The following is a 115,343-nucleotide window of genomic DNA, read 5'->3' as shown; positions in this document are numbered from 1 at the left end:
AATTGATATTACTTGTTTCAGCTTATGTCAAAGATACTGAAAATCTTATGAAATTTAATATTTTATCAATAGGAATTGTAACTTTAGTTTATATAGCTTTTTTTGTAGTGGCATTAAGCAGATTTGGAGAAAATGAAACAAAACATTTACTATGGCCAACATTATCTCTTATGAAAACAATAGATTTGCCAGGAGCTTTTATTGAAAACATAGAGGGTATTGTGATGGGGCTTTGGGTTTTATCTGTATTTGCATCTTTATCACCATTTTATTATTCTGCTGCTTTAATTTTGTGCAAATTATTTAGATTAAGAGAGCATAAATACTTTGTATTACCAATACTTCCTTTTATTTATATATTTTCTTTGGTTCCTGATAATATAGCATCAGTTTATGATTCTATGGAAAAGTTTACTAATTACTTAGGAACTTTTGTAGTTGTATTTATACCTACTGGTTACTTGATTGTAGCACTTATCAGGAAAAGGAAGAAGGGAGCTGCCAATAATGGTTAAACTAAAAAAAATAATTATTATTTTTATGTGTATTATATTATTGACAGGATGTTGGGACAAAGTTGAAATAAATGACAGAGCTTTTATTTCAGCAATAGGAGTAGATGTGCATGGAGATGGAGGAGAGCTTGAGAAAAAAGAAAGTGGATATAATAAATTCACCATAACTTTTGTTTTTCCCAATGTTAAGGCAATTAGAAAAGGTGGTGGCGGTGAAAAACCAAGATTTATTTTAAGTAGTATGGGACAAAATATATTTCATGTTTCTAATGCACTGACAACAAGATCTAATAAAACAATGTTTTTTGGACATACTAAGGCAATAATTATTGGAGAAAAAGTTGCTAGGGATAGTGATACATTTAAACAGATATTTGATGAGCTTGAGAGAACTCATGAAATCGGCAGAAAAGTAGGTGTTTTTATATCTCAAGGAGAAGCAAAAGAGGTTATAGAAATAGAGCCAAGTTTAGAGCCAGTTACAGGAACATATCTGACAGGTTTATCTAAAGCAAAAGAAAAGAGCTCTAGATTTACTCCAAAAACTATTGGAGATATCTTACCTAGTTTACATGATTGTAAGTGTGCTTTAATACCAAGAATAGTACCTACTAAAAATGAGATAAAAGTTGCAGGAGCTGCTGTTATTAGAGATTATAGGCTTGTAGGGTGGCTTGGTGAAATAGAAAACAGAAGTGTAATGTTTATAACTGATGAAGTTACTTCTGAAGATATAGATTTAATAAATGATAATGCTATAATATCATACTCTGTTACGGATTCAGTAGCTAAAAAGACTGGCAAGATAGAGAATGGACAAATAGTAGTGAATATAAATGTGAGTATGGAAGGTGTACTACAACAATACAAGCTTAAAACTTCTAAAGATGTTTTAGATGATAAATTATTAAGAAAATTGGAAGGAATGATTGAAAATAAGGTAAAAAATGAAATCGAGGGTACTATAAAAAAAATACAGAAAGAATTTAAGGCAGATGTAATTGGAATTGGAGATTATTTAAGCAAATTTAAGCCAGATATTTGGGATAAAGTTAAAGATGATTGGGATGATGTATTCCCAGAAGTAAATATAAAAGTTAATGTAAAGGCTAAGATAAGAAGAATTGGAATGAATAAGTAATAATGCTTCAAGGTATGTTTAAAAAAGAAAAAAACAGTTAATACTTATAGTAGCTGGATAATTTGCCTAGTACAGGAGGTATTATAAATGGTGCGTTATAAAAAAATATTATCTTTTGCATTAATATTTATATTGCTTATTGTTAGTGGTATATTTTTTTTAAGTGATGTATATAAAAATAGAGAAAGCTATAGAAATAAATTAATACGTTTCCATGTAATAGCTAATAGTGATTCTCCAGAAGACCAGCAATTAAAACTTAAAGTTAGAGATGCAATAATTAATGAAATGAATTCAAAATTTGGAAAAGTATCTTCATTAGATGAAAGCAAAAAAATTATTTTAGACAATTTAGATAAAATTGAGTACATAGCAGAAAAGCAGATTAAAAAATTAGGTAAGAATTATGATGTAAGTGTGCAATTTGGAGAGTATGATTTTCCTACAAAATCATATGGCAACTTCACTTTACCAGCAGGCAAATATCAAGCTGTTAGAGTTGTAATAGGAGAAGGTAAAGGTAAAAATTGGTGGTGCGTTATGTTTCCGCCATTATGCTTTATCGATATTACTCATGGAATCACAAATAACAAAATAAAACAAGAGTTAAAAGGAGTATTAACAGAAGAAGAATATAACATGATAATAAATGCTAATAATGAACGAGAAGTACCTTTGAAACTTAAATTTAAAGTAGTTGAGCTTCTTGAAAAGAGTAAATTAAGACTTGCAAAGATGCTTGTAGGGCTGGGTACTGGGTACTAGGTGCTGGGTACTGGATAGAAAAATTTAAAAATGTAAAGTGTAACAGGGATCACACGGCAGGGAACAGGGCAAAGGGAACAGGGATACTGCGGTCTGGCAACTGGTAACTGATCTCTGGCAACTGATTTCTGTTCTCTGTTCTCTGGCAACTGTTCACTATTGTAATATCAAAGCGACCTTAGGTCGTATTTTTTTTGAATAATTGCCTATATTACTACAGAAAATATTAACACTTAGATAAAAAAGATCTAGAGAGGAGGAAATTAATTGAAAAAATTAGTTTTGCTATTGAGTATATTTACGTTGATATTTTTTTCTGTATATACATCCTATATCGATACAAGTGTTATGTCAGATTATAAAGCTTATGCGATAACTAGAGTTTTATATTGGGGTTCTAGGGGAAGTGACGTAAAACAAGTTCAATCTAGATTACTTAAATGGGGTTATTATACGGGAAGAGTAGATGGTATATATGGTGCTGGAACGTATAGAGCAGTTCGTAGATTTCAAAGAAAAAATGGTCTAAAGGTAGATGGTGTTGTAGGACCTCGAACAGCTGCTGCACTTGGTATTAGTTTTAAGCGTGCTACTAGAGGTGCAGCTAGAAAAGTAACAAGAGATGATAATGTATATCTATTAGCAAGAGCCGTACATGGCGAAGCAAGAGGAGAGCCTTATATAGGCAAAGTGGCAGTTGCTGCAGTAATATTAAATAGGGTTGAACATCCATCTTTTCCAAATACTATAGCGAGTGTTATCTATCAACCTGGAGCTTTTACAGCTGTTAGTGATGGGCAGATAAATTTAACACCAGATAAGGATTCAATACGAGCTGCAAGAGATGCTATGAATGGTTGGGACCCATCATATGGTAGCCTTTATTATTGGAATCCTGCTACAGCTACAAGTAGATGGATATGGTCTAGAAAAGTTATAGTAAAAATTGGTAAACATTGGTTTGGCAAATAGAAATGGAGGTGAAATTATTGAAAAATAGAAGATGGTTTTTACCAGGGATATTAGCTTTGGCTTTTATAGTTGTTCTAGTATGGGGATTCGTTCAATATGAAACAAAGAATGACTATAAGCAGATGTTGAATAACGAATATCAGAGGCTTTTTTATGATATGAAAGACAATGTCGAGAATGTACAAGTAAACTTGTCTAAAGTTCTTTTAGCAGAATCAAAAGATTTAAATATTTTACTTTTATCACAAATTTGGCAGAATGCTTTAACAGCACAAGAAAAACTTTCACAAATGCCTGTAAGTCATAAAGATTTAAGTAAAACAGAAAAATTTCTTAATCAAGCAGCTGATTATTGTTATTCTTTAATACAGGCTTATTTAGACGGAAAGCCAATTACAAGTAAACAAAGACATGCACTATTTGCACTTCAAGATAATGCTAGTTATTTAGCAGATGAATTATCGAACCTACATAATAAGATTATGAAGGGGCGTTTAAATTTTAATTTAGTGAGAAGACGTGAAGATAGACAATTAGATAAGGCAAATGAAAATATTATGGATGCAAGATTAACCAAATTTGAAGAGAAGATTACAAACAATTACCCAGAATTGATATACGATGGACCTTTTTCTGACCAAGTTCTTAATGTAAAACCAAGAGGTTTAGGAGGAAAGGTTGTAAGTGTCAGCGAAGCAAAAGATATAGCAAAAAAATTTATAGGTGTTAAAAAAGTAAGGAAAATAACTAAGTTTGAAGAAGGAAAGAAGAGCAATGCAGCAAATATAAGTGCATATACATTTAGTATATCTCCAGAAAATGCGAGTAAGGAAAGAGCTATTTATATAAGTGTAAGTAAAAAGGGTGGTAAAGTAATATGGATGATGAATCCTAGGCCTGTAGATAGAAAAAAACTTTCTGTTAATGATGCATTAAAATATGCTAAAAAGTTTTTAGAAGAAAAAGGTTATAAGGGCATGGAACCTAACTACTCATTAAAATTTGATGGAGTCGTATTATTTAATTTTGCATATAAAGACAATAATGTTACGGTATATGCAGATAACATAAAAGTAAAGGTAGCATTAGACAATGGAGAGATAGTAGGATTTGATGCAGCTGCATATCTAAAAAGCCATTACGATAGAGATTTACCAAAGCCTAAACTTACAGAAGAGCAAGCGAGAGACAAGGTAAAACTAGATTTTGATATTGAAAATGTAAGACTAGCGTTAATACCAAAGAATGGAATAAAAGAAGTTTTATGCTATGAGTTTAAAGGTAAGTATAAGGGTTCTAACTTCATAGTATATATAAATGCTGAAACAGGTAAAGAAGAAAAAATACTTAAAGTAATAAGAGATGAAAATGGAATTTTGATGATTTAAAATTGAATATTGGAAAAAATAAAAATAATAAAATTTATTATATTACAAAAAATATTAGTAGATGGTATATGCCATCGACTCCAGCCTAGGGAGGAACATCATGGCTAAAAAAGGTTTGATGTCAAGTAAATTAAAAGAGGAAATTTCAAAACAGTTAGGATTATATGATATAGTAAAAAAAGAAGGATGGGGAGCAGTATCTTCAAGGGATTGTGGTAATATAGTGAGGAAGGCTATAGAGATAGCAGAGAAAAATATGGTGCAGGGAGTTTAATCTCCCTGTATTTTCTTTTGATATTTATAGTTTTTAACATATAATATTTATATAGGTACTGGATACTAGGTACTGGGTACTAGGTACTGGGTGCTGGGTACTGGGTACTGGAATTAGTGAATAGAGAATAGAGAATAGAGGACAGAGGACAGGGGACTGGAATACTGGTAACTGTACCCTGGCAGCTGGCAACTTTAAAAAACAGGAGGTAAAATATGGATAACAGGCCTATAGGGGTTTTTGATTCAGGTATAGGAGGACTTACAGTTTTAAAGGAAATTATGGAACAGCTTCCAAATGAAGATATAATATATTTTGGAGACACTGCAAGAATACCTTATGGAACTAGATCTAAAGAAACAGTAATAAAATATTCATTTCAGTGTATAAAATTTCTTTTGAGTAAGAATATAAAGGCTATAGTAATAGCGTGTAATACAGCTAGTGCGATAGCATTAGAATCTGCAAGGGAAAAATTTGATGTACCAATTATTGGAGTGATTGAGCCTGGAGCTAAAGCGGCAATATCTGCAACAAGAAACAATAAAATAGGAGTAATAGGTACTTCCGGTACTATAAATAGTGAAGCTTATCAGACTTTAATTAGAAATATGGATAAATCGAGTGAGGTAATAGGGGTTGCTTGTCCATTATTTGTGCAAATAGTAGAAGAAGGCTGGGAAGATACAGATGTTGCTATGTTAGCAGCTGAGAAATATCTAATGGAATTGAAGGAACATAATATAGATACCTTAGTATTAGGATGTACGCATTATCCAATATTGAGATATACATTAAGCAAGGTTATGGGTAAAGAAGTTTCTTTAGTTAATCCAGCGTTTGAAACAGCCAAGACTGTTAAAGAAATGCTGATTTCAAATGATATGTTAAAGGATTCTACAGATAAACCAAAGTATAAGTTTTATGTTAGTGATGATCCAGAAAAGTTTAGAAGAATAGGTGGCAATTTCTTGAGAAGAGAAATTCAGTCTATAGAGAAGGTCAACATAGAAAATCTTTAGAAAGGTTGGAAAATATGAAGGACGTAGTATTAAAAATAAAAGGGATACAAAAGAATTTAGATGGTGAAGATAACACGATAGAATTGATAACAGAAGGCAAATTCTATAAGAAGAAGGGATCATATTACTTAGTGTATGAGGAAACAGAAATTTCTGGTATGGAAGGGGCTACAACAACTTTAAAAATACAGGATGATAAGGTGCTTATGAAGAGATTTGGAACTAGCAATTCAAAATTAATATTTGAAAAGGGTAAAAAACATAAAACAGCTTATCATACACAATATGGAGATTTTGATATGGAAGTTACGACAAATAAAATTGAAATTGATATTTCAGATTTAGGTAAAGGAAGTATTAAATTATCATATAAACTAGTTATTTCAAATACAGTAGAGAGTAATAATCAATTAACTATAGATATTAGTTAGAGGGGTTGTTATGAAAAAAATAAACGATATAATAGATTCGTTTAAAATTAATATAATTAAAACTTTAAAAGAAGAAAATTTGGATTTTAATATAGATTTTGATGTTACAATTCCTGAAGATCCAAACTTTGGGGACTTATCAACCAATGTATCATTAAAATTAAGTTCATATTTAAAAAAATCTCCTAGAGAAATAGCCGAAATTATTGCAAAAAGACTTGATAAAAGCTTATTGTGTGTAAATAAAATTGAAGTTGCAGGACCAGGTTTTATAAATTTTTATTTAGATGATACTTGGATAATTAAAATTGGCGATATGATACTAAGAAATGGTGTAGATATATTAAAAAAAGATAAGAGCCAAAGTTATTTATTACATCTAATATTAGATGATCTATCAAATCAAAATGACATTAATAGAGCTAGGATTTATGCATATGCACTTTTGAATATTCTAAGATTAAAAGGCAATACAGTTCACCTAATCAATACAATCAAAAATGATAGATTAATAGATTTGGGAACTTTTAACCATATAATTAATATATTTCCTTATGGACATTTGAAAAATTTATGTTATAATACTAAAGGTGAAATTATTGAGGTTGGTAATATCTCACTACAAAATGGGAAAAAGAGGTTTAATGAAAACATTAAAGGTTTAATAGGTGAAAAGAGATTTAGTTTTTGGGCGCTGTCTAAAACTACCAAGAGAAATATAAGTATTCCTCTAGATTTAGCTGTTATTAACACTATAGATAACCCTTATTTTTTTGTTAGCTATGTTTATGAAAGAGCTAATAATATAAATTCTATATTAGAAAGAGAAGGTTATAGGATAGATAATAATTTAAAAGATATGTCTTTTAACTTGGTTGAAGGAAAAAAATTAATATTTCAGATCTTAGATTTAGAAAAGGTAATGGAAGAAGCTATAAGGTTTAAAGAACCATATAAGCTTTTTAGTTACCTTTATAATTTTTGTAGTGATTTCTATGAATACAACAATAAACTCTTTATTAGACAGTTTGAGAGAAATGAGATTTTAGGTAATATGTATATACTCAATGTTATAAAAGTTTTTGTTTCTGAAATATTAAATGTTTTAACAGTTAAGGTATTTGATATGTAAGGAGGTAGAAAGAAAATGTCAAAATTTAAAATAAAGGAAATAGCCTTATCATTAGCTACAGGAATGCTAGTAGGTGTTGTATTTAAGGTTTTAAAATTCCCTTTACCTGCTCCACCTAATATACCTGCATTTATGGGTATATTTGGAGTTTGGTTAGGTGCAACTTTAGTAAAAAATTAGAGAAAGGTAAGTGGTAGTATGGATATAATGTTAATTATAAAAGCTACATTAGCAGGAACAGTTTTAGGTGCTATCTTTAAGAAGTTTAAATTACCTCTTCCTGCACCACCAGTTTTAGCTGGAGTTATAGGTGTGTTAGGGGTAGTATTTGGTGGAATGATAGCAGACAAAATATTCTAATTGTAGTATAATGATTAATGTAAAATAATAATACTTATTAGGCACTCATAGAGTGCCTAATATTTGGCACTTAAAGCCGAAAATTCGGCGGTGGGGGGGAGATTAGGTGAGAAAGCTTTTTTTTAGAGAAAACATTTTTGAAATACTAGATTATCTAGATGAGGGCATTCATATTATAGATAGTAGAGGCAATATTGTTTATTATAATAAAGCAGCACAAAGACTAGATGAAATAGAAAGAGATAAAGCTATTGGAAGGCATATATTAGAAATATATCCTTCACTGACTTATGAGACTAGTACACTTTTAAAGGTAATTAAGACTGGACAGCCTATATTTAATGTTGAGCAAACTTTTGTAAATTATAAAGGTGATAAGATTACTACAATTAATACATCCTTGCCAATAAAGGCAAATGGTAAAATAATTGGAGCATTGGAAATATCTAAAGATATTACTCAAGTTAAAAGATTATCTGAGAAAATTGTAGATCTTCAGAAGGAACTTTTTAAGGGTGAAGGAAGAAAGTCTAATAAAAATAAACAAACAGCTAAATATACTTTTGTAGATATAATTGGTACAAGTGAGAAAATGCTAAGACTTAAAACTTTAGCTTTAAAGGCTTCTTTGGTATCATCTCCAGTTTTGATATATGGTAAAACAGGAACAGGAAAGGAACTTTTTGTTCAGTCGATTCATAATGCAAGTTCTAGAAAAAATAAGCCTTTTATTGCTCAAAATTGTGCAGCATTACCATCTGGTCTGCTAGAAAGTATATTGTTTGGAACTGTCAAAGGTAGCTTTACTGGCGCAGAGGATAGACCAGGACTATTTGAACTTGCAAATGGTGGAACACTTTTTTTGGATGAAATTAATTCGATGCCTTTAGATTTACAGGCAAAGCTTCTTAGAGTGATACAAGATGGGAGCATAAGAAGAGTGGGGGCAGTAAAGACAATTGATGTAGATGTTAGAATTATTGCTGCTATTAATGTCTCTCCTGAAGAAGCTATTGAAAAGAAACAAATAAGAAGAGATTTATATTATAGACTTAATGTAATTACATTAAGTCTTCCTGAACTTAAAGAGAGGGTAGAGGATATTCCTTTATTAGTAGAGCATTTTATAAATAAATTTAATAGAACTTTAGGAAGAAATGTTAAAGGTGTTTCAAAGGACGTTATGAATTCATTTTTGAAATATTATTGGCCGGGAAATGTTAGAGAACTTGAACATGTTATAGAAGGTATAATGACTCTTCATGATATAGAAGAAATACAGCTTGAATATTTGCCAAAGCCTCTTAAGGAAACTATAAAAAAACCAACCAATATAAAACCTTTAAGAGAAACACTTGAGGAAACAGAGAAAAATATAATATATGAGGCTCTTAAGATGACAGATTGGAATATAACTAAGACATCTGAGCTAATTGGAATACCTAGGCAGACATTGCAGTATAAGATGAAGAAATATGGATTAAAAAAATAAATACAAGTGCCCAAATTTAGGCACTATAAACAAAAAAAACGGCTTTTAGCCGTTTTTTTGTTTATGCATATAACTATTAATTCGCGAAAAGTGAACGTCGAACGACGAAAAGCGAATGACGAATCTTGGCATATTCCTTGCATAGATATTTATTCGGTAAAAAAATAAAATAGGAGGGGAAAGTAAAATGAAAAAAGGATGTCCATACGGAACTCACAGAGTAATTGAACCTAAGGGGGTATTACCTCAACCTGCATTGAAAATTGACAACAATATGGAAATTTACGATAACGAAATATTAATTGATGTACAAACATTAAACATAGACTCTGCAAGCTTTACACAAATTAAGGAAGAAGCGGGTGGTAGTTTAGAAAAAATTAAAGAAATAATGATGAATATAGTTAATACAAGAGGTAAACATCAAAACCCTGTAACAGGTTCTGGCGGTATGTTAATCGGTACAGTTGAAAAAATAGGACCAGCTCTAGAAGGAAAGACAAATCTTAAAGTTGGAGATAAGATAGCTACATTAGTATCATTATCATTAACTCCATTAAGAATAGATGAAATACTAGAAGTAAGAAAAGATATCGACCAAGTAGATATAAAAGGAAAAGCAATACTATTTGAAAGTGGTATTTATGCTGTAATACCAAATGATATACCAGAAAATCTTGCATTATCTGTATTAGATGTTGCTGGTGCACCAGCTCAAACTGCAAAATTAGTTAAGCCTGGGGATACAGTATTAGTTATAGGTGGAGCAGGTAAATCTGGCATGTTGTGTTTATATGAAGCAAAGAAAAGAGTTGGAGTAACAGGAAAAGTAATTTGTCTAGGACATAGTCAAAAGAGCATAGAAAGAGTAAAACAGGCAGGGTTAGCAGACTACTATATTCAAGCAGATGCAACTAACGCTACCCAAGTTATGGAAAAGATTAAAGAAGTTACAAATGGAGAAATGGTTGATATAACTATAAATTGTGTAAACGTTCCTAACACTGAAATGGCAAGTATATTAGCGACAAAAGATGATGGTTTAATCTATTTCTTTAGTATGGCTACTAGTTTTACTAAAGCAGCATTAGGAGCAGAAGGGGTAGGAAAAGATGTAACTATGATTATAGGAAATGGATATACAAAAGGTCATGCAGAAATTGCTTTACAAATAATGAGAGAAAGCGAAGCTTTAAGAAAAATATACGAAGAGTTATATGCGTAATTATTAGTCGTTCGCTTTTCGCTGTTCGTCATTCGTTTTTCGAATGGCGAATATCAAAAGACGAATATCGAATTTAAATTAAAAGGGGGAGATTTGATGGTAAATTTCAGAGATATAGAACTTTGGAAAAATGTAACAGATGAAGAATGGAACGATTGGAGATGGCAGGTAAAAAATAGAATTACAGATGTAGAAGACCTTAAGAAAATTATAAACTTAACAGAAGAGGAAGAAAAAGATATAAGAGAAACATTAGAAAAGTTTAGAATGGGTATAACGCCTTACTACGCTTCACTTATGGATAAAGATGATCCTAATTGTCCTGTTAGAATGCAAGCAGTACCTACAATAATGGAAACTCATACGAGCTCAGCAGATATGTTAGATCCATTACATGAAGATACAGATTCACCAGTTCCAGGGTTAACTCACAGATATCCTGATAGAGTACTTTTACTTATAACAGATCAGTGTTCTATGTATTGCAGACATTGTACAAGAAGGAGATTTGCAGGACATCAAGATGCAGCAATGCCAATGGATAGAATTGAAGCAGCTATTGAATATATTAAAAAAACACCACAAGTAAGAGATGTTCTTTTATCAGGTGGAGATGCTTTGTTAGTGTCAGATGAAAGATTAGAGGCTATTATCAAAAAGTTAAGAGAAATACCTCATGTTGAAGTAATACGTATTGGTTCACGTACTCCTGTTGTATTACCACAGAGAATTACAGATGACCTAGTTAATATGCTTAAAAAATATCATCCAATTTGGTTAAATACACATTTCAACCATCCAAAGGAAATTACAGAGGAGTCAAGGAAAGCTATAGAAAGATTAGCTAATGCTGGAATACCATTAGGTAACCAATCAGTATTACTAAGAGGTGTAAATGACTGCGTACATGTAATGAGAAAGTTAGTTCATGAATTGGTTAAAATTAGAGTAAGACCTTATTATATATATCAGTGTGACCTTTCTATGGGTATAGAGCACTTTAGAACTTCAGTATCAAAAGGTATAGAAATTATCGAAGGTTTAAGAGGACATACTTCAGGTTATGCTGTACCTACATTTGTTGTAGATGCTCCTGGTGGCGGTGGGAAAATACCTGTAATGCCTAACTATGTAGTATCTATGTCTCCTAATAAGGTGATTTTAAGAAACTTTGAAGGAGTTATAACAACTTATACTGAGCCTGAGGATTATAAATCTGGATGTAATTGCCCTGTATGTAGAGGAGAAAAAGAGCATAAACTTACAGGTGTAGCTGGACTTTTACAAGGCAATGATATAGCACTTGAACCAACTAAGTTAGAGAGAAGAGAAAGAGCGGAAAATAGGGAATAGATGATAGAGAACAGGGAACAGGGGACAGAGAACAGGGATAAAGAATTAGAAATTGAAAATGTAAAATGTAGAATTAATTATGGTTAGTGGTCGAAAGTCAACAGTCGATGGATTAAAAATTATTGGCTTATAGATAACAGCTTTCAATTATCAGTTATTCTTTAAATTTTAATTTTAAATTTTCAATTTTACATTTTACATTTCGCTTTCTGTCCCCTGGCAACTGAGTTTTGTCCCCTGGTAACTGCCAATTGACATGCGAGGTGCTAAAGATGAAGCTTATAGATATCATAGATAAAAAATATAAAACAGTTTCAATTGTAGGTATGGCAAAAAATGCGGGTAAAACTGTTACATTAAACAAATTGATAGAGGATGCTTACGATAGAGACATAATATTAGGCATAACTTCTATTGGAAGAGATGGCGAAAATGAAGATATAGTTACAAATACCGAAAAACCTATGATATATGTTCCAGAAGGAAGTTTTGTAGCTACTTTAGCTGAAAATTTAAATAAAGGGGACGCGAAATTAGAGATTATAAAGGTTACAGAATATAAGACACCAATGGGGGAAGTGGTTGTAAGTAGAGTAAGAGACGGTGGCTATTTGCAGATAGCAGGGCCTCAAACTAATAAAGGTATTAAAGAAATAAGTGACTTTATGTTATCTTTAGGAGCAGAAATTGTTTTAATAGATGGGGCTATAGATAGAATTTCTTCAGCATCACCATCTGTCTCAGAGGGTACTATATTAGCTACAGGAGCGGTTATAAGCAGAGATATAAACAGAGTAATTGAAGATACGGTTCATACAGTGAGGCTTTTTAATCTTGAAAGCATTACTGATATTAATGAGAAAGCTGTTATTGAAGAAATAATGAAAAATGAAAGGATAGGTATTGTAGATGAACACTTAAACATACAGTATCTTGATTTAAAGACTGCTATAAATAGTGGGAAAGTAATCGGTTCGGAAATTAAAGAAGATACAAAATATGTAGTATTTACAGGGGCTTTGGTCGGAAAAACTTTAATTGATATTATAAGTACTACAAGATTGTTTAAGCAGGTTGAGTTTGTTGTTAGAGATGGGACTAAGATATTTACTTCACCAAAAGAATGGTTAAAGCTTATGAAAATGGGGGTTAAGGTTAGAGTTTTAGAATCTATTAATACATTAGCTGTAACGATAAATCCATATTCTCCACAGGGTTATTATTTTGACAGTAGTGAATTTCTAAAAAAAATGCGTATGTTCATTAAAGATATACCTGTTTTTGATGTAATGTTGGGGGATGAATAAAATGAGTTTTTTACTGGATGATGAAACGAAAAAGATAATAGGTTTTAATTATATGATAAACCAAATAAAAGTAATAACTCCATTTGGTTATCAATTAAAAGAAAAATTAAAACCCTATATGCCCGGAGAAGAGGATATATTAAGGGATGAGTTAGATAAAGTAGAAACTTTAATAAATTTAATTAGAAATAATAACAAAGAGTTTATTCGTATTAAAGGACTTCTTCAGCATTTTAAAGATTTGAGTAATTCGGTTAAAAATACAGTTAAAGGAAATACTTTAACATTAGTAGAATTGTTTGAGATAAAAAATTTTGTTTTTCTTTTAAAAAAGCTTAATGAAGAAGTTTTAAAGCTGAATTTCTGTTTACCTTCAGATATGGCGATTAGAAGAATTGAAAAGCTAGAACGTTTATTAGACCCGCGAAATGAAGGGGTAATGACATTTTATATATATGAGGAATATTCAGACAGACTTAAAGAGATAAGAGAGAATAAGAAGAAGCTTAAAGAAAGTATAAAGAGTGAAAAGAGAAAAATAAGAGAAAAAATAAAAAAAGACTTAAAGCTTAATGTGAACTTAAAAGGGGAAGTTACTGCAAAAAAAGATGATGCTGAATTAATAGCAAAAATAGAAAGATATCCTTTTCTAGCTTATTCTTCTGAGACTTATATGAATATTAAATATGTAATAAAATCGACTCCAGTAATTGATACTTTAGAAAAGGAATTAGATAAAGTTAAACGTATGGAAGAAGATGAAGAATATAAGGTTAGAAATAAGTTATCAAAAGAAATTGGTGGATTTAGTGATGCTTTATTAAGTAATATGAATGCTATTGGGAAATTAGATTTAACAATTGCAAAAGCATGTATGGCAATTGATATTGGTGGAGTTAAACCTAAAATTAAAAATGAACATTCAATAAATATAAAAGATGGAAGGCATATTGAAGTCGAGGATTTTCTTAAAGAAAACGGAAAATCATTTACTCCAATAAGCATTAATTTGTCAGAAGGTGTTACATGTATTACTGGAGCCAATATGGGTGGTAAGACTGTTACTCTAAAACTTATTGCATTATTGTCTACAATGGCACAGTATGGCTTGTTTGTTCCTTGTAAAGAAATGCAGATAGGACTTAACGGATTTATACATGTATCTATAGGTGATTTACAGTCTGCCAGTAAGGGGCTAAGTACATTTGGTGGAGAGATAAGTAAGCTTAAAGTTGCATTAAATAAAAAAAATAATAGAGGACTTATTTTATTAGATGAACTTGCGAGAGGGACAAATCCAGAAGAAGGTTATGCAATATCTAAAGCTATAGTTGATTTTTTAAAAGATAGTAAAAGTATAGCAGTAATAACAACACATTATGATAATATAGCGAATTCAGATGATGTAGTTCATCTTCAAGTAATAGGTCTTGCTAATGTTAATTATGATGAATTAAAAGAGAAGCTTTTAAAAGATAAAATAGATGGCATTGAAGTTATAAGTCAGTATATGGATTACAGATTAAAAAGAGTAACTGATAAAAGCCAAGTTCCTAGAGATGCAATAAATATAGCAAGATTAATGGGACTTGACGAAGAGATACTGAAAAAAGCCGAGGAGATACTGGGTACTAGGTACTAGATACTGGGTACTTGGTGCTGGAAATAGAGAATGGAGATTAGGGGACAGATGACAGAGAACAGGGAACAGGGATAAAAAATTAAAAATTGAAAACGGAAAATGTAAAATTAATTGAGTAGTGCAGAATTAATTCTGCACTACTAGGTACTATATAAAAATTTAAAATTAAAAATGTAAAATTGCACAATAGTCGACATTTGATAGCTGAAAGATAACAGAGAACAGAGAACAGAGGACAGTGGACAGGGATGCTGTCCCCTGGTAACTGGAAACTGTCCCCTGACAAATGCAAAGGAGGTATTGTTGTATGAAGAGTAAATTAAATCTTGATCCGAATGTAATAAATAGTGCAAGAGAGGCTGCAAGAGGTATAGCTGAAGATGTTCAGGAATTTATTGATAGGCATACTACAGTTTCAATTGAAAGAACTGTTGTCAGATTATTGGGCATAGATGGAGTTGATGAAATAGACAAACCACTTCCAAATGTTGTGGTAGATAACATTGTTGAAGGAGGAGGGCTTCCTTTAGGAGCTGCTTATTGGATAGGGAATGCTATGGTTCAAACTGGAGATGACCCTCAAACTATAGCTGAAAAGGTAAGTAGGGGAGAATTAGACTTAACTAGACTTCCTATTGCAAGTATAGATAAGGTTAAAGAAGCTATATATCCAATAGCGGTTAAAACAGTAGAGAGAATAAAGAAAAATAGAGAAAAGAGAGAAGAATATATAAAAAGACTGGGAGAAGGTAGAAAACCATATCTTTATGTAATAGTTGCTACAGGAAACATATATGAAGATGTTATTCAAGCACAGGCAGCTGCTAGACAAGGAGCAGACATAATAGCTGTAATTCGTTCAACAGCTCAGAGTTTACTTGATTATGTGCCATATGGACCAACAACTGAAGGTTTTGGTGGAACTTATGCTACTCAAGAAAACTTTAGAATTATGAGAAAAGCTCTTGATGAAGTAGGAGAAGAAGTAGGAAGATACATCAGACTATGTAACTATTGTTCAGGTCTTTGTATGCCAGAAATTGCAGCGATGGGAGCACTTGAAAGACTAGATGTTATGCTAAATGATGCATTGTATGGTATTCTTTTTAGAGATATTAATATGCAGAGAACTTTAGTTGACCAGTATTTCTCAAGAATTATCAATGGATACGCTGGTATTATCATAAATACAGGAGAAGATAACTACTTAACTACAGCTGATGCTGTAGAAGAAGCCCATACTGTTTTAGCATCTCAGTTTATAAATGAACAGTTTGCACTAAAAGCTGGTATACCAGAAGAGCAGATGGGACTTGGACACGCATTTGAAATGAATCCAAGTTTAGAAAACGGATTTTTATGGGAATTAGCGCAAGCTCAAATGGCTAGAGAAATATTCCCTAAGGCACCACTTAAATATATGCCGCCTACAAAATTCATGACAGGTAATATTTTCAAAGGTCATATACAAGATGCAATGTTTAACTTAGTATCAATAATGACTCATCAGGGTATACAATTACTTGGGATGTTAACTGAGGCGATTCATACACCACATTTACATGATAGAATGCTTTCTATTGAGAATGCTAGATATATTTTCAACAATGCTAGAAACTTAGGTGATGAAATAGAATTTAAAGAAGGCGGAATAATCCAGACTAGAGCACAGGAAGTATTGAAAAAGGCCGAAGAACTACTTAAAGAAATTAGAAGAGAAGGGTTATTTTCAACTATAGAAAAGGGTAAGTTTGGAGGAGTAAAAAGGTCAAGAACAGGCGGAAAAGGATTAGAAGGAGTTGCTGCTAAAGCAGAAAATTATTATAATCCGTTCATCCAGTTGATGCTTGGAGGTGACAGATAATGGCTATTGAGAAAGTAGATTTGACAAGAGTAAAACCGTATGGAGATACTCTAAATGACGGAATGATGCAACTAAGTTTCACTTTACCTGTACCTTATGGTGATGAAGCAGACGAAGCTGCAAGAAGACTAGTAAAGAAAATGGGGTTAGAGGATCCAAGTGTAGTTTATTCTTGTGATTTAGGTGTAGGATACACTTACTTTGTTGTTTATGGTAAGTGTCAGCATACTGTAGATTACACAAAAATAGAAGTACCTAAAGTTGATGTAGATGTAATGGATAAATATGAAGTAGAATCCTATATAAAAGAAAATATTAAAAGGAATGTAGTAATTGTAGGAGCTTGTACTGGAACAGATGCTCATACTGTAGGAATTGATGCAATAATGAATATGAAGGGGTATAACGGCAATTATGGTCTCGAAAGATATAAGGGAATAGAAGCTCATAACCTAGGAAGTCAAGTTCCTAATGAAGAATTAGTTGCTAAAGCTATAGAATTAAATGCAGATGCAATATTAGTATCTCAAGTAGTAACTCAAAAGGATGTTCACATTCCTAACCTTACGCAATTAGTTGAGTTATTAGAAGCTGAAGGGATAAGAGATAAAGTTGTATTAGTTTGCGGTGGACCAAGAATTTCTCATGAGTTGGCAAAAGAGCTTGGATATGATGCAGGATTTGGTTCAGGTACATATGCTTATCATGTAGCTTCATTTATCGTGACTGAAATGGTAAGAAGAGGCTTGGTTTAATAGAAATAGAATGAGAGTAGGCTTAGAAAAGCTTACTCTCATTTTTAAAATTATTGCATGTTATTTATAGACTCATTATTTTTAATTATCGATATTTTCACCTATGTATTTAATATTTTTTATTTCTTCTAAGAAAATAGGTAATACTCTTTCTTTATTTTTCAAAAAATAAGATAACTCTACAATAGCGCTGTTTTTGTTATCAACGTAAAATAAGAAATAATCTTCTCTTTTACCATATTTATTAGTTTTACTTCCTAAATATTCATTATAGTGTTGTAACTCTTCTTCTTTTTTTACTTGCAAAGGTGGGCCGTGGTCTTTAACAAATTTTTCAGCTAATAACTTAACTTCCTTAAAACTATTACCTGTTTCTATTTCAAATGGTAATACATTAATAGTTTCTGTATTATCATTTAATTGAAATTCAGTACCATCTTCAAATTCAACTACTTTAATTAAATCTGATATATACATTCCAAAGTTAGTAAATCTAATCTTTACAAACTTCACTGTTTTTTCTTCACCATGAATAACAATATTTTTTTGCTTATTACCATCATATTCTTTATCATCAGAAAATAGATTTATGAGATTTACTTTAGCTACTTTATGCATATTTTCTTGTTTTTGTTTAGGGGTATTGTTTTTTATATGTTCTTGTTTATTTTGATTTTGAGTTATATCTTTTGTTTTATCTTCAATCGTATTATTAATCTTATCCATCTCACAACTTGTTAAGATTAAAATAGAAAAGCATATTAGTAAAACTACAAAAATCCTGTTCTTCATTTTCTCACCTTATTTCTACCAGTTAAATTATTTTTAGAACCTTTAACATCTGATATATTACCTTACATACTTCAGCTCTAGTAACATAATTATTTGGTTTGAAAGTGTTATCCTCATAACCTTCCAATATTCCTAATGCTTTCATTTTGTAGATACTATCTCTACCCCAATCTGGTATATCAATGTCATCTGCAAATATTTCATAATCCTTGTTAGAAGTGTATTCTGCTAATATTCTATCAAGCATAACTGCTAATTCAGTTCTTGTTAAATTTATATTTGGTCTGAATGTATTGTCATCATATCCTTTGATTATTCCTTTCTCAGTTAAGCTCATAACGTGAGTATAGGCCCAATTTGGAATAGAATCTAAATCTTTGAAATTAGCAGTTTGCTTATAATTTTTTAAACCTAATGCTAGATTCAATAGTTTAGATATTTCGCTTCTAGTAATGTATCTATTAGGTTGAAAATAAGCATCCTCTATCCCGTTTACAATTCCCATTGAAGTTAAATATTTTACATAATCCTTAGCCCAATTGTCATTTATATCTTTGTATTCTTTGTAATTATTGTTCTTTAAAACAGTGAATTTTGTGAAATGGTTAACCCATGTAGTTATAAAATTATTTTCAATTTTATCACCTAAATAAATCCATTTTTCTCTATCTTCGTTATAATAATAGATGCCTATTGGCTGTTGATTAAAATTGGTAATATCAAAGGATAACTTTACATTTCCATTTATTTTTTTATCGCTGGTTATATCATAAATGTTATAATTATTTTTACTATTTGATGTAATTACTTTAATAGATAATTTAGTGTTATCAGGAAATGCTTTAGAAGGTACAAATAATATAAGGTTATTTCCTATATTAATAGTTTTTTCGGTTTTTCCAATAATGTGTACTTCTTGATAATTATTTTTTTGTAAATTATATTTTGTTTTTTCATTTATTTTCATTGTGATATTATTAGTATCATGTTTTATAGATAGTCCATTTTTATCAAGTAAATAGCTATATTCAATTGAAATATCTGTATTACCTTTTTTAATACATTTAAAATTCAAGCTTCCAATAGTTAAATCACTACTTAAACTTTTTTCGTTGCCAAGTAGTGTAAACATTAATTCAGCTACTCCATTATTGTTGTCAACATAATTTCTAGCTGCAAAATATTGTCTATTTTTAAGTTCTTTAGGCAGTATTATTTCAGTATTATTGGAGCTTATATAAGTGGGATTAAAGTTAATCTTAATATGTAAAGCATATACATTAGATATATCAGATAATTTAACATTTACTTTAAATGTGTTATTAACGCTTAAGTTCGTACTACTTGTTTCAAGCAATAATCCTTCATTTATACTGCTGTATGCAAAGCTAGGGATGAAAATGATTAGTAGCAATATCATTAGTTTTTTCATCTTAATTCCTCAATTTTATTTTATTCTTCGGTTTATATATATTAAGTCTAATACATCAATTTTATTATCCTTATTAATATCTGCCTTAATGCAATTTTCATCCCAATTTAAATCATAAGAAGACAAACCATAGTAATTAGCTGCAAAAACTAAATCTTCAAGAGTGACTAATTCATCTCCAGTTATATCTCCATCTACTATTTTAGTTAAAGAAATATCTAAATTAATATTACTTCCATCAGTTATATTAATAACTTGAGAAAATTCTTTGTAGCCTTCATAGTTTACTTTAAGTGTGTAAGTGCCTTCGATTATATTTTCAATATTAAAGGCTCCGTCAGTAGAAGTAGAAGCTGAGTAGTAAGTTATATCATTTTGGACTAATTCTATATAAGCACCATTTATTGGATTAGATGATAAAGTTTTGATAGTGCCTGAAAGATTGCCTACACCTGAAACAGTATAGTTTAAAGTATTAAGGTTAAATGTTAATTCTTGAAGATTTCCGTTTATATCTTCTGATATTAGTTTGCTTTCACTTTCAATTGATATTGTACCTTGACCCTTACTAATTACATCGAAAGTTATGCTACCAATTGATATATCTCCAGATATAGGAGTAGCATTACTGTTTAAACCAAATATAAAGATGACTGTGTCGTTCCCATCTATTAAGCTATTATTGCTTACACCTTCAATATTTGAAAAATCGGTTATATTAGTTAATGTTAGAGACTTATTCTTTATGGAAATTAAATTAGGATTGTATTTAACAATAATTTTTGCACCTATAAAGTCTGAAACATTTTTTATATCTATATTTACAGTAAAAGTATCTCCAACTTTTAAGTTAGCCAAGTCTTGAGAGCTTAACTCTATATAAGGCTGCTGCTGTGCAAAAGAAGTATTTGATGATATTATTAATACTAAAGTAAGCATTATAATAAAATATTTTTTCATTATATATCCCCCTTGTACCTTAATATCATTAATAAATCTAAAATATCTATTTTATCATTTCTATTTAAGTCATATCTCGGATTAAAATTTGCATCGCTACTAGTTAGTCCAAATGAATTGCATAAAAAGTTTAAGTCTTCAGTTGTAACCTGACTATCATTATTTAAATCAAATAAGGAAGTTATATAAGGCAGTTCGATATCAACAATCAAATCCTTATTGTTTACATAAACTTGTTGTGTTACTGTTTGATAGTTTTGATATTCAAACCTTAAGTTGTATAGGTTAGGCTCTACATCTGTAATAGTAAAATAACCTTGACTATCAGTGTAAGTAGTTTTATATATGTTGTTATCATAAAGCAAATCAACCTTTATATTATTATGAGAAAATGAGTTTTTTAGAGTGCTTTTTCCTGATATTTTATAATATATTTTTGGAACTTCATCTGAAAAGCTGATAAAATTTTCATCCAAAGCCCAATTACTATAGTCTACATTACCTTCAACAACTAAGCTTGTACAATCTGAAGGACCATTTGAACTTCCCCACCAGTTTTGATTAATATAGAGTGTATTATTCAAGTCGTAGTTGTAGATGTAAATATTGCTTGATAACATCTTGTTTAGCTTAAACTCAATATCTTTTGATGAAAAACTTTTAATAGTTAAGCGACTTCCTCCTAAAGTATTACCATTAACTTCAACCAATCCATTGCTGTCTGGGTTTACAATTATTCCACTGTTTGAAAAAGTATTATTGGTTATATTAATATCGCATTCGTAGTTTTTAATTTTCAATGAATCTCCAGAAAACGAGTTGTTTTCAAAAGTTATAGTTCCATTTACTTGGGTACTTAAATCTATCTGTGGCATATTAATTTCAAAGTGCGAATTTTTTATAGTTATGTTTAATGGAGAATCTATTGTTGGAGATTTTATTATTATAGGATAGGAATATTTAAATGATACGTTGTCTATTAATAAAGAGGAAGTTTTACTTTCAATAATGGTTTTGTCATATGAAGATTGGAATTTTAAGTTTTTTAATTGGAGAGTATAAGGGGAATCAACTATAATAAATGGTAGAGATGTTTCACTGCATGAAATAATTGGTAGGTTACCGTTCCAACCTTCTGTACCTATTATAGTTACGTTTTTATCTATTTCTATATTTTCAAATAAATATGGGGTAGATTTATAAAGAATATATATTGTACCGCCATCTGCTACGGCATTTAATGCATCATTTAAAGTTTTGTAGTTATTGATATAAGGACCTACAGTTACGGTGTTTGGTAAAGAATGTACGATACTTGGATAAAATATAAATAATATTAGTAATAGAAGTAAAAGGATAAAAACTATAAATTTAATAAAATTTGTGAAATATTTACCTATAACTACACCACCTTCCAATATTCAATAAAAATATTATACTATATACTATAAGCAAGCGAAATGCATTCGACAAAAAAGGATAAATAATTTAAGAATAAAATGAGGAGGTTTTAAAATGAAAATTAAATATTTAGGTCATGCTTGTTTTAAAATTACTACAAATAAAGGTATTAGAATAATGACAGACCCATTTGATGAAACCGTAGGCTATGAAGTACCAAGAGATGAAGTTGATATAGTTACTACAAGTCATACACATTTTGACCACAATTATATAGAGGGTCCTACTGGAGATTTTGAGGTAGTAAATAAGGTAGGAAATTTTTATGTAAAAGATATACCAATTACAGGGATTGCTACTTATCATGATACGCAGCAGGGAAGCAAAAGAGGAAGTAATGTTGTATACATATTTACAATTGGAGATTTAAGAGTTTGTCATTTAGGTGATTTAGGGCATATACCAGATAGTAAGCAGATAGAAGCTATTGGTGAAATAGACGTATTGATGATTCCAGTTGGAGGAGTATATACAATAGATGCTAAAGAAGCAAAGGAAGTTGTAGATCTTATAAATCCTAAAATAATTATTCCTATGCATTATAAAACAGACGATTTAAAATTTGAATTAGGAAGCATAGACGATTTTACAAAGTATTTTGATAATGTAGAAAAAATAAATTCCCAAGAGATTGAAATTAATAAAGACACTATTTTAGGTGCAGGAAAGAAGGTTATTGTGTTGAATTATAAATAATGAGGCAACGAACCATATTCGTTGCCTTAGTTACCAGTTGCTAGAAGTTAGTTGCTAGTATGTCTATTTTTAAATCTAATACCAAATGCTAAATGCTTAGTATTTGTAAATACGTTTTGTTTACCAATGGCAAACAAAACGTCCCTATGCCATGTTATTTTTTTATCTTTTCTTCTAATTCTTTTACTTTCATTTTGTCATTAAACATTGGAAAGTCATTCTTATCAATAATTATTTCATAATCATCACTAAAATCAGAAAATTTTTCACTTTTAACTTTTATCTCCCCTTGAATATTACTTACAAGATAGTAAAATGAATCCCCAGCATTTTCATTTAAGAAAAAAATAATTCTTTCCCCTTCTCTAACGTTTGTCATATAATCTTTTATGAAAGTTTCTCCCTTAACTATATGACCTATAACTTTATCTATTCTAATTTTGCTTCCTTTAGATAAAGCACCTTTAAGTGATTTGTCTACTTTTACATCCATTCTTACAACTATTTTTTTAAAAGATATATTAGGATTAGAAGTTTTTAATGGAATTTCCTTAGGTTTATGAATTTTTTCCACTACACCGACAACTATAGCATCACTTTTTTGTACTAACTCATCTATTGTATTAAATACACGCTCTAAACTATGTGCTTTTGGTTTATCGTTATCTATACTAAAATGTGTTATTAAAAAAACTGTACCTATTAAAACAATAGCTATTATTAAAAAAGTATTGATATTTTTTCTAAAAATATTCATAATATCCTCCTAGTTAAATTTATTTGTTTAAATTCTTTTACTTGCTCAATCTTCAAATATTATAAGTTTATTTATGTGTGTTTCTTATTGCAATTATTTTGGTTCATTTACTAAATATACCATATTACATTATAACAATATTTGTCAATAATGTTTTTTGTTGCAATTTGTCATATTTTAGAATGATATTACTAATTATCTAAATTCTAATGGTTATGTATAGTGGATTGTCCTCTTAATTTTTGACAAAAGCTTACTAATACTCATATAGAAGCAAGGGGACGTCAGAGTATATGAAAACCCATTAACAAAGAAGATATAATTAATCAAAATTAAATGGTATAATAGAGTAAAAAAGTGATGTTTTATTATAAAGAATTATACGTTTGTTTTCACACACTCTGTATAGTCTATTGCCTTAGTTACCAGTTACCAGTTGCCAGATACCAGTTACCAGTATATCTGTTCCCTGTCACCTGTTATCTGTTGACTAAAAGTAGCGAAGCTACTTTTATTGTAATATAATTCCATTTAAGAAATCGCAGTATTTTGTCGATATAAATAAATGATGATACTAATGATTCGGAGGTATGGAAATGGATAGATTAAAGAGGTTTTTTTCTATAATTTTAGCTGTAATACTTACAATTACATATATTCCATATTTAGATATAGTAAGTTATTCAGCGGATACTTTAAGTATAGATTCTATAACACCAGATAAAGTTTCTGCTGGAAATGGTAAGATTGTAACCATTGTGGGGACAGGGTTCGGTAATGATAAGTCACAAATTACAGAAATAAAGATAATATATGATGGAGAGGCTACTATTGTTAATTTAGACACGAATAATGATATATTATCGATTAATGATACATCAATAAGTATAAGGATACCTGGATCAAATGGATACATAGGACTAGCCTATTTATCAATAAGTAGAACTGGCTTTGGTTCAGATTCCATACCTTTCGAATATATAAATGACCCTACTATAAATAAGATTGTTACAAATACAGAGATAAGCATTCAAAGAGATGCTGATGGAAATATAGTAAAGAATCTAGATGGTTCAGCAAAAAGAATTAAAGATACATATTTAGAAATTTATGGTTTTAACTTCAACTTGCCTGGTAATAATGACAACATTGAAGCTTATATTGAATTAAAGAATACTGAAAGCACAATGGCAGCTGAGGTTATTTATCAAAATGAAGGTTATATAAAGGCAAAGCTGCCAGAGAACTTTATATATGGAGATAGTTATGAAATAACTGTTAAAAATAAATTTGGTGGTTCATATACATTTACTCAAACTATTACGTTAGCGGAACATGATATTACACAGCTTTCAAATTTAAAGGTTAATATAGGAGACACATTAACTATATATGGTACAAACTTTCCTTTTGAAACTGATTTGAAGGTATATATAGGGGATGAAAATGGAGAAAAAGAAGCAGTTATAGATACAAGTACTTTAACTTCTACTCAGATTAACATTACAGTTCCTCAAGTAGCAACAACTAACTATCAAAATGTAAAGGTTTTAGATAACAGTAAACAAACAGCAGTAACTTTAGTAGATGAATTAGAAGTTTTACCATCTCCAACTCCTTTTACAGTATCTGCGATTACACCAAATGCTGGTACAAAACAGGGTGGAACAGAAGTAAGGATAGTTGGTACGAATTTAACTCCTGATATGAAGATAATGTTTGGTGAAAACTATGCAACTAATGTTGAATTTGATACAGAAATGAGTATAGATGGGACAACAGTTTTAAAGGCTATAACTCCACCATCTAATACAATTGGAGCTGTTGATGTTAAGGTAATAAATCCTGTTGATAATGGAGAATTCATTTTAGAAAAGGGATATAGATATACTGAAGTAGAAAACTCATTAGTAGTTATAGATATAAATCCAACTGAAGGGTATGAAACAGGTGGGGACTTAGTATCTATAACAGGACTTAACTTTCAAAGAACTAAGGAAGATAGTAATGGCAATATAGTTTCTGATGAAAAGGAATTTTCATTATCTGGAGATAATAAGGTATTAACATTAACAAGTGATGTAATTAAAGATTATCCTAAGCCTGGAACTAGCGAACTAGTAGATGTAGTTAGAGTTAGAACTGTTAAAGTATACTTTGGTGGTGAATTAGCTGAAATACAAACAATTCTAGAAAATGGGCAATCTGTTCCAACTATAATAAACCAAGATACAGGTCAGCAGGTTTTGAGAGTTAAATCTCCACAAGTTGCATTAAAGCCGAGGGTAGATACTCCAGTTGATATATCTGTTGAAATAACAACTAAATTTATAGATGCATCTACATATAATGATGGCGATGATAGTAACGATATAGTTATAGACCAATTTACAGAAAAGGAAGTAGCTTTAAGACAGTTTATATATAAACCTGTTCCAAGTGCACCAGAGCTTAATTATGTGTATTTATATAAAGTAAATGGATTACCTTTAATAGATGAGAATTCACAAATGGCTAAAGGTCCTTCTGAAAGTACGGTATATATATATGGTCTAGATTTTAGACCTGATGCAAAGGTATACTTCTTTAAAGAAGACGGAAGACCTTTAAACGAACTCCTTGTATCAAATAATGAAGCGCAAGTGGTTTCAGTCGATACTTTACAAGGAGCTTTAAACGGTAAGACGATCAATAGAATAGAAGTAATTGTACCAGATATAAAAGAATTAGGACCTGTTACAGTTTTAGTGCAAAACGCAGATGGTGGAAGGACAAAGACGATAGCTGAGTTTGTAGAAGAAGGAAACTACACTGAAAAAGAATTAGAAGTTAGACAGTTTGAATATATTTCTACACCAATAATAAACGAAGTATCACCAAAATTTGGTTCTACTAACTATACAGAGGATGGACAAACAGTTATAAGGAATCCTTTAGTCGTTATAAATGGGGATATGTTTTTAGCCATAGCAGAAACTGACCAAAACGGGCAAACAACTGTAAAGAAACCTTATGTATATGTTGTTCCTAGAAGCATAACAACACAAGAAATAGAAAATGATCATTATAATAACCCAGATGCAATATCTGATTACAGAGGAGAAGTGTTAGAGGTAACAACAGAAAGAGATAATAAACTTATTAAATTAGACGGTGTCAAAGATAAACTAGGAAATAGAATGGTAGTTAAAATGCCTTCTGTAAACGAAGATAATGGGGGCTATAGAGATATTATAGTTATAAATCCTGATGGTGGAATCAGTAGGCTAGAGGATGCTTTTGAATATAGAAAACCTGAAAGTAGACCACAAATCATATCTATTAAACCTGATAAAGGGAATGTATCAGGTGGTGAGAGAGTAGTAATTACAGGAAAGGATTTTGACTACGACCCACAAGAGGTGCTTATCATAGTAACTATAGATGGTGAGCAAGCACAGATTGAAAAGATAGAAAGAAGTATATCAGGAGCCGACAATACTGTAGATGTAACTATAATTACTCCGAGAGGAACAGAGGGCAAAAAGACTCTACAAGTTATAAACCAAGATGGCGGTACTGCTGAAGGGTATTATACGTATACAAGAGTTTATACTAATCCTGTTATAAAAACGATAGCACCATCTCACGGTGGACCGTTAACTGAAGTAATTATTAAGGGTGACGATTTTGTTTTACCTAACCCAGATTCACAAGATGAAGATGAACAGCATGGTACTAGAGTGTTCTTTAATGATTATGAAATTAAAACTAACGTGACAGATGAAAATCAGACAGTAATAGAGGATGTTTATGTTATAGATAAAGAGACGATAAGAGTAGTAGTTCCTGATGGGTTACCTTTAGGTCTTAAAGATGTAACTATTGTAAATCCAGATACAGCCAAATTTACTGTAGAAGATGGTTTTAACTATTTAAAACCTCAAAGTAATCCTACTATTACTTCGATATCTCCAAGTGAAGGTTCAAGAGATGGAGGTACCATAGTTACTATAGAAGGTACAGATTTCATGGAAGGTATTGAAGTATATTTTGGAGAAAAGAAAGGCATTAATCCAATAGTAAATGGTGACGGAACTAAGATATTTGTTACTACACCGAATTATGAGGTAGATGAAAAGATTACAGATAGAGTTTCTGTACCAGTTACTATTGTGAATTTTGATGGTGGTTCTGATACTGTGCGTGATGGATTTACATTTAGGGTACCAGGAAGTTTTCCAACTATAGAAAAGATAGACCCATCGGTAGGTTCAACTGCTGGTTACGACACTATAACTATTGTAGGTACTGATTTCAGATACTCCGATCTAAATAGTAATGGCAAATGGGATGAGGGAGAACCTCTACCAAAAGTATATTTCAATGGTATAGAGGCTCTAGATGTTCAATATTCTAGCTATAAAGTATTGATAGTCAAAACTCCACCATATTTAGAGCCCGGTAAAGTAGATGTTATAGTAGTTAATCCAGATGCAGGTACATTTGTATTTAAAGATGGATTTACTTATGAAAGATCTAAGCCTGAAATAACTAGCGTAACACCTGACACTGTTACAAAATTAGGTGGTACAGAATTAACTATTCTAGGTAAAAACTTTATCGACAGAAACAAAATAAATCCTGAGAATTATTTTGGTGGAGAAAATATAGATTTAGAAGTGGTTTTTGGAGATGAATATGATTATGCACCTATTGTAGGAGGACATGGTATTGTTGAAGTTGGAAATTTACAGGTTGAATATGATAACAGAGATGCACAAGCTGAAAATAATGTATTTGTTAGATTAAACGGTGAAGAAAAGATATCTTTTAATATTAAGGAAGGACAGACTAGGATAGAAACTTTACCAACGGGTTTAGACGAAACAAAATTAGAAGGTATAAAGATAGAGCTTAAAGATAACAAGCTTATGGTTACAAGAAGATTATCGCCAAGAGTAGAGTATATAGATGAGAATACGTTAGTCGTAATAACTCCTCCGCAAGATACAATAGGAGAAAAGAAAGTAAAAGTTGTAAATATAGATGGAGGTACAGGAGAAGGGGTAATAGAAATAAAAAATCCTAATAGCCAGCCAACAATTACTGATATAGAACCTAAAAGACCTATTTATAAGACTGATTCTGAAGAAATAGATTATTATGTTGTAGAATCTACAATAGATGGAGGATTAACGTTTACTATTAACGGAAGTGATTTTAGAAAAGGCGTAAGAGTAATGATTGGTAGTGAAGAGGCAGAAATAATATCAAGAAGCAATGAAGACGATAAAATAGTAGTAAGATCTCCAGAAGGACGAGAAATAGATATAAATAAACCTCTACGCATCGTAGTTATTAATGAAGATGGTGGAACTGCTGATTCATCTCTTAAAGAAGGACTGCCAATATACTATGTATATAGAACAAAAGAAAGTAACCCAGTAATAGATGAAGTAACTCCAGATAGAGGAAGTGCAGCTGGTGGAGATAGAATTACTATTACGGGTAATGACTTTAGAATAGAGAATATTACAGTAAGGATTGGAGCAAAAGAAGCAACCGTGGTTCTAGAAGAATCATCATATAAAAAATTAGTTGTAATTACACCTTCAAGTGATATTTTGGGTCCTGTAGATGTATTTATTAGAAACGAGTCAGCTCTAGGTGAAGTTGTCTTGAAGAATGGGTTTACTTATTATTCAAATCCAACCATAACAGATATAACACCTGATGAGGTACACTATACAGGAGGACAGAAGGTTACAATTAAGGGTACTATGTTCATGGAGGGTATAAAAGTATATATTGATGGAGAAGAAGTTAAGGATGTAACGTATATAGATGAAAATACAATAGAAATAATAACCCCAGAAGGAGAATTAGGAGATAAAGATGTTAAGATAGAAAATACTGATGGTGGTTCTTTTGTATTAGTTAAAGGTCTAAAGTATATTTTACCTATACCTTCAAATCCTACAGGATTTTTTGCATATCCTGGATATGAACGTTCTATAGTTTTAAAATGGAGCCAAACTGATGGAGCAGAAAGGTATAAAATATTCGGTAAGAAAAAGGGAGAAAAAGAATATAAGTTTATAGCAGAAACTTTAGAAACAGAATACTATATTAAAGATTTAGATGCAGATACTAAGTATTATTTCAAATTATGGGCTGTAAACAAATATGGAGAGTCAAAAGGGTATGCATACGCATATACTACTACATTAGACTCAAAAGAGGATAAAGGTGATAGCAAATACAAAGACGAATCTGTAACTGTTGAAAGTATAATAAAGAATTCAGCTGGTAGCATTTTTGTACTATTGCCAGAAATCTATACAAGCAGTCAGTATACAGTAAAACTAAATGATAAGAGATATAAAGATTTTAATCAAATAGAAATAACTATACCATTGAATGTAGTAATGAATAGTCATGGAAAACTTAGTGTGAAGTCTAATGAAGTGTATTTAGATTTACCATTCTACAGTTTAAAAACAGGTTTAACAAATATAAATCAAAATAATATAGAAGAAGATTCAAGTGTTAAGGTTATAATAACTCGAATGTCTAAAGCAGAGAAACATAGGATATCTAAGAAACTTAGAAGAAGAGAAAAGCTTTTAACAGATGTATTTAAAATACAATTCATGCTTCAGAGAGGAAAGAGTATTATACCATTTGAAATGCATAATTATGTAACTGTTTCACTTATTGTTAATAAAGAAAATTTAAATAAAGAAAGAATGTACTTAGGTATATTAAACGTTGAAAAAAATAAGCTTGACAAATACGAATCTTTAATTAATCAGGTATTCGACTACGACCTTATGAAATCTGTCTTTTATGTTGAAGGTAGAATAAATAAAGAAGGTAAGTTTGTAGTAGGGTATAGATAATAGGTACTAGGTGCTAGTTACCAGAGGGCAGGGTACAGGGGACAGGAGACAAAATCAGTTGCCAGTAGCCAGAGACCAGAGTACAGCTCTCTGATCTCTGTTCCCTATTTCCAGTCCCCAGTATCCAGTACCTAGTACCCAGTATCAAGTACCCAGTACCCAGCACCAAGTACCTAAAACAAGCGAGGTGTCTTAATGAAGAAAATAATAGCTTTACTAATAACAGTAATAATGATTGTTTCAATAGCTTCAGTATCTTATGGAGCTTTAGGACAAGAAGCGGCAACAACCTATGAAGGATTACCTGCTTATAAGGAATTATATAATAATATTAACTTTACAGATATAAAAAGTCATTGGGCGAAAGATTCAATATACAGAATGAGTGGCCTTTCAATAATAAAAGGTGCTGGGTATAATAAGTTTTATCCTGATGATACTCTAACAAGAGAACAAGCTGTAGCTTTATTGGTAAGACTATTAGGACTTGAGTCTCAAGCTCAAATTTCAGGTGAAAACTCTATTAAAAATAGTGATACAGGAGGATATACAATTCTTACTCCAAATGACTATTGGTCAAGAGGATATATAGATGTAGCGATTCAGAACAATATAATTACTCAAGAAGAAGTTAACAACATCCTGACTTTGACAGAGGAAGAACAGAATAATTTGGAATTAGAAATTGAAAAGAGCATAGTTTCATATGAAACAGACCCTAATTTAACAGATAATCAAATAAAAAATATAGAAAGTCAATTAAGAGAAAAGATAGAGAAAAAATATACATGGAAAAAGCCTGTAGATAGAGAACAAGTAGCTATATGGGTATCTAGAATACTAAATTTAAAACCCATTTATGGACAAGCACAACAAAAGATATACAATTTAAAGGATTGGCAGAAAATAAAAACTACAAACATACCTATTATAGAAGCTTTGATGCAAAAAGGAATAATGCAAGGTGACGACAGAGGATATTTTAACCCTAAAGGCTATCTTAAAAGATCAGAGATGGCTAAGCTATTAGACAATGTATTTGAGAATTTCTTACTTAAGCAAGGATATAAAATAGGTACTGGTCTAGTAGAAAGAATAGACAAAAACTATCAAATAAATGAAAAAACTACTATTGAAAAGAAAGTTTTTAGGATAAAAGATGACGACAATAATATTTTAAACTTTATTGCTCAGGAATCAGAAGATGACGTTTATGACAGAGGATTTTTAGTTTATAAAAACGGTAAATTAACTAAATATAATGAATTAAATGAGTATGATTATATAAAGTATTATATTAATCCACAAAATAATGTCGTATTTGTTGAAATTTTAAATAACATACCTGTTTTACTTGAAGGAACAGTAGAAAAAATTGGGGATAATCAAATTACGATTAAGGACTATTTAGACGATATTCATAGTTTTAATATAATTCCTGGAATTGATATTAGAGTAAATAATAATAAAGCTAAGTTAAATGATTTACTTTATGGACAGGATGTGACATTAACAATCAGTGGCGGAAAGGTAATAAAGATAGATGGATATATTGATATTGAAAAGGAAGGATATATTCATCCAGGAGACAGAATATTTATCGGAAAGGTCCTTTATATTGATAGTCAAAACAATAAACTGACTTTATTAAAGGATAATAATGAATATGAATTTATCATTAAGCCATATGTTCCAGTAATAAAGGGCGATACAAATATTAACTTAAGCAGTATAAAGGAAGGCGATATAGTAAAACTTGAGTTTGACCAGTATGAAGGGAATATCCCTATAAAAGTAAATGTTTATGTAGATGACAAGCAGTTTGAAAATATTATAAAAGGGAAGCTAAGTTTAGTGAACTTAGGTAGAAATGAAATTATTCTAAGTAATGTTTCATATTATGAGCATACAAAATGGAAAGATAAAGCTGATAGCATGAAACTACCGTTAAATCCTAATGTAGAAATTTATATAGATGGATTAAAGATTTCAAAAGAAAATCTAAATCAATATTTAGGAAAAGAAGTATATATAGCCACTGAAGATAGATACGGTAAAGAGGAAGCATTTAAGATTATATTGAAAAATGGATACGAAAGAAATTATTATAATTCAATTCAAGAGATTTCTTATGGACAAAATAAAATAAAAGTAGACTATAATGAAGTTTATTATGATAATAAAAGTACAATAATCATAAAAGATGGAAGAATAATTAATCCATATAATTTAAATAAAGGAGACGATGTTTTTATAATATCGTATGGGAAAGATAAATATACAGCTTCCTTAATTTCGGTTGAAAACATACCATCGACAGGACTTGTTATATATAGAGGAAGAATTGATGAAATAGGCGAATATAGATTTGAACTTGACGATTATGATGTTCTAAAGGATAATAACTGGGATTTTTCAACAACACAAAAAAGCTTTGATATCAGTGAAGATACAAGAATTTTAGATACAAGAAATGATAACCCTATAGAAGTATCTGTAAAAGATTTTACTAATAGTAGGTTCCTAGAAGGCAAATATTCAGTAAACAGTTATTATAGGAAATATGCATATGTTGTAAAATATGACGATATGACAATAGCAATGAATGTTATAGATGAAAACACTAATCCAAAGATAATCACAGTAGCAGATGTGGAAAATGTGGATAAGATTAATAAGAATGTTACTTTAAAAAATATTAAAGACTGGAACGAATTTAAGGGTGTTTGGAATATTAATAATGCAACATTTACTCTAGATGTAAGTAAAGCATTAATCATAAAAGAAGGGCAAAATATAACCATTAACGATATATCACCAGATGATAGCTTATACATTTTAAGAAACAATAACGTTGGGTATATAGTGGTGGTTAGGTAATTATGGCAGAGGACAGGAGACAGTTGTCAGTATTCCTGTTCCCTGTTCTCTGTCCCCTGATCTCTATTCTCTAATTCCAGTACCAAGTATCCAGTACCTAGCACCCAGTACCCAGTATCTAGTACCCAGTACCAAGTACCCAGTACCCAAAAGAGCGAGGTGTCATAATGAAAAAAATAACAATTGTACTAGTATTAGTGCTAATACTTCATTCACTTACAGTTTATGCTCAAATAAACAATGCAGGGTTTGAAGGCGGTATTCATAAAAACGAAATGGACTATAAAAAAACTAAACAGTATAAAGAAGTAATTTTCTTAACTGGTAAACCTATTCTCTTAGAAGGAAAAGTTGCAATAAAAATCAAAGAAAAGAAATTAGAATACAAATACGAGCTATCGAGCAAAGATGGACAAGCTACTTTAAAAAGAGACATAAAACTAGAAAGGATAATAGACGATAACTCTCATCCGAGCCAAAAAATTGAAGTCAATAACATATTAGATTATAAAGAAGAAATTATAGTAAAAGATAATGGCAATCAGACAACTTACACGCTAGTAGATTATCAGTTTCATAACTCAACTATAGATGATACTCAACCTATCGTTGATTTTTACTCAGGCAACTGGTTGGGAACTAAGACATATTCAATCAACCAGAATGAAGGACAAGTTGTAGTAGAAATTACAGGAAATATATACGGTTATGATCATTACTGGGGAGCAACAGAAACTCAAAAAATACATAAAGACATAAATTATAGTTTAAATTCAGGAGATACTACTTTAAATTGGTATGGCTATGCGGATATAGATGTTTCATTTAATAAGACTAAAAGTATTGAGTATTTTGAGAATGCTGCGTATTTATCCAGTTTTGATGGTGGATATACTCTTACAGAGCAAGAAGAGACGATAATGGAGTATAAATACGATCTTCCATATTTAAATCAAAATAATATTGTAGATGGATTAAGAAATGTAGGTAACGGTGTAGAGAGATTTGAAACTCTTCCTACACAAAAGAAAATGTATATTCCTAAGTTTGAAGATATAAAAGGATACTGGGCAGAGTGGGATATTAAGAAATTAGCAGGTCTTCAGATAATTGATACGGATGGTAAATATTTTGGAGGAAATCTGCCAATAGAAAGGCAGGAATTTGCTAAGTGGATAGTTAAAGCAATGAAGCTAGTTAAAGATGAAAATAAACCTAAGAGGTCATATGTAAAACCAGAGGTTAATCCTCCAGTATTTAGTGATGTAACTAGAGAACATCCTGATTATGAATATATTAAAGTAATAAAAGAAAAAGGAATAATGAATGGAGTAGGAGATAATAAATTTATGCCAGAAGGCAATTTAACTAGAGCTCAGGCTGTAACCATAATAATTAGGGCTTTAGGGGTAGAAAGACTAGCACCTAACTCGCCATTTACAACAAGATTTAAAGATGATAATGAAATACCTGAATGGGCTAAAAAGTCAGTATATGTTGCTGATCAAATAGGACTTGTTAAAGGTACTCCTGAAGGATATTTTTATCCAAATGATTACATGACGCGAGCAGAAGCAGCTGTCTTCTTAAGTAGATTTATTAATTATTTACAAGAAGATTTTAAGACATATTATAGAGATATGATATTAGGATATTAAACACACTTTTAGGTGTGTTTTTTCTTTTGTAACAATAATGAAATATTTTCCTTAACTACCAATGATATAATAATATTATAGAATTATAACAGGGGGTGTATTAAATGTATAGAAAAAGTAGGTTTTTAGTTATTTTCATTTTTGTTTTATTACTTTTAAATTCTACTATTTCATCAGCTAGCTTAGATGATAGATTAAAAGGTCATTGGGCTCAAAAACTTATAGATAAAGAATTTTTTACTGAACATTTTAATTATTTATATAAAGAAGATTACAAAAATTTTTTTCCTAATGAACCTATATCTAAAAAAGATTTTTATTGTTCACTATTTAGTTTAATGAAAAAGTATGGAAATCAAAGCGTAGATATATTAGGTTACGATAACAAGAGTATAAAAGATGAAGACTTAAAAGACAAATTTATAACTCGTAAGGAAATTATAAGCTTACTTGTTAAATGTTTAGAAACTTATGAAGGAGATATACAAATATATGATTTAACAAATCCTTTTATAGATTTGGATAGTATCAATGAAAAATATAAGAGAGACATTTTAAAAGGATATAAATTAGGATTAATTAAAGGTTATTTAGATGGCACTTTTAGGCCTAATAATAGAGTATCACAGATTGAATCCATTTTATTGTTGCAAAGATTAGAAAGGGAGTTATCGATGTATAAGAGCGCTATACCTTTTAGGGTAGTAGATAATAAAAAAGTATACACTCAAATAAACAAACAAATTAGTATAAAAGAGAATGATGAAAAGATAAATATTACCATTTACAAGGAATTACCTAATCCTGGTTATAATATGGTTATTAGAAAAATAACAAAAAATGGAAATGGCAGATATGACATTTATATAAAAACGATGCCTTCAGATAAGTATAAGACAAATTTACAAGTGATAACTTTTAATATTTTAACGATAGAAATCGACAAAAAATATCTTACAGATAATTCATATTTATTCAATATTATTGATGATACAATTGAGCATAATAAAAATGATAAATCCATTGATATGTAATAGATTTTAAGTGGCTGTATAGCCACTTTTTTTAATCCATAATACAATTATGTTTTTTAATTAATTAAATTAATAAATATTAAATAGAAATTATTACTCTAATCAACTAATTACAAAATATGTCGAACGAAAAAAATAAAGTAAATAAAGGAAAATATAAATAAACATAGAATATAAAACCTAATCTAAAATAAAATAGTATATGAGGTAAAACATGAAAGGAGGTGAGTAAGAAAAATATAATTAATTCACTATCTTATTTTTTATTTATTTTAAGAAGAGGGGGATGGAGTTGAAAAACAAAAGGATCTTTTCAATCTTATTAGTACTAGCTGTACTAATAGGAACTTTTGGTACAGCATTAGCTGCACCAAACAGTAAAATTCCAAAATTACATTCAACTACTTTTACAAAATCTCTTAATACACAAAGCATAACTTCAGATCCAAGAGCCAAGGGACTAAAAGATGACGACAATATTAGAATTATTGTTGAATTAGAAGGAAAGCCATTAATCGAATATGCAACAGAAAAAGGAGTTAAAGTAAACGAATTAAATGCACAAATGGCTAAAGTAATTACAAATGATTTGATAGGAATGCAGGAAAGTATAAAAGAAACTATTAAGGAAAACAACATTAGTATTGAGTATCATAATAATTTTGTTAATGTAGTTAATGGTTTTAGTGCAACAACAACTTTTAAAGAAGCACAGGAAATTGAAAAAATACCAGGAGTGAAAAGGGTTACAATAGCGAATGAATATAGCAGACCTGAACCTGATATGAATACAAGTAAAGATATAGTAAAAGCGGTAGAGACATGGAACTTAGGATATAATGGCGAAGGTACAGTGGTAGCTATTATCGACACCGGCATTGATCCAAGCCATAAAGATATGAAATTAACTAATCCAGATAAATCTAAGCTAAGCAGAGAAAATGTAGAAGATATTATTTCACAAGAAGGTCTTCCTGGTAAATGGTTTACAGACAAAGTTCCATATGGGTACAACTATATGGATAATAACTTAGAAATATTAGATCTTGGTCCAGATGCATCAATGCATGGTATGCATGTAGCTGGTATTGTAGGGGCAAATGGTGATGAAGATGGAATTAAAGGTATAGCACCTGAAGCTCAGCTTCTAGCCATGAAAGTGTTTGGGAACAATCCTTCTATGCCTTCAACTTTTGGAGATATTATTATTAGAGCAATAGATGATTCTGTAAAATTAGGTGCAGATGTTATAAATATGAGTTTAGGTTCAACTTCAGCTTTTGTTTTACCAGATGACCCAGAGCAACAGGCTGTAGCTAGGGCTGTTGAAAATGGGGTATTAGTATCGATTTCAGCTGGCAATTCAAATCATATAGGAGATGGATATAGCAATCCTTTGATTAAGAATCCTGATATAGGTGTTGTAGGTTCTCCAGGACTTACACCAGAATCTATACAGGTTGCTTCTATTGAAAATACACATATTAGAGCAGAAGCATTTGAATATATTGATGAAAATGATGAACCGCAATTAGCAGGATATATAATGGCAGGTTCTTATGATCCAGTGGAAGTATTTAATGGTCCTATAGAATATGTATATTGTGGACTAGGTGGAACACAGGAAGATTTTGAAGGAGTAGATCTTCAAGGCAAAATAGCATTAATACAACGTGGTTCATACTATTTCACAGACAAGATAATGAATGCTCAAAACAATGGAGCCATTGGTGTTATAGTTTTTAATCATGAGTCAGGTGGAGATGGCTTAGTTCACATGATGTATCCTGAAGAAGGAAAAATCCCAGCGGTTTTCATTGGACATTCTGACGGTTTAAAATTATTAGATTTAATAGAAAAAGGCAAAAATTTTGTTGAATTCAAAGGCGACAAAACAACAGTACTAAATCCTAACATTGGTAAGATGTCAGACTTCACTTCTTGGGGTGTAACTCCAGATCTTGGATTTAAACCTGAAATAACAGCTCCAGGTGGACAGATTTATTCAACTTTACAAGGTGATAAATATGGTATTATGAGTGGTACTTCAATGGCAGCACCACATGTATCAGGTGGAGCAGCTTTAGTGTTACAAAGAGTAGATGAAGAATTTGGATTGACAGGTATTGACAGAGTAAATATGGCTAAAAATATATTGATGAGTACTGCCAAGCCTAGTGTAGATAAGGGCTTATATAACGATTATTTTGGAGTAGGAAACTACACTTCACCTAGAAGGCAAGGTGCAGGTGTAATGGACCTTTATGCTGCAACTACTACACCAGCAGTTGTAACTTATAAGGAAACAGGATTAAGTAAAGTTAATCTAAAAGAAATAGGAGATGTAACAAGATTTACTTTAACTGTACAGAATTTCAGTGATCAAACTGTTAGTTATGCAGTATATGGTACTGTAGGTACAGATTTGACATTTGGTGTTGAGAACTTATTAGAAACACAAGGTGTATATAAAAATGGTACAATCAGTCCTGATGCACCTTGGACTGGCGAGTTCCCAATATCATTTGAACTTAGCGATGGAACAGTTGTTGACAATGTATATAATGTTTTAGAAGTACCAGCAGGTGCTTCGTTAGACTTTGATGTAACAATTGATTTGACAGATGCTGTAGATTGGGTATATAATGCGCCACTTAATGCAATATTCCCTAATGGTACATTTATCGAAGGCTTTGTTAGATTAGTTCCAACTGATGATAATGTGCCTGAATTAAGTATTCCATATGTAGGTTTCTATGGAGAATGGGATAAAGCGCCTATAATAGATGTTACAAATTATGATGCTAACGAAGATAATCAAGCATTCTATGGTTTAACAGTAATGTCTTGGTTAGATGAAAAAGAAGATGTCTATAGATTCTTAGGTTATACCCCAGATGGACCAGATAAGACAAAAATAGCTTTTTCACCTAATGGTGATGGAGTAGCAGATAGTATTATTCCTTTATTGTCATTCTTAAGGAATGCAAGGGAATTAGATATTAATATATTAGACAAAGATGGTAATAAGATTAGAGATTTAGCATATGAGGAATACATTAGAAAGAATTATTATGACAGTGGTAGAGGTACTGAGTTCTATGCTAAGGATAGTTGGATATGGGATGGTACAGCAAATAATAAATTAGTAGAAGATGGAGAATATATATATGAAGTTAAGACAAGAATTGATTACCCTGGTTCAGAATGGCAAAGTGTAGAATTCCCTGTAAGAATCGATACTGTACCACCAGTTATTGAAGAAGTAACATATGATAAAGATAATGATGTTATTGTTGTAAAAGCTAATGACGGAGATTATCCAATTTTGAGATATGAATTAATTGAGGACGGAGTAGTTCTAGAAGAATCAACAAAAGGAGAATTTGATGTTTCAAAATATGATGGTACACATGAAATGGTAGTTAGAGTTTATGATTGTGGTTGGAATTATGTAGATACACAACCTATAGTTGTAGGAGATAAAACAATACCATATATATTTATCGAAACTCCTGAGTACTTTGGTATATATAATACTCCTGAAATATTAGTTAAAGGTTCAGTAGTAGATAGTTCTGGGCTTGTAGAACTAAAAGTTAATGGTGAAGATGTTGAGTATGTATATAATGAAGAAACAGGAAATTATGATTTTGAAACTGTATTAGTATTACAAGATGGTATGCATGAAATAGATATAGAAGCACAAGATGCTGCAGGCAACTATATTAATTTTGAACATAAGATATTTGTTGATACTACAGCTCCAGTTATTAATGTAACAGAAGAACCAACCGATAGAATAGTAGACTACACAGTAGAAAGTGTAAATATATCTGCTGATATTACAGAAAACTTACCAGACTTACTTGTTAAAGTAAACGGTAATGTTGTAGAAAATATTTCACAAGACTGGTCATATTTCAAAGATTTAGAACCAGCTCATTATACAATAGAAAATTATGAAATAAACCTTGAATATGGTGACAATATAATAAGCATAGAAGCACAAGATGCTGCAGGTAACACAACATATAAAGAGTATAAGGTATATAGAAAGCAAGAAGGTGAAGAAGATCCTGTATTAGACCAAGAGATAGCTATCACTGAAGTATCAGTGACTCCAGATTCTGATATAAGCAGTGAAAGACCTGTAAATATTAAGGCAGAAGCAAATCAAGAAGTTGATTGGGAAGTAAGTATTGTAGATCCAAATAACGAAACTGTTGATGTATTTAGTGAAACTGGAACAACATTTGATATGAGTTGGAGTCCAGATGAATTCAAGAAACTAAATGGTGAATATAAAGTTATATTTAAGGCTACAAAAGGAGAAGAAGTTGCAACAGAAGAAGCAACATTCACAGTATATAATTATCCAATTAAGATAACAGATGTTGAAGTAATCAAACAAGGAGGATATGTAGCAATAGAGGCATCTATGGAAAACTTAGGACCTAACTCACAAAATCCAATGCTAGTTATTCAAGTAACTGATAACATGGGATATGTTGTAAATATTTCAACTGTACAAATGGATGGTTTACAATCAGGCCAAACAATTAAACTAAGTTCAGGATTTGGTGTAAAGAAAAATGGAACTTACAATGTAGATGTTTATGTATGGTCTGGTTGGGATGATACAACTTCACTTTCAAGTCCACAATCTACAACTTTTGTAATAAAGTAAGATTGAAAAACTAGGGGGGACTAGTCCCCCCTAATACAATAAGAGAAAAGGGGGCAGAAGGTTTGAAGAAATTTTTCTCTGTAATATTGATATTTACTATTTTACTTGCAAGTGCATTTTCGTCGACTGCAGCCAGTTCCCAATATGAGATTGATGTTAACTTATCTCAAGATAAACTTTTACCAGGAAGTGAAGTTGAGATTTTTGGTAAAGTAAAAGAAAATGGTAATGGATATTCAAATACACCAGTAAATATTGTTATAGAAAGAGAAGAAGATAAATTTAAGGTTTTTGTTAAAGAGATTATAACTGATTCAAATGGAGACTTTAACACTGTTTTTAAATTAAATGAAGATATAGATGGTGGTAAATATAATGTATATATAAATTCGGTTGGCTTAGTTAAAACTATGCAATTTACAGTAGAAAAAAGTGAATCAATATTAGAACTAGATAAAACAAAATATTATACAGGTGATAAGGTTAAAATAAGCGGAATAGCTTATCAAAATGGTGTGGTAAAACCGTATACGCCTGTTATAGTCAAGATTCTTTATGATGGTCAAGCCAAATTTGTAAAAGAGTTATTAACTGATAATGAAGGTAAGTTTAATACAGAATATAAGATGACTTCGTATCAACAAACAGGAATTTATACTGTTCAAGTTGAAATATTAGGTATTACAATTGAAAAAACTTTTGAAGTGGTTAAAAGATCTTCTTCTGGTGGAATAATTATTATACCATCACCACCACCTGTTACAGATAAAGATGAGGATAGTGGAAAGACAATAGAAGAAACAGAACAGGGCAAAGCAATCATTGAAGAGGATGAAAATGGTAATGTATCGGCTACATTTGAAATAGATAGCAAAAAATTAAAGGAGCAATTAGAAAAAGACAATCAGGACAAATTAATAATAAATGCTACAAGTGAAAAAAATGCTGATGAAATTACAGTAAACATAGATTCTGAGCTTATTACTGAAATTAGTACGAAAGGTAAAACTATAGAATTGGATACAGGTGAAGTTAAAATAGAGCTAAGCCCAGACACTTTACAATTAGAAAAAGATTCAAAAATAAGTTTTAATGTTAGAAAGCTTAAAAACGAAGAAGTTGATGGACACTTAAAGCAATTGGATACCAATAAATATTCAACAGTTTCAAGTATATTTGATTTTAAATTGACCCAAATCAAGGATGAAAATGAGACTAAATTAGACTTTAATAAACCACTTACTATAACAATTAATTATGATAAAGAGAAAGTAAAAGATAACAGAAAACTAGGAGTTTACTATTTCAATGAATCTACAAATACTTGGGAGTATGTTGGTGGATTACCAAGTGAAGATGGAACTATTACTTTTAAAACAGGGCATTTTAGTAAATATGTAACTATGGAATATAATAAAGTTTTTGCTGATGTAGATATTCCATGGGCTAAGGATGCGATAGAAGTTTTAGCAGCAAGACATATAATAAATGGTATAGATGAAGAGCATTATGCACCTAATTCTAATGTTACTAGAGCTCAATTTGCTAAATTATTAGTTTATGCATTAGATTTAGAGAAAGGTGAAAATGAAGTAACATTCGCAGATGTAGAAGGAGATATTTGGTATAAAGCTCCAGTAGAAATTGCTGCAAGTTTAGGTATAGTGAAAGGATATAATGGCTATTTTAATCCAGATGGAGAAATAACTAGAGAACAAATGGCTACAATGATAGTTAGAGCTATGAAGTATTTAAGTCCAGATGATGATTATAGTTCAGAATTATATTTTACTGATAAGGATGTAATTTCTGACTGGGCTAAAGATTCAGTTGGCATAGCTTATAATAAGGGAATTGTTAATGGTGTAGGGGGAAATAAATTTGCACCAAAAGAAACTGCAAATAGAGCACAAGCTGCAGTGATGATATATAGATTACTAGAGAAACTTAATAGAATATAAGAAAAATTCCTGGTGGGATATTCCATCAGGAGTTTTTCTTTTTTTAAAAGGATTTAAATAAATTTTATAGAATATTTCTAAATAGTTTATGACAGAAGGAGATGATAACATGCGATTAAAAAGAGTTTTGGCATTATTATGTGCTATTCTTATAGTTTTTTCTAGTGGTGTTATGTATGCAAATGCAGAAAAAACTCAAATCAAAGACTTAAATTACCTAAAACAAATAATTGAATATATCAAGGCAAATTATGCAGGAGACATTACAGAAGAAGAGCTAATAGAAGGAGCAATAGAAGGGGTTTTTAAAAAACTAGATAAATATAGTGATTATTATTCACCAGAAGAATTTAAAGAATTTAATACATCTGTATCAGGCAATTTTGGAGGAGTAGGAATTCAGATTACTGAAAAAGATGGATATATAACAGTAATAACGCCTATTGAAGGAACTCCTGGAGCAAGGTCTGGAATAAAGCCAGGAGATAAAATTGTTTCAGTAGATGATGTTGATATTAAAGGGGTATCAGTAAATAGAGCAGCATCATTGATCAGAGGGGAACCCGGAACACAAGTAAAATTGGGAATAATAAGAGAAGGCATAGATGATATTATTTATTTTAATATAACTAGAGAAATGATAAGAATAAACCCTATAACATATAAAATTATGGACAATGGACTAGGATATATAAAAATATCGCAATTTAATGGTAATACGTATGAGAATTTAAAGGATATATTAAAAATATTTGATGAGAAGAATATAGAAAAACTAATCATTGACTTAAGAAATAACCCTGGAGGATATCTTGACGAGGTTATAGATGTACTTAAATTCTTTGTTCCTAAGGGACCTATTGTTCATATTAAAAAGGCAGATGGAACTATCGAAACATATAATTCAAATTTAGACCTTCCTAAATATAAACTAGCAGTATTAGTTAATGGTGGTAGTGCTAGTGCATCAGAAATATTTGCAGGAGCAATTCAAGATTCAAAAGTAGGTACAATAATAGGAACTATGACTTATGGTAAAGGTACAGTACAATCAGTTGTACCTCTTGTAGATGGTGGAGGTATGAAGATTACAATTGCAGAATATCTAACTCCAAATATGAGAAAAGTTAACGAGGTAGGTATTAAACCAGATATAGTAGTAGAGAATACAGCAGAGCCTAAAGTTGATTTATCAAAAATCCCTACTTTAGATAAAACAAGAAAACCAACAGTTGGAGTTGTAGGATTAGATGTATTAGGAGCTGAAATGATACTACAAATATTAGGCTACAAAGTGAACAAACCAGATGGAATATTTGATGAAACAACATTTGAAGCAATAAAGAAGTTTCAAAAAGACCAAGGATTATATAGCTATGGAGTACTAGATTTTACTACTCAAGATGCTTTAACAAAAGCAATTAATGAATATGCAAAACCAGATAATGTAGATAAACAATTACAAAAAGCAGTAGAAGTGCTTTTGGAAAAATAAAATATATATAATAGAGTATAGTAAAAAAGGTATATAATTTCCTATGGATTATAGAGAAAAGCATGTAAGACTAACTTGCATGCTTTTTAATTGTTATTTTAAGTATAATCTGTATTATCAAAACATTGACATATTTCTTAACGTAAGATAAAATACTATAGTTATGTAAGTATAAGACAAGAAAAAACTTTACATATAGAGGACATATAAACTATGTTATTCTATGCATTTTCAAAAAGGAGGTCGTCAAATGCCAACCAAATATATCTTCATTACAGGCGGTGTGGTATCTTCTTTAGGAAAAGGGATAACTGCTGCATCTCTTGGACAATTATTAAAAAGCAGAGGACTGAAAGTTACTATCCAAAAATTTGACCCTTACATCAATATTGATCCAGGAACTATGAGTCCATATCAGCACGGTGAAGTATTTGTAACAGATGACGGAGCAGAAACTGACTTAGACTTAGGACACTATGAAAGGTTTATAGATATAAACCTAAGCAAAAACAGCAATGTTACAACAGGCAAAATCTATTGGTCTGTAATTAAAAAGGAAAGAAAAGGTGATTACTTAGGAGGGACAGTTCAAGTAATCCCTCATATTACAAATGAAATCAAAGAAAGAGTATTTAGAGTTGCAAAAGAAAAAGAAGTAGATGTAGTTATAACAGAAATAGGTGGTACAGTAGGCGACATAGAGAGTTTACCATTTTTGGAAGCTATAAGACAAATAAAGTATGATGTAGGTAGAGAAAATGTAATGTATATTCATGTTACATTAGTGCCATACTTAGCTAAAGCAGGAGAACTTAAGACTAAACCAACTCAACATAGCGTTAAGGAGCTTAGAAGTATAGGTATACAGCCAGATATAATAGTATGCAGAACTGAAAAACCACTTACGCAGGAGATAAAACAGAAAATAGGTTTATTCTGTAATTTAGACCATAACAATGTTGTACAGAACCTAGATGCAGAGACACTATATGAAGTACCGCTAATGTTAGAAAAAGAAGGGCTTCCTCAGATGGTTATAAAACATCTAGGGCTTGAATGCACAGAACCAGATCTTACTGAATGGAAAGAGATAGTAGATAGACTTAAAAATCCAAAAGGAAAAGTGAAAATTGCATTAGTAGGAAAATATGTTGAGTTAAAGGATGCATATATTTCTGTAGCAGAAGCATTAAGACATGCAGGTATAGCAAATGAAGTAGAAATAGATATAGACTGGATTCACTCAGAGCAAATTGATGAAAATAATTGTGATGAACTTTTAAAAGATGCTGATGGTATTTTAGTACCTGGTGGTTTTGGAGATAGAGGAATAGAAGGTAAGATATGTGCAATAAAATATGCAAGAGAAAACAAGATACCTTTTCTAGGAATATGTCTAGGTATGCAAATGGCAGTAGTAGAGTTTGCAAGAAATGTAGTTGGGCTTAAAGGTGCACATAGTTCGGAGCTTGATCCAGATACAAAATTCCCAGTTATAGATATTATGCCAGAACAGCAGGATATAGAAGAAATGGGCGGAACAATGAGACTAGGTCTATATCCATGTAAATTAGCTGACGGAACTAAGGCTAAAGAGGCTTATAAGGAAGAATTGGTATATGAAAGACATAGGCATAGATATGAGTTTAGCAACGAATTTAGAAACAAACTAGCAGAAAAAGGATTAGTTATAAGTGGAATTTCGCCAGATGAGAGATTAGTAGAAATAATAGAGTTAAAAGACCATCCATGGTTTGTAGCTTCACAATTCCATCCAGAATTCAAATCAAGACCAACTCGCAGCCATCCACTGTTTAGAGAGTTCATCAGAGCGGCTATTAATAATAGCCGCTAGGTACTGGATACTTGGTACTGGAGATTAGAAAAAGATTATGCTGAAAAGAAGGTATTTCTTCTACTGATGAAGAAATACCTTTTATTATTCTTAATTTTAAAATATAGATTTTATTAAGAGGTGAGGCAATTGGGAATTATAAAAAGTTAGATGTGTATAATCTAGCACATGAACTCACAATAAATATATACAAAATAACAAGATGCTTTCCAGATGATGAAAAGTTTTCACTAGTATCGCAACTTAGAAGAGCTTCTTTATCAATACCTACAAATATAGCTGAAGGCAGTGGACAGCTTAGTAAAGTTAATTATATAAGATTTTTAGGAATAGCACGTGGGTCTTCATTTGAAGTAGAGTATCTGTTAAAGCTTTCAAAAGATTTTGGATACCTTAATGAAGAATACTACAAACAACTTAACCAACAAAACGAAAGTATTCTTAGAATGTTAAATGGATTAATCAAATCACTAAAAGGTTAACTGACTAAAGTACCCAGCACTTAGCACCCAGTACCCAGTATCTAACACAAGTACCTAGTACCCAGTACCAAGTACCAGATTGCAATTTTATTGCAATCAAAATGTAACACAACTGTAATGGTAAACAACTTTGCTTTAATATATAATAGGTAATGTAAGTAGGACAAATAAAATTACACAATATTACAGTTTTATTACAATAAAATATGTCTCATTGACTGATTATCTAGTCAGTGCTATAATTAGGTATATGATGCAGGTATTGTCTAAAAAACCTGCTTCAAAATTATGTTAGGCTGGTTTAGAAGAAGTTACAGTCTAACTACATATTTACTTTATTTTAACTTCTTCATATCAAAATCAAAAATACAAAAAGGAGGAGGACTTTGACAATGAAGAAGGTTTTATCTTTAGTTCTAGTACTTGCATTAGTACTTGGAACATTCAGCTTCGCTTTAGCTGCTCCTAGCACACCTGATTATACTGAAGCTGGAAGCTTATTAAAAGATTTAGGTGTGTTAACAGGAGACGCAAGTGGCGACTTAATGTTAGACAAAGAGTTAAAGAGACAAGACATGATAGTTTTATTAAGTCGTCTAATGGGAAAAGAAGATGTTGCTAAAAACTTCCCATTTGCACCAACATTTACAGATGTTGAGGATCCTTTCTACGCTCCATACATAGCATGGGCGCAAGCAGAAGGGATCACAAATGGTATAGGTGATAATTTATTTGGATTTAATCAAAAATTAACTGTTGCTCAACTTCAAACATTCTTATTAAGAGCTTTAGGATATGAGAATGCTTGGGAGAATAGAGCACAATTAGTAGAACAAGCAGGTTTAATGGCTGGTTTAACAGCAGAAGATAATGCTGTTGCTTCAAGAGGATTAATGGCAGCTGTAACAGTTAATACTCTTAAAGCTACTGTAAATGGAAAAGACAAAACTTTAGCTGCTGAATTAAACTTACAATTACCAAAAGAAATAGTTTCATTAGCAGCTGTTGAAGCTACTGCAAAAGTAGGAGAAGCTGTTGAATTACCAGCAACAGTAACTGCTACTTATGATGATGGAACAACTGCTGACGTTGCTGTAACTTGGGCTGCTGTTGATACAAGCGCTGCAGGTACAGTAACTGTAGAAGGTACTGTAGAAGGTACTGAAATTAAGGCTGTTGCTACTGTAACAGTAGAAGAGCCAGAATTAGCAGTTGAATCAGTAACTGCTACAAACTTAAAAGAAGTTGTAGTTAAATTCAACAAAGCTGTAGATGCTACAGAAGCAGCTAAAACTGATAATTATAGTGTAAAAGACAACACTGTTGCATTAGCAACTGTTGCTGATGATAATATGTCAGTAACATTAACATTAGGAACAGCTGTTGCTCAACAATCTGATATAGAAGTGACTGTTAAGAAGGCTTTAGGATTATCAGATGATGTTACTATGACTGTATCTAATGTAATTGATGTTACAATTCCTGTAGCTGAATCAATCAAGTTAACAGGACCTAAGACTTTCGAAATTACATTTAGTGAGCCAGTACAAGAAGATGGTACAAATGCGAAAGTTTTAGTAGAAAATGGAGTATATGGAGTTGCTTCAAAAACATTATCTACTGATGGAAGAACTTTAACTGTTACTTTAAGTGCTAGTTCATTAGCAGAAGGAAACTATGAAGTAAAAGTTAGTGGATACAAAGATTTTGCTAACTTTGCGGCAATGACAAAAACTTTCACTTTAGCATATGCTAAAGATACAACAATTCCAACTGTTACATTAAAATCAGCAACTCAAACTGAAGTAAAAGTTGAGTTTGATAGACCAGTTTATATTGAAGGAACTACAAATCCATTAACTGTTGATTATTTCTATCACACTTATAGCGCTTGGAAACCATACAGTGTAACAACTACTGATAATAAAGTTTATACTTTACAGTTTAAAGATACTGATGACAATACAGTAGACCCAATCTTACCAGAAGGTAATGTAGTGATTACTGTTCTTTACTCAGCTAACGATAAAGCTGTTGAAGATGCTTGGGGCAACAAGATGACAGAAGATGTTAAACTTGTTGCAACAATTGAAGCTGACAATACAGCTCCAACAGTTGAAAAAGTAGAAGCTACAGCTGAAGATACTATAGAAGTAACATTCTCAGAGGATGTTAACACTCCAACTTCAGCAAACTTTGTAATCAAAGATTCAGAAGCTAAAGAAATTAGCCAAACTATCAGTAATATAGCTTATGATAGTGAAAAATATGTTGCTACTTTAACATTATCATCTAAGTTATCAGGTGGTAACTATACAATAGAAGTTAAAGATATAACAGATAAAGCATTAGCAGCAAACAAAATTACTGCTGTAACATTGTCATTCACAGTGACTGATAAGACACCACCTACAGTTTCTTCAGCAGTATATGTTGACAATGCAAGTGGAGACGACTATGTATATGTAACTTTCAGTGAGTCAATGGCTACTTCTGGAGAAGGTTCAATATTAGATAAGAACAACTATAGATTATATGATGCTTCAGCAAGCAAAGACATTGAACTTCCAACAGACGCTAAAGTAGAACTATTCGGAAGCGATAAGAAAGTTAAGATAACATTACCAGATGGTACTGACTTTAGCAATGATGTACTAAGAGTTGGTAGAGTTGCAGATGCTCAAGGTAACTTTATAGTTGCTTTCCAAACAGATGTAACTTGGTCACCTGATGCAGCTCCACAAGTAACAGCTGTTAACTTCATAGACAAGAATAAGATAGAAATTACAGTAGATAGAATATTAACTACTGTAGTAGCTGACGGATTCACAGTAACTGATGGAACATATACTGCAGAATTAGCAGCTATATCATTTACAACTGATGATGATGCTGGTACTACTACAATTACTGGTACTTTAAAAGCTGAAGTAGCATTAAGTGGTCCAGCAGACGATATTTCAAACTATCAATTAAATGTAGTTGCTGATAAGATTCAATCAGAAACTGGTAAGTATATGGCAGCTAGCACAATAGGATCATTCGGAGACAAATACGCACCAAGCTTCAGTGCTATAGCTGATTCAGCGACTGCAGATCAATTTACTATTACATTCGATGAAAACATCGTAGTTAATACAAATGAATTAGCAGCGATTGAATTAGTAATAGTAGATAAAGATGGTAAGACATTAACAGCTATATCAGATTACACTGTAAGCGTAAATAATGATACAATGACAGTTACTTTAGTTGGTGACTATGCTGGTTATACTGGTAAGTTAACAGTTTCAACTAAAGACACTGTAAACTACATTAAAGACGCTGCAGGTAACGTAGTTAATGCATTTGCTGATAAAGAAGTAACTATAGAATAATATTCAATATAGTTAAGAAAGAGCCAACCTTAAGGTTGGCTCTTTTTATATCTATTTAAATTGCTTCAAAATACATTTGATGGTAAAATATAGTTATAAATTTTAAATGCAAATGAAAGGAGGAGGGCAGTGAGAAGACTATTATCTATACTTATAGTGTTAACAATAATTATATCTGGTTTCTATATAAATGCAGAAAAAGAGAATGTAATCACATTTGAAAAAGCGAAGTTAGAGCTTATTAAAAATAACAGAACATTAAAGAAACTAGATTATATACAAAGAAAAGCACAATTACAGTATAACAAGGCAGTAATAGCTTCAAAAAATATAGATATTAGTGGTTTAAAAGAAGAGCTAGCTAAATTCTTTATGAAGCTAGACAAATATGACGAGATGCTTATGATAATGCAAAGAGATTTTTTTCCCAAGCAGATGAAATATTATTGGTTATCTTCATATGACAATAAAATTATAACAGAAAAAAGTTTGATAATAGGATTAAGAGATTTGTATTTAGCTTTATACAATGCAAAGTTTGATATTAATATAAAACAAGAAAAGCTAAATTTAGCTAAAGAAAAGTATAATCAAGATAAAACAAAGTATATGCAAGGTTTAATAACAGAAAATGAGCTTGAAGAAGTTAATTATAGTCTGCAAAAGGCAGAAAAAGAATTAATTATTGCAAAAAGAGATTTGGAAAATATCACGAGAAGCTTAAATTCATATATAGGAGTGCCTTTAAATACAACTTACGATGAAGTTATATTTAAAGAAAATTTGAGATATATGGATTTAAAACCTGTTGAATATTATATAGAAAAAGCATTGAATGAAAGACTCGAGATTAAGAACCTAGAAAAGCAAATTGAACTCAAAGAATTAGAAAAAAGTATACTCGAGAAAAATGATGTACATAAGATATATACTCAAGCTAGAAAGGATCACGAAAATGTAGTAAGAGACATTCAAAATTTAAATCTAAAACTAGAGAAAGCAAAATATGAGATTGAGAATGAAATAAAAACTGCTTATATAGACATAAAAAAGGAAGTAAATAATCTTAATAATTTACAGCGAATGCTACAGCTCCAAAAGAGGAAGCTCAAAGCTCTTAAATCACAATATTATCAAGGTATGATACCTAAGATTTATATTAAAGAATTAGAAATTTCAATAAAAGAAATGGAAAACAGTTTAAAAATTATAAAATATAACTATAATACTAAGATGTTAAAACTTGAATATGCATCTGGTATCGGACCGGCTTACGGAAAGGTGGGTGTTAGATGAAAAGAATAGTTAGTATTATAATTTGTATATTACTTGTTGGTATTACAATAGTGTATGCTATAGGAGATAATTTAATATTTACAGTGCAAGACGCTCAAGAAACTGCTAAGATGAACAGCAAACAGATAAAAATAGATGACCTTGAAATAAAAACTAAGCAGAGTGAACTAGAAGAAGCTAAAGACGAGGCAAAAGAAAAAGGTGGTAGACCTGGAAGAACTATTTCACAGACTTTAGATAACTTAATTATTGGAAAAGTTAATCCTTTGATTGCAGAAACTAATTTAGAAATAGCTAGAATGAATAAAGATAATAATATTAAAGAATTAAAACTTAATGTATATAAATTAACTCAAGAGATTTTACTAACTCAAAAAGAATTAGATATTGAGAAGCAGAAATTAATTATTTTACAAGAAAAATATGAGATTAATAAAGCTAAATTTACTGAAGGGAATATAACTAATAACGACTTATTTAATTTTGAATACGAAATAGATAGTAAAGAAATAAAAATAAGAGAGATAGAACAAAATATTACAACCTTAAGTCTTGAATTAAAGAAACTATTGGATTTACCACTTGATGAAAATATAATAGCTATAAATGATGAGCTTAAAGCAGAAGTTTTAAAAGACTTTGATATTGAAAGTTCTATATCTAAAGCTTTAGAAAGTAATATTTCTATATATGAAAAATCACAAAATGTTAAAGCCAAAGAATTAACTTTAGAATTAACTAGTAAATATTATAATGAAGGAGATTCAAGATATAACGAAGCGAAATATGACATGGAATCTGCAAAGGTAGACCTAGAAGACACAAAAATAAATTTAGAGGTAGATATAAGGAATAAATATAATGAATTACAAAATTTAAAAGATCAGTTAGAGCTTGCTGAAAAATATTTTGATTTAATAAGCAAAAATGTAAAAATAGCTAATACAAAATATGAAAGTGGCACTATTAGCAAATATGAGCTATTACAATTAAAAGAGAAAATGTTAGATGCGACTTATCAAAAGTATTTAGCAATATATAATTATAATATAGCTAAACAAGAATTATTAAATATGGTAGATTAGACAGAGACTATACTCTGTCTTTTTTGTACCCAAAACGCTATTATAGCAGGAATTTCACGTAAAAGAAAGAATAATATACCTAGTAACTAAAAACTAAAGGGGTTGGTTTTATGAATTTAAAAAAAGCAAGATTTATGAAGTTATTTACTCTAGTTTTTGTAGTAGTAATTTTACTAGGTAGTACATCTTCATATGCTCAAATATTTACAGATGTTCCTGATGATTTTTGGGCTTTAGAGTACATAAAAAAGGTAAAAGATTTAGGGATTATTACAGGGTATCCTGATGCTACATTTAAACCTTATACAGAAGTAACAAGAACGCAGGCTTTGGTTATGATTGCAAGATTGTTCAAGACAGATGAAGATAGCATTAATGAAATAAAAGCTAAATATAAAGATTTATTAAATGAATTAAATGTGGAAAATTGGGCACAAGATGGAATAGCAGTAGCTTTAGATAAAGGCATAATATCTGAATCAGTTTTAAGAGAATTTTATATAAGTGGAAAAGCAAAAGAGCCTGCTACAAAGGATGAAATATGTATATACTTAACTAGAGCTATGGGGTTAGAAGAAGAATTGAAAAGCAGCCAAAAAATAATAGTATTACCTTTTAAAGATGCAGAGGTAATACCTCCTCAAATTGCACCATACGTAGATATGATGATACAAAAAGGAATAATTAATGAAAAAGGAGATTCAGAAGGTAAATTTAACCCAAAAGCACCTATGAATCGTGCAATTATGGCAAAAGTACTTTCAATAGCTTATGATTATATTAAAGATAATCAAGATGCTAGTGCAAATAATAATGATAATCAAATAAATGCAGATAATAATACGGAAAAGACTGTAGAAGTATCAGGAGTTATTGCAGATATATTAAATGCTACTAATGAGACTTATATTGTAATAGAAGATGAAACAAAGAAAAAGAGTGTATATAAATTAGACCCAGAAACTTCAATATTATTAGATGATGAAAAGGTGAGCATAGAAGATTTAAGTACAGGATTAGAAGTTAAGCTCAATATAACAAAAGATAATAAAGTAAAATCAATTACTGGAAAGAGTATAGAAGAACATATCAAAGGTACTGTTAAATTTATAAGTTTTATATCACCAGCAAAATTAACTGTAGAATATAATTTGAATGATGAGATTAAGAATGCTACATATTTTGTATCTGATGAAGCTAGTATTACTTTAGATGGTAAGGAAGCATTTTTATATCATATTAGAGAAGGAGATAGAGTTGATTTAGAAATTAGAAACAAAAAAATAGTTAAGATAGTAGCTGAAAGTAAAAATAAACATATAAATGGTGTCTTAAAAGAAATAAAATATGATAAGGAACCTATCTTAGTTATTGAAAATAGTGAAAAAGGTATACTAGAATATCCTATTGCGAATAAAGCTGTAGTAACTAGAAATAGTAATAAAATAGATTTTGTAGATTTAAAAATTGGCGATAAAATAGAAGTTGACCTTACATACGATATAATCACAGAGATAAAAGCAGTTTCAGTAAGGAGTGAAGATAAGGGTACTATAAGGTCTATCTTCATATCATCAACACCAGAAATAACTTTAGTAAATGAAGATGGTGAAGAAAAGACATATTTAGTTTCAAAGGATGCTTCTATAGAAATATCAGGAGACAAGAAAAGCATTTATGATTTAAGATTAGGACACTATGTAACTGTAGAAGTTGAAAGTAATGAGATTGTTTCTTTAAGGGCAGAAGTTAAAGAATTAAATGATAAATATGTAGGTAATATAGCGTATATAAATGGTGACATTGGACTTATTGTTATCGAGCAAAATAGTGGAGATTATAAAGAATTATACATTACTGAACAAACAAAGTTTATAAAATCAGATACTACAAAAATTAATATAAGTTCACTTGCTGTAGGAGATGAGGTTATAGCTTTTGGTAAAGAAAATAGCGGTGTATTTGGAAAATTCATTTGTGATACGATTCTTTTAGTAAAATAATTGAGTTTTATACAACTTTATATTCTATTTAATTATTATTTTATATTTTTAGCCCTTTCATACCAAGCTTTAAAGGGTCGGTATGAAAGGGCTATTTTGTAAAAATTTGTAGAAAAATGTTTAAATGTATTAAAAAAAGTACAAAAATATCCGATTATATATATGAACGCACTCTAAAAAATTAGAGTAATTAGGAAAGGAGGCTTATGATATGAGAAATTTAAAAAGTTTAATATCTATTTTACTAGTAATGCTGTTGGTTATAATAAGTCCTGTTTTAAGCCTAGCAGACAATGAGAAAAAGGATAATGTAAAAGATGAAGGAAAGTTATTTGAACAGTTTAAGGAAGATAATGATGGAGAATATGACAAAGAAGAGGTAAAAGACAAAGAAGAGGTAAAAGACAAAGAAGAGATAAAAGACAAAGAAGAGATAAAAGACGAAGAAGAGATAAAAGATGAAGAAGAGATAAAAGATGAAGAAGAGGTAAAAGATGAAGAAGAGGTAAAAGATGAAGAAGAGATAAAAGATGAAGAAGAGATAAAAGATGAAGAAGAGATAAAAGATGAAGAAGAGATAAAAGATGAAGAAGAGATAAAAGATGAAGAAGAGATAAAAGATGAAGAAGAGATAAAAGATGAAGAAGAGATAAAAGATGAAGAAGAGATAAAAGATGAAGAAGAGATAAAAGATGAAGAAGAGATAAAAGATGAAGAAGAGATAAAAGATGAAGAAGAGATAAAAGATGAAGAAGAGATAAAAGATGAAGAAGAGATAAAAGATGAAGAAGAGATAAAAGATGAAGAAGAGATAAAAGATGAAGAAGAGATAAAAGATGAAGAAGAGATAAAAGATGAAGAAGAGATAAAAGATGAAGAAGAGATAAAAGATGAAGAAGAGATAAAAGATGAAGAAGAGATAAAAGGTGAAGAAGAGATAAAAGATGAAGAAGAGGTAAAAGATAAAGAAGAGATGAAAGACGAAGAAGAAGTGAAAGATAAATTAGAAAAAGAGAAAGATACTATAGAAGAGAAGAAAGACCAGCTTGAACAGAAAAAAGAAACCTTAGAGGAAGAGTATGAAAAGGCAGTAGAAAGTGGAAACTTTGAGTTAGCAGAACAAATAAAACAACAAATGCAACAAATCAAAACAGAAATGGATTCTGTCAAAAAAGAAATAAAGCAGATCAAAGAAAAAATGAAAGAAATTATAAGAAATAAATATACACAGGAAGAATTAGAAAAACTTAAGAAAGTAGCTGAAGAGCTTGAGAACCAATATGAAGGGTATACAGTATTACCAGTCGAAAATATCATTACAAAAGGCGTTGAACTAAAATTTGATGTGCCTCCAGTAATAAAAGATGGTAGAACTTTAATTCCTGTAAGGGCGATATCAGAAGGATTTGGAGCAGAAGTCTTATGGAATAAAGATGAACAGAAAGTAACAATAATTAAAGATGGAAAAGAAATTATTCTAAAAATAGGTAGTAAAGTAGCATATGTAGATGGAGATGAAGTAGAAATAGACACGTATCCTGAAATTTTGAACGATAGAACCATTGTTCCATTAAGATTTATTGCTGAAACTCTTGGGTTAAAGGTTGAGTGGGATAGTGAAACTGAAACAATAGAGATTGACAAAGAGCCAGTACAAACTGAATTAGAACAGGATACTCAACAGTTACAAGATACAGAACAGAATACAGATTATGTTCAAGATATGAATAATTTATAGGATAATAATATATAGGATATAGAAACCACTTTAAAATTGATTTAAAAATAAAGATTTTATTCTACTTACCCCAAAAAATAAAAACACCCTCCGAATATATATAACAAAAGAAAGATAAGGAGGGTGTTTGTTGTGTTTAAAAAGATAGTATCTTTAGTAGTAGTTTTTACTATGTTGTTCTCAATGACTATTTCAGTTTCATTCGCAAAGGGTTGGGACAAAGAGAAAAAATGGAAAGAAGAAAAGTTTTTCAAAAAAATTAATGCAGTAATGTTAAGAAATAAGGTATTTGATGACTTAGAAGACTATCCATGGGCTAGAAAAGCTATTGAAAAAATGGCAAAAAAAGGCCTTATTAAAGGATATGGTGGAGGTATATATGCTCCTAGAAAACCTGTTACAAACTTAGAAACAATAATAATGTGTTTAAGAATAATGGGATGGCAAGATCAAGCAAAATTAGTAAAAGCACTTCCTAAAAAGTATAGAGGTAAAAAAGTAGGCGAATGGGCAAAAGGTTATATAAAGGTAGCGTACGAAAAAGGAATACTTGATGATGTAGATATGATGTATTTCAATCCACAAGGACCAGCTAAAAGACATCAAGTTGCAAAATATGTAATAAGAGCAATAGGTTATGAAGAAGAAGCATTAAAGCACATGAAAGATGAGTTACCATTTATTGATGCTCCAGCAGTGCCATTAGGTTCAGTTGGATATATATATTTAGCTAATGAGTTAGGGTTAATGAAAGGAGACCCTCAAAAAAGATTTAATCCTATGGGTACCATGACTAGAGCTGAAATGGCAGTACTATTTTCTAGATTAGATGACAAAGTAGACAGTAATGTAGATGACAAAGAGATAATAGGGGTAGTTGATGGAATATATGAAAGAAATTTAGCACTTAGAATAGATGGAGAATTAAGATTTTTCATTGTAGATGAAAATGCTATAATCTATGATGCAGAAAAAAGAATAGATCTTTCAGATATTAAGAAAGGATATAAAGTAAAAGTAGAATTACAAAATGGTAAAGTGGTATACATAGAAGTTCTAAAAAATAGGGATTTTGTTCAAAAAATAATAACAAGATATACAGGCCAAGTAAAGGAAATATCTAAAGTAGAGCCTAGAAGAATAGCTATTAAAGTAAAACAGATGCTTGCTATATTTGATGTTTTAAAAGGTGCTAAAGTTAAATTTAAAGGTGAAGAAGGAAGATTTGAGGATATTAATATAGGAGATACAATTACAGTAATAGTTGATAAGCAAAATAGAATAAGAGAAATTTTCGTTCATAGAGAAGGCGTTGGAATTGTGGATCAAGAGAAAATAGATGATGTAGAAGAAATAGATGAGATAGATGAACATGAACAAGAAATGGATCAAAAAGAAGAATATGAAATAGAAGGTTTTTTAACAGCAATAAATGAAAATAGTATAGAAGTAACTGTATCAAAAGAAGTATATGAGTTTGATGTAGATAAGGATGTTAAAATTAAAATAGAAGATGAAGAAGCTGATTTAACAGACCTTGTAGAGGGAATGGAAGTAGAAGTTAAGATTGAAGATGGAAAAGTGAAATCAATAAAGGCTGAAGAACTAAAATCAGAGATAGAAGGAAAGATAATCGCTATAACTAATTATGATTCTGGAATAAAATTAACAATTCAAACTGATAATGAAGAATATGAGTATATGATTAGTGAAGATGTTGAAATAGAAGCAGATGAAGAAGATGATATAACAATTGATGATTTAGAAGTTGGACTAGAAGGAGAATTTAAGATTGTTAATAACTTAATAGTAAAGATTTCTATTGAAGATTAAATTTAAAGCGGCCAAATGACTTTGGTCGCTTTTTGTGTATAAATTTAAAAAAATTTTCACAGAAATCATTAGATTAGAAGGAATAATTTAACATATGTAGAATATATTATTTATTAATAGGTTACAGGGGGGAGTTTTTTGAGAAAATGCAGACTTCTCTGTGTTGATGACCAGGCAGGGATAAGAATTTTGTTAGGAGAAATTTTTAAAAACGATTATGATGTTTTATCGGTAGGAACAGGTGCTGAAGCAATAGAAATGATAAATGACTTTAGACCTGATGTTGTAATATTAGATATGAAGCTTCAAGATATGGATGGTGAAGAGGTATTAAAAAATATACGAAGAATTAATGAGAGTATTTGTGTAGTAATACTTACAGGTTATGATGACATAACACAAAATAGTGACTTTGATGTATTTAAGCCAGATATGATTGTTCAAAAACCTTTTGATGTATTCGAACTAAAAGAAGAGATCAATTTACTAATGACAGAATATTTTGTTGTAGTGGCTGGTTAAAAGAATAATGAGTCTTATCAAAATTAAAGCGGCAATTTGTCGCTTTAATTTCTTGTAACAAATTGTCTTTATCTTCAGAAATTTAGTATAATTTAATTAGATATAAAAGTTATAGATCGTTGCCGGCTTTTCGTCTTTCGAATAGTAAATGGCGATTAGTGAATGACGAACAGCCAAAAATTAATTAAGGGGTGAGGAATATGGAAAAAGCTATGATAAGAGTTAGAATGAGTATGCATGATGCACACTATGGGGGCAATTTAGTAGATGGTGCTAAAATGCTTCAATTGTTTGGGGATGTTGCTACTGAGCTTCTTATAAGACATGATGGAGATGAAGGGCTTTTTGCAGGATATGAAGAAGTAGAATTTACAGCACCTGTTTATGCAGGAGATTATATTGAAGCAGTAGGTGAAATAATTAAAGTTGGAAATACATCAAGAAAAATGAAATTTGAAGCAAGAAAAGTTATAGTTCCAAGACCAGATATAAATGAGTCAGCATGTGATGTTCTTGAAAAGCCAATAGTAGTTTGTAGAGCAGTAGGGACTTGTGTTGTGCCAAAGGACAAGCAAAGGAGGAAAGAATAATGCAAAAACTTATAATCACAGCAGCGTTAACAGGTGCAGAAGTAACAAGAGAGCAGCAACCAAATCTTCCAATTACACCAGAAGAAATAGCAGAGGCTGCATATGAATCTTACATGGCAGGAGCGTCAATAGTTCATATACATGCAAGAGATAAAGATGGAAACCCAACACAAGATTATGAGGTATATAAAGAAATAAAGGAACGAATAGAGGCTAAATGTCCTGTAATATTTCAGCCTTCTACAGGTGGTGCTGTGTGGCATACACCAGAGGAAAGGCTTCAACCTGTTGAATTAAGGCCTGAGATGGCCACACTAAGTTGTGGTACATGTAATTTTGGACCAGATGTATTTATGAATTCACAAGAATATATGGAAAAGTTTGCAAAGAGAATGAAGGAGTTAGGTGTTAAACCTGAGCTCGAAATATTTGAAAGAGGTATGATAAAAAATGCTTTAACTTTAGTTAAGAAAGGTTTAATTGATGAACCGCTTCATTTTGACTTTGTTATGGGTGTTCCAGGTGCAATACCAGGTGAAATAAGAGATTTATTATACTTAGTTGAAAGTATACCTAAAGGTTCGACTTGGACTGTTGCTGGTATAGGTAGATATGAATTACCACTGGCAACTGCTGCTATACTACTAGGTGGACACGTTAGAGTAGGTTTTGAAGATAATATATATTATAAAAAAGGTGAATTAGCTAAATCAAATGCACAATTAGTAGAGAGAATAGTTAGATTAGCACATGAATTAGGACGAGAAGTAGCTACGCCAGATGAAGCAAGAGAAATATTGAGTATTAAAAGATAGTAAACGGCTTATTTAAGCCGTTTTTTAAATTGCAAAACTATCAAAGAAGGATTTATAAAACAAATGAAGAATAAACTAAGGAGGGAGGTGTACGGCTTTGCTAATCGATTCTAATATTGCTATTGCAATTAGGTGTGATATATGTGGAGAAATTACCATACATGATGTTTCATTGTTTGATTTTAGCAGAAGTAAAAAAATAAATTTAGAATGTGAGTGCGGGCAGTCTAGCGCAATAATAAAAACGAAGGATTATAAAAGTTTTTGGATAGAATTATTTTGCTTTGCTTGTCAGGATATTCATGTCTTTAAATACAGTTTACGAAAATTACTAAAAGGTAAAATAATTGCTAGATGTATAGAAACGGGAATTGAAATATCTTTTATAGGGAAAAATGATGATATAAAACAATTAGTAAAAGAATATGAAAAGGATTCTGAAGAAATCTTAAATGAATTAGGATTTTATGACTACTTTCAGAATTTTGATATTATGATGAAAGTTATAAATAGAATTAGAGAAATGGATAATGAAGGTAGGGTATTTTGTGATTGTGGCTCAGACAATATACAGACAGATTTATATCCTGATAGAATAGAGTTAAGATGCATAGAATGTGGCAGTGTACATTTGATTTATGCTGAAACAGAGGAGGATTTAAAGAAAGTATTAGAATGTGCAGAAATACAGATGCATAAGTACTCTTTTCAATGTATAGACAGTAGGTTTGGGAATAATGATAGGAATAAGAAAGGGTAATATGGGTACTAGGTACTGGGTGCTGGGTACTGGGAACAAAAAATAGAGGACAGGGAACAGAGAACAGGGTACAGGGACAAAAAACTAAAAATTGAAAATTGGGTACTGGGTGCTGGACAAATAATTATGTGGATAAATAGAGACTAATCTATTATAATAGTATGTGTTAAATATAGAAGGAGGGATATAAATGTTAGTATCAGGAAAAGAGATTCTTTTAGATGCTCACAAGAAAGGGTATGCAGTAGGAGCATTTAACGTAAACAACATGGAAATAGTTCAAGCTATTATTGAAGCTGCTAAAGAAACAAATTCACCTGTAATACTACAGGCTAGCCAAGGTGGATTAAAGTATGCAGGAGTTGAATACATAGCAGCTATGGCTAAGGTAGCAGCTGAAAGTGCTAAAGTACCTGTAGCTATTCATTTAGACCATGGTACAGATTTTGTACAAATAATGAAATGTATAAGAAATGGATTTACTTCAGTAATGATAGACGGTTCAAAGTATCCACTAGAAGAAAATATCGCTATAACTAAAAAAGTTATAGAAATTGCACATGCTGTTGGAGTATCAGTTGAGGCAGAGCTTGGCAAAATTGGTGGTACAGAAGATGATATAACAGTAGATGAAAAAGATGCTACTTATACTGATCCAGACGAAGCTGAAAGATTCGTAAAAGAAACAGGTGTAGACTATCTTGCAATAGCAATAGGAACTGCACATGGTCCATACAAAGGAGAACCTAAACTAGATTTTGATAGATTAAAAGTTATAAAAGAGAGATTAAATATGCCAATAGTACTTCATGGTTCATCAGGTGTACCTGAGGAAAGTATCAAAAAAGCAGTTAGCCTTGGGGTTAATAAAATTAATATAGATACAGATATTAGAATGGCATTTAATAAAGGAGTAAGAGATTTTGTAAATAATAATCCTAATGTATATGATCCAAGAAAAATATTAGGTCCTGCTAGAGAAGAAATGAAAAAAGTAATAATCGAAAAGATGATAATGTTTGGTTCAGCTGGTAGAGCCTAAAAAATTGGAGGTGCAATATGAAGCTCTTTATCGATACCGCTAATATTGATGAGATTAGAGAAATAAACGACTGGGGTGTAATTTGCGGAGTTACTACAAATCCTTCTCTTATTGCAAAAGAAGGTAGAGATTTTAAAGAAGTAATAACAGAGATTACAAGTATTGTAGACGGCCCAATAAGTGCTGAGGTAATTAGTCTTGAAGCAGAGGGCATGATAAAAGAAGCAAAAGAATTAGCAGAAATTCATCCTAATATAGTTATTAAAATTCCTATGACAAAAGAAGGTCTTAAAGCAGTTAAAGTTTTAAGCCAAAAAGGTATCAAAACAAATGTTACCTTAGTTTTTTCTGCTAACCAAGCATTATTAGCAGCAAGAGCAGGAGCGACTTATGTTAGTCCATTTGCAGGAAGAATGGATGATATAGGCAATAGTGGAATGGATATAATTAGTGATATAGTAGAAATATTTGATATACATGGTATCGAAACAGAAGTAATTGCTGCAAGTATAAGACATCCTATGCATATAATAGAAGCAGCAAAATTAGGAGCACATATTGCAACTGTACCTTACAATGTATTTACAAAAATGCTTAAGCATCCAATGACAAATAAAGGGATAGAGAGATTCTTAAAAGACTGGGAAAATGCTAAAAAGTAGCAGATAAAAGGATAGGTAAAGACTAATCTTTACTTATCCTTTAATTTTAGTATTTTAGATATAATTGTAGATTAGGGGAGTGAAAAGTATGATTTTAGATAGAAACTTATCTTTATCTTTAGTACGTGTTACTGAGATAGCTGCATTAGCATCAGCTAAATTCATGGGTAGAGGAGATAAAAATGGAGCAGACCAAGCAGCTGTAGATGGAATGAGAGAAGCTTTTGAGTTAGTAAATGTTAGAGGAACAGTAGTTATAGGTGAAGGTGAGTTAGATGAGGCACCTATGCTTTATATCGGAGAGAGAATAGGATCAGGAACTATAGATGATATAGAAGTAGATATTGCTGTTGATCCATTAGATGGAACTAGTTTAGTATCAAAAGGACTTCCGAATGCAATATCAGTAATAGCTATGGCTCCTAGAGGATGTTTACTTTATGCACCAGATACTTATATGAAAAAAATAGCTGTAGGACCAAAAGCAGCAGGGAAAATTGATATTACAGCTCCCATAAAAGATAATCTGGAAGCAGTTGCTAAGGCTTTAAATAAAGATATATCAGATTTAACAGTAATAATACAAGACAGACCTAGACATTATGAAATGATACAAGAAATAAGAAGAGTAGGTGCAAGAATTAAATTGTTTGGTGAAGGTGACGTAGCAGCTGCTATTGCTACTGGCTTTGAAGATACAGGAGTTGACATATTAATGGGGATAGGAGGAGCCCCAGAAGGAGTTATAGCTGCTGCAGCATTAAAATGTATGGGTGGAGAAATGCAAGGTCAGCTTTACCCAATGTCAGATGAAGAAGTTGAAAGATGTCATCAATTAGGTTGGAGTGATGAAGATATTAAAAAGATTTTAACATTAGAGGATTTAGTTAAAGGAGAAGAAGTATTCTTCGCTGCAACGGGAATTACAGATGGGGATCTATTAAAGGGAGTAGTATATTATGGTAATAACTTTGCCAAAACACATTCAGTAGTCATGAGAGCTAAAACAGGTACCATAAGATTTATAGAAGCAAGACATAAATTAAATAAAAATGACATACTAATTAGATTGATGAAAAAATATGGACAGATATAAAGTTTAGTTATTAGTTGATAGTCAATAGTTAATAGTCAATGATAGGCCTGATTAATTCAGGTCTATTTTTATTTCAGGGGACAGGGGACAGTTACCAGGGCACAGTTCTCTAAACCCTGTTCTCTGTCCCCTATTCCCTGTCCTCTATCCCCTGTTCTCTGTTCTCTGTCCACTGTTCCCTACCTCTATGCTATACTCATTCAAAAAACATTACATACATTTTGACATATAATATTGAAATAGAATATACTATAACTGTAATACTTTCATAAAGGAGGACACATTATGGATAGAGAATTAGCATTAAATCTTGTGAGAGTAACTGAAGCTGCGGCATTGGAGTGTGCTAGACACATGGGTAGAGGTGACAAAATAGTAGCAGATCAGTCTGCAGTTAATGGTATGAGGAAGATGTTTGATACTATAAATATAGATGGAGTTGTAGTTATTGGAGAAGGTGAAATGGACGAAGCCCCAATGCTATATATTGGAGAGAGAATAGGAAAAGCACAAGAAGGATGTCCCAAAGTTGATATAGCTGTAGACCCTCTTGATGGTACTACTGCAGTAGCTAAGGGATTACCCAATGCAATTTCTGTAGTTGCAATAGCTCCACGTGGATGCTTGTTACATGCACCTGATATGTATATGAATAAAATTGCAGTAGGACCAAAAGCAGCAGGTAGAATTAATCTTGATGCTCCAGTTGAAGAAAATCTAAATGCAGTAGCTGATGCTTTAAACAAAAGTATATCGGATTTAACAGTAACTTTATTAGACAGACCTAGACATAAGGAGTTAATAGAGAGAATAAGAAAAGCAGGAGCAAGAATTAAATTATTTGGAGATGGAGATGTTGCTGCTGCAATAGCAACTTGCTTTGAACATTCAGGAGTTGATATATTAATGGGAATAGGAGGAGCTCCAGAAGGAGTTATAGCTGCTGCAGCATTAAAATGTATGGGTGGAGAATTTCAAGGAAAACTAGTACCGATGGATGAAACTGAGCTTGAAAGATGTTATAAAATGGGCATTACTGATATTAATAAAGTATTGACAATGGAAGATTTAGCCAAGGGCAATGAAATATTCTTTGCAGCAACAGGAGTATCAGATGGTGAATTATTAAAAGGAGTAGTATATTACCAAAATAATATGGCCAAAACACATTCAATGGTAACAAGAGCAGAAACAGGTACAATAAGATTTATCGAGTCAATTCATAAGCTAGACAAAAAACCAGATTATGCGAAGTAGTTTTTTAGTTGCCAGTTGCCAGGGGACAGGGTACAGTTCCCTGACCTCTGTCCCCTGTTCTCTGTCCCCTGCATCCCCTTGACTTCTCAATAATAAAGTGCTAATATTACATTAATGAAGCCTGTCTAGAGATTCTTTCCCAACATATTCCCATATATTATGTTAAGACATAAATATTAATATAAGCTCTTATACGTTTTGGAGGTGAAGATTTGAGCAGTTCTGATTTAAGTAGTAAGAAGATAGATGAGCTCAGAAAGATTGCTAAAGAATTAGGCATAAAAGGGTATTCTAAATACAAAAAAGCTGAGTTGATTGAAGAGATATTACAGCATTATAAAAATGCAAAAACAGAAGAAGAAGTAGCAGCTAAATTAGAAGAAAAAGAAAGACATAAGCAGGGATTACCAGAAAGATTAAGTGAAGAGATAGATAAAAGTGATGAAATAAGTACAGCAGATGGGATATTAGAGCTTCATAGTGATGGTTACGGTTTTTTGAGATCAGAAAATTATCTTTCAGGTGCTGAGGATATATATGTATCTCCATCTCAGATCAGGAGATTTAATTTAAGGACTGGGGATAAAATTTTCGGTATCACAAGGCCTCCAAAATCAGGAGAAAAGTACAAAGCTCTTCTATATGTAAAAAAAGTTAATGGTGAAGATCCAGAGACAGCAAATAATAGGCCTGATTTTGATACTTTAACACCTATATATCCTAATGAGAGAATAACTTTAGAAACTACTTCACGAGAATTATCCACAAGAATAATAGATTTAATTGCTCCTATAGGTAAAGGACAAAGGGGAATGATTGTTGCTCCTCCTAAAGCTGGTAAAACTATCTTACTAAAAAAAATAGCTAACAGTATTGCAGAAAATTACCCAGACATAGAGATTATAGTTTTATTAATAGATGAAAGACCAGAAGAAGTTACGGATATGCAAAGGTCTGTAAAAGGAGATGTAGTATATTCAACATTTGACGAGCCTCCAAAGCATCATATAAAGGTAGCAGAGATGGTACTTGAAAGAGCAAAAAGGCTAGTGGAGCATGGTAAAGATGTTGTTATCCTTTTAGATAGTATAACAAGATTGGCAAGAGCATACAATCTAACAATACCTCCAACTGGTAGAACACTTTCAGGAGGTTTAGATCCTGGAGCTTTGCACAAACCAAAAAGATTTTTTGGCGCAGCAAGAAATATTGAAAATGGAGGTAGCCTTACAATATTAGCTACAGCATTAATAGAAACTGGAAGCAGAATGGATGATGTAATTTTTGAAGAATTCAAGGGTACAGGTAATATGGAAATTCATTTAGACAGAAAACTATCTGAAAAGAGAATATTCCCGGCAATTGACATTAATAAATCCGGTACAAGAAGAGAAGATTTATTATTAAATCAAAAAGAATTAGAGACAATATGGAGTATTAGAAAAGCTTTGAGTAACTATCCAACAGCAGAAGTTACAGAAAAAATTATTAATTTGTTAGTATCAACTAAGACTAATGCTGAGTTTATTGAAAATATGAGAAATAAGATTTGGGATTAATTTACTTATGTTTATTGAAATAAAATTATGAATATGCTATAATGTATTAGTTGAAAACTGGATAATCATATCAAATAAAATATTACAGCAAAGAAAGATTTTGGAAGAGAGGTGATTTCGGTGAAAAAAGGAATTCATCCAGAATACAAAAAAGCTAAAGTACACTGTGCATGTGGAAATACTTTTGAAACTGGTTCAGTAAAAGAGGAGCTTAGAGTAGAAATTTGTTCTGAGTGTCATCCATTCTTTACAGGAAAGCAAAAACTTATTGATAAAGGCGGACGTGTTGAAAGATTTAAGAAGAAATACGGTCTTGACTAATCAGAATATGTTAGAGAGGTTAGATGCCATAAGGCTTCTAGCCTTTATTTTTTGAAGATACATAGTTAACAGTTATTTGTTATAATCCATAGGAAATTATAATTTCAGTTATGTATATGAGCAAAATCATCCTTATAATTTATTTAAAACGAAGATTTTGTTAATCGATTTAAAGGAGGAATTTTAATGTACGGACCTAATCACCACGGTTGGATTGAAGTAGTGGTTGGCCCCATGTATAGCGGTAAAAGTGAGGAGCTTATAAGAAGGTTAAGAAGAGCCCAGATAGCACGCCAAAAAATTCAAGTATTTAAGCCATCTATTGACGATAGATATAGTGTAAATGAAGTTGTTTCTCATAACGGAGAGAAAATTAAAGCTATACCAGTAAAAAATTCTGATGAAATATATAAATTATTATCAGATGATACAGAAGTTGTGGGTGTTGATGAAGTACAGTTTTTTGATGATGGAATTATAGATTTATGTAGGCGTTTAGCAGATAAAGGATTAAGAGTAATAGTAGCTGGATTGGATATGGATTTCAGAGGGGAGCCATTTGGACCTACTCCTAATATAATGGCAATTGCAGAATTTGTGGACAAGCTAACAGCTGTATGTGTGATTTGTGGACATCCTGCAAATAGAACTCAAAGATTAATTAACGGAGAGCCTGCCTGCTATGATGAACCTACTATTTTAGTTGGTGCTAAGGAGAGCTATGAAGCCAGATGCAGATTGCATCATGAAGTTCCAAGAAAATAATTGTTACATAGTTATTAGTTACCAGTTGACAGTTGACAGATATCAGAGAAAATTAGTAGTAGCGGAGAATTAATTCTCCGCTACTAATTTTTTTATCGATTGTTGATTGTCGAAAAGCGAACAACGAATAGCCGAATTATTTTACATTTTTAATCTAGTACCTAGTACCCAGTACCAAGTACCTATTCAAGAGCTTCTTGTTATATTATAGTAAGATGAGTTATAATGTAATTATATAGAAGATATTATATAGAAAAAAATATAAGGAGTAGACAGGAGATATGATATCAAAAATAAAAGATGCATTTAAAAAACCTAAACACAAAACCAGCATAGGTGGTCAGGCATTAATAGAAGGAGTAATGATGAAAGGCCCCAAAGAAATAGCTATAGCAGTCAGAGAGCCAAATGGTAATATTGAGTTAAAAAAAGAGCCTGTAAACTCTGCTTCATCAAAGTATAGCTTTCTTAAATTACCTTTCATAAGAGGCAGCGTTATGCTAATGGAAGCAATGGTTGTAGGAGTTAGAGCTTTGATGTACTCAGCTGAAGTATACGAAGTAGAGGAAGCTGAGCCAGGAGTCATAGATAGAGCTTTAGAAAAAATATTTAAAGATAAAACTGAAGATGTAATGATTTACTTATCAGTTTTTATATCTTTACTTTTTACAATTCTTTTATTCATATTAGCTCCTTCATACTTAACTAACTTTTTAAAAACTAAAATTAGCAGCAATTTAGGGCTTAATTTAATTGAAGGAGTAGTAAGGGTTATAATATTTTTAATATATGTTTACAGCATATCTAAAATGAAAGATATAAAAAGGGTATTTGAGTATCATGGAGCTGAACATAAAACAATACACTGTTATGAACATGGAGAAGAATTGACAGTAGAAAATGCAAGAAAATATACTACTCTTCATCCTAGATGTGGTACAAGTTTTATTTTTATGGTAATGATAGTAAGTATACTTGTATTCTCATTATTTGGATGGCCAAATCCACTATTGAGATTTATATTAAGGATAGCATTATTACCAGTGATAGCAGGAATATCATATGAAATAAATAAATATACAGGTAGAAGTGATAGCAAGCTAGCTCAAATCATTTCATATCCTGGGTTGATGCTACAGAAAATAACTACCAGTGAGCCAGACGATTCACAGCTAGAGGTAGCTATTGAAGCTTTAAAAGGAGTATTGGTTGAAGATAAGGAGGCAGATCTTTGGTAAAAGATTATACTATAAAATCCTTATTACAAGAAGGTATAGAAATATTAAATGAGGGGGATTTTAAAACCCCTCTTCTTGATGCTCAACTTATATTATGTTGCGCACTAGGTGTTGATAAATTATATATTTATACACATAGAGATGAGAAAGTTAGTCGAGAAGTTGTGGATAAATTTTTTAAATTTATAAACATACGAAAAGAAGGTTATCCAATACAGTATATTATCGGCACACAAGAATTTATGGGGCTTAATTTTAATGTTGCAGAAGGTGTTTTAGTTCCAAGACCTGATACAGAGATTCTTGTTGAAAAGGTTATTGAAATTGTTAATAGCAGTTTTTTGAAAGATAAAAAGCGGGTTAATATTGTAGATATAGGTACTGGCAGTGGAGCAATTACATTAAGCTTGGCTTATTATTTAAAAAATGCATTCGTATATTCTATTGATATAAGCAAAAAAGCTTTAGAAATAGCATCACAGAACTGTAAAAAATTTGAGCTAGAGGATAGAGTACTATTTTTAGAAGGTAATTTATTTAAGCCTCTATCAAAACTTAATGTAGAAAATGATATAGATATTATAGTGTCTAACCCCCCATATATTCCTACTGATGAAATTGAAAAACTTCAGATTGAAGTATCCAAATATGAACCTAGAATAGCATTGGATGGTGGAAAGGATGGATTAGACTATTATAGAGAAATAGTTAAAAACTTAAGCAAATATCTTACAAATAAAGGTGTTATTGCTTTTGAGATAGGTTATAATCAAGGGCAAGATGTTAAAAAGCTTTTGAAAGATAGTAGGTTATTTAAAAAAGTTGAGATTATAAAAGATTTAGCAGGACATGATAGAGTGGTAGTAGGTGAAAATTTATGTCTATAATAAAACTATTTTTAACTTTTTTTAAAATTGGTGCTTTTACTTTTGGTGGGGGATATGCAATGATTCCTCTGATACAGGTAGAAGTAGTAGATAAAAATAAATGGCTAGACGATGAAGAATTTTTAGATACTATTGCTATTGCACAATCTTCTCCAGGTGCGATAGCAGTTAATAGTGCTATATTTATAGGATATAAGCTAAGAGGGATTATTGGAGCTTTAGCATGTTTGCTAGGAGTAGTATTACCTTCGTTTATAATAATTCTTATAATATCTATGTTCTTATTTAAATATAGAAATAATAAAATAGTTTCAAAAATATTTTTGGGTGTTAGACCAGCAGTTGTAGCATTAATTATATCAGCAGTATATAAGCTTACTAAAACTTCTAAAATAAAAAAGAATGCGTTAATTATTTCTATAATTACTTTATTTTTAGTTGTATTTGCTAATATAAGTCCTGTAATAGTGATTCTAATTGGTGGACTTGGAGCGATTTTATATTATCGGGTACTGGGTACTAGGTGCTAGGTACTGGGCCCTGGTAGCGTAGAATTAATTCTACGCTACATCGGCTTTTTATTTGTCGAATAGCGATCGGCAAATGACGAATAGCAAATGATGAACAGCGAATATCGAAAAGCGAATAACCAAAACGAAAAAGGTGGACTGCAATGGTATATATAAAATTATTTATCTCTTTTTTGAAAATTGGTGCATTTAGCTTTGGTGGAGGATATGCAATGCTTCCTCTTATCCAAGAAGAAATCATAACTAAAAATGGATGGCTTAGTTTAAAAGAATTTATCGATATTTTAGCAATATCACAAATGACACCAGGACCTATAGCAATAAACAGTGCTACTTTTTTAGGATATAAAATAGGTGGAATATTTGGAGCGATAGTATCAACTTTAGCGGTTATCATACCATCTTTAGTTATTATTTTGTTAATAGCTCATTTTCTAAAGAAATTTAAAGAATCAGAATATATTGACTGGTTTTTCAAAGGCTTAAGACCTGTAATAATAGGTTTAATTGCATCTGCAGCAATTTTAGTAGCAAAAAACACAATAATAGATGTGAAAAGTTTAATAATAACATTAGCAATATTTTATCTTGTTATCTACAAAAAGCTTCATCCCATATTATGTATAGTCATTGCGGCAGGTTTAGGAGTAGCATTGTATTAATACTAGTAAAAATTAAAAAAATATGCTATAATGTCTAGCTAGATAATTTTAAATAATAGATACTAGGGATTTGGTGCTAGGTACTAGTTTTGGCTGTTTGCCATTTGCTTTTCGCATTAGTAGTAGCGTAGAATTAATTCTACGCTACAGGGGGCTAACGAATAGCAAATGATGAATAGCGAATGATGAATAGCGAATGATGAATAACGAAAATTATCAGAGGTGAAAAAAATGTTAGAAAAATTAAAGTTCTTAGAAGAAAAATATAAAGATTTAAGCATGAAAATAAGTGATCCAGAAATCATAAATAAAAGAAATGAATGGCAAAAATTAGTGAAAGAACATGCCGAAATAGAACCAATAGTTATGAAGTACAGAGAGTACACTACAGTATCTGAGCAATTAGAAGAAGCAAAGGAAATGTTAAAAGAAAAGCTAGAAGATGATTTTAAAGATATGGTAAAAGAAGAAATTAAGGAATTAACTGAGAAAAAAGAAAAACTAACAGAAGAATTAAAATTACTTTTAGTTCCTAAAGACCCTAATGATGAGAAAAACGTTATAGTTGAGATTAGAGCCGGAGCCGGTGGAGACGAAGCAGGTATATTTGCTGGAGACCTTTTAAGAATGTATACAAGATATGCTGAAAGACAAGGTTGGAAAGTAGAAATAATGTCTTCGAACGAACAAGGAGTAGGCGGCTTTAAAGAAGTAATTTTCATGATAAAAGGTAAAGGTGCATATTCACGACTTAAGTATGAAAGTGGTGTTCATAGAGTTCAAAGAATTCCAGTTACAGAATCAGGTGGTAGAATACACACATCTACAGCTACTGTAGCAGTTCTTCCAGAAGCTGATGACATAGATATTCAGATAAATCCAAACGATGTACGTGTTGACGTATTCCGTTCCTCAGGACATGGTGGACAGAGTGTTAACACAACAGATTCAGCAGTTAGATTAACACACATTCCTACGGGGATAGTGGTTTCATGCCAAGATGAAAAATCTCAGCTTAAGAATAAAGAAAAAGCATTCAAGATTCTTAAAGCTAGATTATATGACAAACTTCAGGCAGAACAAAATGCAGAAATAGCTGAAGCTAGAAGAAGTCAGGTAGGTACAGGTGATAGAAGTGAAAGAATAAGAACATATAACTTCCCTCAAGGTAGGGTATCTGATCATAGAATTAACATGACTATATATAAATTAGATTCTTTCTTAGATGGAGATATTGATGAAATAGTAGATGCTCTCATAACGAATGATCAGGCTGAAAAATTAAAATCAGTACAGTAATTAGAAGTTATGGGAGATGATTTTGTTGAATGAAGAGTTTACCTTTCTATTGGATATAGCCGTCATACTAATATTTGCAAACATTGGAGGATATATTAGCCACAAACTTAAACAACCGGCAGTTTTAGGGCAGATATTAGCAGGGCTTCTTTTAGGTCCTTCTGCTTTAAATCTTATAACTGTAAATATATCTATTACTCATATGGCTGAAATTGGGGTAATACTCTTAATGTTCATTGCAGGTTTAGAGACAGATATAGATGATTTAAAGGCATCCAGCAAATCTTCTACTTATATAGCACTTGGAGGAGTCCTAGTACCTTTTGTGCTAGGACTTCTAGCTATAAAATTAATTAAACCAAATGCTGATATTTCAGAGGGACTATTTGTAGGTGTAATTTTAACGGCTACTAGCGTTAGTATAACTGTACAAGCTTTAAGAGAGTTAGATAAGCTTAGGACAAGGCAGGGGATAGGTGTACTAGGTGCAGCTATAATAGATGATGTTATTGGAATTATTCTATTAACTTTAATTGTTGGTATTGTAAAGCCTGGTGAGGGTGGCAGTATACTAATAGTAATTTTAAAGATAGTTTCTTTCTTTATTTTATCTGCAGTAATTGGAACTATATTTTCAAAATTACTCACGAAGTATTCATATATTATAAGCAAAGAAAACAGAGTCTTAACATATGCTCTTATATTTTGTTTTTCATTAGCATTTATTGCAGAAGAATTAGGTGTAGCTGCAATAATAGGAGCATATTTTACAGGTATAGTATTTTCAGTAACTCCTCATAGAAATAGAGTATCACATGAGATACAAAAAATTGCCTATGCATTGTTTACTCCTATTTTTTTTATAAATATTGGACTTATGGTTAAACTAGGCAATATCAGTCAAGGATTAGGTTTAAGTATTGCATTAGTTTTAATGGCGATTATAGGTAAAATAATAGGTTGTGGTATAGGTGCCAAGCTATCTAACTTTACAAATAGAGAAGCATTGCAGATAAGTATAGGTATGATTCCTAGGGCAGAAGTTGCTTTGATTGTTACGAATTTGGGAATTAAAATGGGTATAATAGGAAATGATATATTTACAGCAGTTATTTTAATAGTATTAGTATCAACGATTATTACTCCTTCACTATTAAAGTTAGTTTTTGAAAATGAATTAGAACAAGAAGCAGAAGAGGGAACATGTTAGATTGGGTACTGGATTCTAGGTACTTGGTACTGGGTGCTAGGTACTGGAATTAGAGAATAGAGATCAGGGAACAGGGAACAGAAATTGAAAATGGAAAATCTAAAATTAGTAGCGTAGAATTAATTCTACGCTATTGACTAATAACTATCAACTAATAACTAATAACTAACAACTAATAACTAATGACTATTGACCACAATAACTATTCCAATTATAAATCCAATAGTTAGGCCTATTGTAGAAGCTCTACCACTGTAGAGCTTTTTTGCATTTGGAATCAATTCTCCACAAGTAATATAAAGCATAGTTCCACCTGCAAAAGCTAAACATAGCGATATAAAAAAATCAGAAATGTTACCTAGAACTGCTCCTATGAAAGCTCCAACACCAGTAGGAACACCAGAAAGCAGTGTTAATAGCAAAACCTTTATTTTCGACATACCGCTTATTCTGAGAGGAGTTGCCATAGCTATACCCTCAGGAATATTATGTAGAGCAATAACTAAAGCTATATTAAATCCCATTTGAGTAGTAAACATAAAACTAGAGCCTATTGCTAAACCTTCTGGAAGATTATGAATAGCAATTCCAACACCTAATATTATTCCAGTTTTTAAAAAATTACTTTTACTTGTCTTATGGTAAGTTTTATAAAATACAGGTATAAAATCTTCAATTAGTATGACAGTAAGAATACCTAATAATATACCTATAATTTCAGTAAAAAGCCCTCCTATCGAAAAAGCTTCGGGTAATAAGTCAAAAGTTACTACAGCTAACATTAGTCCACTTGTAAAACCAAGAAGCGAACTTAAAAATTTATTATTTGACTTTACTATGGATAGTGCAGTTAGACCTCCAAGCCCAGTACCAGTAATACCAACTAAAGAACCTATTATAGTTGTAATAAAAATACTTGACATACAAACACCTCGTTTTAGTTGATAGTTGATAGTTGATAGTCAATAGTCGATAGTCAATAGTCGACAGTCGCTAGATTAATTATTGGCTATCAGCCGACAGCTAACAGCTTTCAGTTAAATTGAAAGCTGATAACTATTATAAATATAAGTTTGCCAATAAGCTGAAATATATTTAACTATATAATAATTGTATTTTAATAAAATAAATAAATGCTAAGTTTAAAATAATATATCTAGACTCTAAGGATGTAATATTGTATAATATATGTTTGAAGTTGCAGATAATACAAAAAAAGATAAGAAGGGAAATGGCATGGAAAAGATAAAAACTCAAGTCATTAAAATAGATAAAAACAATCCTGAAACAGAAAAAATACAATTAGCCGCAGAAGTAATAAAAAGAGGAGGAGTAGTAGCTTTTCCTACTGAAACCGTTTATGGATTAGGCGCAAATGCACTTGATGAAAAAGCGACCCAAAAGATATTTATTGCTAAAGGGAGACCTCAGGATAATCCTCTTATCGTACATATTGGTGATGTGAGCGATTTAGACTCTTTAGTTAAAGAAGTTCCAGAAAGGGCCAAAGAACTTATGAAACGATTTTGGCCTGGTCCATTGACTTTAATATTTAAGAAAAGTGAAATAATTCCCGACAGAATAACAGGAGGATTATCTACTGTTGCCATTAGAATGCCAAACCATCAAATAGCTTTAAAACTAATTAAGCAATCAAGATTACCGATTGCAGCTCCTAGTGCAAACACTTCAGGAAGACCAAGTCCAACAAATTCCCATCATGTAATTGAAGATTTATACGGAAAGATTGATATGATAATAGATGGAGGAGATACAGGCGTAGGTGTCGAATCTACTGTCTTGGATATTTCTACTAAAATACCTACAATACTGCGTCCTGGCTCCGTTACATTAGAAGATCTTTTAGAAATTTTCCCGCAAGTAGATATTGATCCAGCAATAGAAAATTTATCAGAAAAATTAAAACCAAAGTCCCCGGGCCAAAAATACAGGCATTATTCACCAAAAGCTAAACTTACTATCATACAAGGTGAAGTTGATAAGATTTTGGAAAAACTAATAAGTTTAGCTTCTATGTATGAAAAACAGGGCTTAAAAGTTGGAATAATGGCTACAAAGCAGACAAAAAATAGATATATTGGGGATAATGTGCTAGAAGTTGGGGATAGGGATAATCCTGAAACAATTGCAGCTAATTTGTTTAGAGTGTTGAGAGAATTCGATAAAATAGGGGTAGATATAATACTAGCTGAAGGAATAGAAGAAAAGGGTATAGGTAGAGCTATTATGAATAGAATGAAAAAGGCGGCAGGAGGAGACATTATATTAGTTAACAGTTAACAGGTGACAGGTCACAGAAAAAATAAAGTTGGCTATCGAAAAGCGAATAGCAAAAGATGAAATACGAATAGCGAAAGGTGAAAAGCTAGCGACGGTTTTTCGAAAGGAGGGTGAAAATGAAAAATATTTTATTTGTTTGTACTGGTAATACTTGCAGAAGTAGTATGGCTGAGGCTTTGTTTAGAGACATGCTTGAAAAAGCAGGAGAGGAACTTAAGGGTATTAAGGTTGAGTCTGCAGGTATTTGTGCCGTGCCTGACCAGCCAGCATCAAAACAGGCTATACATGTATTAAGTGAAGAAGGCATAGATTTATCTAAACATAGGTCAAGACCATTAACAAAAGATATGATAGAAAGAGCGGACCTTATACTTACAATGACTGTAAATCATAAAAATGCTGTTATTAATATGGATCCTGAGTCAAAAGACAAGGTCTTTACTCTAAAGGAGTTTGCTTTAGAAAATAATAATATAGACGAAATTCTTGATAAGCTTGCGATATTGTATAGAAAGTTATATGAAAAGAGAGATAGGATACTTAGAGAAAGAATGGGTGAAATTAAAGCGTTACAAAAAAAGAAAAAAGAGCTTTTGAGAGAGATAGAGAAAATAGACAAGCAAATTAGAGAATGGGAGCAAGAAATTGAAGCAGAATTTGAAGATGATAAAAGAGAAATAGCAAATCTGGAAAAGCAAATACCTTCACTGGATATTACCGATCCTTTCGGGATGCCAGTTGAAGAATATAAAAAGAGTGCAGAAGATATTAAAGAAGCTCTCAAGAGGGTTCTTGAGAAGATTAGAAAAAAATAAAGGAGGCTAAATCATGAAAATTGCTTTAGGAAGTGACCATGGCGGATACGAACTAAAGGAACACATCAAGAAATTTCTTGAAGAAAAGAATATTGAGTATGTAGACTATGGGACTAACTCAACTGAGTCTGTAGATTACCCTGATTTTGGCCACAAAGTTGCAAAGGCTGTTAAAGAAGGGAAATGTGATAGAGGAATAGTTTGCTGTGGAACAGGTATAGGAATTTCAATATCAGTAAATAAAGTTCCAGGTGTAAGATGTGCGCTAGTAAGTGACTGCTACAGTGCTAGAATGTCAAGAGAGCATAACGATGCAAATGTATTGGCTTTGGGTGCAAGAGTTATTGGAAGGGATTTAGCGTTAGAAATTGTTGACATATGGTTAAAAACAGAATTCCAAGGCGGTAGACACGAAAGAAGAGTAAATAAGATTAAAGAAATTGAAGAAAGGTATAGTAAGTGTTAGGTACTGGGTACTAGGTACTGGGTACTAGGTGCTGGGTACTAGGTGCTGGGTACTGGGATTAGAGGACAGGGAACAGAGATTAGGAAATAGAGTACAGAGGACAGAGAACAGGAAAAGAAAAAAATAAAATATAAAAATAGTTTTTAGTTGATAAATTTAAAGCTATTGGATAAAAGCAAATGTTTAACAGTTTGTAGTGTAGAATTAATTCTACACTACTATAAAGCAGTACTAACAAATAATGACCAAAAAATAAGGAGGGGTCTTAAAATGGGGAAAGTTGTTGAAATGAATCATCCATTAATTAAACACAAACTTACTTTTATAAGAGACAAAAATACGGGTTCAAAGGAATTTAGAGAGTTAGTTAAAGAGGTTGCTATGCTAATGGCATATGAAGTTACAAGAGAACTTCCATTAGAAGAAATTGAAATAGAAACACCTGTTGCTAAAACTAAATCTCAAGTAATTTCTGGTAAGAAGTTAGGAATAATACCTATACTTAGAGCAGGGCTAGGAATGGTAGAAGGTATGTTAAACTTACTACCAGCAGCTAAAGTTGGTCACATCGGATTATATAGAGATCCAGAAACATTAGAACCTGTAGAATACTACTGTAAACTTCCAACAGACGTACAGGAAAGAGAGCTTATAGTATTGGACCCAATGCTAGCAACTGGAGGCTCTGCAATTGCTGCTATTAACTTCTTAAAAGATAGAGGTGCAAATAACATAAAACTTATGTGTCTTATAGCAGCACCAGAAGGTATAGAAGCAGTTCAAAAAGCTCATCCTGATGTAGATATATACGCTGCAGCAGTTGATGAAAAACTAAATGACCATGCATATATAGTTCCAGGACTAGGAGATGCTGGAGACAGATTATTTGGTACAAAATAGGCAAGGTATTATTCCTTGCCTTATTATGATTTTTTGGTAGAGGAGGTAATTTTATGCGTCCTTCTTGGGATGAATATTTTATGGAAATAGTTAATGTTGTAAAAAAAAGGTCTACATGTTTAAGAAGACAGGTAGGAGCTTTAATTGTAAACGATAAAAGAATTCTTTCTGCAGGTTACAACGGAGCGCCCACAGGACTAAAACACTGTGATGAAGTAGGATGTACAAGAGAAAAACTTAATGTACCATCAGGGCAAAGACATGAACTTTGTAGAGGGTTGCATGCAGAACAGAATGCAATAGTACATGCTGCAAATTCTGGGGTAAGTATAAAGGGGAGTACAATTTATGTAACCATGCAGCCTTGTGTTTTATGTGCAAAAATGATAATAAATGCAGGAATTAAAAGAGTAGTATTTGGTGGTGGATATCCAGATGAATTAGCGATGCAGCTTCTTAATGAGGCAGGAATTGAAGTTGTTGACTTTAACTTACAAATAAAGTAAAATTATAATGATGGGGTATGTCTACATTATGGGCAAATAATAAAGGAGTGTTATTATGTCAATTTATTACAAAGCTTTTTTTATGGCATTAATCACAGCATATTTTCTTACGCCTTTTGCTAAGTGGGTGGCTAAGAAAATCGGAGCAATTGATGTACCAAAGGACAATAGAAGAGTGCATAAAGAGCCTATTCCTAGGCTTGGAGGATTAGCTATATATTTAGCTGTAGTTTTATCTATGCTTATATTCCTTCCTATTGGTAGAACAGTAATCTCAATCATTATAGGTTCTACAATAATAGTTATAACAGGTATAGTAGATGATACTAAAAGTATTTCACCAAAGCTAAAATTATTTGCCCAAATAGTTGCTGCATCTGTTCTTGTGGTAGGAGGTATAAAGATAGAATTCATTACAAATCCTTTTGATAAAGGAGATGGCTTATTATACCTAAAAGTTTTTTCAATACCTATAACTATATTTTGGGTAGTTGGGATTACTAACACAATGAACTTAATAGACGGATTAGATGGTCTAGCATCAGGTGTAGGGGCTATTTCAGCATTGTCACTTTTATTCGTGGCATCAAAGTTTGGTTATATTCCTGTAATGATTTTATGTGCAATTTTAGCAGGTTCAGCTTTAGGTTTTCTACCTCATAATTTTAATCCTGCAAAGATTTTTATGGGAGATACTGGAGCATTATTTTTAGGATATATGCTTTCAACAATAGCAATACTGGGTGTTATGAAGAGTGTCGCAGCTATAACAATAGTTATACCTATATTAGCTTTAGGCTTACCAATATTTGATACAACCTTTGCTATATTTAGAAGATTTATTAATGGTAAACCTATAATGGAAGCTGATAAAGGTCATTTGCATCACAGATTGCTAGATATAGGACTAAGTCATAAACAAACAGTATTAGTGTTGTATATGATAAGCATATTATTGGGTATCTTGGCTTTCATACTTACAGGAATGGAACCAGAAAAAGGTGTAATAGTATCAGGGTTAATTTTAACAATAATACTTTTAGGAGCATCTAGTATCGGACTAATGGGTTTAAGAAGAGAGAGAATAAGTAAAAGCGATAACATAGAAAGCTAAAGTCAAGGTTTTACCTTGGCTTTTGTTGTAGGATACAGGGTACAGGGTACAGAGAACAGGGAACAGGGTACTGTCCTTTGGCAATTTTATTTATCCTGTCCCCTGTCTCCTGGTAACTGGTAGCTGATTTTTGTATCCTGGCAACTGGAAACTATCAAACGAAAGGGGTGATTTTTTGAGTAAAATAAAGGTATTGACGATATTCGGAACTAGACCAGAAGCGATAAAAATGGCACCAATTATTAAAAAACTTGATGAAAATATATGCATTGAACATAAAGTTTGTGTAACAGCTCAACACAGAGAAATGTTAGACCAAGTTCTAAGAATATTTAATATAACACCGGATTACGATTTAAATATTTTTGAACCAGGTCAGTCATTAACTCAAATAACTACAAGAGCCATGGAAGGGCTTGAAAAAGTAATTGTAGATTTTAATCCTGATTTAATTCTTGTTCAAGGAGATACAACAACTGTATTTGCAGGAGCTTTAACAGCTTTCTATCATAAAGTAAAGATTGGGCATGTAGAGGCAGGTCTAAGAAGTGGCAATCTGTATTCTCCGTATCCAGAAGAAGCCAATAGAAAGTTAACGGGTATACTTACTGATTTTCACTTTGCTCCAACAGAAAGGAATAAACAAAATCTTTTAAGAGAAGGATACGATGAAGAAAAAATCTTTGTTACAGGAAATACAGTAATAGATGCTTTATTATACGTTGTATCAGAAGACTATAAATTTAACAATGATTTACTCGATAATCTTGATTATAAAAATAAGAAGGTAATATTATTAACATCTCATAGAAGAGAGAACATAGGTAAACCTATGGAGAATATATTTAGTGCAGTAAGAGACGTTGTATTAAAGAATGAAGATGTAGAAGTTGTTTTCCCAATACATCTTAATCCAAAGGTAAGAGAAATTGCTCATAGAATACTAGATGGTTTAGATAGAGTTCATATTATCGAACCCCTTGAATATTTACCTTTTGCTAATTTAATTGCAAGATCATATTTAGTAGTAACAGATTCAGGAGGTATTCAAGAAGAAGCACCTTCTTTAGGAAAACCAGTGTTAGTTGTAAGAAAAGAAACTGAAAGGCCAGAGGGCATAGAAGCAGGAACAGCTAAATTAGCTGGAATAGATAGAGAAAATATATTTAGAGAAATAGATATATTAGTAAATGATATTGAGGAGTACAAAAAGATGGCTAATGCAGTAAATCCATATGGTGACGGCAAAGCATCAGACAGAATAGTGGATATTATAGTTAAGCAATGGGGTCAGGCTTGAAAAATTTCCTTTTTTTCAAGCCTGACCTTTTTCCTATCCCTTGTTCTTTATCCTCTGTTCTCTATTCCCTGTTCCCTGTCCCCTGATCTCTGTCCCCTGTCCACTGCAACTGTCAGATATTTCTTAAAATTTAGTAATATATTTATCATATAGAAGGAATTTGTTATTTTACTGTAGAATACATGCAGTATAACAAATAGCGTACATTATATTGGGGGTGTATAAGAAGTGTCAAATAGCAAACTAATATCTATGGAGCAAGCTATAGAACACATTAAGGATGGTATGACTGTAATGATAGGGGGATTTCTTGGGGTAGGAAATCCGCATAAAATCATTGATGCACTTGTTAAAAAAGGAGTTAAGGACTTAACTTTAATAGCTAACGATACAGCTTTTCCTGAAGTAGGAATAGGAAAACTTATTGTTAACAAACAAGTAAAAAAAGTTATAACTTCTCACATAGGTACTAATAAAGAAACAGGAAGACAAATGACAGAAGGCGAGACAGAAGTAATATTAGTACCTCAAGGAACATTAGCAGAAAGAATAAGAGCAGCAGGAGCAGGGCTTGGTGGTATACTAACTCCAACGGGGATAGGAACTATTGTAGAAGAAGGTAAGAGAAAGATAGAAATAGATGGAAAAGAGTATTTATTAGAATTACCTCTTAAAGCAGATGTAGCTTTAATTAAAGGAGCAAAGGTAGATAAAAAAGGAAACGTTTATTATCAGAAGTCAGCTAGAAACTTTAACCCAATCATGGCTATGGCGGCTGATTTAGTGATAGTTGAGGCTGAAGAAGTAGTTGAGGTTGGAGAAATTGATCCTAATGATGTAATGACGCCTTCAATATTTGTAGATTACATTGTAAGGGGTGATGATTAATGGACAAACAAAGAGCAAGAGAAATAATAGCTAAAAGGGTAGCTAAGGAATTAAAAGATGGAGACGTTGTTAATCTAGGTATAGGTTTACCAACTATGGTAGCTAATTATATACCAGATGGCGTTGATATAATACTACAGTCAGAAAATGGTTTCGTTGGACTTGGACCAGCTCCTAAGCCAGGAGAGGAAGACAAAGACTTAACAAATGCAGGAGGTCAGCCAGTTACAATAAGACCAGGAGGAGCTTTCTTTGATAGTGCTACCTCATTTGCAATAATAAGAGGAGGGCACGTTGACGCGACAGTTTTGGGTGCACTTCAAGTAGATGAGAAAGGAAATCTTGCTAACTGGATGATTCCTGGAAAGATGGTACCTGGAATGGGTGGAGCAATGGATTTAGTTGTAGGTGCTAAAAAGGTTATCATAGCTATGGAGCATACTGCAAAAGGCAAACCAAAAATTTTAAAAGAATGTACTCTACCCCTTACAGCAGCAGGCCAAGTTAATTTAATAATTACAGAAATGGCAGTAATTGAGGTAACTGAAAGAGGGCTTGTATTAAAAGAATTAGGACCAGAAGCTACAATTGAAGATGTCAAAGCTAATACAGAAGCCGATTTAATCATTGCAGACGATATAAGGAAAATGGATATAGAATAGACTTAATTAGGGGATAGATTTCAGAGAACAGAGGACAGGGGACAGTAATATTACAGGGTACTTGTATAAGTACCCTATGATATAAAATAGTAAAGGGGGATAACTATATGTTTAAAAAGTTTACTAATGGTTGTGTTGCACTTGTTCAAAGATATTTACCTGATCCATTTCTTTTTGCTGTTATTTTAACATTACTTGTTTTTGTGTTAGGTATAATCTTCACAGGCCAAGGACCAATGGCAATGGTTATCCATTGGAGTAATGGTTTCTGGAAGTTATTAGCATTCTCTATGCAAATGGCACTTGTGTTGGTTACAGGACATACTTTAGCTAATGCACCAATTATCAAAAGAGGGCTAAAATCACTATCAGGTTTAGCGAAAAGTCCAACTCAAGCTATAGTTTTAGTAACAGTAATATCTACAATTGCTTGTTGGATAAATTGGGGATTTGGTTTAGTAATAGGAGCTTTGTTTGCTAGACAGATAGCAAAACAAGTAAAAGGTGTTGACTACAGATTATTAATCGCTTCAGCATACTCAGGATTTTTAGTATGGCATGCCGGACTATCAGGTTCAATACCTCTAAAATTAGCTACTCCAGGAGCAGATTTAGCTGCTGCTACAAATGGTGTAGTTACAAGTCCAATATCAACAAATAATACTATATTTGCAACTTTTAATATTGTAATAGTATTAGCTATATTTGTTATATTACCTATAATTAATAGAGCAATGCATCCTACTCCTGAAAATGTAGTTACTATTGACCCACAACTTTTAGTAGATGAAGAAGAAGCTGCTGCTATATCTGAAGAAATGACACCAGCTGATAAAATGGAAAACAGCCCAGTTCTTTCACTACTAATAGGTATTATGGGATTAACTTTTATAGTTTATTATTTTGCTAATAACGGTTTTAAATTAAATTTAAACATTGTTAACTTTATTTTCTTATTTACAGGTATTATACTTCACGGAACACCTAGAAGATTCCTTAATGCAGTTAAAAGTGCAGCTAAAGGAACAGCAGGTATAATACTACAGTTCCCATTCTATGCTGGAATTATGGGTATGATGACAGGCCTTAGCGCTGCAGGAGTTTCATTAGCAGGTGTTATGTCAAATTGGTTTGTAAGTATTTCAAATCAAACAACATTCCCATTTTTCACATTCCTTAGCGCAGGTTTAGTTAATTTCTTTGTACCATCAGGTGGTGGACAATGGGCAGTTCAAGCACCTATAATGATGCCAGCAGGTGCTGCGTTGGGTGTTCCAGCAGCTAAGACAGCAATGGCAATAGCATGGGGAGATGCATGGACAAACATGATTCAGCCATTCTGGGCATTACCTGCATTAGGTATAGCAGGATTAGGTGCAAGAGATATCATGGGATTCTGTGTGGTAGACCTGTTAATAACAGGAGCTGTAATGGCACTTGGTTTGATGATATTATAACGAATTCTCGAGTCAAGGAATTACTCCTTGGCTCATTTTATTTATCAATATTATCAAAATTTTAACAATCAGATATTTAACTTAATTATTGTTAATCTAACGAATTTATCTTTATAATTTTAAACTTACCGTCAGTTTATTCAACTTGATAAAAGCTAACAAAAGTTTTATTATATTCTGTAGAAGTATAAATTTGTTCTAAGTATTATATGTAGAGATATTTCTAGGAATAATAATAAAGTGGAGTGATTAAATGAAAAATAATAAATCCAAAATCTTGCAAAATTTAGCTTTGGTTTCCCAAATAGGCTTGTCTATGGCACTACCTATTTTAGGAGGCATATACATAGGAAGTTTTTTAGATGACAAACTAAATACTGGATATATTTTTTTAGGAGTTTTTTCAGTATTGGGAATAATTACATCTTTCATAAGTTTATTCAAGATAACGACTAAAGGCAGTAAAGGGAAGTGATTATTTGAGTCTTAATAACAATACACAATCTAAAATAATAAAAAGGGTAATTATATTAACACTGTTTATAATAGGTATATTCTTTCTGATTTTTTCTAATCCTAAGCCATATATTTATGGAATTATTTTTGGAGCAACAATAAATATACTTAATTTTAGATTAATGAGCTTGACATTAGAAAAAGCAGTAAAGATGTCTAACAATAAAATAATGCCGTATGTTATGGGAAACTATATGGTAAGATACTTAATCTACGGTATAGTATTAACAATTTCAGCAATAGCTGATTATATAAATTTTTATTCTACAGTATTAGGAATTTTTATGGTTAAAATTATTATTATATTCGACACATTTTATGATATTATAAAAAGGAGAAAAACATCAAAGGCACGAAATTAATTTTCATGAAAGGAGGTCGGAATAGTGAAAATAGAAATAGCTTTAACACTTTTTGGAAAAGAGATTTTCATACCTGAAACTATAGTTAATACTTGGATTATAGTAATTTTATTATCTATTTTTGCAATATACGTGAACAAAAAGATAAAAAATGCAAAAATAGATGAAAAACCTTCAGGCTTACTTAATGTAATAGAATTATTAGTTGAAGGGGTACAGTCTTTAGTTGAAAGTACAATGGGGTCTGATAAACTAAAGTTTGCTCCTTATATAGGAACTCTTGCTTTATACTTATTAGTAGCTAATCTATTTGGATTACTAGGATTTAAACCTCCTACATCAGATTATAATGTAACTTTTAGTTTGGCTATAATAACTTTTGTATTAACACAATATTATGGTTTGAAATCTAAAGGTTTAGGAGGATATGTAAAAGGATTTTTCGAACCTATGCCATTATTATTCCCATTAAACGTAATAGGAGAAATAGCAAATCCTATATCATTATCATTCCGTCTTTTCGGTAATATTTTAAGTGGTGTAATAATTATGGGACTTATATATGGGGCATTAGGCTATGCATCAGTAGTTATAACACCTGTATTCCATGTATACTTTGACGTTTTTGCAGGTGTAATACAAACATTTATATTTATCATGCTTACTATGGTATTTATTTCAATGGCAATGGAGTAAAGTTAATTCCGGACTTAGTGTCCGTCAAATATAATCACAGTATGTAAACCTTGAAAGGAGGGGAACTACATGCCAACAATAGATCCAAAAGCATTTATACTTGGATGTTCAGCTATAGGTGCTGGTTTAGCTATGATAGCTGGTATTGGTCCTGGAATAGGACAGGGTTATGCTGCAGGTAAAGCTGCAGAAGCTGTTGGAAGGCAACCAGAAGCTCAAGGTGATATCATAAGAACAATGATCCTTGGTCAGGCAGTTGCAGAAACAACAGGTATATATGGTCTTGTTATTGCTATAATACTATTATTCGTAAGACCATTACTTGGAGCCCTTTAATATACCTACATAAGAGGTGGGTATCTTCGCCCATCTCTTGTTTCTGTATTAAACTGGAAGTTAATGGGAGAACCATTTAAGATATATTTAGATGACAGGGAACAGATAACAGAGATCAGGGAACAGAGGCCAGTGGACAGGAACTGTTCTCTGGCAACTGGTAACTGGAAACTGTAATTAGTAATGGGTACTAGGTACTGGGTGCTAGGTACTGGGTACTAGATATAGTGACTAACAACAGCGAAAGGAGGCTTTATAAATGTCAATGACTGTAAGAGTTATTCCAGAGCTTAGTTCTTTGATAATGCAGATAACAGCAACAATTATTCTATTCTTAATACTAAGACATTTCTTATTCAAACCGGTTACTGAATTTTTAAATGCTAGAAAAGAAAAGATAGCAAGTGACTTGGAAACTGCAAACAAAAACAAGGAAGAAGCTCAAAATTTAAAAAGAGAATATGAAATGAAGATTGAAGCTTCTAAAAAAGAAGCTCAAGAAATTATAGAGGCTGCTAGACGTAGAGGAGAAGAAGTGAGAGAAGAAATAATAATTAAAGCGAAGAAAGAAGCAGAAGCTATAATTGAGAAAGCTAGAAAAGAGATAGAAAGAGAAAGAGAAAAAGCAGTAGAAGAGCTAAAAGAAGAAGTTGTTACAATAGCTATGTTGGCTGCTTCAAAAGTTATAGATAAAAACTTAGATATTAATGCTCATAAAGAGATTATAAATAAGTTTATAAATGAGGTAGGGGAAGCTAAATGGCAAAATTAATAGGAAAAACTTATGCCCAGGCTCTATTTGAAGTAGCTGAAGAAATGGATAAAATACAGCAATTTAAAGAAGAGCTAAATTCAATATATGAAATATTTGATAAAGAAAAAGAGTTTAAAATAATATTTGAACACCCTAAGTTATCTAAAAATGAAAAGAAAGATATTATAAATTCAGTATTTAAGGGTAGGATAGCTCAAGAAATATTAAATCTAATATACATTGTAATAGATAAAGGAAGAGAAAAATATTTAATGGACATAATAGAGGAATACATAGAGCTATCAAATGAAAAACAAGGTATAGTTCAAGCACAAGCTATAACAGCAATTCCTTTAGATGAAGAAGAAAAATTAAAACTTCAAAATAAATTATCCGAAAAATTAGGCAAAAATGTTTTCATTGAAAATATTGTTGATGAAAGCATTATAGGTGGAGTACTTGTGAAAATACAAGATAAAATAATAGATGCAAGTATAAAAGGACAATTAGATAGAATTCAAAAGAATCTTAAAGATATAAGAGTAACTAAGATAGGGGTGAGCAAAATATGAATCTAAGACCTGAAGAAATCAGTTCAATCATTAAGCAGCAGATTAAAAGGTATGAAAATAAACTAGATGTAGTAGATGTAGGTACAGTTATACAGGTTGGTGATGGTATTGCCAGAATACATGGTTTAGAAAAATGTATGGCTGGTGAGCTTTTAGAGTTCCCAGGTGGAGTTTATGGTATGGCTCTAAACCTAGAAGAAGATAATGTTGGTTGTGTTTTATTAGGTTCAGACGAAAATATAAGAGAAGGAGATATAGTTAAGAGAACAGAAAGAATAGTTGAGGTTCCAGTTGGAGAAGCTCTAATAGGTAGGGTAGTAAATGCTTTAGGTCAGCCAATAGATGGAAAAGGTCCGATTAAAACTGAAAAATATAGACCAATTGAATCAAAAGCACCAGGAGTAATTGAGAGAAAATCCGTTACAGTTCCTTTACAAACTGGTATAAAAGCTATCGACTCAATGATACCAATTGGTAGAGGACAGAGAGAGTTAATCATAGGAGATAGACAGACTGGTAAGACTGCGATTGTAATAGATACTATATTAAACCAAAAAGGTCAAGACGTTATTTGTATATACGTTGCAATAGGACAAAAGAAATCAACTGTAGCTAAAATTGTTGAAATTTTAGAATCAAGAGGAGCTATGGAGTATTCAATAGTAGTATCAGCTTCAGCTAGTGAAATGGCACCACTTCAATATATAGCTCCATATGCTGGTTGTGCTATGGCAGAAGAGTTTATGTATAAAGGAAAAGATGTACTTATAATTTATGACGATTTGTCAAAGCACGCTGTTGCATATCGTGCAATGTCACTACTTCTTCGTAGACCACCAGGACGTGAAGCATATCCTGGAGACGTATTCTACTTACATTCAAGACTTTTAGAACGTGCAGCTAGATTGGACGAAGCATATGGTGGAGGTTCTATAACAGCACTTCCAATAATCGAAACACTAGCAGGAGATATTTCTGCTTATATACCAACAAACGTAATATCAATAACAGACGGTCAGATATTCCTTGAGTCAGAGCTATTCTTTGCAGGTCAAAGACCAGCAGTAAATGCGGGACTTTCAGTATCTCGTGTTGGTGGTGCTGCACAGATAAAGGCTATGAAGAAGGTAGCAGGTACATTAAAGCTTGAATTAGCACAATATAGAGAGCTAGCAGCATTCGCACAGTTTGGTTCAGAGCTTGATAAGGAAACACAGGCAAGACTTGCTCAAGGTCAGAGAATAATGGAAATACTAAAGCAGCCACAATATGCTCCAGTTAAAGTAGAACATCAAGTTATGATTATATATGCAGTTACTAAGAAATATTTAACAGATATTCCTCTAGATAAAATAAAAGATTTTGAAAAAGAATTCTTAAACTTCATGGATAATAACTACCCAGAAGTAGGTAAGAGCATAGTAGAAACAGGTGAATTATCAGAGGAAATGGAAGAAAAACTAAAGAGTGCTATAGAAGAATTTAAAAAGAGCTTCAAAGAAGAGCACAATATTTAGGTGCTGGGTACTAGGTACTAGGTGCTGGGTACTTGGTACTAGATTAAAAATGTAAAATAGTTACGCTACTCGTCATTCGCTTTTCGACAATTAACTGTAGTGTAGAATTCATTCTACGCTGCAGATGACTAACGAACAGCAAATGTGAAAGACGATTAATTGTAGTGCAGAATTAATTCTGCACTACTACGTAGCGAATGACGAAGGACGAACGGGACAGGAGGTGAAAACATGGCCCAAGCAGGAATGCGAGATATAAAAAGAAGAATTAGAAGTGTAAGTAATACAAAGCAGATTACAAAGGCCATGGAGCTTGTATCCTCGGCAAAGTTAAGGAGAACCAGAGAAAAATTAGAAAAAACAAGGCCTTACTATAGCACTATAGTAAGGAGTATAAATGGTATATTAGTTTCAACTTCAGGAATAAAGCATCCGTTTTTGGAAAAAAGAGAAGTTAAAAAATCGGCTTATATAGTTATAACAGCAGATAGAGGTTTATGTGGCGGATATAATAATAACGTGATTAAGCTGACTGTAGAGAATATAAAAAATAAAGAAAATGCAGTAATAATTACAGTAGGACAAAAAGGTAGAGACTTTTTTAGAAGAAGAGGATATAATATAGCAGCAGAGTTTGTGCATATTTCAGAAAACCCACAATTTTCTCATGCTAGAGAAATTGGAGATATAGTTATAGATTTATATAAAAAGAAAGAAATAGACGAAGTAAATGTAGTTTATACACGATTTGAAAGTACTATTTCACAAGTAACTAAAATAATGAAACTTCTTCCTGCAGAAAATGTAATAGAAAAAGAAGGTAGAAAAAAGACAACTTTAGTAGAATATGAACCATCTCCTGAAGAAGTATTAGATTATTTAATACCAAAATATATACACAGTGTAATATATGGAGCAATGATAGAAGCATCAGCGAGTGAGCAGGCAGCAAGAAGAAATGCAATGGAATCAGCTACAGATAATGCGCAGGAGATGATAGAAGACTTAAAGTTAAGTTATAACAGAGCACGTCAGGCAACAATAACTCAGGAAATAGCAGAAATTGTTGGTGGAGCAGAAGCGCTTAAGTAATTTAGGTACTGGGTACTAGGTACTGGATACTAGGTACTGGATACTAGGGAAAATTGAAAATGTAAAATTATTTGGCTGTTGTGATCGTTTATTTTTCGCTTTAAATGTAGCGTAGAATTAATTCTACGCTAGGGAATAGAGAACAGTTATTTGTATTCTGTCCCCTGTTCCCTAATAATGAAGACAAAAGAAAGGATGTGAAAAAATGGCTGAAAAAAACACAGGTAAATTAGTACAGATAATTGGTCCTGTTGTAGATATAAGATTTAGTGAAGATAACCTTCCAAAACTATTAAACGCTGTAATTATTGAAGGTAATGGTAGAAAAGTAGTAGCCGAAGTTGCACAGCATGTAGGAAATGATACAGTAAGATGTATTGCAATGTCTTCTACAGATGGACTTGTTAGAGGAATGGAAGCTGTAGATACAGGTAAGCCTATTTCAGTACCAGTAGGAAGAGCTACATTAGGAAGAATATTTAACGTATTAGGTGAGCCAATAGATGAACAGGGAGAAGTTAATGCAACTGAGTATGAACCTATTCACAGAGAAGCTCCATCTTTTGAAGAGCAAGAAACAGCAACAGAAATATTTGAAACAGGAATAAAGGTTATAGACCTTATAGCGCCATATGCAAAGGGTGGTAAGATAGGTCTATTCGGAGGAGCAGGAGTTGGAAAAACAGTTCTTATCCAAGAATTAATTAACAATATAGCAACAGAACACGGTGGATTATCAGTATTTGCAGGTGTTGGAGAGAGAACAAGAGAAGGTAACGACCTTTACTATGAAATGAAAGAGTCAGGCGTTATAGATAAAACAACTCTAGTATTCGGTCAGATGAATGAGCCACCAGGAGCGAGAATGCGTGTTGGATTAACAGGATTAACTATGGCAGAACACTTTAGAGATAAAGAAGGCCAAGACGTATTGTTATTCATAGACAATATATTCAGATTTACACAAGCAGGTTCAGAGGTTTCAGCGTTACTTGGACGTATGCCTAGTGCCGTTGGATATCAGCCTACATTAGCAACAGAGATGGGACAATTGCAAGAAAGAATAACATCAACTAAAAAAGGTTCTATAACATCAGTACAGGCAGTATACGTTCCAGCAGACGACTTAACAGACCCTGCACCAGCAACAACATTCGCACACTTAGATGCTACTACAGTTCTTTCTCGTCAAATAGCAGAGCTTGGTATTTATCCTGCAGTTGACCCATTGGATTCAACATCTAGAATACTAGACCCTGCTATTATAGGAGAAGAACACTACAGAGTAGCACGTGGAGTACAAGAGGTACTTCAAAGATATAAAGAATTACAAGACATAATAGCTATCCTTGGTATGGATGAGCTTTCAGAAGAAGATAAATTAATAGTTGCTCGTGCAAGAAAAATTCAAAGATTCTTATCACAGCCTTTCCATGTTGCAGAGCAGTTTACAGGTCTGCCAGGTAAATATGTACCTATAAAAGAAACTGTAAGAGGCTTCAAAGAAATATTAGAAGGTAAGCATGACGACCTTCCAGAGCAAGCTTTCTACATGGTAGGTACAATAGATGAAGCAGTTGAAAAGGCTAAGAGCATGAGATAAGGCTTTAAAAGTGAGGTGGAGAAAATGTCACAATTCACCCTAGAAATAGTGACTCCAGATAGAAAGTTTTTTGAAGATGAAGTAGAAATGGTAATCATAAGAGGTATAGAGGGAGATATAGGTATACTAAAAAACCATACTCCTTTGGTTACACCTTTATCAATTGGAAAGATAAGAATAAAGCAAAACGGAAAATTTAAAGAAGCAGCCATAGCAGGAGGATATATAGAAGTAACAAAGGATAAGACAACAGTTATAACAGATGCTGCTGAGTGGCCAGAAGAAATAGACGTAAAAAGAGCAGAAGAAGCTAAAAAAAGAGCTGAGCAAAGGCTTAAAAGCAGCAAAGGTGAAGTAGATATTGTAAGAGCTAATATAGCATTGAGAAAAGCATTAAATAGATTAGAAGTAGCTAAGAAAAAATAAGACTAGGCGAATGCCTGGTCTTATTTTTTGTAAAACGGGGTCAGGCTTGAAAAATTTCCTTTTTCAAATGGAAATTTTTCAAGCCTGACCTCTAAATATAATTAAAAAAAATGAATAAAATAACTCTCTCCTGTCAAAACTTTTAATAGAGGAAAGGGCGATAAGGTAAAAATGTTTTCGTCCCCCTTTACATTTTTACCAGATTCGTTCTTTCCTCAAATCTTTGAAGGAGGGAAGAGGAAATGAATAGACTAAAAACGGCGTTATCAATAGGAATTATAATTATTCTATCTGTATTAAATTATGTATCAGCTGATAATTTTAATACTTCAATTAAAGAAGATACTCTATTAAAAGCATTTAATGAAACAGATGCTCAATTATTAGAAATAGATATGAACTTTACTGCAAAAATTAATAGTACATATTTAGATTTAAATAATCTAAAAAAATTAAGTCAAAAAATTATAAATAAACTAAATATAGATGGTTTAAAAGTGGACAAGAATCTTTTTCAGGAAATGTATAGCAATGATAATATAGCTAATTACTATTGCGAAGACATATCACAATCAAATGATCTCATACAATTAACGATATGGGGGAAGGATAAATATAAAAGGACTATTACAGCAATAATTTCTTCTTATAAAGATCCATATGATGGCACCAGTGAGACAGATTTAGTTATCGATGTGGTGCAAGAATATAAAAAAGGCTTAAATAAGACTATAGATGAAATTAGTAATATTTATAGTAGTTTTAATACAATACCACAAATTACCACTTGTATTATTGGGACATTTAATGGAAAATTAAAGGAAGATGACAAAATAAAAAAAGTATCTAAAGCGCTATATAGTATAAATGGCAGAAAAGTTGAGGGATTTTTTGATGATTCTCTTATAAGTATTTCTGCTTATTCACCTGCAATAGACGAATTCATATATACAGGAAGTAATAAAATGAATGTCAACATAGCTTTAAGATATAATGAATACGAAGATAAAACTTATATTTGGATAGGAACACCAATAATTACAGTTGGGTACTAATTTAGGGGACAGAGAACAGGGAACAGAGAACAGGGACTGTTCTCTGGCAACTGGTAACTGGTAACTTAATATATATTTAACATTAAACATTCAACATTTAAAATTTATATAGTATGGGAGGAAACAAATTGGCAAAAATCATTGTAGAAAAAAGTCCTCCGTTAAAGGGGACAGTTAGAATAAGTGGGGCAAAAAATTCAGCCTTACCTATAATAGCAGCTTCATTATTATCAACAGGAAAATGCATACTAGAAGATGTACCAGACTTAAAAGATGTAGACGTTATATGTGAGGTACTATCTTCATTAGGAGCCGATGTAAAAAGAGTTTCTAGAGAAAAATTGCAAATAAATGCATCAATAATAGATAATTTTGAAGCTCCATATGAGTTAATGAAAAAAATGAGAGCATCTTTTTTAGTTATGGGACCTCTATTGGCAAGAATGGGTAAAGCTAGAGTTTCAATGCCAGGAGGATGTGCAATAGGAACAAGACCGATAGATTTACATCTTAAAGGATTCAAAGCACTAGGAGCTAAAATCGAAGTAGGCCATGGATACGTAGAAGCTAGTGCTGATAAACTTAAAGGAGAAAAGATATATCTTGATTTTCCTAGTGTAGGAGCAACAGAAAATATTATGATGGCAGCATCACTTGCAGAAGGAGAAACAATAATAGAAAATGCAGCACAAGAACCTGAAATAGTAGATTTAGCCAATTTTATCAATAAAATTGGAGGAGATATAAAAGGAGCAGGTACTAGTACAATTAAGATAAAAGGAGTAAAAATTTTAAATGGTGGCAGACATCAGATAATACCTGATAGAATTGAAGCAGGGACTTTTATGGTAGCAGCGGCTATAACTGGAGGAGACATAATTATTGAAAATATAGTAGTAGACCATATAAAATCAATTATTGCAAAACTGAAAGAAGCGGGAGTAGAAATAATTGAAGATGGCGATAAAATTAGAGTAATAGGTAAAAAACCTATAAAAGCTATTGACATAAAAACAATGCCGTATCCAGGGTTCCCAACAGATATGCAGGCACAATTCATGGCATTAATGAGTGTAGCTGATGGTACAAGTGTAATTATTGAAACTGTATTTGAAAATAGGTTTATGCATGTTGACGAGTTAAAGCGAATGGGAGTAAATATTAAGATAGAAGGAAGAAGTGCAATTATACAAGGTACTGATAAGTTGATGGGAGCTCCTGTAAAAGCTACAGATTTAAGAGCAGGAGCAGCATTAATACTTTCTGGACTTATAGCAGAAGGAAAAACAGAAATAAGCAACATATTCCATATAGACAGAGGATATTCAAATATAGAACAGAAATTATCAAATCTAGGAGCGAAGATATATAGGGAATAGGTACTGGATACTAGGTACTTGGTACTGGGTACTAGGTACTTGGGCAAGGGGACGTTTTGTTTGCCATCACATTTAGGTACTAGGTACTATGTTTAAATGAAAAATTGAAAATTGAAAATGTAAAATTAATTGTAGCGTAGAATTAATTCTACGCTACAGATGACTAACGAATAGCGAATGACGAATGGCGTACGGCGAATAAAAACTAATATCGACATAATAAAAGAAAGATTTCCAATTTCCCGGGAAATCTTTTTTTTTATGACAAAATACATAAAGCAGTAAATAGGGTACAGAGAACAGGGTACAGGATAAATAGAGTTGCCAGTTGCCAAGGTACAGTTGCCAGTTATCAAAATGCAGTTGACAATTAATAGCCAACAGTTAACAGTTCATAGCGGAGGATTAATTCTCCGCTACTATCATCTATTGACTAATTGTTAATAGTTTTTAGCCATTTATTATCATTTGATTTTTAATCTTCTAATTCCTGTCTTCTGTTCTCTGTCCCCTGATCTCTGATCTCTGTTCCCTGTGCCCTGTCCCCTAATCTCTGCTTTCTGTATCCTGTTCTCTGTCACCTGATTTCTGATCTCTATTTTTTACATTTTCAATTTTTAATCTTCTAATTCGTGTCTTCTGTTCTCTGTCCCCTGATCTCTGTCCCCTGATCTCTGTTCCCTGTGCCCTGCCCCCTGCCCAATGCATATCTCTCCAACATAAATCATAATTATATTTAAGAACAAATTATACAAACTAAGGGGGACGCTATGAGGGAACTATATTTTTACTTACTTTTTTTATTATTTATAATAATCATAATTCCAGCATTATTGTTAATAGGTAGTATTTCAGGTACAAAATATAGGGGCAGGGATATAAAAGATTTAAATAAAAACAATATCATAAAAGTTTATAATATCAATACCAAAAAAGTTGAAGAATTTGAATTAGATGAATATATAAAAGGAGTAGTTGCGGCTGAAATGCCAGCAGCTTTTGAAATCGAGGCTTTAAAAGCTCAGGCAGTAGCTGCTAGAACATATGCAATATATCATTTAGAAAAGTATAAAGACGGACATCCAGATCATCCAGAAGCACCATTATGTACAGGAATACATTGTCAAGCTTGGCTCTCTAAAGATGAACTTATTAAACTGCATTCAGAAAATTGGATGAAAGAATATTGGCCTAAAATAGAAGAAGCAGTAGATAGCACAAAAGGATTAATTATTACATATAACGATAAACCAATCGAACCCCTTTTTCATTCAACAAGTGGTGGTATGACAGAGGACTCAGAAGCAGTATTTGCTTCAAAGATTCCATATCTTAGAAGTGTTCCTAGCCCTTATGAAGATGGAGCACCTAAATTGAGAGATGTAGTCAAAATGACAGTTGATGAATTTATTTCAAAATTAAAAAGCAAGTATCCAAATGTAAATTTAACTAAAAATAACTTACAGCAAAAAATTAAACTTATAGAAAGAAGTCAGAGTGGTAGAGTTATGAAACTTATGATAGATGGTGAAATTGTTTCAGGTAGAGAAATAAGAAGTCTATTTAATCTTAATTCCACTAACTTCAAAATAACATTAAAAAGGAATGGATATATAGAAATAGAAACATTAGGTTATGGTCATGGGGTTGGAATGAGTCAATGGGGAGCAAATGGTATGGCCAAAAAAGGAAGTAGCTTCGAAGAAATTTTAAAACATTATTATACAGGAGTAGAAATAAAGAAGATATATTAACTAAAACTACCTACCACATGTTAACGCTCTAAAATCTAGATAACAAATCTAGGTTTTAGAGCATTTTTGTTCTATTCCAAAATTTTATCCCAAAAATCAAAAAACATGTATTAAATACTAATAAATGGTGATAATACTAGGTGTGGAGGTGGTCTAATTGGAAGATAAAAACAATTATCAGGAAAATAGATGGTTAAGATTTAGGAATAATATCTCAAAATTTTTAGATAAAGATGGGTTTTATTTTATTTTATTCTTATGCATTTGTATAGTAGCGACAACTGCCGTTTGGGTTTCTAATAATAACTTAAATAAATACAAAACAATAGAAAACAATGATGACTTGCTTTTAGCCGGAGAACTAGATTCTAATGAAGAATTTTCATTAATCAATGAAGATGAAGAGATTGATATTCCAGATATAGAAGTAGTAGAAGTAACAAATGATAAAGAGCCTAAGGAAACAGAAGATAAGCAGACCAAGTCTGCAGAAGAACAAAAGACAAAGGCTGTGAGTTCCTCAAAAGTAAAGGTTAAAAAGAAGGCTAAAAGCAAACCAAAGTCAATGATAATGCCTGTAATAGGTACAATATCAATGGATTATGCTGAAGATAAGCTAGTTTATTCAAAAACTCTAGAGCAGTGGACGACGCATAATGGCATTGATATTAAAGCAAGAGAAGGAAGTGTGGTAAAAGCAGTATTAGATGGAACTGTTACTCAAATAAAAAATGATGATGCCCTAGGTATAGTTATAACTATAGATCATGGAAATGGACTAGTGACTAAATACGGTAACTTATCAACAGATGAAATGGTAACTAAAGGGCAAAAAATAAAGCAGGGAGACCCAATCAGTGGTGTTGGTAAGGGAGTAGGATTTGAACTTGCTCAAGGGCCTCATCTTCATTTTGAAGTTATAAAGAATGGAAAAAATATTGACCCTAAGCTGTATTTACCTAAGTTTACAAAATAAGGTACATATTAGTTCTATAATGTGCCCCAGCTGCATATTAATGTAAAAAAAGACTCTAAACAAGTAGGCAAAGGGGGTTGGATATTTGAAAGATTATATAGAAGAAAGAGCTATAGAAATTGCAAAATACATAATAAAGGAACAAGCAACCGTGAGACAAACAGCAAGCGTATTTGGCGTTAGTAAAAGCACTGTTCATAAAGACGTTACAGAACGTCTTCCGAAGATAAACCCTCTTATAGCAGGAAAAGTGAAAAAAGTACTAGATAAGAATAAAGCTGAAAGACATATTAGGGGCGGGAAAGCGACAAAAATGAAATATCAAGCCCTTAGTAGACAATGAACAATGAGGAAAATTAATATAAAGAGGGAGAATATTATCCTTCCATTTGGAGGGATAATATTTTTTTCTGAAAAATGAAAAAGTTAAAGGAATTTCATACATTTTGTAGAAGTAATTTAAAGGGAAATTATGAGCATATTTTTGAATTAATTTAATATTTATATTAATAAGGTACAAGCTATTAAAATTTACATACATACTTTTCAAAATTATCACATCGAAAATATTAGGACCTAAAAGGCTTTTCCTCATATTTCACATAACTAGCCCATAAAGCTTACAGGTCCGCTCCAAATTACAAGATAATAAAAGAAAGTGAGGTTTGATTGAATGTTGGGATTTAGGACAGACATTGGTATTGACTTGGGCACCGCTAATGTATTGGTGTATATAAAAGGTAAGGGAATAGTTTTAAAAGAGCCGTCAGTGGTAGCTATTGACAAAAATACTAATAAAGTATTAGCAGTGGGTGAAGAAGCAAGAAGAATGCTTGGTAGGACGCCTGGCAATATTGTTGCAATTAGACCTTTGAGGGATGGTGTAATATCGGATTTTGAAATCACACAAAAAATGCTAAAACATTTTATCAATAAAGCTATAGGCAAAATGCTTTTTAAACCAAGGATAATAGTATGCGTTCCAAGTGGAGTAACAGAGGTAGAGAAAAAAGCAGTAATAGATGCAAGCAATCAAGCTGGTGCTAGAAAGACTTATCTTATAGAAGAGCCTATTGCAGCAGCTATTGGAGCGGAGCTAGACATATCTAAACCAACAGGGAATATGGTAATAGACATTGGCGGTGGGACAACAGATATAGCAGTTATATCTTTAGGGGGTATAGTTGTTAGCAAATCAATTAAAGTAGCTGGTGACAAATTTGATGAAGCTATAATAAAATATATAAGAAAGAAACATAATATGATGATCGGCGAACGTACTGCAGAAGACTTAAAGATAAGAATCGGTACTGCTTTTCCTAGAGAAAAGGAAGTATATATGGAAGTAAGAGGTAGAAATTTAGTTTCTGGTTTGCCAAGAACTATAAGAATATCCTCGACAGAAATGTTAGAAGCTTTAGAAGAGCCAGTAACTGCTATTGCAGATGCTGTACATTCAGTTTTGGAGAGAACTCCACCAGAATTATCATCAGATTTGAGCAACAAAGGTATTGTAATGACAGGCGGCGGCTCTTTGCTATATGGACTAGACAAGCGTATTAGTAAGAGAACAGGAATACCAGTGAAAATAGCTGAGGATGCTGTATCTTGTGTAGCTATTGGAACAGGTAAAGCCTTAGAGTCCATTGATATATTAGAGAACGGATTGATTACAGAAGACGATACAAGGAAGTATTATTAGGTGCTGGGTACTTGATGCTGGGTACTAGATACTGGAATAGGGGACAGGGAACAGAGAACAGGGAACAGGGATCCTGTCCCCTGTTCTCTGGTAACTGGCAACTAGAGATTACCCACGAGGAGTGAGTTAAATGAACAGAGGTTTATATACATCAGCAACGTCATTATTAATAAACCAAAAAAGAATGGATACAATATCCAACAATCTAGCTAATATTAATACTACTGGATTTAAAAAAGACCTACTCATATCAGAATCATTTCCAGAGGTGCTTTTAAGTAAAATTAATGATACAGTAGATATGGACAACCATCGTCGGTTTAAAGGAGTAGAGGTTCAAAAAGATGGTGATTTTTACAAACTAAATATTAATTCAGGATATTTTAAAATAAAGACACCTGATGGAATTAGTTATACAAGAGAAATGAGATTTACAATAGATGAAGAAGGATATCTTAGAACGTACTACAAAGATGGAAATGATGCCATAAAAACAGATGGTGAGAACTATGTACTTGGCAGAAATGGTAAAATAAAAGTTGACAGCAAAGATATTGATATAGACAGTAAAGGCAATATCATATCAAATGGTAAAATAATAGATAATCTAGTAGAATTTCCACAGCCAAATGTAATAGGTACTATAAGCTCAGGAGTTAAAACAAGTAGGGTTTTTATCAACTTTAATCAGGGTAATATTGTAGAAACAGGAAACAATCTAGATTTTGCGCTTAAAGGCGACGGTTTCTTTAAAGTATATGACGGTGAAAAAATACTATATACAAGAGATGGATCTTTTTCACTAAATGATAAAGGAGAACTTGTTACTACAGAAGGATATTTTGTTTTAGGAAAATATGGTTCAATAATATTAGAAGGCAGTGACTTTACTATCAATGAAAATGGGGAAATTATTAAAGATGGTGAAGTGATAGACAAGCTTGATATAGTTGATATAAAAAATAAAGAATCCTTAAGAAAAAAAGGTTATAATCTTTATAAAATAGAAGATAATATAGCACCTGAAGAAGTACCTTTTAATGGACAAGTACTAAGAGGATACTTAGAAGGTTCAAATGTTGAAAGTATAAAAGAAATGGTTAATATGATAAGTGTGCTAAGAAACTACGAAGCAAGCCAAAGAATATTAAAAATACAAGATGAGCTATTAGGTAAAGTTGTAAATGACATAGCGAGAATATAGAATAGGTACTGGGTACTAGGTACTGGATACTAGAATAGGGGACAGAGAACAGGGAACAGAGATACTGTACCCTGTCCTCTGGCAACTGGCAACTGTTTTTTATTTTCTGGCAACTGTACCCTGTAGTGGAGAATTAATTCTCCACTACCATTCTGGCAACTAATAAAAGGAAGGAGTAGAGAAAAATGATACGTTCTCTATGGACAGCAGCTACAGGAATGAAGGCACAGCAGCTTAATATCGATACAATCTCAAACAACCTAGCCAACGTAAATACAACTTCATATAAAGGTCAGAGAGTTGAATTTAAAGACCTTTTTTATGAAACATTAAAAAGAACGAACTTAAAAGATGATAAAGGTAGACCTGTAAACTTAGAAGTAGGACATGGTGTTATGCCAACAGCTACAACGAGAGATTTTAAAATGGGAAGTTTAATAGAAACACAAAACCCATTAGATTTAGCAATAGATGGAGAAGGTTTTTTTGCAGTATTAACACCAAATGGTCAAATAAAGTATACAAGAGACGGAAGCTTTAAGCTTAGTATTAATGAAGACGAAGGGAAATTAACTACATCAGAAGGATATTCTGTCTTAAATGAAGATGATGAAGAAATAGTTATAGATAATAACTTATCAGATATAACTATAGATGAGCTTGGATATATAACAGCAAAGGATGAACAAGGTCAAACTGTAGATTTAGGAAGATTAAAATTTGTTAAATTCATGAACCCAGAGGGGCTTATTAGTGAAGGACAGAACTTATATAGTGCTACTAGTGCATCTGGAGAAGAAATATCAGTAGATGCAGAAGAAATGGACAGTAGAATTGTACAGGGCTATCTTGAAACATCAAATGTACAGGTAGTTGAAGAAATGGTAAAAATGATTACAGCTCAAAGAGCATACGAAATAAACTCAAAGTCAATCCAAACATCAGACGAAATGCTCCAAATGGCAAATAACCTGAGAAGGTAAATAGATATTAGGTACTAGGTACTGGGTACTAGGTGCCTGCCTCCTGTACCCTGGCAACTGGCAACTGAAACTGAGGTGATCCTATGTTAAATATAAACAACATAATAAATCAAGCTAATATACAAAAATCTCAATCTAATACATTGAATCTAAAAAGAAAAATAGATAAGGCATATACAAAACAGGACGATAAAGAACTTATGAAAGTCTGCAGGGAATTTGAGTCCGTATTTACTCATATGCTTTTAAAACAAATGCGTTCAACTATTCCAGACGGAGGACTTGTAGAAAAGACTGCAGCAAGAGAATTGTTTGAAGACATGTATGACCAAGAGATAGCTAAATCAGTAAGCGAAAAAGGACAGGGAATCGGCTTAGCAAAAATATTATATGAGCAGCTAAAGAGGAGATAATAATTTCTCCGTATACCAGTTTAATAAATTATGATAATATAGTAGGGAAGGTTCTCCTTCCCTATTTTTATACGCTCAGTAGAACCGTAGAGCGCAATTCATTGTGCGATAAACAAGCAAAACGCAGATCATTAACAAAAGAACCGTAGAGCACAATTTATTGTGCGATAAACAAACAAAACACAAATCATTAACAAAAGAACTGTAGAGCACAATTCATTGTGCGGTAAACAAACAGAACACAAATCATTAGCAAAAGAACCGTAGAGCACAATTCATTGTGCGACAAATAAGGAGGAATTCAATGGATTTTATACTAATTTTAAACCAGGTACTTGTTCTATTCATTCTACTAATACTAGGCTTTATACTTAAAAAAATAAACATTATGACAGATGAATTAGGCAAAGGCCTATCTACTCTTATAATATATGTGACTTTACCAGCACTTATAATAACATCAATGAACTATAAATTTTCACAAGATATGTTAAGTAATAGTATAAAACTACTTATGATTGGAGCAATAGTTTATACCTTTATGATTATAGTTGGTGTTATATTTGTAAAGCTGCTGAAGATACAAGGTATGCAAAAAGGAGTATATCTCTTTTTAATAATATTTTCGAATGTTGGCTTTATGGGTTATCCTGTTGTTGAAGTAGCTTTTGGTAAGATTGGTGTATTTTATGCAGCAATATACAACCTTATTTTTAACATCCTTATATGGACATTAGGAGTAATATTAGTAAACCCAGGACGTGAAAAGAAAATAAATTTTAAAGCATTAATAAACCCTGGAACAGTTTCAATAGTTTTAGGATTTACCTTTTTTATATTTTCTATCAAGTTACCACAGCCATTATATATATCCTTACACAAATTAGGGGCATCAACAACCCCTATGGCTATGCTAGTAGTAGGTTCTCTATTAGGAGATGCAAAGTTTAAAGAGATATTTGGTAACAGCAAACTTTTTATAGTAGCCTTATTAAGACTTATAATAATACCGTTATCAGTTCTATTTGTATTAACAAGATTAAATTTACCCCCAGTAGTTGCAGGCATACCAGTTATCATCAGCAGTATGCCAGCAGCAGCAAATGCAGCAATATTTGCAAGAAGATTTGACTCTGATTACAGATTAGCCTCACAGGGAGTGTTTTTAACAACATTAATAAGCATAGCAACAATACCATTTATTTTATTTATTTTAAATACAATTTAGATACAATTTAGTCAATTTTTCAAATAATACGAACAGCGAACTACGAAAGACCAATGATACGTTGACATTTATTTTGTAATTTAAGAAAGTCTAAATAAATAATAAACTTATAGGATGTGAATAATGTGGATATCTTAGAGAAATGCAAAGAAGTTTTATTAAATAATCCACAGAAAAATTTTATCTTATTTTTTGATGGAAATTTTATGTTATAATTAACATAATAAGAGAATATGGGGTGTTTCTATGGAGAAGTTATTGAGAGATATTTTAGAAGAAATTGGGTCTTTAAAAGGCCAAATTGCATCAATAGGAAACAAAATTACATCAATGGAAGACAAAATCACATCAATGGAAGGTAGAATGGATTCTATCGAAACGGAAGTAAAAGCGACTAGGGAAGATATAAAGACTTTAGACAATAGGGTTACTAAATTAGAAGACAGAATTCTTAAAGAACATGAACTAACAAGAGAAGAGCTTAAACAAGAGATAGAATATGTATATAATGAATTAGGAAATGTTCGAGATGACTTAAAATATGAGATAAATAATTTAACCTTAAAAGTAGTTCAGAATGACAATGAGATTATAAAATTTAAAAAAATCTTTAGAAATGCAAAATAATAAAGTAAATTGATAGGGGCGGTTATTCCGTCCTATTTTTGTTTTCTATAGTATCAAAATTTTGTTTTTAAGTTAGAGTAGTGAACATTAAAACATAGTTTTTAAGATAAATAAAAAATCAGAAAAATCTAAAAAATGTAGTCCAGACTACAGAACCTTATCTAATTATTAAATATAATTAACATATATTTTTAGACTAAAAATAAAGAAGGGGGATTTGTATGATTAAACTAATAGGTGTTCTTATTATTATCATAGGTTTTATTTTAAAACTAGACACCATAGCGGTCGTACTTATAGCTGGAATTGTAACAGGACTAGTAGGTGGACTTGGTTTTGGGGAAATCTTGTCTACCCTTGGAAGTGCTTTCATAAAAACAAGATACATGTCATTATTTTTAGTTACTCTTCCGGTTATAGGTATATTAGAAAGATACGGTTTAAGAGAAAGAGCAGCAGAACTTATCAAAAACATAAAAGCAGTTACGACAGGGAAAGTACTTACAATTTATACTATTATAAGAGAGTTGGCAGCTGCATTTTCTTTAAGACTTGGAGGACATGTCCAATTTATTAGACCTTTGATTTTTCCTATGGCACAAGGAGCTGCTGAAGCCAATTATGATAATCTTGGAGAAGAAGAAATCGAAGAAATTAAAGGTTATGCAGCGGCATCCGAGAACTATGGTAACTTTTTTGGGCAAAATGTATTTATCGCATCAGGTGGAGTACTTCTTATAGTGGGTACTTTAGGTGAACTTGGTATAGAAGTTACCCCTTTAGCAGTATCTAGGGCTTCTATTCCAATAGCGGTAGCTGCACTTGTTTATGCGACAATACAATATTACATATTAGATAAAAAGTTTTCGAAAAAACTAAACAAACACAAGAGCGAAGCAACAGAATAGATGAAGGGGTGAGAGGATGAAAGGGATATTGTTAGAAGGTTTATATGTATTAGCTGGTTTAGTTTCATTTATTGCTAGCTACATGGCTTTGAAAGATAAGAAACTTTCAACTAAGATAGGGACAGCTTTATTCTGGGGGCTTTTAGCAGTTATTTTTATGTTTGGGAAATACCTACCACCATCAATGGTTGGATTCATGTTACTTGTAATGGGGGTACTTACTGCATTTAAACAGGTTAGACTTGGGTCACTCAAAAATGCAGATGAAAAGTTTAGAATAGAAAAATCAAAATTAATAGGAAACAAGATTTTTATACCAGCTTTAACTATAGCAGTATTTGCTTTCGGGATTGCTCAGTTTACAAAATTAGGAGGTTTAGTAGGGCTTGGCTTTGGTGCAATTGCAGCAACTATAATCGCACTTGTTATGACAAAGGCAGAAGTAAAATATGTCGGATATGATGGAAGTAGATTGTTACAGCAGGTAGGATCAGCAAGTATTTTACCACAATTGCTTGCAGCGTTAGGAGCATTGTTTAATGCAGCAGGAGTTGGTCAAGTTATAGCACAAGGTATCTCTGGTATTATTCCTGAAGGAAATATACTTGCAGGAGTTATAGCTTATTGTGTAGGTATGGCTATATTTACTATGATAATGGGTAATGCTTTTGCAGCTTTTGCAGTTATAACAGCAGGTATTGGCTTACCATTCGTATTGTCACAGGGAGCAAATCCGGCTATAGCAGGAGCTCTTGCTCTTACTGCAGGATATTGTGGAACTCTTATGACTCCTATGGCTGCTAATTTTAACATAGTACCTGCTGCGATATTAGAAACTAAGAACAAAAACAGAGTTATATTAAGCCAAATACCACTTGCACTAGTTCTTCTTGCAACTCATATAGTGCTTATGTATGTTTTAGCATTTTAAAAGGTAAAGGCGGTTAAATGTAGTTTTATGTTGAAAAGCGGAGGTTTTAACCTCCGCTAACTAAATACTTATATCAAAACTTGATTTATTATAAAAAATAAAAGGAGGCATTATCATGAAAGTTATAGTAACAGGATTTGAACCATTCGGAGGAGAAAAGGTAAATCCTGCGCTAGAAGCAGTTAAAAAGCTTGAAGATGAGATAGCAGGTGCCAAAATTATAAAAGTAGAGATTCCTACAGTGTTTAGAAAATCTATAGAGAAACTTGAAAAAGTAATAGAAAGTGAAAAACCTGATATAACTATATGTGTTGGTCAAGCAGGAGGGAGATTTGATATTACAATAGAAAGAGTAGCCATTAACATTGATGATGCTAGGATACCTGATAATGAAGGTAATCAGCCCATTGATGAACCAATATATTTAGATGGTTTAAATGCGTATTTTGCCAAACTTCCTATAAAAGCTATGGTAAAGGAATTAAGGAAAAATAAAATTCCAGCATCTATATCAAATAGTGCTGGGACATTTGTATGTAATCATATTATGTATGGCCTTTTGCATCTGATTGATAAGAAATATCCTAATATGAGGGGTGGATTCATACACGTGCCTTTTATACCTGAACAGGTTATAAATAAAAAAAATACTCCTAGCATGTCGTTAGATAATATAACAGAGGGCCTTAGACTTGCTATAAAAGCAGCTATAGAAAATAAAGAAGACATAAAAGCAATAGAAGGGAAGATTTGCTAAAAGAAGGTGATGTGAATGTGCCAATATTTATTCGTTTATGGTAGTTTGATGGAGGGTTTTTTTAATTATAATAATCATTTGAAAGGAAAAGTCTTAGAAAGAAAAGTGGCAAGAACAAGAGGAAAACTTTATCACCTAGTAGATAAAGGTTATCCTGCTATGATTAATGGTGAGGATTATGTATATGGAGAATTTATATTAATAAAAGATTTTTATAAGACACTTAAGCAGTTAGATAGAGTAGAAAATTTTTTTGGAGAAAATAATGAGGACAATGAGTACAATAGAGTTCTTAAAGAAATAGAAGTTCTTGAGGATAATACTATTCAGAAAGCTTATGTGTATATGTATAATTGTAAAGATATGAGAAGATTAATGAGTGAAAATATTTATATACCTCATGGAAATTGGAGGAAATACATGGAGGATATAAGTAAGAGTGTAGGTTGAAGGAGGTGCTATTTCAAATAGCATCTCCTTAAATTATACTATATAAACGATAAAAAAATTATATTTAAAAAGTAATCAATATATTCTGTGAAACAAGTAAAAATTTGATATAATTAGTATAATTATACTAAATAAGAAAGGCGTGTGACATTCATGTATAATGATTTGTTTGATGAAAAAAAACAGAATGAAATGCGCGCATTTTTTTTAGAAATAAGTAGATTAGGTATATATAAAAAATATCCGAAGAACTCTATAATAGATATATCAGGGACTGATTTTGTTGCTATAGTAGTAGAGGGCAAAGTAAAACGTACTTTGTATAGTTATAAAGGATTAGAAAAAATTCTTTATATACTTAAACCTGGCGAGATTTTTGGAGAGATGAGTTATTTTTGTGGTGGCAGTGTTAATGTTATTACTCGAACTATGGAAAATACAGTGATTTCGATTGTTGACAAGGAGAAATTAAATAAGGTTCTGCAAATAAACGATCAAGTTCATAAATTTTTTCTTCATAGTGTCATTAGAAAATATAGAATATTAATGTTTCAAATGGCAGATATGATTTTCAATAGTTCTCTTGGGAAAATAGCTGATACACTTATTAGACTTTCATCGCAAGAAGGCAGATGGATAGAACAGAATATTGTCATAAATCTTTCTCTTACTCATCAAGAACTAGCTGATTTGATAGGTTGTTCAAGAGTTACAGTAACGAAGGGATTAAATGAATTTAGGGATAAAGGGATAATAGATATTCAAAGCAGGAAAATAGTAATAAAAGATATGGAAAAGCTAAGAACTTATATAGAGCCATTAATTTAGTTTTTTCAATTAGATCTTATACAAGAAAAATTATGTCATAAATTTGCATATATACAAGCAGCTTGTTAATGGTAATTTTATAAATGATTTATGAAGTAATATTTATTCTAGTAATATTTGACAAGAATAATAAATACATATATAATATAGGCGTAAATTGGTATATACAACATAACAATAATACAAATATATAACAACTAAATAAAACTTTAGTCTAAAGAAAGGTTGAGAAGAATTTGAACAATATAATTGTTGAAGGGAGAAATATAAATACGTTAAATATTGATAAATTGTCTACTCTTGAAATAATAGAGAAAATAAATAATGAAGATAAAAAAGTTGCTTATGCAGTTGAAAAGGAAAAGAATAATATTGCTAAAGCTGTAGATTTAATCGTAGAAAGTTTTAACAAAGGCGGAAGGCTGTTTTATGTAGGTAGTGGTACAAGTGGGAAATTAGGAGTGCTAGATGCATCTGAATGTCCTCCTACATTTGGAGTAGATGATTCTATGGTACAAGGAATCATATCAGGAGGAGAGAAGGCAATAAGTGGATGGCTTGAACATACAGAAGATGATGAAAAATTAGCAATCGAAGATATGAGAAAAAGAAAAGTTAACTCTAAAGATATAGTGGTTGGTATAAGTGCTAGTGGCAATACTCCTTATGTTATAAAAGCGATAGAATATGCAAAAGAAATTGGTGCTAAAACTGTAGGTCTTATATGTAATAGCAAAGGCAAATTAAAAGATAAATGTGATATTACTATTTGTGTAGAAGTAGGGCCAGAGGTAATTATGGGGTCTACTAGGATGAAAGCAGGAACAGCACAAAAAATGGTTTTAAATATGCTCAGTACTGCATCTATGATTAAAATAGGAAAAGTTTATAGTAACCTTATGATAAATGTTAGACCTATAAACAAAAAACTTAGAAAAAGAGTAGAAGAAATCGTCTATTTAGCAACAGGAGCAGAAGAAAAACTAATTAAAGATGTTCTAGAAGAATGCGATTATGACGCTAAATTAGCAATTATTATGATTAAGAAGAATGTAAATTTAATAGAGGCTAAAAATTTTCTAGATAATCATGGAGGTATCAAACATGTTTAAATTTTTCAGAAGGAACAAAAGTAGAGATATTTTAGCACCTATGATGGGCAAAATAATTAACATTGAAAATGTACCAGATGAAGTTTTTTCACAGAAGATGGTTGGTGATGGGATAGCTATTGAACCTACTGATGGAATTGCTGTTGCACCTTGTGATGGAAAGATAATACAGATATTTCCTACAAATCATGCCATAGGTATAGAAACTGAAGAAGGTTTGCAAATACTTATACACATAGGAATTGATACTGTTGAGTTAAAGGGAGAAGGCTTTAAAAGCTATGTTAATAAAGGGGATTATGTAAAAGCTGGAGATAAATTGCTTGAGGTTGATTTGGAATACTTAAAGAAAAATGGAAAATCAATTATTAGTCCTATAGTTATAACCAATATGGAGTTAGTTGATAGTTTAAATAAAATGAAAGGATATGTGAAAGCTTTTAGTGATTCGATAATGAAGATAAATCTAAAAGCTAAGTAAGAGTTGTTCTAAGTGAGATTAGCAAACGAGTTTGGAGGGATATTTTTGAGAAAAGTATCAAAACAAAATCCTTTACCTTTATATTATCAGTTAAAGGAAATAATTCAAGAAATGATAGAAAATGAAGAATTAAAACCAGGAGATCCAGTACCTCCTGAAAGAGAATTATGTGAAATTCACGGTATAAGCAGGATGACTGCTAGAAAGGCAATAATGGCATTAGTGAATGAAGGGATATTATATAGAGAACAAGGAAAAGGTACATTCGTTTCTGAACCTAAAATCAAACAGCAGCTTTCGCAATTAAGAGGTTTTACAGAAGAGATGGCTGAAAAGGGGCTAAAAACAGACACGCATATATTGTCTTTTAAAATAAAAGAAGCTACTAAAAAGATAAAAAACCATCTAAATATGGATGAAAAAAATAATAAGGTTATAGAAATAAGAAGGTTAAGGATAGTAGAAGATGAACCTTTTGCTATTGAGATTGTATGGATACCATTTAATATGTGCCCTGACTTACAAAAAGATATGCTTGAAGGCAAATCACTTTATAAGATTTTTAAAGAAAAGTATGGTTATACTTTGGATTATGCTAAACAAACAATAGAACCTATAATGTTAAATGAATATGAAAGTGATTTATTAAACTTAGACATAAAATCACTAGCTCTGCTATTTAGAAGGAAGACATATTTAGATGATGGTAGAGTTATTGAATATACAAAAGCTATCTATAGAAGTGACAAATACAAATACGAAGTTATACTTAGGTCATAATTTAGCAAATGGCATAAATATTTTTCTTAGAGAATAAATTTTGAGGGGGTGTGTGGAAAGGCTTTATAAATATTTTTTATCAAAATATATTTGAAAAATAAAAAAGGGGGAGCAAAAGTGAGAAATTCATTTGGGAAAGTTCAAAAAATTGGTAAGGCTTTGATGCTACCAATAGCTGTTTTGCCAGCAGCAGCACTATTACTTAGATTAGGAGCTAGCGATATATTTAATATTCCTTTTGTAATGAAAGCTGGGGAAGCTATATTTGCTAATCTTGCTTTACTATTTGCTATAGGTGTTGCAGTCGGATTATCTTTTGATAGTGCCGGATCAGCAGGTCTAGCAGGTGCTGTAGGTTATCTTGTTCTAACTAATGCTATAGTCACTATTAATCCAGATATAAATATGAGTGTACTTGCAGGTATAATTTCTGGTATTGTAGCAGGTGTTTTATATAATAAATTTCATGATATCAAACTACCTGACTGGCTAGGATTTTTTGGAGGTAAAAGATTTGTACCTATTGTTACAGCTGCTGCAAGTATAGTATTAGCACTTATTTTCGGTTATGTATGGCCTCCTATTCAAAATGGTATTCAAGCAGCTGGTGAATGGATAATAGGAGCTGGAGCTGTAGGAGTATTTGCTTTTGGAGTATTAAACAGACTATTAATTCCATTTGGATTACATCATGTAATCAATAGTTTTATTTGGTTTGTATTTGGTCAATACGGAGACGCAACTGGAGATTTAAGCAGATTCTTTGCTGGAGATCCAACTGCAGGTTCATTTATGGCAGGTTTTTATCCAATATTTATGTTTGCACTTCCTGCAGCAGCTTTAGCGATGATTACAATGGCTAAGCCTGAAAATAGAAAGGCAATTAGTGGAGCAATGATAAGTGTTGCATTTACATCTTTCCTTACTGGTATAACTGAACCAGTAGAATTCATATTTATGTTTTTAGCTCCAATTCTATATATAACACATGCTATACTTACTGGTTTATCATTAGCTGTAGTTCATGTTTTAGGTATTAGACATGGTTTTGGTTTTTCTGCTGGAGCTATAGACTATTTCCTAAATATGGGATTGGCTACAAAAGGTTGGCTATTAATACCTATTGGTTTAGTTTTTGGGTTAATTTACTATTTAATTTTTGTTTACGTAATCAAGAAATTAAACTTACCTACTCCAGGTAGATTAGATGAAGAAAGTAGCTCAATAGATAGTGAGATAGAAAGCAAGGGGTTATCAGGGGTAGCGTCAGCATATATAGAAAAGCTAGGTGGAATAGAAAATATTGAAGAAATAGATGCTTGTATTACAAGACTTAGATTAACATTAAAAGATGCTTCTATAGTTAATGATGCAGAACTTAAAAAACTAGGTGCGTCTGGCGTACTTAGACCTAATAATAAAAATATGCAAGTTGTTGTAGGCACTAAGGCTGAACTAATAGCAGATGAAATGAAAAGGCTAATGGCTAAAAATACAGTTGTATCCTAAAGACTGGCATTGACATGGTAGCTCGACTTGCTACCATGTCATTTTGTCAAAAGAAAGGACGATAAAGTATGAAGAAAATATATGGCCTTATCAATGGGAAAATAATACATGATTATTCAATCATAGAAAACAAAGTATTGATATTTAATGAAAAGATAATTGATATTTTAGATTTACAAGAAATAGATAGATATAAAAATATAGACTTAATAGATGTTAAAGGGAAATTCATATCACCTGGTTTTATTGATATTCACATACATGGTGCTGGTGGAAGTGATATTATGGATGGCACTATAGAATCCATAACTAACATTAGCAACACTATAGCAAAAACTGGAGTTACAGGTTTCTTACCAACTACAATGACTATGGATAGATATACTATATATAAAGCGCTAAATATAGTGAGACAAGCTACCTATCTAGATATTCAAGGAGCAAAAGTATTAGGAGTACACATGGAAGGACCTTTTATAAATGAAAAATATAAAGGTGCTCAAAATGCAAAATATATTTTGAAGCCTGACTTCGACTTTATCAAAGAGTACTTAGACATTATTAAAATAATTACACTAGCACCAGAAATGGATGAAGGGTATAAATTTTTACAAAAAATGAAGGATTATAGTAACATAACCCTTTCTATTGGTCATTCTAATGCAACTTATGATGAGGCAAAAAAAGCTATCAAAAGCGGAATAAAACACGCTACACATCTTTTTAATGCGATGACTCCGATGCATCATAGAGATCCAGGGATTGTAGGCGCAGTTTTTAATAGTAACATTACATGTGAATTAATAGCTGATAAAATTCATGTACACCCAGCTATTTTTCAATTACTCATAGACATAAAAGGTGTAGAAAACTTAGTACTTATAACTGATTCAATGAGAGCTGGATGTATGAAAGAAGGTATATATGAACTAGGAGGTCAAAAAGTTATAGTAAAATCTGGCTCGGCAAGATTAGAAAATAACACTTTAGCTGGAAGTATATTAACGTTAAATAAAGCAGTAAAAAATATTTTAGAAAACACCAACATTAAATTACATGAAGTTATTAAATTAGTTACACAAAATCCAGCTAAAGTGATTGGAATAGATAAAAATAAAGGTAGTCTTAACATAGGCAAAGATGCAGATATAACAATCTTTGATGAAGATTTAAATATATATTTTACTGTTGTAGAAGGTAAAATTGTTTTTAATAAACTTTAATTTTTAAGTAGCGAAGAATTTATTATTGTAGATATACTAGTACTCGAATATGGATAGGAGAGGAGGACAAGACTTTGAAAGTAATAATTGTAAAGGATTATGAGGAAATGAGCAGAAAAGCAGCTAACATAGTAGCAAGTCAGATTATACTAAAACCAGATAGTGTTATAGGTCTTGCGACAGGAGATACGCCAAAGGGAATGTATAGAGAATTAATAAGACTTTATAATAATGGGGATATAGACTTTGCTAACATAAAGACATTTAACTTAGATGAATATTATGGTTTACCAAAAGAAAACCCACAAAGCTATCACTACTATATGATGGAAAACTTATTTAATCACGTAAACATAAAAAAAGAAAATATACATATTCCAAATGGAATGACAGAAAGTATTGAAAAAGAATGTGAAGAATACGAAAAAAAGATACAACAAGCAGGAGGTATAGATTTACAAGTATTAGGAATTGGAAGAAATGGACATATAGGTTTTAACGAGCCAGACTTAAAATTTGAAGCTAAAACACATCTTGTAGAACTTGATGAAGATACAATAAAAGCAAATTCTAGATTCTTTAATTCAATACAGGAAGTTCCTACTAAAGCAATAAGTATGGGAATAAAGACCATAATGCATGCAAGAAAGATATTATTACTTGCTTCCGGAAAAGAAAAAGCAGAGGCTATATATAAAGCTGTTAAGGGTAAAATTATACCAGAAGTACCTGCATCTGTATTACAACTACATCCAGATGTTATCGTTATAGCTGATAAGGAAGCAGCTTCATTATTATAGGTTAGGGGGGTTATTATGGTAAAGAGAATTCTCGATTTAAATTCTTCTGATATATACAAAATGTCAAAGAATGAGATTATTCAAAGTATAAGGGCTGCTGAAGGAAGAACTATTGTTTCTGAAGTTGTAGGTGTATACCCTCCTCTTTATGGAGATGTTAGTAATGTTGAATTAGTATGTGCTTTTGGTGCAGATATAGTGCTTTTAAACTTCTATGACGTAAACAATCCTCAAGTTTTGGGATTACCTATAGAAAAAGGTGAAAAAGTAGTAAGTGAGATAAAAAGATTAACTGGTAGATTTGTGGGCATAAACTTAGAACCAGTAGATTTAGATGCTGAATTAATTGAAAAACGTGTAGAATTACCAAAAGGAAGATTGGCAACACCAGAGAATGTAAAAAAAGCTATTGAACATGGTATCGATATGATAGTTTTAACTGGGAATCCTAAAACTGGAGTCACAAATAAAAAGATAATAGATTCAATAAAAGAAATAAGAGACAAAGTAGGAAATGACATTATTATAATTTCTGGTAAAATGCATGGTGCTGGTAGTACACATGAATCAGGTGGAGGAATAATTGATGAAAAAACAGTTGTAGAGTTCATTGAAGCTGGCAGTGATATTATACTTTTACCTGCTCCTGGGACTGTACCTGGAATGACTGTTCAATATGCTAAAATGCTAATTGATGTAATTCACAAATATGGAGCATTAGCTATGACAACTATTGGGACTTCACAAGAAGGAGCTGATGAAAATACAATAAAGACAATTGCATTAAACAGCAAAATGGCTGGTGCAGATATGCATCATATAGGAGATGCAGGTTTTACTGGAGTAGCTATACCTGAAAATATTATGACTTATTCTATTGCAATAAGAGGAAAAAGACATACTTATAGAAGAATGGCAAGGTCGGTAAATAGATAATAATAGAGTTTAGCTTCACATTTTATTCAAATCGCAGAACTTCTGGGATAATGAACCATGTTTATTACCTCAGAAGTTTTAATTTTACTAAAAAGCTGAATTGCGAACGACAGTACATTGACACTCTATAAAAAAACTTATTAAAATTAATATATCAAAAACTATAGAAATAACAAAAATGCAACAAAATACCTATGAAAAAATATTATTTTTAAGAAGGAATTATGTCAAATTATATCGAAATTATTAAAACAGTTCCATGATACTTTAACTATCCACCCACTATCAACTATTAACTATTATTAACTAATATAGAAAGCGAGGAATAAACTATGCCACAAATAGATCAGCAAAATTACTATTACGACGAAATCAGCTTACGAGAAATCATCGAAGTTCTACTAAAAGGTTGGAAGCTTATAGCTATTATAACTATCATAAGTGTATTAACATCAGGAATATTTAGTTTCTTTATAATAGATCCAACTTATGAAGCTAGAACAACACTTATGGCATCCTTTGCAACTGAAAGGTTAGTAAATCAGAAAATTTCTGATGACATACAAGGTATATTAGACACTATTTCTTCATATCCAATTATGACTATACAAACATATAAAGAGCAGATAAAAAATCCAGAGATACTGAAGCAGACTATAGATGAATTAGGATTAGATAAAGAAGAGTTTACATTAAACGTACTTAAAGAAATGATTGAGCTAGAAACTATAAAAGATACTAACCTTATAGCAGTTAAAGTTAAATATACAGATCCTGAACTAGCAGCAAAAATAGCAAATACAGTAGCACAAAAATTTACTTCATTTATATCTAACATGGCAAAACAACAGGCATCAAAATCTTCACAATTCATACAATCACAACTAGAGGTAGAAAAGAAAAAGCTAGATGATGCGTTATTAGAGCTTGAACAGTTCTTATCACAACCTAGAGGTGTAGATGAACTTAAAGCAGAAGTTAGCTCAAAGTTGAACCTTTTAACTAGCTATAAGACTCAACTAGTTCAAAAAGAAGTTGCGTTAAACAAACTTGAAGCGGCTTTAGAAGCTGCAGAAAAAGAACTTAAAGCAACACCAAAGGTATTAATTACAAAGAAATCTATTTCAGAAGATCCTATATTAAGTCAATTAGTAACTGACACTGCTAATTTAGAAACTAAAGATGTTCTAAGCTTAACTATGGAGAATGAACAAATAAACTCCAATTATTTAAGTCTAAATAATAAAGTTTCAAACTATAGAATTTCAATTGCAGAGACATCAAAAGAAATAGAAGATATTAAAAATAAAATAGAATTAACAAAGAAAGAATTAGAAAATATTCAAGTAGAGCTAGCAGAAAAAGAGCATCAAGAAAGTCTTATTCAAAGAAAAGTAAACCTTGCTCAAAGCACATACGATGCTTTCTTAAAGAAATATGAAGAAACAAGAATAGCTGAATCATCAGAAATAGGAGATTCAAGCATACTTATAGTTTCAAAAGCTGTAATACCAGAAACTCCAGTTTCACCTAAGAAAATGCTAAACCTAGCAATAGCAGGAGTACTAGGTATTATGGTAGGAGTATTTGTAGTATTCTTTAAAGAGTATTGGGAAAGTTCAGCTGAAGAAGCAACTAATAAGTCAGAATAAATCATATTTTGAAGATAAATGTCGAAAAAGGTTGCAATATGACGGACGAAAGTGTTGAAAAATAGCCATTTTTAGGTTGAATAAAACGTGAATTTTTATTATAATAATATATGCTTGTTTATATATTTTATAGAAAAACAAGCATACCTT

102 protein-coding genes (1 of these 102 only partly in view) are annotated in these 115,343 nt (G+C 31.6%); 95 read left to right on the top strand and 7 right to left on the bottom strand.

Annotated features, from left to right (window positions below; translation table 11 throughout):
• From TR13x_RS05120 to TR13x_RS05045, 18 genes are all read left to right on the top strand, one after another.
• Positions 1 to 515: the end of an endospore germination permease gene (locus TR13x_RS05120; RefSeq protein WP_054870827.1), read on the top strand. The gene continues 595 nt to the left of window position 1, outside the view; only the last 515 of its 1,110 coding nucleotides appear in the window; its start codon lies beyond the left edge, outside the window; the stop codon is at positions 513 to 515.
• Positions 508 to 1,656: a Ger(x)C family spore germination protein gene (locus TR13x_RS05115; RefSeq protein WP_054870826.1), complete on the top strand. Its 1,149-nt coding sequence runs from the start codon at positions 508 to 510 to the stop codon at positions 1,654 to 1,656. The genes TR13x_RS05120 and TR13x_RS05115 overlap by 8 nt, the downstream gene beginning before the upstream one ends.
• An 87-nt stretch (positions 1,657 to 1,743) precedes the next feature.
• The gene (spoIIR, locus tag TR13x_RS05110; protein WP_054870825.1) at positions 1,744 to 2,421 is read left to right on the top strand and encodes a stage II sporulation protein R; all 678 of its coding nucleotides are present in this window, start codon (positions 1,744 to 1,746) and stop codon (positions 2,419 to 2,421) included.
• A 267-nt stretch (positions 2,422 to 2,688) separates the two neighbouring features.
• Positions 2,689 to 3,393, top strand: a complete 705-nt coding sequence (gene sleB / locus TR13x_RS05105) for a spore cortex-lytic enzyme (RefSeq protein ID WP_054870824.1) — start codon at positions 2,689 to 2,691, stop codon at positions 3,391 to 3,393.
• 17 nt (positions 3,394 to 3,410) lie between these two features.
• The gene (gene ypeB, locus TR13x_RS05100; protein ID WP_369813265.1) at positions 3,411 to 4,781 is read left to right on the top strand and encodes a germination protein YpeB; all 1,371 of its coding nucleotides are present in this window, start codon (positions 3,411 to 3,413) and stop codon (positions 4,779 to 4,781) included.
• 100 nt (positions 4,782 to 4,881) lie between these two features.
• Positions 4,882 to 5,055, top strand: coding sequence for a small, acid-soluble spore protein, alpha/beta type (locus tag TR13x_RS10925; RefSeq protein WP_082394795.1), 174 nt, complete (start codon positions 4,882 to 4,884; stop codon positions 5,053 to 5,055).
• A gap of 215 nt (positions 5,056 to 5,270) precedes the next feature.
• Complete coding sequence (gene murI / locus TR13x_RS05095) at positions 5,271 to 6,077, top strand: glutamate racemase (protein ID WP_054870822.1); 807 nt, start codon at positions 5,271 to 5,273, stop codon at positions 6,075 to 6,077.
• 14 nt (positions 6,078 to 6,091) lie between these two features.
• A complete protein-coding gene (locus tag TR13x_RS05090; protein ID WP_054870821.1) occupies positions 6,092 to 6,508 on the top strand; it encodes a DUF1934 domain-containing protein in 417 nt (138 codons plus the stop codon).
• A 10-nt stretch (positions 6,509 to 6,518) separates the two neighbouring features.
• Complete coding sequence (locus tag TR13x_RS05085; RefSeq protein ID WP_054870820.1) at positions 6,519 to 7,640, top strand: DALR anticodon-binding domain-containing protein; 1,122 nt, start codon at positions 6,519 to 6,521, stop codon at positions 7,638 to 7,640.
• Between the two features lie 15 nt (positions 7,641 to 7,655).
• The gene (locus tag TR13x_RS10920) at positions 7,656 to 7,820 is read left to right on the top strand and encodes a XapX domain-containing protein (RefSeq protein WP_200905819.1); all 165 of its coding nucleotides are present in this window, start codon (positions 7,656 to 7,658) and stop codon (positions 7,818 to 7,820) included.
• Between the two features lie 18 nt (positions 7,821 to 7,838).
• Positions 7,839 to 8,000, top strand: a complete 162-nt coding sequence (locus TR13x_RS05080) for a DUF1427 family protein (protein ID WP_242851720.1) — start codon at positions 7,839 to 7,841, stop codon at positions 7,998 to 8,000.
• Between the two features lie 106 nt (positions 8,001 to 8,106).
• On the top strand, positions 8,107 to 9,492 hold the full coding sequence (locus TR13x_RS05075) for a sigma-54-dependent Fis family transcriptional regulator (protein WP_054870819.1): 1,386 nt from the start codon (positions 8,107 to 8,109) through the stop codon (positions 9,490 to 9,492).
• Positions 9,493 to 9,679: 187 nt separating this feature from the next.
• Positions 9,680 to 10,717: a zinc-binding dehydrogenase gene (locus TR13x_RS05070; RefSeq protein ID WP_054870818.1), complete on the top strand. Its 1,038-nt coding sequence runs from the start codon at positions 9,680 to 9,682 to the stop codon at positions 10,715 to 10,717.
• A 96-nt stretch (positions 10,718 to 10,813) separates the two neighbouring features.
• On the top strand, positions 10,814 to 12,070 hold the full coding sequence (ablA, locus tag TR13x_RS05065) for a lysine 2,3-aminomutase (RefSeq protein ID WP_054870817.1): 1,257 nt from the start codon (positions 10,814 to 10,816) through the stop codon (positions 12,068 to 12,070).
• 272 nt (positions 12,071 to 12,342) lie between these two features.
• Positions 12,343 to 13,377: a hypothetical protein gene (locus TR13x_RS05060; protein ID WP_054870816.1), complete on the top strand. Its 1,035-nt coding sequence runs from the start codon at positions 12,343 to 12,345 to the stop codon at positions 13,375 to 13,377.
• Between the two features lies 1 nt (position 13,378).
• Complete coding sequence (locus TR13x_RS05055; RefSeq protein ID WP_054870815.1) at positions 13,379 to 15,019, top strand: MutS-related protein; 1,641 nt, start codon at positions 13,379 to 13,381, stop codon at positions 15,017 to 15,019.
• Positions 15,020 to 15,326: 307 nt separating this feature from the next.
• Positions 15,327 to 16,883 (top strand): lysine 5,6-aminomutase subunit alpha, encoded by a 1,557-nt coding sequence (locus TR13x_RS05050; protein WP_054870814.1) that lies wholly within the window; start codon positions 15,327 to 15,329, stop codon positions 16,881 to 16,883.
• Positions 16,883 to 17,638, top strand: coding sequence for an OAM dimerization domain-containing protein (locus tag TR13x_RS05045; protein WP_054870813.1), 756 nt, complete (start codon positions 16,883 to 16,885; stop codon positions 17,636 to 17,638). Before TR13x_RS05050 ends, TR13x_RS05045 begins: the two co-directional genes overlap by 1 nt.
• Positions 17,639 to 17,719: 81 nt before the next feature.
• Here TR13x_RS05045 and TR13x_RS05040 read toward each other — a convergent pair whose 3' ends face one another.
• The 4 genes from TR13x_RS05040 to TR13x_RS05025 are packed head-to-tail and all read right to left on the bottom strand — an operon-like array spanning position 17,720 to position 22,240.
• Complete coding sequence (locus tag TR13x_RS05040; protein ID WP_054870812.1) at positions 17,720 to 18,430, bottom strand: hypothetical protein; 711 nt, start codon at positions 18,428 to 18,430, stop codon at positions 17,720 to 17,722.
• Between the two features lie 22 nt (positions 18,431 to 18,452).
• The gene (locus tag TR13x_RS05035; protein WP_054870811.1) at positions 18,453 to 19,862 is read right to left on the bottom strand and encodes an S-layer homology domain-containing protein; all 1,410 of its coding nucleotides are present in this window, start codon (positions 19,860 to 19,862) and stop codon (positions 18,453 to 18,455) included.
• A gap of 15 nt (positions 19,863 to 19,877) precedes the next feature.
• Positions 19,878 to 20,822, bottom strand: a complete 945-nt coding sequence (locus TR13x_RS05030) for a carboxypeptidase regulatory-like domain-containing protein (protein WP_054870810.1) — start codon at positions 20,820 to 20,822, stop codon at positions 19,878 to 19,880.
• A complete protein-coding gene (locus TR13x_RS05025; protein ID WP_054870809.1) occupies positions 20,822 to 22,240 on the bottom strand; it encodes a carboxypeptidase regulatory-like domain-containing protein in 1,419 nt (472 codons plus the stop codon). The genes TR13x_RS05030 and TR13x_RS05025 overlap by 1 nt, the downstream gene beginning before the upstream one ends.
• 97 nt (positions 22,241 to 22,337) lie before the next feature.
• Between TR13x_RS05025 and TR13x_RS05020 the strand changes: the two genes are divergently transcribed.
• Complete coding sequence (locus tag TR13x_RS05020) at positions 22,338 to 22,979, top strand: MBL fold metallo-hydrolase (RefSeq protein WP_054870808.1); 642 nt, start codon at positions 22,338 to 22,340, stop codon at positions 22,977 to 22,979.
• A 154-nt stretch (positions 22,980 to 23,133) separates the two neighbouring features.
• Here the strand turns inward: TR13x_RS05020 and TR13x_RS05015 are convergent, their stop codons facing one another.
• Positions 23,134 to 23,736 carry a hypothetical protein gene (locus TR13x_RS05015; protein WP_054870807.1) on the bottom strand — a complete coding sequence of 201 codons (603 nt, stop codon included), beginning with the start codon at positions 23,734 to 23,736 and terminating at the stop codon, positions 23,134 to 23,136.
• 596 nt (positions 23,737 to 24,332) lie between these two features.
• Between TR13x_RS05015 and TR13x_RS05010 the strand changes: the two genes are divergently transcribed.
• The 32 genes from TR13x_RS05010 to TR13x_RS04855 all read left to right on the top strand — a co-directional run bounded on the left by TR13x_RS05010 (position 24,333) and on the right by TR13x_RS04855 (position 73,222).
• Positions 24,333 to 30,620, top strand: coding sequence for an IPT/TIG domain-containing protein (locus TR13x_RS05010; RefSeq protein WP_054870806.1), 6,288 nt, complete (start codon positions 24,333 to 24,335; stop codon positions 30,618 to 30,620).
• A 195-nt stretch (positions 30,621 to 30,815) separates the two neighbouring features.
• Positions 30,816 to 33,500, top strand: a complete 2,685-nt coding sequence (locus TR13x_RS05005; protein WP_054870805.1) for an S-layer homology domain-containing protein — start codon at positions 30,816 to 30,818, stop codon at positions 33,498 to 33,500.
• 167 nt (positions 33,501 to 33,667) lie between these two features.
• Complete coding sequence (locus TR13x_RS05000) at positions 33,668 to 35,158, top strand: S-layer homology domain-containing protein (RefSeq protein WP_054870804.1); 1,491 nt, start codon at positions 33,668 to 33,670, stop codon at positions 35,156 to 35,158.
• A gap of 104 nt (positions 35,159 to 35,262) precedes the next feature.
• Positions 35,263 to 36,192 carry an S-layer homology domain-containing protein gene (locus tag TR13x_RS04995; RefSeq protein WP_054870803.1) on the top strand — a complete coding sequence of 310 codons (930 nt, stop codon included), beginning with the start codon at positions 35,263 to 35,265 and terminating at the stop codon, positions 36,190 to 36,192.
• A gap of 292 nt (positions 36,193 to 36,484) precedes the next feature.
• Positions 36,485 to 40,882 carry a S8 family serine peptidase gene (locus TR13x_RS04990; protein ID WP_054870802.1) on the top strand — a complete coding sequence of 1,466 codons (4,398 nt, stop codon included), beginning with the start codon at positions 36,485 to 36,487 and terminating at the stop codon, positions 40,880 to 40,882.
• A gap of 62 nt (positions 40,883 to 40,944) precedes the next feature.
• Positions 40,945 to 42,843 carry an S-layer homology domain-containing protein gene (locus TR13x_RS04985; protein WP_054870801.1) on the top strand — a complete coding sequence of 633 codons (1,899 nt, stop codon included), beginning with the start codon at positions 40,945 to 40,947 and terminating at the stop codon, positions 42,841 to 42,843.
• 109 nt (positions 42,844 to 42,952) lie between these two features.
• Entirely contained in the window at positions 42,953 to 44,338 is a 1,386-nt protein-coding gene (locus tag TR13x_RS04980; RefSeq protein WP_054870800.1) for a S41 family peptidase, read from the top strand.
• Positions 44,339 to 44,588: 250 nt separating this feature from the next.
• Entirely contained in the window at positions 44,589 to 46,193 is a 1,605-nt protein-coding gene (locus TR13x_RS04975) for a CTP synthase (protein ID WP_054870799.1), read from the top strand.
• Between the two features lie 152 nt (positions 46,194 to 46,345).
• Positions 46,346 to 46,675, top strand: a complete 330-nt coding sequence (locus TR13x_RS04970; RefSeq protein ID WP_242851719.1) for a four helix bundle protein — start codon at positions 46,346 to 46,348, stop codon at positions 46,673 to 46,675.
• A 392-nt stretch (positions 46,676 to 47,067) separates the two neighbouring features.
• Complete coding sequence (locus tag TR13x_RS04965; RefSeq protein ID WP_054870797.1) at positions 47,068 to 50,052, top strand: Ig-like domain-containing protein; 2,985 nt, start codon at positions 47,068 to 47,070, stop codon at positions 50,050 to 50,052.
• A gap of 129 nt (positions 50,053 to 50,181) precedes the next feature.
• On the top strand, positions 50,182 to 51,348 hold the full coding sequence (locus TR13x_RS04960) for a TolC family protein (RefSeq protein WP_054870796.1): 1,167 nt from the start codon (positions 50,182 to 50,184) through the stop codon (positions 51,346 to 51,348).
• Complete coding sequence (locus tag TR13x_RS04955; RefSeq protein WP_054870795.1) at positions 51,345 to 52,433, top strand: TolC family protein; 1,089 nt, start codon at positions 51,345 to 51,347, stop codon at positions 52,431 to 52,433. The genes TR13x_RS04960 and TR13x_RS04955 overlap by 4 nt, the downstream gene beginning before the upstream one ends.
• 110 nt (positions 52,434 to 52,543) lie before the next feature.
• Complete coding sequence (locus TR13x_RS04950) at positions 52,544 to 54,436, top strand: S-layer homology domain-containing protein (protein ID WP_054870794.1); 1,893 nt, start codon at positions 52,544 to 52,546, stop codon at positions 54,434 to 54,436.
• Positions 54,437 to 54,647: 211 nt separating this feature from the next.
• Positions 54,648 to 56,174 (top strand): copper amine oxidase N-terminal domain-containing protein, encoded by a 1,527-nt coding sequence (locus TR13x_RS11155; RefSeq protein ID WP_054870793.1) that lies wholly within the window; start codon positions 54,648 to 54,650, stop codon positions 56,172 to 56,174.
• 132 nt (positions 56,175 to 56,306) lie between these two features.
• The gene (locus tag TR13x_RS04940) at positions 56,307 to 58,007 is read left to right on the top strand and encodes an S-layer homology domain-containing protein (RefSeq protein ID WP_054870792.1); all 1,701 of its coding nucleotides are present in this window, start codon (positions 56,307 to 56,309) and stop codon (positions 58,005 to 58,007) included.
• 138 nt (positions 58,008 to 58,145) lie between these two features.
• Positions 58,146 to 58,529, top strand: a complete 384-nt coding sequence (locus TR13x_RS04935; protein WP_054870791.1) for a response regulator — start codon at positions 58,146 to 58,148, stop codon at positions 58,527 to 58,529.
• A 200-nt stretch (positions 58,530 to 58,729) separates the two neighbouring features.
• Positions 58,730 to 59,119 carry a hotdog domain-containing protein gene (locus tag TR13x_RS04930; RefSeq protein ID WP_054870790.1) on the top strand — a complete coding sequence of 130 codons (390 nt, stop codon included), beginning with the start codon at positions 58,730 to 58,732 and terminating at the stop codon, positions 59,117 to 59,119.
• On the top strand, positions 59,119 to 59,934 hold the full coding sequence (locus TR13x_RS04925) for a 3-keto-5-aminohexanoate cleavage protein (RefSeq protein ID WP_054870789.1): 816 nt from the start codon (positions 59,119 to 59,121) through the stop codon (positions 59,932 to 59,934). The genes TR13x_RS04930 and TR13x_RS04925 overlap by 1 nt, the downstream gene beginning before the upstream one ends.
• A 97-nt stretch (positions 59,935 to 60,031) precedes the next feature.
• Entirely contained in the window at positions 60,032 to 60,694 is a 663-nt protein-coding gene (locus tag TR13x_RS04920; protein WP_054870788.1) for a hypothetical protein, read from the top strand.
• A 190-nt stretch (positions 60,695 to 60,884) separates the two neighbouring features.
• Positions 60,885 to 61,736, top strand: a complete 852-nt coding sequence (locus TR13x_RS04915; RefSeq protein WP_054870787.1) for a class II fructose-1,6-bisphosphate aldolase — start codon at positions 60,885 to 60,887, stop codon at positions 61,734 to 61,736.
• 17 nt (positions 61,737 to 61,753) lie between these two features.
• Complete coding sequence (gene fsa / locus TR13x_RS04910) at positions 61,754 to 62,398, top strand: fructose-6-phosphate aldolase (RefSeq protein WP_054870786.1); 645 nt, start codon at positions 61,754 to 61,756, stop codon at positions 62,396 to 62,398.
• An 88-nt stretch (positions 62,399 to 62,486) separates the two neighbouring features.
• On the top strand, positions 62,487 to 63,494 hold the full coding sequence (gene glpX / locus TR13x_RS04905; protein WP_054870785.1) for a class II fructose-bisphosphatase: 1,008 nt from the start codon (positions 62,487 to 62,489) through the stop codon (positions 63,492 to 63,494).
• 285 nt (positions 63,495 to 63,779) lie between these two features.
• A complete protein-coding gene (gene glpX, locus TR13x_RS04900; protein WP_054870784.1) occupies positions 63,780 to 64,751 on the top strand; it encodes a class II fructose-bisphosphatase in 972 nt (323 codons plus the stop codon).
• Between the two features lie 212 nt (positions 64,752 to 64,963).
• Positions 64,964 to 66,310 carry a transcription termination factor Rho gene (rho, locus tag TR13x_RS04895; protein ID WP_054870783.1) on the top strand — a complete coding sequence of 449 codons (1,347 nt, stop codon included), beginning with the start codon at positions 64,964 to 64,966 and terminating at the stop codon, positions 66,308 to 66,310.
• Between the two features lie 120 nt (positions 66,311 to 66,430).
• A complete protein-coding gene (gene rpmE / locus TR13x_RS04890; RefSeq protein WP_054870782.1) occupies positions 66,431 to 66,631 on the top strand; it encodes a 50S ribosomal protein L31 in 201 nt (66 codons plus the stop codon).
• Between the two features lie 186 nt (positions 66,632 to 66,817).
• On the top strand, positions 66,818 to 67,396 hold the full coding sequence (locus TR13x_RS04885; protein WP_054870781.1) for a thymidine kinase: 579 nt from the start codon (positions 66,818 to 66,820) through the stop codon (positions 67,394 to 67,396).
• A 281-nt stretch (positions 67,397 to 67,677) separates the two neighbouring features.
• The gene (locus TR13x_RS04880; protein WP_054870780.1) at positions 67,678 to 68,634 is read left to right on the top strand and encodes a DUF1385 domain-containing protein; all 957 of its coding nucleotides are present in this window, start codon (positions 67,678 to 67,680) and stop codon (positions 68,632 to 68,634) included.
• Positions 68,628 to 69,521, top strand: a complete 894-nt coding sequence (gene prmC, locus TR13x_RS04875) for a peptide chain release factor N(5)-glutamine methyltransferase (protein ID WP_054870779.1) — start codon at positions 68,628 to 68,630, stop codon at positions 69,519 to 69,521. Before TR13x_RS04880 ends, prmC begins: the two co-directional genes overlap by 7 nt.
• The gene (locus tag TR13x_RS04870; protein WP_054870778.1) at positions 69,512 to 70,051 is read left to right on the top strand and encodes a chromate transporter; all 540 of its coding nucleotides are present in this window, start codon (positions 69,512 to 69,514) and stop codon (positions 70,049 to 70,051) included. Before prmC ends, TR13x_RS04870 begins: the two co-directional genes overlap by 10 nt.
• 143 nt (positions 70,052 to 70,194) lie before the next feature.
• Positions 70,195 to 70,713, top strand: a complete 519-nt coding sequence (locus TR13x_RS04865) for a chromate transporter (protein WP_054870777.1) — start codon at positions 70,195 to 70,197, stop codon at positions 70,711 to 70,713.
• Between the two features lie 231 nt (positions 70,714 to 70,944).
• Positions 70,945 to 72,012, top strand: coding sequence for a peptide chain release factor 1 (gene prfA / locus TR13x_RS04860; RefSeq protein WP_054870776.1), 1,068 nt, complete (start codon positions 70,945 to 70,947; stop codon positions 72,010 to 72,012).
• Positions 72,013 to 72,028: 16 nt separating this feature from the next.
• Positions 72,029 to 73,222 (top strand): cation:proton antiporter, encoded by a 1,194-nt coding sequence (locus TR13x_RS04855; RefSeq protein ID WP_054870775.1) that lies wholly within the window; start codon positions 72,029 to 72,031, stop codon positions 73,220 to 73,222.
• 179 nt (positions 73,223 to 73,401) lie between these two features.
• Here TR13x_RS04855 and TR13x_RS04850 read toward each other — a convergent pair whose 3' ends face one another.
• Positions 73,402 to 74,145, bottom strand: a complete 744-nt coding sequence (locus TR13x_RS04850; protein WP_054870774.1) for a ZIP family metal transporter — start codon at positions 74,143 to 74,145, stop codon at positions 73,402 to 73,404.
• Between the two features lie 322 nt (positions 74,146 to 74,467).
• Here TR13x_RS04850 and TR13x_RS04845 point away from each other — a divergent pair, with 322 nt between their 5' ends.
• The 22 genes from TR13x_RS04845 to murA all read left to right on the top strand — a co-directional run bounded on the left by TR13x_RS04845 (position 74,468) and on the right by murA (position 93,939).
• Positions 74,468 to 75,523 (top strand): L-threonylcarbamoyladenylate synthase, encoded by a 1,056-nt coding sequence (locus TR13x_RS04845; RefSeq protein ID WP_200905822.1) that lies wholly within the window; start codon positions 74,468 to 74,470, stop codon positions 75,521 to 75,523.
• A gap of 116 nt (positions 75,524 to 75,639) precedes the next feature.
• Positions 75,640 to 76,338 carry a low molecular weight protein arginine phosphatase gene (locus tag TR13x_RS04840; protein ID WP_082394791.1) on the top strand — a complete coding sequence of 233 codons (699 nt, stop codon included), beginning with the start codon at positions 75,640 to 75,642 and terminating at the stop codon, positions 76,336 to 76,338.
• 13 nt (positions 76,339 to 76,351) lie between these two features.
• Positions 76,352 to 76,804: a ribose 5-phosphate isomerase B gene (rpiB, locus tag TR13x_RS04835; RefSeq protein ID WP_054870773.1), complete on the top strand. Its 453-nt coding sequence runs from the start codon at positions 76,352 to 76,354 to the stop codon at positions 76,802 to 76,804.
• A gap of 270 nt (positions 76,805 to 77,074) precedes the next feature.
• Entirely contained in the window at positions 77,075 to 77,704 is a 630-nt protein-coding gene (upp, locus tag TR13x_RS04830) for a uracil phosphoribosyltransferase (protein ID WP_054870772.1), read from the top strand.
• Between the two features lie 53 nt (positions 77,705 to 77,757).
• Positions 77,758 to 78,210 (top strand): cytidine/deoxycytidylate deaminase family protein, encoded by a 453-nt coding sequence (locus TR13x_RS04825; protein ID WP_054870771.1) that lies wholly within the window; start codon positions 77,758 to 77,760, stop codon positions 78,208 to 78,210.
• A 55-nt stretch (positions 78,211 to 78,265) separates the two neighbouring features.
• The gene (locus TR13x_RS04820) at positions 78,266 to 79,324 is read left to right on the top strand and encodes a glycosyltransferase family 4 protein (RefSeq protein WP_054870770.1); all 1,059 of its coding nucleotides are present in this window, start codon (positions 78,266 to 78,268) and stop codon (positions 79,322 to 79,324) included.
• A 184-nt stretch (positions 79,325 to 79,508) separates the two neighbouring features.
• Positions 79,509 to 80,624, top strand: coding sequence for a non-hydrolyzing UDP-N-acetylglucosamine 2-epimerase (gene wecB, locus TR13x_RS04815; RefSeq protein WP_054870919.1), 1,116 nt, complete (start codon positions 79,509 to 79,511; stop codon positions 80,622 to 80,624).
• A 228-nt stretch (positions 80,625 to 80,852) separates the two neighbouring features.
• Positions 80,853 to 81,512, top strand: a complete 660-nt coding sequence (gene atoD / locus TR13x_RS04810) for an acetate CoA-transferase subunit alpha (protein WP_255351310.1) — start codon at positions 80,853 to 80,855, stop codon at positions 81,510 to 81,512.
• A complete protein-coding gene (locus TR13x_RS04805) occupies positions 81,512 to 82,174 on the top strand; it encodes a CoA transferase subunit B (RefSeq protein WP_054870769.1) in 663 nt (220 codons plus the stop codon). The genes atoD and TR13x_RS04805 overlap by 1 nt, the downstream gene beginning before the upstream one ends.
• A gap of 107 nt (positions 82,175 to 82,281) precedes the next feature.
• Entirely contained in the window at positions 82,282 to 83,631 is a 1,350-nt protein-coding gene (locus TR13x_RS04800) for a TIGR00366 family protein (RefSeq protein ID WP_054870768.1), read from the top strand.
• A 253-nt stretch (positions 83,632 to 83,884) separates the two neighbouring features.
• Positions 83,885 to 84,106, top strand: a complete 222-nt coding sequence (locus TR13x_RS04795; RefSeq protein WP_054870767.1) for an AtpZ/AtpI family protein — start codon at positions 83,885 to 83,887, stop codon at positions 84,104 to 84,106.
• A gap of 4 nt (positions 84,107 to 84,110) precedes the next feature.
• Entirely contained in the window at positions 84,111 to 84,509 is a 399-nt protein-coding gene (locus TR13x_RS04790; RefSeq protein ID WP_054870766.1) for an ATP synthase subunit I, read from the top strand.
• A 24-nt stretch (positions 84,510 to 84,533) separates the two neighbouring features.
• Positions 84,534 to 85,205: a F0F1 ATP synthase subunit A gene (gene atpB / locus TR13x_RS04785; protein ID WP_255351309.1), complete on the top strand. Its 672-nt coding sequence runs from the start codon at positions 84,534 to 84,536 to the stop codon at positions 85,203 to 85,205.
• Positions 85,206 to 85,274: 69 nt separating this feature from the next.
• Positions 85,275 to 85,541 carry an ATP synthase F0 subunit C gene (gene atpE, locus TR13x_RS04780; RefSeq protein WP_054870765.1) on the top strand — a complete coding sequence of 89 codons (267 nt, stop codon included), beginning with the start codon at positions 85,275 to 85,277 and terminating at the stop codon, positions 85,539 to 85,541.
• Positions 85,542 to 85,800: 259 nt separating this feature from the next.
• Positions 85,801 to 86,313 carry a F0F1 ATP synthase subunit B gene (locus TR13x_RS04775; protein WP_054870764.1) on the top strand — a complete coding sequence of 171 codons (513 nt, stop codon included), beginning with the start codon at positions 85,801 to 85,803 and terminating at the stop codon, positions 86,311 to 86,313.
• Positions 86,301 to 86,867 carry a F0F1 ATP synthase subunit delta gene (locus tag TR13x_RS04770; protein ID WP_054870763.1) on the top strand — a complete coding sequence of 189 codons (567 nt, stop codon included), beginning with the start codon at positions 86,301 to 86,303 and terminating at the stop codon, positions 86,865 to 86,867. The genes TR13x_RS04775 and TR13x_RS04770 overlap by 13 nt, the downstream gene beginning before the upstream one ends.
• Positions 86,864 to 88,384 carry a F0F1 ATP synthase subunit alpha gene (atpA, locus tag TR13x_RS04765; protein ID WP_054870762.1) on the top strand — a complete coding sequence of 507 codons (1,521 nt, stop codon included), beginning with the start codon at positions 86,864 to 86,866 and terminating at the stop codon, positions 88,382 to 88,384. The genes TR13x_RS04770 and atpA overlap by 4 nt, the downstream gene beginning before the upstream one ends.
• 231 nt (positions 88,385 to 88,615) lie before the next feature.
• Positions 88,616 to 89,476 carry an ATP synthase F1 subunit gamma gene (atpG, locus tag TR13x_RS04760; RefSeq protein ID WP_054870761.1) on the top strand — a complete coding sequence of 287 codons (861 nt, stop codon included), beginning with the start codon at positions 88,616 to 88,618 and terminating at the stop codon, positions 89,474 to 89,476.
• Between the two features lie 205 nt (positions 89,477 to 89,681).
• A complete protein-coding gene (gene atpD / locus TR13x_RS04755) occupies positions 89,682 to 91,079 on the top strand; it encodes a F0F1 ATP synthase subunit beta (RefSeq protein ID WP_054870760.1) in 1,398 nt (465 codons plus the stop codon).
• Between the two features lie 24 nt (positions 91,080 to 91,103).
• Entirely contained in the window at positions 91,104 to 91,505 is a 402-nt protein-coding gene (locus TR13x_RS04750; RefSeq protein ID WP_054870759.1) for a F0F1 ATP synthase subunit epsilon, read from the top strand.
• 242 nt (positions 91,506 to 91,747) lie between these two features.
• A complete protein-coding gene (locus TR13x_RS04745; RefSeq protein ID WP_054870758.1) occupies positions 91,748 to 92,560 on the top strand; it encodes a YwmB family TATA-box binding protein in 813 nt (270 codons plus the stop codon).
• Between the two features lie 128 nt (positions 92,561 to 92,688).
• Entirely contained in the window at positions 92,689 to 93,939 is a 1,251-nt protein-coding gene (gene murA / locus TR13x_RS04740) for a UDP-N-acetylglucosamine 1-carboxyvinyltransferase (RefSeq protein ID WP_200905817.1), read from the top strand.
• A 546-nt stretch (positions 93,940 to 94,485) separates the two neighbouring features.
• On the opposite strand, the gene TR13x_RS11150 is transcribed toward murA, so the two are convergent.
• Positions 94,486 to 94,647, bottom strand: a complete 162-nt coding sequence (locus TR13x_RS11150; protein WP_161802931.1) for a hypothetical protein — start codon at positions 94,645 to 94,647, stop codon at positions 94,486 to 94,488.
• Between the two features lie 62 nt (positions 94,648 to 94,709).
• Here TR13x_RS11150 and spoIID point away from each other — a divergent pair, with 62 nt between their 5' ends.
• From spoIID to TR13x_RS04630, 22 genes are all read left to right on the top strand, one after another.
• Entirely contained in the window at positions 94,710 to 95,693 is a 984-nt protein-coding gene (gene spoIID, locus TR13x_RS04735) for a stage II sporulation protein D (protein WP_054870756.1), read from the top strand.
• A 157-nt stretch (positions 95,694 to 95,850) separates the two neighbouring features.
• Complete coding sequence (locus TR13x_RS04730) at positions 95,851 to 96,669, top strand: M23 family metallopeptidase (protein ID WP_054870755.1); 819 nt, start codon at positions 95,851 to 95,853, stop codon at positions 96,667 to 96,669.
• Between the two features lie 85 nt (positions 96,670 to 96,754).
• On the top strand, positions 96,755 to 97,012 hold the full coding sequence (spoIIID, locus tag TR13x_RS04725; protein ID WP_054870754.1) for a sporulation transcriptional regulator SpoIIID: 258 nt from the start codon (positions 96,755 to 96,757) through the stop codon (positions 97,010 to 97,012).
• A 330-nt stretch (positions 97,013 to 97,342) separates the two neighbouring features.
• Positions 97,343 to 98,371 carry a rod shape-determining protein gene (locus TR13x_RS04720; protein ID WP_054870753.1) on the top strand — a complete coding sequence of 343 codons (1,029 nt, stop codon included), beginning with the start codon at positions 97,343 to 97,345 and terminating at the stop codon, positions 98,369 to 98,371.
• A gap of 130 nt (positions 98,372 to 98,501) precedes the next feature.
• Positions 98,502 to 99,575 carry a flagellar hook-basal body protein gene (locus tag TR13x_RS04715; protein WP_054870752.1) on the top strand — a complete coding sequence of 358 codons (1,074 nt, stop codon included), beginning with the start codon at positions 98,502 to 98,504 and terminating at the stop codon, positions 99,573 to 99,575.
• Positions 99,576 to 99,760: 185 nt separating this feature from the next.
• The gene (gene flgG, locus TR13x_RS04710) at positions 99,761 to 100,558 is read left to right on the top strand and encodes a flagellar basal-body rod protein FlgG (RefSeq protein WP_054870751.1); all 798 of its coding nucleotides are present in this window, start codon (positions 99,761 to 99,763) and stop codon (positions 100,556 to 100,558) included.
• 83 nt (positions 100,559 to 100,641) lie between these two features.
• Positions 100,642 to 100,971, top strand: a complete 330-nt coding sequence (locus TR13x_RS04705) for a rod-binding protein (protein ID WP_054870750.1) — start codon at positions 100,642 to 100,644, stop codon at positions 100,969 to 100,971.
• A 304-nt stretch (positions 100,972 to 101,275) separates the two neighbouring features.
• Positions 101,276 to 102,199, top strand: coding sequence for an AEC family transporter (locus TR13x_RS04700; protein WP_054870749.1), 924 nt, complete (start codon positions 101,276 to 101,278; stop codon positions 102,197 to 102,199).
• A gap of 246 nt (positions 102,200 to 102,445) precedes the next feature.
• Positions 102,446 to 102,826 (top strand): hypothetical protein, encoded by a 381-nt coding sequence (locus TR13x_RS04695; protein WP_054870748.1) that lies wholly within the window; start codon positions 102,446 to 102,448, stop codon positions 102,824 to 102,826.
• 221 nt (positions 102,827 to 103,047) lie between these two features.
• A complete protein-coding gene (locus TR13x_RS04690; protein WP_054870747.1) occupies positions 103,048 to 103,734 on the top strand; it encodes a DUF969 domain-containing protein in 687 nt (228 codons plus the stop codon).
• A 16-nt stretch (positions 103,735 to 103,750) separates the two neighbouring features.
• Entirely contained in the window at positions 103,751 to 104,665 is a 915-nt protein-coding gene (locus TR13x_RS04685; RefSeq protein ID WP_054870746.1) for a DUF979 domain-containing protein, read from the top strand.
• A gap of 115 nt (positions 104,666 to 104,780) precedes the next feature.
• Positions 104,781 to 105,422 (top strand): pyroglutamyl-peptidase I, encoded by a 642-nt coding sequence (gene pcp / locus TR13x_RS04680; RefSeq protein ID WP_054870745.1) that lies wholly within the window; start codon positions 104,781 to 104,783, stop codon positions 105,420 to 105,422.
• Between the two features lie 15 nt (positions 105,423 to 105,437).
• On the top strand, positions 105,438 to 105,872 hold the full coding sequence (locus TR13x_RS04675) for a gamma-glutamylcyclotransferase (RefSeq protein WP_054870744.1): 435 nt from the start codon (positions 105,438 to 105,440) through the stop codon (positions 105,870 to 105,872).
• Between the two features lie 153 nt (positions 105,873 to 106,025).
• On the top strand, positions 106,026 to 106,700 hold the full coding sequence (locus tag TR13x_RS04670; protein WP_054870743.1) for a Crp/Fnr family transcriptional regulator: 675 nt from the start codon (positions 106,026 to 106,028) through the stop codon (positions 106,698 to 106,700).
• 236 nt (positions 106,701 to 106,936) lie between these two features.
• Positions 106,937 to 107,812 (top strand): N-acetylmuramic acid 6-phosphate etherase, encoded by an 876-nt coding sequence (gene murQ / locus TR13x_RS04665; protein ID WP_054870742.1) that lies wholly within the window; start codon positions 106,937 to 106,939, stop codon positions 107,810 to 107,812.
• Positions 107,805 to 108,293, top strand: coding sequence for a PTS glucose transporter subunit IIA (locus TR13x_RS04660; RefSeq protein ID WP_054870741.1), 489 nt, complete (start codon positions 107,805 to 107,807; stop codon positions 108,291 to 108,293). Before murQ ends, TR13x_RS04660 begins: the two co-directional genes overlap by 8 nt.
• Positions 108,294 to 108,338: 45 nt before the next feature.
• Entirely contained in the window at positions 108,339 to 109,073 is a 735-nt protein-coding gene (locus TR13x_RS04655) for a GntR family transcriptional regulator (protein ID WP_054870740.1), read from the top strand.
• 117 nt (positions 109,074 to 109,190) lie between these two features.
• On the top strand, positions 109,191 to 110,582 hold the full coding sequence (nagE, locus tag TR13x_RS04650; RefSeq protein ID WP_082394790.1) for an N-acetylglucosamine-specific PTS transporter subunit IIBC: 1,392 nt from the start codon (positions 109,191 to 109,193) through the stop codon (positions 110,580 to 110,582).
• Positions 110,583 to 110,650: 68 nt separating this feature from the next.
• The gene (nagA, locus tag TR13x_RS04645; RefSeq protein WP_054870739.1) at positions 110,651 to 111,805 is read left to right on the top strand and encodes an N-acetylglucosamine-6-phosphate deacetylase; all 1,155 of its coding nucleotides are present in this window, start codon (positions 110,651 to 110,653) and stop codon (positions 111,803 to 111,805) included.
• Positions 111,806 to 111,879: 74 nt separating this feature from the next.
• Positions 111,880 to 112,605 carry a glucosamine-6-phosphate deaminase gene (gene nagB, locus TR13x_RS04640; protein ID WP_054870738.1) on the top strand — a complete coding sequence of 242 codons (726 nt, stop codon included), beginning with the start codon at positions 111,880 to 111,882 and terminating at the stop codon, positions 112,603 to 112,605.
• A 15-nt stretch (positions 112,606 to 112,620) separates the two neighbouring features.
• Entirely contained in the window at positions 112,621 to 113,541 is a 921-nt protein-coding gene (locus TR13x_RS04635; protein ID WP_054870737.1) for a hypothetical protein, read from the top strand.
• A gap of 332 nt (positions 113,542 to 113,873) precedes the next feature.
• Complete coding sequence (locus tag TR13x_RS04630) at positions 113,874 to 115,193, top strand: GumC family protein (protein ID WP_054870736.1); 1,320 nt, start codon at positions 113,874 to 113,876, stop codon at positions 115,191 to 115,193.
• Positions 115,194 to 115,343 lie beyond the last annotated feature (150 nt).

Source organism: Caloranaerobacter sp. TR13, assembly GCF_001316435.1.
Lineage (GTDB): Bacteria > Bacillota > Clostridia > Tissierellales > Thermohalobacteraceae > Caloranaerobacter.
Note: the sequence above shows the minus strand (reverse complement) of the source record. Positions and strands in the feature narration are given on the sequence as shown.

Excerpts from the sequence above, each read along its gene's own strand:
- TR13x_RS10920 (WP_200905819.1), top strand. The coding sequence starts at position 7,656 with ATGTCAAAATTTAAAATAAAGGAAATAGCCTTATCATTAGCTACAGGA.
- TR13x_RS04805 (WP_054870769.1), top strand. The coding sequence starts at position 81,512 with ATGGACAAACAAAGAGCAAGAGAAATAATAGCTAAAAGGGTAGCTAAG.
- TR13x_RS04865 (WP_054870777.1), top strand. The coding sequence starts at position 70,195 with ATGGTATATATAAAATTATTTATCTCTTTTTTGAAAATTGGTGCATTT.
- TR13x_RS05010 (WP_054870806.1), top strand. The coding sequence starts at position 24,333 with ATGGATAGATTAAAGAGGTTTTTTTCTATAATTTTAGCTGTAATACTT.
- TR13x_RS04750 (WP_054870759.1), top strand. The coding sequence starts at position 91,104 with ATGTCACAATTCACCCTAGAAATAGTGACTCCAGATAGAAAGTTTTTT.
- nagA (WP_054870739.1), top strand. The coding sequence starts at position 110,651 with ATGAAGAAAATATATGGCCTTATCAATGGGAAAATAATACATGATTAT.
- TR13x_RS04915 (WP_054870787.1), top strand. The coding sequence starts at position 60,885 with ATGTTAGTATCAGGAAAAGAGATTCTTTTAGATGCTCACAAGAAAGGG.
- TR13x_RS04630 (WP_054870736.1), top strand. The coding sequence starts at position 113,874 with ATGCCACAAATAGATCAGCAAAATTACTATTACGACGAAATCAGCTTA.
- spoIIR (WP_054870825.1), top strand. The coding sequence starts at position 1,744 with ATGGTGCGTTATAAAAAAATATTATCTTTTGCATTAATATTTATATTG.
- TR13x_RS04690 (WP_054870747.1), top strand. The coding sequence starts at position 103,048 with ATGATTAAACTAATAGGTGTTCTTATTATTATCATAGGTTTTATTTTA.
- TR13x_RS04770 (WP_054870763.1), top strand. The coding sequence starts at position 86,301 with ATGGCAAAATTAATAGGAAAAACTTATGCCCAGGCTCTATTTGAAGTA.
- TR13x_RS05080 (WP_242851720.1), top strand. The coding sequence starts at position 7,839 with ATGGATATAATGTTAATTATAAAAGCTACATTAGCAGGAACAGTTTTA.
- TR13x_RS11155 (WP_054870793.1), top strand. The coding sequence starts at position 54,648 with ATGAGAAATTTAAAAAGTTTAATATCTATTTTACTAGTAATGCTGTTG.
- TR13x_RS10925 (WP_082394795.1), top strand. The coding sequence starts at position 4,882 with ATGGCTAAAAAAGGTTTGATGTCAAGTAAATTAAAAGAGGAAATTTCA.
- TR13x_RS04950 (WP_054870794.1), top strand. The coding sequence starts at position 52,544 with ATGAATTTAAAAAAAGCAAGATTTATGAAGTTATTTACTCTAGTTTTT.
- TR13x_RS04840 (WP_082394791.1), top strand. The coding sequence starts at position 75,640 with ATGAAAAATATTTTATTTGTTTGTACTGGTAATACTTGCAGAAGTAGT.
- TR13x_RS05050 (WP_054870814.1), top strand. The coding sequence starts at position 15,327 with ATGAAGAGTAAATTAAATCTTGATCCGAATGTAATAAATAGTGCAAGA.
- TR13x_RS05085 (WP_054870820.1), top strand. The coding sequence starts at position 6,519 with ATGAAAAAAATAAACGATATAATAGATTCGTTTAAAATTAATATAATT.
- TR13x_RS05015 (WP_054870807.1), bottom strand. The coding sequence starts at position 23,736 with ATGAATATTTTTAGAAAAAATATCAATACTTTTTTAATAATAGCTATT.
- TR13x_RS05090 (WP_054870821.1), top strand. The coding sequence starts at position 6,092 with ATGAAGGACGTAGTATTAAAAATAAAAGGGATACAAAAGAATTTAGAT.
- flgG (WP_054870751.1), top strand. The coding sequence starts at position 99,761 with ATGATACGTTCTCTATGGACAGCAGCTACAGGAATGAAGGCACAGCAG.
- TR13x_RS05020 (WP_054870808.1), top strand. The coding sequence starts at position 22,338 with ATGAAAATTAAATATTTAGGTCATGCTTGTTTTAAAATTACTACAAAT.
- TR13x_RS04885 (WP_054870781.1), top strand. The coding sequence starts at position 66,818 with ATGTACGGACCTAATCACCACGGTTGGATTGAAGTAGTGGTTGGCCCC.
- TR13x_RS04720 (WP_054870753.1), top strand. The coding sequence starts at position 97,343 with ATGTTGGGATTTAGGACAGACATTGGTATTGACTTGGGCACCGCTAAT.
- TR13x_RS04850 (WP_054870774.1), bottom strand. The coding sequence starts at position 74,145 with ATGTCAAGTATTTTTATTACAACTATAATAGGTTCTTTAGTTGGTATT.
- TR13x_RS04700 (WP_054870749.1), top strand. The coding sequence starts at position 101,276 with ATGGATTTTATACTAATTTTAAACCAGGTACTTGTTCTATTCATTCTA.
- TR13x_RS05060 (WP_054870816.1), top strand. The coding sequence starts at position 12,343 with ATGAAGCTTATAGATATCATAGATAAAAAATATAAAACAGTTTCAATT.
- TR13x_RS05040 (WP_054870812.1), bottom strand. The coding sequence starts at position 18,430 with ATGAAGAACAGGATTTTTGTAGTTTTACTAATATGCTTTTCTATTTTA.
- TR13x_RS05070 (WP_054870818.1), top strand. The coding sequence starts at position 9,680 with ATGAAAAAAGGATGTCCATACGGAACTCACAGAGTAATTGAACCTAAG.
- TR13x_RS05035 (WP_054870811.1), bottom strand. The coding sequence starts at position 19,862 with ATGAAAAAACTAATGATATTGCTACTAATCATTTTCATCCCTAGCTTT.
- TR13x_RS04685 (WP_054870746.1), top strand. The coding sequence starts at position 103,751 with ATGAAAGGGATATTGTTAGAAGGTTTATATGTATTAGCTGGTTTAGTT.
- atpA (WP_054870762.1), top strand. The coding sequence starts at position 86,864 with ATGAATCTAAGACCTGAAGAAATCAGTTCAATCATTAAGCAGCAGATT.
- TR13x_RS04775 (WP_054870764.1), top strand. The coding sequence starts at position 85,801 with ATGTCAATGACTGTAAGAGTTATTCCAGAGCTTAGTTCTTTGATAATG.
- TR13x_RS04660 (WP_054870741.1), top strand. The coding sequence starts at position 107,805 with ATGTTTAAATTTTTCAGAAGGAACAAAAGTAGAGATATTTTAGCACCT.
- TR13x_RS04670 (WP_054870743.1), top strand. The coding sequence starts at position 106,026 with ATGTATAATGATTTGTTTGATGAAAAAAAACAGAATGAAATGCGCGCA.
- TR13x_RS05000 (WP_054870804.1), top strand. The coding sequence starts at position 33,668 with ATGAAAAAAATAACAATTGTACTAGTATTAGTGCTAATACTTCATTCA.
- TR13x_RS04925 (WP_054870789.1), top strand. The coding sequence starts at position 59,119 with ATGCAAAAACTTATAATCACAGCAGCGTTAACAGGTGCAGAAGTAACA.
- TR13x_RS05005 (WP_054870805.1), top strand. The coding sequence starts at position 30,816 with ATGAAGAAAATAATAGCTTTACTAATAACAGTAATAATGATTGTTTCA.
- TR13x_RS04855 (WP_054870775.1), top strand. The coding sequence starts at position 72,029 with ATGATTTTGTTGAATGAAGAGTTTACCTTTCTATTGGATATAGCCGTC.
- TR13x_RS04795 (WP_054870767.1), top strand. The coding sequence starts at position 83,885 with ATGAAAAATAATAAATCCAAAATCTTGCAAAATTTAGCTTTGGTTTCC.
- TR13x_RS05045 (WP_054870813.1), top strand. The coding sequence starts at position 16,883 with ATGGCTATTGAGAAAGTAGATTTGACAAGAGTAAAACCGTATGGAGAT.
- TR13x_RS04880 (WP_054870780.1), top strand. The coding sequence starts at position 67,678 with ATGATATCAAAAATAAAAGATGCATTTAAAAAACCTAAACACAAAACC.
- TR13x_RS04715 (WP_054870752.1), top strand. The coding sequence starts at position 98,502 with ATGAACAGAGGTTTATATACATCAGCAACGTCATTATTAATAAACCAA.
- TR13x_RS05115 (WP_054870826.1), top strand. The coding sequence starts at position 508 with ATGGTTAAACTAAAAAAAATAATTATTATTTTTATGTGTATTATATTA.
- ablA (WP_054870817.1), top strand. The coding sequence starts at position 10,814 with ATGGTAAATTTCAGAGATATAGAACTTTGGAAAAATGTAACAGATGAA.
- TR13x_RS04675 (WP_054870744.1), top strand. The coding sequence starts at position 105,438 with ATGTGCCAATATTTATTCGTTTATGGTAGTTTGATGGAGGGTTTTTTT.
- murI (WP_054870822.1), top strand. The coding sequence starts at position 5,271 with ATGGATAACAGGCCTATAGGGGTTTTTGATTCAGGTATAGGAGGACTT.
- TR13x_RS11150 (WP_161802931.1), bottom strand. The coding sequence starts at position 94,647 with ATGCATTGGGCAGGGGGCAGGGCACAGGGAACAGAGATCAGGGGACAG.
- TR13x_RS05055 (WP_054870815.1), top strand. The coding sequence starts at position 13,379 with ATGAGTTTTTTACTGGATGATGAAACGAAAAAGATAATAGGTTTTAAT.
- TR13x_RS04965 (WP_054870797.1), top strand. The coding sequence starts at position 47,068 with ATGAAGAAGGTTTTATCTTTAGTTCTAGTACTTGCATTAGTACTTGGA.
- TR13x_RS04975 (WP_054870799.1), top strand. The coding sequence starts at position 44,589 with ATGCCAACCAAATATATCTTCATTACAGGCGGTGTGGTATCTTCTTTA.
- rpiB (WP_054870773.1), top strand. The coding sequence starts at position 76,352 with ATGAAAATTGCTTTAGGAAGTGACCATGGCGGATACGAACTAAAGGAA.
- atpG (WP_054870761.1), top strand. The coding sequence starts at position 88,616 with ATGGCCCAAGCAGGAATGCGAGATATAAAAAGAAGAATTAGAAGTGTA.
- TR13x_RS04870 (WP_054870778.1), top strand. The coding sequence starts at position 69,512 with ATGTCTATAATAAAACTATTTTTAACTTTTTTTAAAATTGGTGCTTTT.
- atpD (WP_054870760.1), top strand. The coding sequence starts at position 89,682 with ATGGCTGAAAAAAACACAGGTAAATTAGTACAGATAATTGGTCCTGTT.
- TR13x_RS04980 (WP_054870800.1), top strand. The coding sequence starts at position 42,953 with ATGCGATTAAAAAGAGTTTTGGCATTATTATGTGCTATTCTTATAGTT.
- prfA (WP_054870776.1), top strand. The coding sequence starts at position 70,945 with ATGTTAGAAAAATTAAAGTTCTTAGAAGAAAAATATAAAGATTTAAGC.
- TR13x_RS04995 (WP_054870803.1), top strand. The coding sequence starts at position 35,263 with ATGTATAGAAAAAGTAGGTTTTTAGTTATTTTCATTTTTGTTTTATTA.
- TR13x_RS04820 (WP_054870770.1), top strand. The coding sequence starts at position 78,266 with ATGTCAATTTATTACAAAGCTTTTTTTATGGCATTAATCACAGCATAT.
- TR13x_RS04635 (WP_054870737.1), top strand. The coding sequence starts at position 112,621 with ATGGTAAAGAGAATTCTCGATTTAAATTCTTCTGATATATACAAAATG.
- TR13x_RS04930 (WP_054870790.1), top strand. The coding sequence starts at position 58,730 with ATGGAAAAAGCTATGATAAGAGTTAGAATGAGTATGCATGATGCACAC.
- glpX (WP_054870784.1), top strand. The coding sequence starts at position 63,780 with ATGGATAGAGAATTAGCATTAAATCTTGTGAGAGTAACTGAAGCTGCG.
- atpE (WP_054870765.1), top strand. The coding sequence starts at position 85,275 with ATGCCAACAATAGATCCAAAAGCATTTATACTTGGATGTTCAGCTATA.
- TR13x_RS04695 (WP_054870748.1), top strand. The coding sequence starts at position 102,446 with ATGGAGAAGTTATTGAGAGATATTTTAGAAGAAATTGGGTCTTTAAAA.
- glpX (WP_054870785.1), top strand. The coding sequence starts at position 62,487 with ATGATTTTAGATAGAAACTTATCTTTATCTTTAGTACGTGTTACTGAG.
- TR13x_RS04825 (WP_054870771.1), top strand. The coding sequence starts at position 77,758 with ATGCGTCCTTCTTGGGATGAATATTTTATGGAAATAGTTAATGTTGTA.
- TR13x_RS04800 (WP_054870768.1), top strand. The coding sequence starts at position 82,282 with ATGTTTAAAAAGTTTACTAATGGTTGTGTTGCACTTGTTCAAAGATAT.
- TR13x_RS04705 (WP_054870750.1), top strand. The coding sequence starts at position 100,642 with ATGTTAAATATAAACAACATAATAAATCAAGCTAATATACAAAAATCT.
- spoIID (WP_054870756.1), top strand. The coding sequence starts at position 94,710 with ATGAGGGAACTATATTTTTACTTACTTTTTTTATTATTTATAATAATC.
- TR13x_RS04955 (WP_054870795.1), top strand. The coding sequence starts at position 51,345 with ATGAAAAGAATAGTTAGTATTATAATTTGTATATTACTTGTTGGTATT.
- pcp (WP_054870745.1), top strand. The coding sequence starts at position 104,781 with ATGAAAGTTATAGTAACAGGATTTGAACCATTCGGAGGAGAAAAGGTA.
- TR13x_RS04745 (WP_054870758.1), top strand. The coding sequence starts at position 91,748 with ATGAATAGACTAAAAACGGCGTTATCAATAGGAATTATAATTATTCTA.
- TR13x_RS05030 (WP_054870810.1), bottom strand. The coding sequence starts at position 20,822 with ATGAAAAAATATTTTATTATAATGCTTACTTTAGTATTAATAATATCA.
- fsa (WP_054870786.1), top strand. The coding sequence starts at position 61,754 with ATGAAGCTCTTTATCGATACCGCTAATATTGATGAGATTAGAGAAATA.
- upp (WP_054870772.1), top strand. The coding sequence starts at position 77,075 with ATGGGGAAAGTTGTTGAAATGAATCATCCATTAATTAAACACAAACTT.